This is a genomic window from Thalassovita sp. ABM4_323, assembly GCF_056158665.1.
Genome location: NZ_JBSWTS010000007.1, coordinates 63988 through 173498, shown reverse-complemented (window position 1 = coordinate 173498; position 109511 = coordinate 63988). Strand labels below are relative to the sequence as shown.

Genomic DNA, 109511 nt, shown 5'->3' with positions numbered 1-109511 from the left:
ACGCCATCCCCCCGGCGATCTGCGCGGCATCCTCGGCGGCAAAACTGCGCGCCAGCAGCACCGCGGCGGCGCCCTTGCCCCCATCCAGCAGCAGGGTCAGAAACGCGGCCAGTTTATTGCCCGTCCGCAGCACGTTCGTGGCCCCGATATTGCCCGACCCGATCGAGCGCAGGTTGCCCAGCCCCATTAGCTTGGCCAGCACCATGCCGAACGGGATCGAACCCAGCCCATAGCCGATCAAGGCCCATAGCAGCAAAACGGTTTGTGTCGAGGTCATCTCGGGCATCACAGCTCTCCGAAGACTTGGGTGCCTGCAACGAATGTCGCCAGGACCTTACCTTGCATCCGCGCACCGTCAAATGGGGTGTTCTTGGATTTCGACAGCAGCTTGGCCCGATCCATGACAAAGGGCGCATCGGCGTCAAACAGCACCAGATCGGCGGGGGCACCGGTGCTCAGGCGACCACCGGGCAGGCCCAGACGCGTGGCCGGATTCAGCGACATGGCGCGGAACAGCTGCGGCAGGGTCAGATCGCCCGCGTGATACAGGCGCAGCGCTGCGGGCAAGAAGGTTTCCAGCCCCACCGCACCCGAGGCCGCCTCTTCAAAGGGCAAGCGCTTGGATTCTTCGTCCTGCGGCGTGTGCATCGAGCTGATGATGTCGATCAGCCCACCGCGCACGGCCTCGATCACGGCCATTCGGTCGTCTTCGGAGCGCAGCGGAGGTTTCACCTTGAAGAAGGTGCGATAGTCGGCCACGTCCAGTTCGTTCAGGGTCAGGTGGTGGATCGAGGTCCCGGCGGTGATGTCCAGCCCGTTGCGCTTGGCCCGTTCCAGCGCGGGCAAGGCGCGGGCGGTGGTGATCTGATCGGCATGGTATTTCGCACCGGTCATTTCCAGCAGAGCGATGTCGCGATCCAGCCCCATCCGTTCGGCCATGGGGGTCACGGCGGGCAACCCGCGCAGGGATGCAAATTTGCCGCTGGTCGCGGCCGCCCCTTTGGACAGGATCGGTTCCTGCGGATGGGCGATCACCAGCGCGTCCAGCGATTTGGCATAGGTCAGCGCGCGGCTGAAAACCTTGGTGTTGGTGACCACGTTGTCACCGTCGGAAAACGCCACGGCGCCCGCGTCCAGAAGGAAGCCCAGCTCGGTCATCTCGCGCCCCTCGCGGCCTTTGGTCAGGGCGGCGATTGGCACGACATGCACGGGCGCGGCCTCTTGTGCGCGGCGGGTGACGAATTCCAGCGTTTCGGGGCTGTCGATGGCCGGCAACGTGTCAGGACGGGTGACGATGGTGGTCACGCCCCCGGCGGCTGCGGCTTGCCCCGCGGATTTAAAGCTTTCCTTGTGGCGCTCGCCCGGTTCGCAGACTTTGACGCCGATATCCACGATCCCCGGCGCCAGGTGTTTGCCACGTCCATCAATCACCGTCGCGCCCTCGGGCACCGCGATTTCGGCGCCATGCGCGGCGATCTTGCCGTCTTGCAACAGGATCGAGCCATGCTCGATCGCGCTGGCCTGTGGGTCGATCATGTGGACGTTGGTGATCAGTGTCGTGGTCATGTGGTCTTCCCTTCAAGGGCTTTGGTCAGGGCCGAGTCCAGCACGGCCATGTTGTGGGCGGCGACGGGCCAGGTCAGGCTCCAGCTGCGCATCACACCTGTCTGGCTGTTCAGGCGCAGCACCCCGGGCAGGTTCAGCGCCTTGCGGATCGGGCCGCGGATCAGGGTGTAATCGACGGCGGTGCCGAACGAAAGAGCCTGCTCGATTTCGCCCTGAAAACGGGTGGCCTGTCCGGGGGCGATTTCAAACCGGATACGGCGGCGGTCAATGAAACGCGTCACCAGCCAGGGCATGAGGATCAGCAACAGCCCGATCAGAATGCCGGGCAAGGGCGCCTCGTATCGCATCCACAGGCCAAAGCCGCCCAGTATGCCCAGAATGGCGGGCATTGGACCTTTGGCCGTCAGCCCGTACAGGGGATGGGTCGTGATGACCTCGTCCAAGGTTTGTGTCCACAGGGTCATGCGCGGTCCTCGTTGCGATCAGCGCGCTGGATATTGCGCATCAGGTCATAAACTGCACGTCCGTCTGGGATGCGTTTAAACCCGATGCGGCGTGTGCGGGTGCGCCCTTTGACGCGGTATTCCTCGCTGGCGAAGAAGACCGATTTGAACGGCCCATCATCCAAGGACAAAGAGGTCTGCGCGCTGATGGGATAGCTGTGCAGCTTGCGGCTGGCCCAGGGGAAATCCGTGGCGATAAAGGCGCGCTTATTGGACAGCGAGTACCACGTGTATCGCGCCTTGATGCCGGGCCAAAACATGCCGCCGCCCATCAATCCGATCCCAACAGAAAAGTGGATCAACCCGAACATCCAGAAAAGGCCACCCGTCGAGGCCGCGCCGATCATCCAGAACACCGCAAATCCGGCAAAGAACAATCCAAAGACCATCTTGCCCAGCGATCCGGGGGTCAGTACAGGGGCGGTATCTGGGCGGCCCTGCCATTGGATTTCCTCGCCCGGGTCCAGAATGCCCTCCCATCCGCTCATGGGCGTGCTCCTGTCTGGGCGCGCTCGATCGCGGCGCGGGTGGCGGATTTGTCGGCCAGGTATTTCATCAGGTGCTTATCGCCTGACAGCGTGATGATCTGCAGAGCAGACCCCAGCGAACGAAATTCCTTGATTTCGGACAGGCGCACCGAGCGCCCCTGCGGGCCCATCAGCCGTTGGTTGGTCAGGTCCCAGCGGGCCTTCAGCTCGTCCGAGGCCACATAAAACGCGCGCACCGCAATCGCCGCCAAGCCGCCAATCGCGCCGGTCCAGACATGCGGGTTGCCCATGAAGAACAGGATCACCATCCCAGCAGCCATCGCAATGGCCGCCATCCAGGCGTGATCGCGCCAGTAGGCGGCCCGGTCCGAATGGATCTGCAACAGCAGCTCTTCGCCGTCTTGCAGTTCGTAGTTGGGGGTGAGGGATCCGTACATGTCTGCCTCTTGGTCAGCTATTGTGTGGGGACAGCAGGAAAATCAGCGTTCCGATGGCAATGCCCGCAAGCGGCAACAGCCAGCCCAGCCAACGCGGGAATTTCGGGGCTTTGGCGGCCGGGCCAACATCGCCCGTCGTGCCCTTGGCCGAGTCCGTCTGGATCGGGGTCAGGTCCAGCTCGGGGCGGGGTTCCGACCAGGTGCCCAGCCAGCGCAAAGGGTGGTGCAGCCGCAAGGTTTGCGCCTTGCCGCGAAACGCCGGGGACGAGATCAGCGCCACGTGCCCACGAACGTTGTTCAGCACGGTACGGTCGTCGCGCAGATCGGCGGGATCGATGTTGTAGGCCTCGCTCAGATAGGCGGCCAGGCCCATGTCATCCAGCTGTTTAACCGGAAAGATTTCAACATACGAGGGGTTCAGATCATAGATGCCCAAGGCCGAGATCAGCGGCCAGCCCTCGCGTTCGAAATCGGCGAAATCCTCGATCTCTTCGGGGGGCAGGTCCACCGCGAACAGGCGCACAACGCCCGTTTCACTGGCTGGAACCTCGATCCGGTCGCTCACGCCATCACCTCGGTTTCCTGGCGGGCGGCGCGCAGGTTGCGGGCCAGCAGGTCCATCGCGGCCATGCGCACGGCGACGCCCATTTCCACCTGTTCCTGAATGACCGAGCGGTTGATGTCATCGGCGATCTCGCCGTCGATTTCCACGCCACGGTTCATTGGGCCGGGGTGCATGACAATGGCGTCGTCCTTGGCCACGCTCAGTTTCTCGGCGTCCAGACCATAGCGGTGATAGTACTCGCGTTCCGAGGGGATAAAGCCGCCATCCATGCGTTCGCGCTGAAGGCGCAGCATCATCACCACGTCCACGTCCTGCAAGCCCTCGCGCATGTCGTGATAGACCTCGCAGCCAAACTGATCGATCTGGCTGGGCATCAGGGTCGGTGGGCCAACCAGGCGGATGCGGTTCTCCATCTTACCCAGCAGGATCAGGTTGGACCGGGCCACGCGGCTGTGGGCGATGTCCCCGCAGATGGCGATGTTTAGGCGGTGCAGGCGGCCCTTGGCGCGGCGGATGGTCAGCGCGTCCAGCAGGGCCTGCGTGGGGTGTTCGTGCTTGCCATCCCCGGCGTTCAGAACGGCGCAGTTCACCTTCTGCGCCAGCAGGTCCACCGCGCCCGAATGAGGATGACGCACCACCAGCAGATCGGGGTGCATCGCGTTCAGCGTCAGGGCGGTATCAATCAGGGTTTCCCCTTTTTTGATACTGCTGGCCTGCATCGCCATATTCATCACATCCGCGCCCAGTCGCTTGCCTGCCAGCTCGAAACTGGCTTGCGTGCGGGTCGAATTTTCGAAGAACATGTTGATCTGCGTCAGCCCGGCCAGCGCATCGGCATGTTTCACGTCGCGCCGATTCAGATCGACATACTGATCGGCCAGGTCCAGAACGGCGGTGATCTCGGTCGGGTGGAGGGGCTCGATCCCCAGAAGATGCTTTTGCGTGAACGTCATCGCCGCCTCCAGATTTGCTTGCCCTGCTTATATGTGGGGCCATGGCAGGGGGCAAGATAAGCCGGTGTCGCGGGGGCTGATTTGCTGGCTTTCGCAGGGGCGCGGGCCGAGATAGGGTTGGGCGCATGGAATCGGCGATGGACTATCATACGGCGCTTGCTCTTCTAGAGTGGCAGATCGAGCTGGGCGCAGACGAGGCGCTGGCCGATGCCCCTATTGATCGCTACGCCGCCGCCGAAGAAGCGCGCAAACTGGCCGAGGTTGCTCCGGCGCCTAAGGCCGGGGCGCAAACGGCCCCGGCGCCCAAGCCCAAGGTCGATCCCGTCTCTGTGGCCAAGGATATGGCGGCGCGGGTGCGATCGTTGGACGAATTGCGCGCAGCCATGCAGCAGTTTGACCATTGCGAGCTCAAACGCGGTGCCCGGAACCTGGTGTTCTGCGATGGCCATGCCGCGGCGCGCGTGATGATCATTGGCGAGGCCCCGGGCCGCGATGAGGACCGCGAGGGCCGTCCTTTTGTGGGCCGCGCCGGGCAGTTGCTGGACCGGATGCTGGACGCGATCGGGATGGACCGGCGCTCGGATGATCCGGCGCAGGCTGTGTACATCACCAACGTCCTGCCCTGGCGGCCGCCGCAGAACCGTGACCCCAAGCCCGAGGAAATCCAGATGCTGCTGCCTTTCCTGCGCAAGCATGTGGCGTTGGTAAAGCCGGATTTCGTGGTGCTGATGGGCAATATCTCATGTCAGGCGGGGCTGGGTAAACGCGGCATCACCCGGCTGCGCGGCCAATGGTCCGAGGCCTATGGCACCCCCGCGCTGCCCATGTTCCACCCGGCCTATCTGCTGCGCCAACCCCAGGCAAAACGCGAGGCCTGGGCCGATTTGCTGAGCCTGAAAGCGCGGCTTGGGGGGCTGTGATGGACCCGCTGGTGCTTTTGGCATTTATCCCTGCCGCATTGGCGCTGAACCTGACTCCGGGTGCGGATATGATGTTCTGTCTGGGGCAGGGGCTGCGCAGCGGGCCGGGCCCGGCGATCGCCGCCAGCGGTGGTATTGCGCTGGGCGGGTTCGTTCATGCTTTGGCGGCCGGATTGGGGCTGAGCGCGCTGATCTCGGCCCTACCGGGGGCGTTCGACGTCATTCGTTGGGTCGGTGTCGGGTATCTGCTGTGGCTGGCCTGGCAATCCTTGCGCGCCGGTCCGGTGCGCGGGGCGGTGCAGGGCGTTTCAGCCCGCCGCGCCTTTGCCCAAGGGTTCATCGTCAACCTGACCAACCCCAAGGTGATCCTGTTCGTGCTGGCCTTTGTTCCGCAATTCGTTGACCCCACACGCACGGTGCTGCCGCAATTCCTGATCTGCGGGGCCGTTCTGTCGCTGGGCGGGTTCATCATCAACGGCTTGGTCGGTCTCTTTGCGGGCGGGATTGGCCGCAAGCTGACCGGGGACGCCCGTTTTGCCACATGGCTGGGCCGGATCAGCGCGGGCATATTCGTAGCATTGGCGGCGCGTTTGGCGTTGATGCAAAGGGGATAGACATGGCGCGGATCGACGACAGCAAAGAATTCATTCCAGTGCGGATCGCGATCCTGACGGTCTCGGATACGCGGGGGTTGGCCGAGGACAAATCCGGTCAGACCCTGGTGGATCGACTGCAAGGGGCGGGCCACATCCTGGCCGATCGCCAAATCATCCAGGACGAGCGCGACCAGATCGCCGATCAGCTGCGCCGCTGGATCGCGGATCCCGACGTGGACGTGATCATCTCGACCGGGGGCACGGGGCTGACCGGGCGCGATGTAACCGTCGAGGCCCATCGCGACGTCTATGAAAAGGAAATCGACGCGTTCGGGACGGTGTTCACCATGGTCTCGATGCAGAAAATTGGCACCTCGGCGGTGCAAAGCCGCGCGACGGGGGGCGTTGCGGGTGGCACCTATCTGTTTGCGCTGCCCGGCAGCAGCGGGGCTTGCAAGGACGCCTGGGATGAAATCCTGCAATACCAGCTGGATTACCGCCACATGCCCTGCAATTTTGTCGAAATTTTTCCGCGTTTGGACGAACACAAGCGACGGAAATAGCTGCGGCCAGCGTAACACGCTTGTGCCTTGGCAAAAAAACATATGCCGCTAGGTTTATATGCCAGCCCTGCCTGGGCCTGCGAAAAGGGTGAATTCGAATGCGATTTCTGCGTCAAAGCCTGACTGGCTTGTTTCTGGTGGCCGTGACATTGGGTCTGTTGGTCTATGCGGGTGCGATGGTGTTTGACGCCCTCGAGCAACGCATGTCGCGCGAGGCGCGGGCGCCGCAGATCAGAGAGCGCGTCTTCGCGGTGAACGTGATCCCGGCCGTGGCTCAGACCGTGCGGCCGGAATTGTCGGCCTATGGCGAAGTGCAATCCATGCGAACCCTGGAAATCCGCGCCGCTGTGCGGGGCTCGGTGATCGAACTGGCAGAGGGTTTCGCCGAGGGTGGTTTGGTTCAGGCTGGGGATGTGCTGGTGCGGATTGACCCGGCCGACGCCGAAGCCGCACTGGAACGCGCCGAAGCTGACCATTTGGACGCCGAGCTGGAAAAACGCGAGGCGGCCCGGGCGCTGGAGCTTGCCAAGGACGAACTGGCCGCAACCGAGGAACAGGCGGCCTTGCGCGAACGCGCGTTCAAACGGGCGCAGGATCTGGCCGCGCGGGGGGTCTCGACCGAGGCAACCGTGGAAACCGCCGAACTGGCGGCCTCCTCGGCACGGCAATCCGTGGTGTCGCGCCGCCAATCCCTGGCTCAGGCCGAGGCCCGTGTCGATCAGGCCGACACGACGCTGAACCGCGCAGGCATTGCCCTGGCCGAGGCCAAACGCACCCTGGCCGACACCGTGATCCGCGCGGAATTTGACGGCTCGCTAAGCAACGTGAACGTGGTGCAGGGTGGGCTGGTCTCGCAAAACGAGGTTCTGGCCGAGCTGGTGGATGGCAACGCGCTGGAGGTCTCGTTTCGGATTTCGACCCCGCAATATGCGCGGTTGCTGGACGAAAATGGCCAGCTGGCCAAATCGCCGGTCTCGGTGGTGCTGAACCTGTATGGCGAAAACCTGACGGCCACGGGCCAGATTGATCGTGACAGTGCAGCCGTGGGCGAAGGCCAGACCGGCCGGTTGATCTTTGCGCGGTTGGAAAACGCGCGGGGGCTGAAACCGGGCGATTTCGTCAGCGTGTCGGTGCAGGAACCCCCCATCGAATTTGTGGTGCGCTTGCCTGCAACGGCGCTGGATGCCGCCGACAGGGTTTTGGTTTTGGGCGAGGACGACCGGCTGGCTTCGGTTGATGTGCGTCTGGTGCGGCGGCAGGGCGATGACGTTCTGGTGCGCTCGCCGGATCTGATCGGCCAAGAGGTCGTGACCGAACGCACGCCCTTGCTGGGCGCAGGCATCAAGGTCCGCCCGTTGCGCGGCGAAGCGGCCACCCAGATCGAAGAGCCCGAGATGGTCGAACTGACCGCAGAACGTCGCGCCAAGCTGGTGGCGTTTGTTGAGGCCAACTCGAGGATGCCCGCCGAGATCCGCACCCGTCTGCTGCGCGGACTGGAGAAGGACAAGGTTCCCGCGGCAATGGTCGAACGGCTTGAATCCCGGATGGGGGGCTAACCGATGATCCGCGCAATCCCTCCGGCGGCGGGCGGCATCCTGTCCTATTTCACTCGGCATAAAACGGCCGCGAACCTGTTGTTGGTGGTGCTGATTGTGTTGGGGCTGGCCGCTGTCCCCCGAATGCGGGCGCAGTTTTTTCCCGATGTGATCCTGGACGATGTGACGGTGACGGTCACCTGGGACGGCGCCGGGGCCGAGGACGTGGACGCCGCAATCGTGCAGGTTCTGGAACCGGCCTTGTTGGTGGTCGAAGGCGTGGCCAGCAGCGAAAGCCGCAGCTCGGAAGGCAAGGCGCGGATCAACCTGGAATTCGAACCCGGTTGGGACATGTCCCGCGCGGCGGATGATGTGCAATCGGCAGTCGATGCCGTCACCACGCTGCCCGAAGAGGCCGAAGACCCCAAGGTCAAGCGCGCGGCCTGGCGCGACCGGGTGACAGATGTGGTGATCACCGGACCCGTCGGACCGGATCAGCTGGGCCTGTTCGCGGATGAGTTGGTGACACGCCTGTTCGCCGAAGGCGTGACGCGCACCACGGTGCGTGGCGTCGCGGCCAATCAGATCATGGTCGAAGTGCCCAGCCTGAACCTGATGGCGCATGATGTCACGATCGCTCAGATCGCCGCCGCCATTGCAGAAGAGGTCGATGCGGACCCGGCTGGGGACGTCAGCGGTGGCAACGCGCGGGTTCGTACAGGGGTCGAGAAACGCTCGGTCCGAGAAATCTCGGATATCGCGCTGCGCACGCGCGATGATGGCTCGACCCTGACAGTTGGGGATGTCGCGCAGATCAGCCTGTTGGGCAGTGATCGCAACCGTGTGTATTTCGTAGGCGACAATCCTGCAGTTTCGGTGCGGGTGGATCGCTCGGACACGGGGGATGCGATCAAGATCCAGGAACAGGTGCAACAGGTCGCGACCGAAATGGAGGCCACGCTGCCGCAGGGGGTGACGATCGAACTGATCCGTACCCGGGCCGAGGCGATCACCGCGCGCCTGAACATCCTGACCGAGAACGGCCTGATGGGCCTTGGGTTGGTGCTGATCCTGCTGTTCCTGTTCCTGAATGCACGCACGGCCTTTTGGGTGGCGGCGGGTATTCCGGTGTCGATGCTGACGGCCATTGCGCTGATGTATGCCGCTGGCCTGACGATCAATATGATCAGCCTGTTTGGTCTGATCATCACGCTGGGTATCGTGGTGGATGACGCCATTGTCGTGGGTGAACACGCTGATCACTTGTCGCGTAACGGCCATGGTCCGACAGGTGCCGCTGAAACGGCCGCGCGCCGTATGGCGTTGCCGGTATTTTCTGCCACGCTGACGACGATTATCGCGTTTTTTGGACTGACCGCCGTGGGGGGGCGGTTCGGAGACCTGATCCGCGACATTCCCTTCACAGTGATCGTGGTGCTGATTGCCTCGTTGATTGAATGTTTCCTGATCCTGCCCAACCACATGGCCCACGCGCTGAAACATGCCGCCAAAGAGCGTTGGTACGATTGGCCCTCGCGCACCGTGAACAAAGGGTTCCGCTGGGTGCGTACGAACCTGTTCCGGCCGCTGACGGCTGGGGTGATCCGGGCGCGCTATCCGGTGATCGCGGTTGCTTGTGTGTTGTTGGCCAGTCAGGCGGCCGTGTTCATTCGGGGCGATGTGCAATGGCGGTTCTTCAATGCGCCTGAGCGGGGCAGCGTGACGGGGAACTTTTCGATGCTGCCGGGGGCCACGCGCGAGGACAGCCTGGCCATGATGCGCGAATTTCAACGCGCAACCGAGGCCTTGGGTGCCGAATATGAACAGCGCCATGGCACCAATCCTCTGACCTATGTGATCGCTGAGGTGGGCGGGAATGCGGGGCGCCAATTGCCCGGGGCCGACACCAAGGATGCCGATCAACTGGGCGGGATCTCGATTGAACTGATTGACGCTGATCTGCGCCCCTATTCCAGCTTTGCCTTCGTCGCCGAACTGCAAGACGCGGTGCGTCGCCATCCGATGGTTGAAACCATTAGCTTCCGTGGCTGGCGGTCCGGCCCGGGGGGCGAGGCCCTGGATGTGCAATTCTACGGCGCCACTGCCGACACGCTGAAGGCCGCCAGCGAAGCCCTGCAAGAAGAACTGCTGCGCTTCCCCGAAGTGTCCGCCGTCGAGGACAACCTGTCCTATGACAAGGACGAGATCATCCTGGAACTGACACCGCAGGGGCAGGCGCTGGGCTTTACCATTGATGGTCTGGGGCGTGTTCTGCGTCATCGTCTGAACGGGCTAGAGGCCGCGACCTTCCCGGATGGGCCGCGCAGCGCCACGATCCGCGTGGAACTGCCCGACGAAGAGCTGGCCGCCGATTTTCTGGAAACGATGCAACTGCGGACGGATCTTGGGGAATATGTGCCACTGGCCGATATCGTCAGCGTCGACACGCGCTCGGGATTTTCGACCGTGCGGCGCGAAAACGGGCTGCGGCTGATTTCGGTCACAGGGGATATTTCCGAGGATGACCCCGCCCGCGCCGAGGAAATCAACCGCCTGCTGGAAACCGAGATCTTGCCCAAGATCGCCAGCGAAAAGCAGGTTGAATGGCGCATGTCCGGCTTGTCCGAACAAGAGGACGAATTCCTGAATGACGCCATGACCGGGCTGACACTGTGCTTGGTGGGGATTTATCTGGTGCTGGCCTGGGTGTTCTCCAGCTGGACGCGTCCGGTGGTGGTGATGGCCATCATTCCCTTTGGTTTGGTTGGCACGATCTATGGCCATGCGCTGTGGGATGTGCCGCTGTCCATGTTCACCGTCGTGGGGCTGATCGGGATGACGGGGATCATCATCAACGACTCGATCGTTCTGGTCACCACGATTGACGAATATGCCGCCGAGCGGGGCCTGATCCCCGCAATTATCGAGGGCACCTCGGATCGTTTGCGCCCGGTGATGTTGACGACGTTGACCACCGTGCTGGGCCTGGCGCCGCTGCTGTACGAGACCTCGCAACAGGCGGCATTCCTGCGACCCACGGTGATCACGCTGGTCTATGGACTGGGCTTTGGGATGCTGCTGGTTCTGGTCGTGGTGCCCGCGCTGATTGCCATTCAGCATGACTTGCGCCGGAATATTACCGCTCTGCGTCGCTCGGCACGGGTGCGAGGGCTGTGGCTGCCCATGGGGACGGCCGTTTTGGCACTGGCGGCATGGCTGGGGCTGACGATGGGCTGGCCGGTGGTCACAGGGCAAACGCACCCGATTCTGGCCTCGCTGACCATTGCCACTACAGGGGGCGGGCTGGCCCTGTTCCTGATCGGAGCGTTGGGAATTGTCGTGGTGTTATATGTGATGTCGCTGTTGGTGACGGTGATCCGTCGCCCCGCCTGAGCGGGTTAATCCGCAGGGCAGCCCTGAATGTCCACCGCGTGATCGCTGCCCAGAACCGTCAGGCGCAGGCCAGAACGGTCCAGAGCAAAGCTGTCCTCGCTCATGTGCACCAGTTCGGTACGCACGGTCAGCGTATCCCCAATGCGCTGAGTTTCCGCCTCGGCCACCCAAATCTCGGGGTCGGCTGTTTCCACCACTGTGTATTCATGCGCCCCGGCGCGGGGCATTTGAACCGTCGCCGACAGCGCCAGCCCATCCTCGGTCAGCGAAATGTCACAGCTCACGCGACCAACACCGGCCATTTGCGCCGAATAGGGTTGGTCTGTCAGCGCAGCCGAGATTGTGGCATCGCGCAGCTTTTCCAGCGGCAGATCTGCGTTAAAGCCCAGATCCGCAGGCACACAAACGTCTTTGCAAATGCCAATCTGAATTTCACCGCTCAGCGCGATTGGCTGGGCTGGATCCCTGGGGGTCAGCACCACCGGCAGCACCAGATCATCCTGATACCCGACCGAGGTCATACCGTTTTGCGAAAACACCTCGGGGGTGGGCCAGACCGGCATGATTTTCGCCAGATTGTCCGAGCCGGACCAGTCAATCATCGGCGGAATGCCTGCATCCCCCGGCGCGCGCCAATAGGTTTTCCAACCCGGCGCCAGCTCGATGCGCAGGGCGGCCACATGGGTGCCATCAGCGCTGCGCCATCCGGGCAGCACCTCCAGCGACACCACGCGCTGGGCATAGTCTTCGGCCGTGGCGGGCTGGCCCGACAGGCCAATCGCGGCGATCGCACAAATGAGAACAGGTCTGATCATCCTTCCGATGTGGGCTAATTTCCGCTCAATTCCAACTCACATTCGGGCGAGGGGATGTGACAAATCACACAAGCGTGGTTTTTGTGTCGCGGGTGCTGGACCCGGGCGGCGCGGGTTCTTATCTTTGATCTATGGATACTGAAAACGCCCCGCTGAACCTGACCGGAAAGCTGTTGATCGCGATGCCTGCGATGGGCGATCCCCGGTTTGAACAATCGGTGGTGCTGATCTGCGCGCATTCCGACGAGGGCGCGATGGGCCTGATCGTCAACAAACCCACGGGCGAGGTCGCCCTGTCCGACATGCTGGAACAGCTGGAAATTTCGCATGGCCCTGACAGCCGTCAGCTGGGGGTTTCCTTTGGCGGTCCGGTCGAACAAAGCCGCGGATTTGTCCTGCACTCGCTGGATTATGTCAGCATGGTCAATACCTTGAAGGTCGAAGGCGTGTTCGGACTGACCGCGACGCTTGATATCCTCGAGGCGCTGGCCAAAGGGCAGGGCCCCGAGCGCGCCCTGGTCGCGATCGGCTATGCTGGTTGGGGGCCTGGGCAGCTTGAGGACGAGTTGAGCCAGAACGCCTGGTTGACCTGTGATTCCAATATGGAGCTGGTGTTCGATTTGCCCGATCAGGGAAAATGGGACGGCGCGTTGAAATCGCTGGGCGTGGACGCGTTGATGCTGTCCTCGGATGCGGGCCACGCATAGAGGCCGCCTGAGATCACGTTTGCGTGTCTAGTCGCGCGGCGCGGCGGCCCGTGCCAGCCGATCGTTGATCGCAATCCCCAACCCACGCATCGGTACCGGGCTGACGGCGATTCCCTTGGGATTCATCGCGTCCAGCGCGTGCAGATGGTGGAACAGATTCGCCGCAGCCTCGACCAGATCCCCGCTTTCAGACAGGTTCAGCGTACATGTCACCGGACCAAAGCCCAGCAAGAGCTCGTCCTCGGTGATGTCGGTAGCGTTCAGCCTGACCCGCGCGCCGGGGGCATAGTGCGACAGCATCTGACCGGGCGCGGTCAACGGATCGGATTGATCGCGTTGGGCAAGCGGGGCGCCCAGAATGGCCTCAATCTCCTCTGCTGCAACGCCACCGGGGCGCAACAGCATCGGGGCACCGGACAGGCCGATAATGGTTGATTCCACGCCAACCGGGCAGGGGCCTCCGTCCAGGATGCCCTCGATCCGGCCCGACAGGCCGTCAATGACGTGCTGCGCCGTGGTGGGGCTGATCTTGCCCGAGGGATTGGCCGAGGGCGCGGCGACCGGCCCGTCAAAGGCCGCCAGCAGTGCTTGCGCGACCGGATGGGCGGGCACACGGATCGCCAGTGTGGGCAGCTCGGCCGTAACCAGCGGGGACAGGCCCGCATCGGCGCGCAGCGGCAACACCAGCGTCAGGGCCCCAGGCCAGAACGCCGAGGCCAGACGTTGCGCGGTGTCCGACCATTCAACATAGCGCTGCGCCACCTGCGCCGAGGCCACGTGAACGATCAGCGGATTGAAATGCGGGCGTCCCTTGGCCTGAAAGATCCGCGCCACCGCGTGATCATCACGGGCGTCAGCGCCCAGACCATAGACGGTCTCGGTTGGCAGGGCGATCAGCCCTCCGGCGGAAAGCGTTTCCGCAGCGCGGGCGATGCCATCAGGCTCGGGGGTCAGATGAAGGGTGTTGAGGGCAGACATGGCCTATGACGCGGCGTTTTGGTTGATGCATTCGGACCGATAGATACTTTCTTCGGCACGCGTTTTTGAATAACTGCGTATGACTTGAATTCCAAGCCATCCCGAGAGAAGGAGACCAGAGATGCCGTATCGTGCCCCAGTCGAAGACTACCAGTTTATTTTCGAGAATGTCGTGGACATGGCGGCCGTCGCTGGCACGGAACGCTTTGCCGAGACTGCGGTTCCGGACATGACCTCGGCGGTGCTGACCGAAATGGGCAAGATGGCCGAAGAGATCCTGTTCCCGTTGCAGCGCAATGGGGATCTGGATGGCGCGGTGCTGGAAAACGGGGTGGTGCGGACCTCGAAAGGCTATGCCGATGCGTTCAAGGCCATGGGCGAGGGCGGCTGGATCGCCGTATCGGCGGGCGAAGAACATGGCGGCATGGGCCTGCCGCTGGCGATGAATACCGCCTGCAACGAGATGGTCACCTCGACCGCGATGGCGCTGGGTCTGTGCCCGTTGCTGACGCAGGGCCAGATCGAGGCATTGGAGCACCACGCCTCGGACGAGTTGAAAGAAATGTACCTGCCGCGCCTGATCACCGGCGAATGGACTGGCACGATGAACCTGACCGAACCGGGCGCGGGCTCGGATGTTGGCGCGCTGAAATCCAAGGCCGAGCGCAATGACGATGGTACCTATTCGGTGACGGGTCAGAAGATTTTCATCACCTGGGGCGATCATGATTTTGGCGGCAATGTGTGTCACCTGGTGCTTGCACGCCTGCCCGATGGCATGGCCGGCACCAAGGGTATCAGCTTGTTCATGGTCCCGAAATTCCTGCCCAACCAAGATGGCAGCCTGGGCGAACGTAACAGCCTGAATGTGGTCAGCCTGGAACACAAACTGGGCATCCACGGCAGCCCTACCTGCGTGATGCAGTTTGATGGCGCCAAGGGCTGGCTTGTGGGCAAGGAACACGGCGGTATGGCGGCGATGTTCACCATGATGAACAACGCGCGTCTGGGTGTGGGCACTCAAGGTGTGGGCGCGGCCGAGGGCGCCTATCAGCACGCGCTGGCCTATGCCCAGGAACGCGATCAGATGGGCACGATCATCAACCACGCCGATGTACGCCGGATGCTGTTGACGATGAAGGCCGATACTTTTGCCGCCCGCGCACTGGTGCTGGATTGCTCGGTCGCGCTGGATATGGGGGTGGCGACTGGCGATGCCGCATGGAAGGCCCGCGGCGCGCTGCTGACCCCCATCGCCAAGGCCTTTTCCACCGATATCGGCATCGCCGTGGCCGAGCTGGGCGTGCAGATCCACGGCGGCATGGGCTTTATCGAGGAAACCGGCGCCGCGCAGTTTAGCCGCGACGTGCGCATCACCTCGATCTACGAAGGCACCAATGGTATCCAGGCGATGGACCTGGTGGGCCGCAAGATGATGGATGGGGGCGAGGCCGCCTTTGCCCTGTTGGACGAAATCGAAGGACATGCCGAACAGGCCCGTCTGGCATTGCCCGAGCTGGCCGAGCCTGTTTGGCAGGCCACGGAGACGCTGCGCGAGGCGGTGGAATGGATGGCGGCTCAGTCAGATATGAATGAACGTTTCGCAGGCTGTGTGCCTTTCCTAACCGCCTTTGGGCGTGTCCTGGGGGGGCACTATCATCTGAAGGCCGCGATGGCCGAGGGTGGCAAGGGCACCCGTACCAAGGTGGCGCGCTTCTACATCAATCGTTTGCTGCCGCAATATGCCGGCCAGCTGGAACACGCCCGGGCCGGTGCCTCGGACCTGTTTGACATCACCAACGAGGAGCTGTGCGCATAATGGACGGCACGGGCAACGGCATCCGATATCCCTGGGACACGGCCCCCGACGCGGGGCAAGCGATCGAGGTCGCCGAGGGTGTCCTGTGGCTGCGGTTCCCGCTGCCGATGGCGTTGGATCATGTGAACATCTACGTGCTGGACGAAGGCGACAGCTGGACCATCATTGACTCGGGCATGTTTACCAAAAAGTCCGTGGCGATCTGGGAACAGGTGCTGGCAGGCCCTCTGAAGGGCAAGCCAGTCGGGCGGGTGATCCTGACTCATCACCACCCCGACCATGTTGGCATGGCGGGCTGGTTCGTGGCCCGTGATGCTGCGCTGTGGTCCACGCGGACTTCGTATCTGATGACGCGGATGCTGATTCTGGATGTGGAACACAAGGTGACGCCGCAGGTTCAGCAATTCTGGCGCCGTGCGGGCATGGCCGAAGACGTGTTGCAAAAGCGGATGAACGAACGGCCCTTCAATTTCGCGGACGTATGTCACGAGCTGCCTGTGGGCTATCAGCGGGTTCAGCAAGACGATGTTATCCGCGCTGGCGGGCGTGATTGGGATATCCATATCGGCAACGGGCACGCGCCCGAACACCTGACCATGTGGAGCCGCGACTGCAATCTGGTGCTATCGGGCGATCAGATCCTGCCCTCGATCAGCCCCAATATCGGCGTGCACGCAACCGAGCCCGAGGCCGACCCGCTGGCCGACTGGATGGAAAGCTGCACCCGCTTGCAAACGCTGGCGCAAGAAGAGCACTTGGTGCTGGGCGGGCACAAGCTGCCGTTCACCGGATTGGCCACGCGGATGCATCAATTGATCGAAAACCACCACGGATGCTTGCGGCGTCTGCGCGATCACCTGGCGACCCCGAAAACCGCAGCCGAGTGCTTTCCCCCGCTGTTCAAACGCAAAATTGATGGGGGAACCTACGGATTGGCCCTTGTCGAAGCGGTCGCACATCTGAATCATCTGTACCAGACCAACGAGGTCAGCCGCACCCTGCGCGAGGACGGGGCGTGGCAATGGCAGATGAAAGGGTAAACCCAGTGGACGACACGATCAGCACCGCCGCCGAGGCACATGAACAAAACGCCTTGCCCCGTCGGCACGAGGTTCACGCCGACCCCGAGGCCCCCTGCAATACCGACGTCCCCCAAGAGGTCACAGCCAAGCCTGTCCAACAGAAAAGCCCCGCCGAATGGGCCTATGAGCGGCTGATTCTGTACATCCAGAATTTCGAACAGCAGTTGGACAACGAACACGAGATCGCCATGGGCTTTGCCGGTGGGGATGCCGGTGTGCTGCGGATCGAAGGCATGGGCTATTTTGACCCTGATATCGTCACCTTTTATGGCAGCGACGAAACCGGTGCGAAAACCCAGTTGATCCAGCATGTGAGCCAGCTGAGCGTGATCCTGCGGGCGCTGCCCAAACAGCCGCAACAGATCGAGGCCAAACGGATCGGGTTTCGTCTGGCGCAAGACCTGAACAACAGCTAGCGCAGCGCCCAATCCAGCGCGTCCTCCAGCCGATCATCACCCCAGAACAGCTCGTTATCTGGCGTGGTGAAGCTGGGCGCGCCAAACAGGCCCAGTTGCTGCGCCTGTTCCGTGGTCTGGCGCAAACGGCCCTTGATCGCTGGATCGGTGCGCGCGTGCGCTAGCAGCGTATCGGGCTGGCCGATTTGGTGCAGCACAGTCGCCAGCACCTCGGGGTCGCTGATATCAGCACCTTTCGCAAACTGCGCAGAATAAACCCCGCGCACAAAATCCGGCCCCCAGTCCTGTGTGACCCCAAGGGTGGCGATCCGCGCGGCCATTAGCCCGTTTTGTGGAAACTGAGGGGGGCGCTGAATTGGCGGCAAACCCTGTTTTTTGGCCCGCCGCGCCAAATCGCGCCACATGTACCGCCCCTTGGTCGGGTAGATGTTGAACGGAGAATCATTCATCCCCTGCGCGGCAAAGATCGGACCCAACAGAAACGGTCGCCACACCACTCGCACCCCTCGTTGCGCGGCCAAATCTGCGATCCGCATGGCGGAGAGATAGGAATAGGTCGAGGCGAACTCGAACCAGAAACTGATTTGGGGGGTCTGTTTGCTCATTTCATGCCTCCGTCCCTGGCAACAGTCTGGGCACCGGGTCGGATTGACGCAACCGGCCAGTTGCGACCAAGGGTGGTCTTTTCACGGGATGACAGGCCCAAAAAAATCGGCTAGTCACGGTTTGACCTAGGACTACTGCAAGGAAATGCGACATGGCAGAGCATAAGCACGGCGAAATGGACATCGAAGTTCAAAAAGAAACCTTCGACGGCTTCATCAAGTTCACCACCTACTCGGTCTATGTGATCATCGCCGTTCTGATCTTCATGGCGCTGGTGAACAGCTAAGCCATCGCGCTTGGGGACCCCGGTCATGCGTAAATGGTTTCTGATACTCGCGGCGGTCGGTCTTGCGGCCGGGTGCTCGGTTAAGCACGATCCGCCGGTGACGGATCAGCAGATTGTGAATGCCACGTATCGGCATGACGCACCGCCCGAGCTGACGCTGTACACGATGATCAGCAATGCGAACGGGTCCGGGGCGCATACCTCTTTGATGATCAATGCCAGCCAGCGGGTGATTTTCGATCCGGCTGGCTCGTTCCGCGACAAGGCGATCATCGCGCGCAATGACGTTGTGTATGGCGCGACGCCCTATGTCGAGGACGTCTATACCCGGTTCCACGCGCGCAAGACCTATCACGTTGTGATCCAGCGGCTTCAGGTCTCGCCTGAAGTGGCTGAACAGGCGCTGAAACTGGCGCAGGGCATGGGTGAGGTCACGGATGGCCATTGCGCTCAGTCGACCTCGACAATCCTCAGCCAGCTGCCCGGGCTGAATGTCTCGCCGACCTATTATCCGAAAAAGCTGATGGCGCAGTTTGGCCAAGCCCCGTTGCTGAGCACCCAAAGCCTTTACGAATACGACGACGACGACAAAACCAAGGCGCTCAAGGCATACGACCCGGAAAAAGCGCGCGCCAGTTTCGCCCGCATCAAGGCGCGCGAGGCGGCCAAGAAAAAGGCCGAGTGAGCGCCCGTTCCGGCGCTTAGCCCATCAGATACAGTGCCAAATACAGGCTGGACGCCCCGGTAAAGATCGCGGCCAGCGTATTCTTTGTGACGTAGCCCACGGTCACCGTGACCAGCGCCGCGATCATGCGGGGCGCATCCAGCTGACCGCCCGTCGCCGCGGGCCAGACAACCGCAGGCGCGACCAGCGCGGGCAGGATTGCCACGGCCGTATAGCGCAGATGCCGCAGAATCCATTCAGGCATCGGGCGCTCGCCGATCAAGCCGGTGAACATGAAGCGCAGGCCAAAACTGCCCAGCCCCAGCAGGATGATCACGGTCCACAGGGTGGTGGTGTTGATCTGCTCCATCACGTGGTTTCCTGTTTGCGGGTGGTCCACAGCTCGACCTGAGCGCCAACCATCATGGCGCCGATCCCAGCCACCATCAGACCCAAATTGAACGGCAAGCCATTAAAGACCAGCGCCAGAACGACCGAGGTCAAAGCCGCGGCGCGGTGGGCTGCGGTGTGCAACATCGGGGCGATCAAGGCCAAAAAGGTAATGGGCACGGCGAAATCCAGCGCGAACTCGGGCGGGATCGCGTTGCCCATCAATGCGCCGACCAATGTGGCCAGATACCAGAACGGACAGACCGGTGTGACCACCCCAAAGAAATAGCTCAGCTTGGCCCCAATCGACCAATCCGGGTTCTTTTCAAAAGTCGCGACAGAGCAGGCATAGCTTTGATCGACCGTGAAATAGGCCACCACGGCGCGCTTCCAGAGGGACGCCCCGCCGATATGTGGGGTCAACGAGGCCGAATACATCGCCATCCGCAGATTGACCGCCAGCGCCGAGGCCAGCACCACCAAGGTTGGGGCGCTCTCGGACAGCAACTGAACGGCGGTGAACTGGGCGGCACCCGCGATCACCACGATCGAAAAACTGAGGGTTTCCAGTACGTTCAGCCCGGCCTCGGTGGCGACCACGCCAAACAACAGGCCAAACGGTACGATGACCAGCAAAAACGGCAATCCGTCGCGGAACCCTTTCCAAAAGGCGGAAGAGCGGGTTGTATCGCTCATGGCGGCACCCCAAATCTAGTGAACGGTTAAGGGGTATCGGCAGTGCAGGATGGATGCAATGACAGTGAAAGTTGACGTTGGGTTCACACAAGAGGAACGGCCTGAGGTCGCCGCGCTGTACTGGCAGGCGTTTGAGGGCAAGCTGGGCTTTGCCCTGGGGCCCGCAGAACGTGCTTTGCCCTTTATTTCCAAAGCGCTGGACCCGACACATGCCTTGGTTGCGCGGGCGGATGGAGTGCTGCTGGGGGTGGCCGGGATCAAGACCGACAAGGGCCGGCTTGTGGATGGGGATTTCAGCGACATGCGGGCAAGCTATGGCCTGTTTGGGGCCCTGTGGCGCGTGGCGCTGCTGATGGTGCTCGAACGGGACCTGGAACCCGGCGTTTGCCAGATGGATGGGATTTTCGTGAACGCTCGCGCCCGTGGTCAGGGAGTGGGAACCGTGTTGCTCGAGGCCGTTGCAGACCAGGCACGCCAGTCCGGGGCGCGTGTTGTGCGCCTGGATGTGATCGACACCAACCCACGGGCCGAGGCGCTGTATCGCAAGCGCGGGTTTGTCCCGGTCAAGCGCGAGCACACCGGTCCGTTCAAATGGATTTTCGGATTTGGATCGGCCCTGCGGATGGAACGCGCGGTCTAGTCAAACATGCCCGTCACACGGCCTAACAACATAAAGGCACGGGCCGTGCGGGTATCAGACAGGTCCACAATATCGGCATCCGACCCGGTTTCACAGAAATCGGCCAGCATCTTATCGAATCGGCGCAGGAAATGGTGGCCGGTGTCGCGAAAGATCGGGTCTTGCTTCATCCGCCCGGCCGTCAGAGCCAGCGACGAGCGATCGCGGATCCCGCCAAGGGCGGCGATTTGACGGCCACGTTCGCCCTGCGCAAAGCGGCGCCAGATTTCAGGGCGGGCCCGGTCGGGACGCAGATCGTCCATATAGATGCCGTCCTGGCTGAGCAGGGTCAGGATGTCCTGTGCGGCCTGGATCAACCCGGCGGCCTGACGATCCTTCAGCGCCTTGCGCAATGCGGCAAAGCCTTCCTCGTCCTCGGCGGTTTCAGGGAAGTTCAGCGCCCGGATGAAATCTCCGCGCTCCAGCGGCGGGGCCAGATCTTCGGCTGGGGTGCCCAGCGGCAGGGGAGCCTGATCCTCGGGGGCGTCGGCGCCTGGCTCGGGCTTGGGGGCCGCGCGCAACAGGTCCAGCCGGTCGCGATCCCGGCTCGAGGAAAAGGTTGCCAGTGCGATTTCGGTTTGCTTCTGAGCCTCGGCGATTTCTTCCAGCTTTTTCGCGATGGTCGTGTCATCCGAGGACACGCGCCCCTGCGCCTGCGCCAGATAGGTTTTGCGAATGGCGTCAATCGCCGCCTGCAAGCGCGCGCTTTCCTCGCGCATCACCCGGGACGAGCGCGCCGCCGTCGCCCCCACCCATATCATCGCAACAGGCAGGAACACGATCAACATGGTCATCAGGAATTGCAGAACGCCCAGTGAGTCCCCGGCTGATTCCCCGGCGACCTGTGGGATATCCAGAACGAAAAACACCACGCCCGAACTGACCAGCCACACGAGGCTGAGCACCAGCGCCACCACTTCGATTCCAGTCACACGTCCGCCTGTAGGGCGATCATACAGCCCCACCGGTGTCGAACGGCTTACGTCTTTGTCGGCCATTTCAGCCCGCCTGCCTGTGGTCAGATATATTCTATCTTAAGCACTTCGTAGGATTTTTCACCACCCGGAGTGCGGACTTCGACGCTGTCGCCCTCTTCCTTGCCGATCAATGCGCGCGCGATGGGCGATTTGATGTTCAGTAGGCCCTTTTCGACATTGGCTTCGTGTTCGCCCACGATCTGCCATGTCTTTTCCTCGTCGGTGTCTTCATCCACCAGCGAAACGGTGGCGCCGAACTTGATGGTGCCGGACAGCGCGGTGGGGTCGATCACCTCGGCCAGGGACAGAACGCCCTCCAGCTCTTTGATGCGACCTTCGATGAACCCCTGCTTTTCGCGGGCCGAGTGATATTCGGCGTTTTCCTTCAGGTCGCCCAGTTCGCGCGCCTCGGCAATGGCCTGAATGACGGCGGGACGCTCGATGGTTTTCAGCGTTTTCAGCTCGGTTTCAAGCGCGACATGGCCCGCGCTGGTCATCGGTATTTTTTCCATTATGCCCCTGTTTCCACGAAAAGAGCGGCGCATTGCGCGCGCCGCATCGGTTTGGTTCCCGTGGAATTACCTGACCCCAAGCCCGGATACAATGCAAGAGCCAGCGTATTTCGCAATCGAAGCAACCCAAGGCCCTGCAGGATCGGGTGGGGATGACTGGCCCGAGGTTTTGCTTTTGGATGACGTTAGGGCAATCAGTCCCAAAGACGGGTGAATTTTGTCAGACGATCCATCGAAAAAACGTAGCAATACTTACGATTTGCCGAATTAACGCCGTGTTCAAGTTGACGGACAATGCTGCAGCGCGGTAACCACGTTTGAAACAAAATTACGCGCGTGATCCAGAAGGAGGGCCACCCATGTCGGAAATCGAACGGGAAGCAATGGAGTATGACGTGGTGATCGTTGGTGCAGGCCCTGCTGGTCTGTCCGCGGCGATCCGTCTGAAGCAACTGGATGCCGACCTGAACGTGGTTGTGCTGGAAAAAGGGTCCGAAGTGGGCGCGCATATCCTGTCTGGCGCGGTTCTGGATCCTTGCGGCCTGGATGCCGTGATCCCCGACTGGAAAGAAAAAGGCGCGCCGCTGAACACGCCGGTGAAAGAAGACAACTTCTATATGCTGGGCGAAGCCGGCGAGATCCGCATCCCCAATTTCCCCATGCCGCCGCTGATGAACAACCACGGCAACTATATTGTCTCGATGGGCAATGTCTGCCGCTGGATGGCCGAACAGGCCGAGGAACTGGGCGTGGAAATCTTCCCCGGGATGGCGTGCTCGGAACTGGTCTATGGGGACAACGGCGAAGTCAAAGGCGTGGTCGCGGGTGTGTTCGGCGTCGAACCCGATGGCACCTATGGCGAGGGCACCGAGCCCGGCATGGAGCTGCACGGCAAATACGTATTCCTGTCCGAAGGTGTGCGTGGCTCGCTGGCCAAGGAAGTGATCGCCAAGTACGACTTGCAAGCCGGAAAAGAGCCGCAGAAATTCGGCATCGGCATGAAAGAAATCTGGGAGATCGACCCCGCCAAACACAAAGAGGGCACGGTTACCCACACCATGGGCTGGCCGCTGAATTCGAATGCGGGCGGCGGATCCTTCATTTATCATCTTGAAAACAATCAGGTTTACGTCGGCTTTGTGGTTCACCTGAACTATAAAAACCCGCACCTGTTCCCTTATATGGAATTCCAGCGCTTCAAGCATCATCCGATGGTCGCCGAGCTGCTGAAGGGCGGCAAACGGGTCGCTTATGGCGCGCGCGCGATTTCCGAAGGTGGGCTGCAATCCATGCCCAAGATGGTCGCGCCCGGCGTGGCGCTGCTGGGCTGCTCGGTCGGGATGGTCAACGTGCCCCGGATCAAGGGCAACCACAACGCGATGCTGTCGGGCAAAGCCGCCGCCGAGGCCGCGTTTGACGCGATCAAGGCCGAGCGCTCGGGGGACGAGCTGACCACCTACGAAAACGACGTGCGCACCGGCGCCATCGGCAAGGACTTGAAAAAAGTGCGCAACGTCAAGCCGATGTGGTCCAAGTGGGGCATGCTGCCCAGCCTGGCCCTGGGTGGTTTGGACATGTGGACCAACACGCTGGGCTTTTCGCTGTTCGGCACCTTGGGCCACGGCAAAACCGATGCGGCCGCCACCGAAGAGGCCAGCAAGCATAAGCCGATCGACTATCCCAAACCCGACGGCAAGCTGTCATTTGACCGTCTGACAAACGTCTCGTTCAGCTTCACCAACCACGAAGAAGAGCAGCCCTGCCATCTGCAACTGGCCGATCCGAACGTGCCGATCAGTGTGAACCTGCCCAAATTCGCCGAGCCCGCGCAGCGGTACTGCCCTGCAGGAGTTTACGAGGTGCTGGAGGGCGAATCCGGCCCGGAATTCCGCGTGAACTTCCAAAACTGTGTGCATTGCAAAACCTGCGACATCAAAGATCCCAGCCAGAATATCAACTGGGTGACGCCTCAGGGTGGCGAAGGGCCGAACTATCCCAACATGTAATCGGGTACGACGCAGAAAAATGATCAGAAAGCGGGGCATTTGCTCCGCTTTTTTGCCGATTGCGTGAAGGGGCCCTTGGGCGCATTGCGTTTGCTGTCAAGGACGCTAGGTTTAGGGTCCGGAAACCAGCCCATCGACGGGGAGACGCATGCGCAAACGGATCTTGGGAATGGCCTTGGCCTTGGCGATGACAGGGGCGATGCCGGGTGCAATGCCTGCGCAAGCGCAAGGCGTTGCAGGTGCATATCTGGCAGCGCGCAGCGCGGGTATGGCCAGCGACTACAAGGCCGCCGCCGAGTACTTTACGCGCGCTTTAGCGCGCGATTCTTCAAATCCGCAATTGCTGGAAAACACGGTCCTTGCACAGCTATCGTTGGGACGCATTGACCGCGCCTTGCCCGTCGCGCGCAAAATGGAAAGCGACGGACTGAACAGCCAGTTTGCCAGTTTGGTTCTGGTCGCTGACGAAGTCGCTACGGAGAAATTTCAGGATCTGTTGACGCGTCTAGAGGACGGGCGCGGCATCGGGCCGTTGGTGGACGGATTGTTGAAATCCTGGGCGCTGATGGGCATGGGGCGCGTCGGCGACGCATTGGAAGCCTTTGATGCCGTCGCGCAAGAGCGCGGCCTGGCGGCCTTTGCGTTGTACCATAAGGCGCTAGCTCTTGCGACTGTCGGAGATTTTGAAGGGGCGGATGCGATCCTAACCGAGAACGCTGGCGGTCCTCTACAATCGACGCGCCGGGGTGTGATCGCGCGTGTCGAAATCCTCAGCCAACTGGATCGTAAAGACGATGCCCTCGCCCTGTTGGACACCCTGTTTGGTATTGGAATTGATCCGTCCGTTACGGATCTGCGGGCCGCGTTGGTCGCTGGGGAAACGCTGCCGTTCAGCACGGTACAAACGCCCCAGCAAGGCGTGGCCGAAGTGTTTTTCTCGGTCGCGGCAGCGCTGAACAACGAAGCGGGCGAAGACTATACTCTTCTATATTCTCGTGTTGTCGAACATTTGCGCCCTGACCATGCAGAGGCGATCCTGCTCAGCGCAACGTTGTTGGATGCATTGTCGCAGCATGATCTGGCCGTCGCCGCCTACAAGTCTGTCCCAACCGACAATCCCTCTTTCTTTTCGGCGGAACTGGGTCGCGCAGAAAGCTTGCGCAAGGCTGACAAAACTGATGCCGCCATCGAAGTTCTAGAGCAACTGTCGCGCAGTCATGCCGATTTGCCACTGGTCTGGATCACGTTGGGGGATCTGATGCGGCAGCTGAAAAACTTTGACCAAGCAGCCCAAGCCTATGACAAAGCCATCGAAATTTATGGCGAACCCACGGCCGAGCAGTGGTTCATCTACTATGCCCGTGCGATCTGCTTTGAACGCCTGGGTGAATGGCCCAAAGCCGAGGCGGATTTCCGTCAGGCACTGGAATTGAACCCGGGACAACCCAGCGTTCTCAACTACTTGGGCTATTCCCTGGTTGAACAGAAGGCCAAGTTGGACGAAGCGCTGGCGATGATCGAACAGGCTGTCGCAGAGCGTCCGAACAGCGGCTATATCGTCAATTCCCTGGGATGGGCTTTGTTCCGGCTGGGGCGCTATAACGAAGCGATCGGCCATATGGAACGCGCGACCGAGCTGATGCCTGTGGACCCCGTGGTGAACGATCACCTGGGTGATGTTCTGTGGGCGGTTGGCCGCAAACGCGAGGCCGAATTCCAATGGCATCGCGCGCTGTCGTTTGCGAAATATGAAAATGCCTCGGGGGATGTGGATGCGGATCGCATTCGCCGCAAGCTCGAGGTCGGCCTGGATCAGGTTCTGGCCGAGGAAGGCGCTCCGCCGTTGAAAGTGGCAGATGAAACCGATTGAGGGTTTCGCCCCGGCGAAAGTGAACCTGACGCTGCATGTGACCGGCCAGCGTGCGGACGGCTATCATCTGTTGGACAGCCTGGTGGTGTTTGCGGATGTGGGGGACCGTTTGCAGGTGCAACTGGGCGAGTCGGGCTTGGCGGTTTCGGGCCCGATGGCCGATGGGGTTCCCACGGATGGGCGCAATCTGGTGCTGAAGGCCGCCGCGCTGATGGGGGTCTCGGCGCAGATATCGCTGGAAAAGCATCTGCCGGCAGCAGCGGGTATCGGGGGTGGTTCATCGGATGCGGCCGCGGTTTTACGTGCGTTGCAGGAATTGACCGGACAAATGGCGCCGCAGGCGGGGGTGTCACTGGGCGCGGATGTCCCAGTTTGCATGGCTGGCCGTGCCGCCTTTATGCGCGGGATCGGAGAGGATATTGACCCTGTTCCCGGGTTGGGCGATCTACATGCGGTTTTGGTGAATCCCGGTGTCGAGGTGCCGACGGGCGCCGTCTTTAAAGGGTTGGAACGTAAGGATAATCCGCCCATGGAGCCGTTGCCGAATGCTGACGGGATGATGGGCTGGCTGCGTCGGCAGCGCAACGATCTGGAGCCACCGGCCTGCGCGGTGCAGCCGGTGATTGGCGAAGTATTGGCGACCCTCAGACAAACCCAAGCCTGTCAACTGGCGCGCATGTCGGGCTCGGGGGCGACGTGTTTTGGGCTCTATGCAAGTCCAGAGACCGCACAAAGCGCCGCTAAGGCATTGGCCGGACATGGTTGGTGGGTGCAGGCCACAACACTGCGCTAATCGCCCGGACAAGCGTTGCGCAGTGGGTATTTTTGCCAAGAAAAAGCCGAAAGCGGCGCTTAGTTAATCCGCGCGACCACGTAGTCGGCAAGGTCGATGAGCATCTGGCGGATCGGGTGTTCGGGCAGGGCGGTGAGCGCGGTTTTGGCCTTGTCTGCCCAGGCCAGAGCGTCCTGGCGGGTGTCGCTCAGCGCGTCGTGCTTGTTCAGCAGCTCCAGCGCGTGGTCCAGATCGCCGTCTTCCTGTTTGCCCTTTTCGATGGTGCGGGTCCAGAAGGCGCGCTCGGCCTCGTCGGCTTTGGCGACGGCTTTGATGACAGGCAGGGTCAGCTTGCGCTCGCGGAAATCGTCGCCGACGTTTTTGCCGGTGGCCTTGGTATCGCCCTGATAGTCCAGCAGGTCATCCACGATCTGGAAGGCAATTCCCAGCGCGTCGCCATAGTCGAACAGAGCCTGGACCAGGGGTTCATCCGCGCCTGCAATCACGGCGCCGGATTCGGTGGCGGCGCTGAACAGGGCGGCGGTTTTACCGCGGACCACTTGCAGATAGATCGATTTGTCGGTGCGCAGATCCTGGGCGGCGGTCAGTTGCAGCACCTCGCCCTCGGCAATGGTCGCAGCGGCGTTGGACAGGATGTTCAGCACACGCAGGTTGCCCGGTTCGACCATCAACTGAAAGGCGCGGGCGAACAGGTAGTCGCCGACCAAGACGCTGGATTTGTTGTCCCACAGCAGGTTGGCGGTGGGGCGGCCGCGCCGCTGGGCGCTTTCGTCGACCACGTCATCATGCAGCAGGGTGGCGGTGTGGATGAATTCGACGGTCGCGGCCAGGTGGACATGATAGGGCCCGCCATAGCCACACATTTCCGCCGCCGCCAGGGTCAGCATGGGGCGCAGGCGCTTGCCGCCGGCCTCGACGAGGTGGGCGGTGACCTCGGGGATGCGCGGGGCGTGTTTGCTGGCCATGCGTTCACGAATCAGCGCGTTCACGGCCTCCATGCCCTCTGCCAGTTCGGCAGCCAGTTGTTCGTGTGGTTTGGTTGCGGCTTGGTCCAAGCTCATCACGGTCCCGTCACATGGCTCGACAAATCGTGTGCCATGCCCTTATTTCCCCAATTATGAAACAGCTTCTGAGTACGACAGATCCGACGATCATTGCCTTTGCCAAAGCATTGCTTCAGGGCGAGGGTATAGACTGCTTTGAAATGGACGTAAATATGAGCGTGCTTGAGGGCGGGATCGGTCTGTTTCCACGCCGCTTGATGGTGGCCAGCGATGAGTATGTCCCGGCCGCGCGCGTGTTGACGGATAACGGGATCGCGTTGGATGGATGATCTGAGCTGCGATGAATTCCTGGGAGGGCGTGTGCGGGCGTGGCAGCCCCGGCGCGGGTATCGCGCGGGGGTGGATCCAGTGTGGCTGGCGGCGTCGGTCGCGGCCAAGCCCCAGCAACAGGTGCTAGAGCTGGGATGCGGCGTCGGGGTTGCCTCGTTGTGCCTGGCGGCGCGGGTCCCTGGTGTGCAACTGACCGGAGTTGAATTGCAGCCGGATTATGCGGATTTGGCGCGGCGCAATGCCCAGGAGAACCGCGCAGAGATGCAGGTTTTTACCGCGGATCTGACGGCGTTGCCCGCCGATCTGCGCGAGGCTCAGTTCGATCATGTGATCGCGAATCCCCCATATTTTAAACGCTCGGATGGCTCGGCTGCTGACGATCAGGGACGCGACACAGCCCTGGCGGGGGCGACGCCGCTGACCGATTGGGTCGATGTGGCTGCGCGGCGGTGTCGGCCCAAGGGCTATGTGACCTTTATCCAGCGGATCGAGCGGTTGCCCGAGTTGATGAGCGCCATGCAAGCACGACTGGGAAGCCTGGAGGTGTTGCCGTTCCTGCCCCGCGCCGGACGGGCGCCTCAGTTGTTTTTGATCCGCGGACGCAATGGGGGACGGGCGGATTTTCGGCTGCATCCGGGTGTTGTGGCGCACCAGGGCGACGTCCATCACGCTGATGGCGAGGACTATACACCGCTGATGCGCGCGGTGCTGCGTGACGGGGCGGGGTTGCCGTTCTAAGCCACATCTTGCCGCACCTCTCAAATTTGGTCGAAAAATGCTGCGCTGCCGCGTGACAGACGGCAATTCTTGTGCTGCACTTGTCATGCTTTATTTACATTGAGAGGAGAATGCCCATGAGCTTGAGTTCGCACGTTGAGGAACTGAAGAAGAAACACCTGTCCCTCTCGCAGCGAGTCGAAGAAGCGCAACGCGCGCCTGGCTCCAGCGACGCTGAAATCGCCGATCTGAAGAAGCAGAAACTGCGCCTCAAGGAAGAAATTAGCCGTTTGGAAACGGTCTGATTAGGATTTAAGGCTGGCGCGCGCGGCCAAGGCCGCGCCGCCGGTGATCAACAGGGCAGAGAGCGCCAGAACCCAGCTTGGGTCAGCCACGCCCGCCCCCACCAAAACCAGGGTCGACAGCAACGGGGCCGCATAGGACGCGACGCCAAGTAGCTGAATATCCCCGCGTTTCACCCCAATATCCCACACATAGAACGCCAGCCCGACGGGGCCCATCCCTAGGGCGATGGTCGATCCCCACCCAACGGCGCCAGCCGGCCATACGGTCTGTTCCATGGCCAGATGCAGGACGGCCGACAGGATCGCAGTGGCAACGCAAAAGATCGCGACGGTCTCGGTTGGGGCGTCCCCCAATCGGCGCGACAGGACCGAGTAGCTGCTCCACATCAGGGCGCATCCAAGCGCCAAAACATAGCCGGGCAGGGCCTGGGCATCGAACCCCGCGCCGCCTCCGCCGATGATCAGCGCAGCCCCCAGGAACCCGATGATACCGCCAAGGATGTGCCCACCCCTGAGTGATTCGCCCGGCAGTAGGCCCGAAAACAACACGATCAACAGGGGCCAAAGATAGGCGATTAGCCCGGCCTCGGCTGCTGGCGCCAGGCGCAGGGCGCTGAAATACAGCGCGTGATAGCCAAACAATCCGATGGTGCCGAAGATGTAGACCTTGAGTGGAACGCGCCGCAAACGGGCGAAACCACCCGTGGCCGCAGTCCAGATCAGCCCGATTGTGCCCCCAATCGCGAAACAGATCGCATTCAGCAACAAGGGGGGCGTCGGCGCGGATCCGACGGTAAAGAGCGCCAGAAGCGCCCAAAGCAGAACAGCGACAAAGCCGATAGCAGTAGCGCGAGAGGTGCTCATTCTTTGGGGATGTCCTCGACCGGGATGATGTCAAAACCGTCCGAGATATGCGCGGTTTTTTCGATCTCGGCAAGAAACCAGTCGCGGAACGCTGCGACATGTGGGCGTTTTTCGGCCCCTCTGAGGCAAAGAAAGCGAAACCGTGCCTGCGTTTCAATCGCCAGCTTAAAGGGAGTGACCAGGCGGCCCTCCATCACGTCCTTGATGATCATCGGGCGACGACCCAGTGCGACCCCAGCCCCGGTGACAGCAGCGTCGATCGCGTGATCCGCATTGGAAAAGTGCAAACCCCGGCTGGGTGGAAATTTCAGCCCGGCGGCGCGGAACCATGCGGGCCAGTCGCAGCGCGGATTTAAGAAGTCGATCGAATCATCGTATAGCAGCGGCGCATGTTCCAGGCTTTCGGGGGTTGGAAACTGTGCGGCCAGCTCGGGTGTCATGGCCGGGGTTAACCATTCCTTGCGGGCAGGCACAGAATACAGATTGTCATAGTCGTCATAGCCAAAACGGATCGCCACATCGACGTCGTCGCGTTCCAGGTCGATGATCTTTAACGTGGCCGAAAAGCGCAGCTCGATTTCTGGGTGGGCCCGGGCGAATTCAAACAGGCGCGGCGCCAGCCATTTCGCGGTCAGGGCAGGGCCCGCAGTAATGGTCAGCGTTGTATCATCCAGCGACCGCCGGGTGGTTTTCCAGGCCGAGGCCAGGGATTGAAACCCATCTGCAGTGCCGGGCGCCAGTGTTTTCCCGGCTTCGGTCAGCTCGACCGCGCGGTTGAGTCGGCGAAATAGCGGCGCTCCTAGATGCTCCTCAAGCGATTTGATCTGAAAGGACAGCGCGGCCGGGGTTACGTGCAACTCCTCCGCCGCTTTGGCGAACGACATGTGGCGGGCGGCGGCCTCGAAGGCGCGCAGGGCGGTCAAAGGCGGAAGGCGATCAGACATATCACTTAAGTACAGCTTAACTGAAACGGTGAAAAGTCTCGTTTGTAGGTTTCTCAGGTTGGTCCCATATTGAGGATAGTTAAGAAAACACGCAGCCGAAGGAGGCGCAAATGTATGAAGCGACTGCAACCGCCCGCACCCGAGATGCCCTGGCCAAAGCCCATAGTGAGCGCGGCGCGGCGCTGCGTTGGTTGGTAAAGGCCCTGTTCCATTCCAGAGCAGACGCCAAAGATATTCCGCTGAGCGCTGCTCTTACGGGATCGCCCCGCTGACCCGATCCGGGACTTACGAGGCACGAAAAAGGGCCGGTCGAAGGACCGGCCCTTTGCGTGTCTGAGGATAAGGATCAGACGAAGAATTGTGCACCGTTGGCCGCGATGGTCGAGCCATTGATGAAGCCAGCGTCATCAGCGGCCAGGAAGGACACGCAGCGTGCGATTTCCTCGGGCTCGCCCAAACGACCGGCGGGGATGCCTTTGATGATCTTTTCACGGACCGATTCGTCGATCGCCATGACCATTTCAGTGGCGATGTAGCCGGGGCAGATGGCGTTAGCAGTGATGCCGAAACGCGCGCCTTCCTGGGCCAGCGATTTCACGATGCCCAGATCGCCCGCTTTGGTCGCGGCATAGTTGACCTGACCGGCCTGACCTTTCTGGCCGTTGATCGACGAGATAACCACAACGCGGCCGAATTTGCGCTCGCGCATACCGGCCCAGACGGGGTGAACGGTGTTGAACACGCCGGTCAGGTTGGTGTCGATGACTTCTTTCCACTGCTGAGGGGTCATGCGGTGGAACATGGCGTCGCGGGTGATGCCCGCGTTGGCCACGACGATGTCGATGGCGCCCAGCTCTTCTTCGACCTTGGCGATGCCGGCGGCGCTTTCTTCGTAGTCGCCGACATTCCACTTGTAGGTCTTGATGCCGGTTTCCGCGGTGAACTTGGCGGCTGCTTCGTCATTACCGGCATAGGTGGCTGCGACGGTGACACCATCCGCTTGCAGGGCTTTCGAAATGGCTGCGCCGATCCCGCGCGAACCGCCGGTGACGAGTGCTACTCTGGCCATGGTCTTCCTCCAATTTGGCGTAATATCTTGGTAACTCTGTTACTCTGTATGCATTCATAGCGCAATATTATTGCGCGAGAAAAACTGCTTCCAAACTCAATTTTTTCGCTTTTGCAGCATTGCAGCGCCTGAATTTGGAACAAAAAAGGGGGCGCCATGTCGGCGCCCCCGGATCAACGGTCAAACCGTCAAATTCCTTAGGGGCGCTCGAGGCACATGGCCACGCCCATACCGCCGCCGATGCACAGCGTTGCCAGGCCTTTCTTGGCTTCACGGCGCTTCATTTCGAACAGCAGAGTGTTCAGAATCCGGCAGCCCGAGGCACCGATCGGGTGACCGATGGCGATTGCGCCGCCGTTCACGTTCACGATCGACGGATCCCAAGCCATGTCCTTGTTCACGGCGCAGGCCTGCGCGGCAAATGCTTCGTTAGCTTCGACCAGATCCAGGTCGCCAACGGCCCAACCAGCCTTGTCCAGGGCTTTGCGCGAAGCATAGATCGGGCCAACACCCATCACCGACGGGTCCAGACCTGCGGTGGCATAGGAGGCGATGCGGGCCAGGGGCTCAAGGCCGCGTTTTTCAGCTTCTTCGGCGCTCATCAGCAGCACGCCAGCGGCGCCGTCGTTCAGGCCCGAGGCGTTCGCAGCGGTGACCGAACCGTCCTTGGTGAAGGCCGGGCGCAGCTTTTGCATGGCTTCCATCGTGGCGCCATGGCGGATGTATTCATCCTTATCGACGACGATTTCACCCTTGCGGGTCTTGATGGTGAAGGGGATCACCTCATCGTCAAATTTGCCTGCTTTTTGAGCAGCTTCTGCCTTGTTTTGCGAGGCAACGGCGAATTCGTCCTGCATGTCGCGGCTGATCTGCCACTGGTTGGCGACGTTCTCAGCGGTCTGACCCATGTGGTAGCCGTTGAAGGCGTCCCACAGACCGTCGCGGATCATCGAATCGATGTATTTGACATCGCCCATTTTGGTGCCTGCGCGCAGATGCGCGACATGGGGGCTGAGGGTCATGTTTTCCTGACCGCCCGCAGCCACAATATCTGCGTCACCCAGCTGAATGTGCTGCGCGCCCAGCGCGACAGCGCGCAGACCCGAGCCACACACCTGGTTGATACCCCAGGCGGCGCTTTCTTTCGGCAGGCCAGCGTTGATGTGGGCCTGGCGCGCCGGGTTTTGACCCTGGCCGCCGGTCAGAACCTGACCCAGAATTGTTTCAGAAACCTCGGATTTGTCGATGCCGGCGCGCTCTACGATCGCCTCAAGCACGGCAGAACCCAGATCGTGCGCAGGGGTGTTTGCGAAAGAGCCGCTAAACGAACCGACTGCCGTACGGGCTGCCGAAACGATTACAACATTGGTCATGTTCATCCTCCACCAATTGTTTGGCCGAGGAGCGCCGGGCGCGCAGTGTGCGGGCCCTGGACTCCCCGCCTTACGTCACGTCATAAATCAATGGCTGCATTGCGGCAACTGCGGAGAATTGCCGCGCCGCAGCAAGGTTTAGGCGTGTTGGCGGGATTGGTCTTCTGGCTTTTCTTTCCAAGGGGGGCGAATGGTGGGTGCGCCAAAGTAATATCCCTGCAGGCAATCCACCCCAATTTGCTGTAACCACTTAACATCTGCGAAAGATTCCACGGATTCCGCGACCGTGAACATGTCGAATTGTTGCGCAATGGCGACCATCGCTTTGGTCAGGACTTGATTATCCGGGTCCGTATGGATGTTGCGAATAAATTCACCATCGATTTTCAAGATGTCGAAATAGAAGTCACGCAAGTACCGAAACGAGGTATAGCCCGAACCGAAATCGTCCAGCGCAAAGCTGATTCCCTTGCGTTGCAGGTCAGACATAAAGCTGACCACCAGTTCAGGCACCGTCATCGCCGAACGTTCGGTGATTTCAAGGATCAGGCGTTCGGCCACGGTTGGGTCCGCCCGCAGACCGCGTTTCAAGGTCGACATCCAGCGCGTATAGCCAATCGAGCGTGCCGACATATTGATGGACAGCCGAATTTGCGGTGTTTCGCGCAACACCTGCAGCCCTTTTTCCAGCGCAATGCAGTCAATTTGGCGGCCCAGTTCAATCTCTTCGATCTGATCGATGAAATCGCGTGCTGGAATGATGCGCCCGGTTTCGTCAAACAACCAAATCAACCCTTCGTAGAAGGCAGGTTGCGATGGGCGGGCGGTTTGCACGACCGGCTGATAGGCCAGCGCGACCTGTTTGTGATGAACGGCTTCTTTGACCATCTGAATCACCCCGGCATCCCGCGCGGCCACGGCCGCATCCAGAGGGGATTGCTGGTCTGGGGACACCTCATTCCACTTTTTACCGTTCCGCTTGCCCACAATTCTCTCCGGGTTTTTGACATGGACACAATGCGGCCTCAGACCTTAGCAGATGTTTAATATTCGCATTTTGTTCTAATTTGGGCTAAATACTCTGTGACTGGCGACGGAGACCGAAAATGAGCGAGCGATGTGGCTGGGCTGGGCCCGATCCGATCTACTTGGACTACCATGATACCGAGTGGGGCGTCCCCGAATATGACAGCCGCGCCCTGTGGGAAAAGCTGATTCTTGACGGGTTCCAGGCGGGGCTAAGCTGGATCACAATCCTAAAAAAACGTGACAATTTCCGCGAGGCTTTCCAAGGCTTTGATCCAAATACCATCGCTCAATGGGGCGAGACCGATGTCGAACGGCTGCTGCAAAACCCCGGCATCGTGCGGCACCGGGGCAAGATCGAGGCAACCATCACAAATGCCCGCGCCTGGCAGCAGATCGAGACGCGGGAAGGCTTTGACCGTTTCTTGTGGAAATACGTGGACGACAAACCCCTGCAAAACCAATGGGTGCAAATGTCGGCTGTTCCAGCGTCGACAGAAATTTCCAAGCAAATTTCAAAAGATTTGAAGAAAGCCGGGTTCAAGTTCTGCGGTCCCACCATCGTCTATGCCTTCATGCAGGCCTGCGGGATGGTGAATGATCACCTGATCGGGTGCCCCTGCCATGCAAAGGTCGCCCAAATGGGGAAAAAAAGTCCCTGGAAATAAGAATGTTGCCTGCCGCCAGCCCTAAGGCCAAACGTCGTGTTCGCGACGCAGGTATTCTACTGCAAACTTGTCTGCGTCCTCCCGGCCATACCCCGAATGCACAAAATGTCTAAGCGACGAAACCTTGTCAAAAATCCCGTCGGAATAGACAGGCCTCGCAGTGTCATGGGCCCAAATTTTGGTCCCGTTCAGGTAGGCCATCCCAGACAGCCAGACATCATCAACAGTCCAAACAATGTCGGGAATCTCGAAGGCTTCCGCAGGGATCGCCCGCGAAGGAACAAGGGCTCCTAAAAAGCCCTCGAACACGTCGACATAGCCTGGTGTTTGAAACAGTTGCCGGGCCGGGTGCCATTGTCCCAGCGACGCGGCCCTTTTCAGACGATACGATCCTGTGCGCCCGCCTTTGGCATTTGGAACAGCGCGCGGCTGGTCCAGTTTCGTACTGAGAGGGCCGAACCTGTCGTTTATGTTCCATCCGCGTTCGGTGAGGATGTCATCAGGCCTGGCTTTTAGGGCCGCAGCCAGCCTTTCCACCCATTTTCGATCCGGAAGGCGGTCGTCATCGCACACCAACAGATCGGCCGGCCGATGCTTCCAGCGTTTGACAGTCGGCAGAAGCTTCGTTGCCGGGCCGAAATCGACGTCACACTGATGAACGTGCACCCATTCCGGCGAAGGCGGAAGTAAAGGCACCTCTCCCGGAAATCTGCGATAGGCCCGTGGGATGTTCAGCTCGACAAAGTCCGGTCTTAGAGTTTGCCGTTCAATCGCTCTGAACTTTCGCAACAAATTCGGAAAGCGCGGCGGTATCGCGGTTAGCGTCACAATAATTGGTGTACCGGGCATGCGACCAGGACTTGAAAACAAAGGAACTTCGGGTCCTTTTAGGCGAGGCCAAAGAACTGATCAAGTCTGGCAGCTGAACGAAACAAATGCGCAGCCTCCTCAGAACTGGCGCTCCCATGCTGCTTTTTCTTGGTAAAAATACCCAATGCGCAACGGCGACAGGCTCACTCGGATGCGGACAATAGCGCAGCGATCAAGGCGCGCGCTTCTTCAGAATGCCAATCGGCATCGCCCATCAATCGACCGATTTCTTGCCCGTCGGCATTCATAACCACTGTCACCGGCAGGCCCAGTACGGCCATCTTGCGGGCGACCGCCTGTTTCGGGTCGCGGTGCAGCGGCAGGTTGGTCACTCCAATTGCCTCAAAGAATTTCTTTATCGCCGGAGGGGGATTGCGGCCGGTGGCGATGGTCACCACGGCGAAATCTTCCACGCCGAATTCATCCTGCAAGGCCGCCAGCGAGGGCATCTCTTTGCGGCAGGGCGCGCACCAGGTCGCCCAAAAATTCACCAGCAGCACCTTGCCCTCATACGCAGCCAGCGTCATTTCAGCGCCATCTTCGGTGAAAAATACCGCCTCAGGCACCTCTTTCGCGGTGGAATGCAGGTTCAGTTTCTTCATGTCACCCACGCGCAGCGCCTCCAGTGCGGCGTCAGCGGCCAGCGACGCATTTGCACCAAGCGCCAAGGCCGTATAAAGGACGATCCGATAAAACCTGTGCATGACACCTCCTAGGGGCAGACGAATGAGTGACAAATCCTCGAACCAGATGTGGGGCGGCCGCTTTGCCGCCGGTCCTGACGCGATCATGGAGGCGATCAATGCCTCGATCGGGTATGACCAGCGCATGGCGGCGCAGGATATCGCCGGTTCCAGGGCCCATGCGGCCATGCTGGCTGCGACGGGCATCATCACTGATAACGACGCCGAAGTCATTCGGGAAGGCCTGCTCACGGTCTTGTCAGAAATCGAGGGTGGCACGTTCGAATTTTCCACCGCGCTGGAAGACATCCATATGAATGTCGAGGCCCGCCTGAAAGAAATTATCGGCGAGCCTGCGGGCCGTCTGCACACCGCGCGCAGCCGGAATGACCAGGTCGCGACCGATTTCAAACTTTGGGTGCGCGATCAGATTGATGCGGCCATTGACGGGATCGAGGCGCTGATCAAATCTCTGATCGGTCAGGCCGAGGCGGGCGCCGATTGGGTCATGCCCGGCTTCACCCATCTGCAAACCGCCCAGCCTGTGACCTGGGGCCATCATATGATGGCCTATGTGGAAATGTTTGGCCGCGATCTGTCACGCTTTCGCGATGCGCGCGCCCGGATGAACGAAAGCCCGCTGGGCTCGGCCGCATTGGCCGGCACCTCGTTCCCGATTGACCGCGAGATGACCGCTGAGGCACTGGGCTTTGATCGCCCCACCGCGAATTCGCTGGATGCCGTGGCTGACCGTGATTTCGCGTTGGAGTTCCTGTCCTGCGCCTCGATCACCGCGATGCACCTGAGCCGTTTCGCAGAAGAGCTGGTGATCTGGTCCTCGGCCCAGTTCCGGTTCGTGACCATGTCCGACAAATGGTCCACCGGCTCGTCCATCATGCCGCAAAAACGCAACCCCGACGCGGCCGAGCTGCTGCGCGCCAAGATTGGTCGTATCTTTGGCGCCAACGTCGCGCTGATGACCGTGATGAAGGGGCTGCCGTTGGCCTATTCCAAGGACATGCAGGAAGACAAAGAGCAGGTCTTTGACACCGCCGACAACTTGATGCTGGCGCTGGCTGCGATGACCGGGATGGTCAGCGATATGACCGGGAACCGTGACAATCTGGCCGCGGCTGCGGGCTCGGGCTTCTCGACAGCGACGGATCTGGCCGATTGGCTGGTCCGAGAGCTGAACTTGCCCTTCCGCGATGCGCATCATGTGACCGGATCGCTGGTGGCCATGGCCGAAAGCAAAGGCTGCGATCTGCCTGAATTGACGCTGGAAGACATGCAATCGGTTCATGCTGAGATCACCCAAGCGGTTTTTGATGTGCTGGGGGTTGATAACTCGGTGGCCTCGCGCATGTCTTACGGGGGGACCGCGCCTGCGCAGGTGCGGGCTCAGATCGCGCGGTGGAAGGACCTGCTGGCATGAGAGTTCTGGCCGGATGTCTGACGATCCTGTTGGCCGCTTGCGGGGTGGATGGCGAACCTGAGCCACCCGTGGACATCGCGGTATCTGCCGGAAGTGTCGCCAAACCTGAGTAGCCCCTGCGGCGAGAGTCCTTTTATCAAAAGGAGCGCGCTGACGCACGCGCTTGATATCTCGTCATCGGCCTTTGGCCGCTTCCTCGGGTGGGCGCGTATCTGAGTGTTGCGCGCCTGATTGAATTGGCTGGCCGTTCTGATATGACGCATCAAAACCAGCCGAAGGACGGAACCGATGGATCATTTTCTGTATAGGAACGGTGAGCTGTTTGCCGAAGACGTGCCTGTTGCCGATATCGTCGCGGCTGTGGGCTCGCCTGTTTATATCTATTCGACGGCGACATTGTTGCGCCATTTCCGTTTGTTCGACGAGGCCCTGGCGGGGATGGACCACGTGGTGTGTTACGCCATGAAGGCTGCCAGCAACCAGGCCATTTTGAAGACTCTGGCCGGGGCCGGGGCCGGGATGGATGTGGTGTCGGGCGGAGAATATGCGCGGGCCAAGGCGGCGGGTGTTCCCGGGGACAAGATCGTGTTTTCCGGTGTTGGCAAGACGCGCGAGGAAATGCGAGCTGCGCTGGAAGGGGGCATTCGTCAGTTCAACCTGGAATCCGAGCCCGAGATGGAGCGGCTGAACGAGGTTGCCGTGGCCATGGGCGTACAGGCCCCTGTGACTGTGCGGGTGAACCCGGATGTGGACGCCAAGACCCATGCCAAGATCGCGACGGGGAAATCCGAGAACAAGTTCGGCATCCCGATCTCTCGCGCAAAAGAGGTCTATGCCCATGCGGCCAGCCTGCCGGGGCTGAAGGTCGTCGGGATTGACGTGCATATCGGCAGTCAGCTGACCGAGCTGGAGCCCTTCCGTCTGGCCTATCGCAAGGTTGCTGATCTGACCGAGGCATTGCGCGCCGAGGGGCATGATATCACCCGGCTGGATCTGGGGGGTGGCCTGGGAATTCCGTATACGCGCTCGAACGAAGCGCCGCCTCTGCCTGTGGAATATGGGGCGCTGATCAAGGAAGAGCTGGGCCATCTGGGTTGCGAGATCGAGATCGAGCCGGGCCGCTTGATCGCTGGCAATGCGGGTATTCTGGTCAGCGAAGTGATCTATGTGAAATCGGGCGAGGGTCGCGATTTTCTGATCATTGATGCGGCGATGAATGATCTGGTGCGTCCGGCCATGTACGAGGCGCATCATGACATCATCCCGGTGATCGAGGCGCAAACCGCGGTCGAGCAGGCGCCGATCGATATCGTGGGGCCGGTTTGCGAATCCGGGGATACCTTTGCCAAGCAACGCATGATGCCGCCCTTGAAGTCGGGGGATTTGGTGGCGTTTCGCTCGGCAGGGGCCTATGGCGCGGTGATGGCCAGCGAGTATAACTCGCGGCCGCTGATCCCCGAGGTTCTGGTCAATGAGCATCAATTTGCCGTCATACGACCAAGACCCACCTTTGACGAAATGATAAACCGCGATACCATTCCCGAATGGCTGTGACGCGATCCCCGCGTTCGGCCGTTTTGGAAATGGCATGTCTGACGCTGATCGCACAGTTCTGACGAAAATACGCTGGCCGCTTCGCCTGACCTGGGCGGGGTTGATGGCCGAGCGCATCACCTTTGCGTTCTGGCCCCTGTGGTCGGTGGTGATGGCGGCCGCAGCTGTGTTGATGTTGGGGCTGCAAGACCACATCATGGTCGAAATCGTCTGGGCGCTGACCGTTCTGGTGGCCTTGGCCGTTCTGGGCTTTGCTGTGCTGGGATTGCGCCGGTTCCGTATGCCGCGCCAGGCCGAGGCCCTGGACCGGCTGGATGGCACGATAACCGGTCGCCCCATTCAGACGTTGCTGGATGAGCAGGCCATTGGCGCTGGCGACGCTCAATCCGAGGCCCTGTGGCAGGCCCATCAGACCCGCATGGCAAAGCGTGCAGCGCAGGCCAAAGGCGTTCAACCCGATCTGAATCTGACCCGCCGCGATCCCTTTGCCTTGCGCTATGTCGCTGTTCTGGGCCTGTCCGTGGCCCTGTTGTTTGGTACCTGGAGCAAAGTTGGCTCGGTCACCGGCATGGGGCCGGGCGGCGCTGGCGGGCTGGCCGCTGGTCCCTCGTGGGAGGGCTGGATTGAACCGCCCACTCATACTGGCTTGCCCGTGCTGTATCTGGCTGATCAGGGTGACACTTTGGAAGTTCCCCAAGACAGCCGGATCACCCTGCGATTCTACGGGGAATTGGGGGCGCTTACGCTGGCGGAAACCGTGTCCGGGCGTCTGGGCGAGGTCCCCCCGGCCTCGAATCCGGCACAGGATTTCACTGTGACGCGTGCCGGGGATCTGAGCATTCAGGGCGACGGTGGGCGCAGCTGGCAGGTGGCTTTGCTGCCCGATCTGGCCCCCGAGGTGATGATCACAGGCGCGCCGGAAACCAATGTAGACGGCCAGATGAGCCTGCCCTTTTCGGCTAAGGATGATTATGGCGTCACGGGGGGCTCGGTCCTGATCAGCCTGGATCTGCAGGCCATTCAGCGCCAATACGGCCTGGCCATTGATCCCGAACCGCGCGCACCGATTGAAATGGACCTGCCGATGCCGATCTCGGGCAATCGCGCGGATTTCACCGAATTGCTGATCGAGAATTTCTCGGAACATCCCTGGGCGCATTTGCCTGTGCGGTTTGAGCTGACGGCGCTGGATGCGTCGGGGCAGCAGGGCCTGTCTGCGCCTGTCACGATGCCGTTGCCCGCGCGCCGCTTTTTTGACCCTCTGGCGGCGGCCCTGATCGAACAACGGCGCGATCTGCTGTGGAACCGCGAAAACGCACCCCGGATCACGCGCCTGCTGCGGGCGATCTCCTGGGAACCCGAGGAACAGCTTTTTCCGGACGAGGCCGATTACCTGCGCCTGCGATTTATCCTGCGCCGGATGGAATCCTTTGCCGCGGATGGTATGAGCACCGAGCAGCAGGAGGAATTGGCCAAGGCCCTGTGGGATTTGGCCATCGGGATCGAAGACGGGGATCTGGATGATGCGATGGCGCGCATGAAACGCGCCCAGGAACGTCTGAGCGAGGCGATGAAGAACGGCGCCTCGGATCAGGAAATCGCCCGCCTGATGCAAGAGCTGCGCGAGGCCACGCAGGACTATTTGCGCCAGCTCTCGCGACAGGCTCAGCGCGAGCAGGAAGAAACCGACGAAGATATGCGCAGCGGCGACAACTCCATGCAGATGGGCATGGATGATTTGCAGCGCATGATGGATCGTATTCAGGAACTGGTCGAACAGGGCCGCATGGCCGAGGCACAGGAAGCCATGCGCCAGTTCCAGGAAATGATGGAAAACATGCAGATGGCGCAGGGTGGCCAGGGCGGACAATCCCCAGGCGAACAGGCACTCGAGGACCTGGGACGCAGCCTGCGCGAACAACAAGGCCTGTCAGATCAGGCGTTCCGCGATCTTCAAGAGCAATACAACCCGGGCGCCAATGCCGGAGTCTCGCAAGGCAACGAAGGCCGCAACGGCGGCCAGGGGCGCGGCAACAGCCACGAAGGCCAAGGCGCTGACGGCCAGAACGGAGATCAGGGACAGGGGTCTTTGGCGGATCGCCAGGAAGCCCTGCGCGATGAACTGGAACGTCAGCGCGGCCGTCTGCCCGGAGCTGGCACCGAAGGCGGGGACGCCGCGCGCGAGGCCTTGAAACGTGCAGAACGCGCGATGGAAGGCGCCGAAGAGGCATTGCGCCAGGACGATCTGGCCGAGGCCATCGACAAGCAGTCCGAAGCGATGGAGGCCCTGCGTGAAGGTATCCGCAATCTGGGCGATGCCATGGCTGAAGCAGGCCGCAGACAGCGCGGTGGAGATGGGCAGGAAACAGGCAATGCCCAAGCCAATAGCCGCGACCCCCTGGGCCGCAACCCCGGCTCGCGCGGTGGGGATGTGGGGACGCAAGAGGACCTCTTGCAGGGCGAAGATGTTTATCGCCGCGCCCACGAACTGTTGGATGAAATCCGTCGAAGGTCCGGAGAAGGTGAGCGACCGACTGAAGAGTTGGACTATCTGCGGCGCCTTCTGGAGCGATTTTAAATCTTGATCCGATTGAGCGCGCTATCGCGCGCGCTTGTTGTCTCGGGATCGGCCTTTGGCCGTTCCCTCGGACGTGACGCGAGGAACGAGATCACGTTGCAGTGCGTTCGCTGTGCGCAAGGCTCTCGGGGGATGAATTCGCCAAAGGCGAAGAAGGGGCTTGCCCCTTAGCCTGAGCGTAGCGCCTATTGGCGCTACGCGAGGTATAGTGGGCGCCGTCAGGCGCTCCGCTGGATCAATGGAGATCTTTGTAGTTGATCTCTTTTCGATCTTCGCCGGGGCCGGTTTTTTGACGGCGGACGATCAGCCGGTTCAGCGCGTTCACATAGGCACGCACGCTTGCGACCACGGTGTCGGTGTCTGCTGACGACCCAGTTGCGATGCGGCCGTCCTCTTCGATTTTCACAGTCACGGTGGCTTGGGCATCGGTCCCTTCGGTGACGGCGTGCACCTGATACAGCTGCAGACGCGCCGCATGGGGGAACAGCATTTTCACGCAGTTGAACGCCGCATCTACCGGGCCATCGCCCGTTGCGTCTATGCTCTTGTCCTCGCCGTCAATGGACAGGGTCATTTCGGCCTCTTGTGGGCCATCAGTGCCGCAGACCACGCGCAGCCGTTTGAGCTGCAGCGTGTCGCCTTCGTCCTGCACCTCTTGGTCGGTGACCATAGCGATCAGGTCGTCGTCAAAGACCTCTTTCTTACGATCAGCCAGGGCCTTGAACCGCACAAAAACGTCGTTCAACTGGTTCTCACCCAGCTCGTATCCCAGCTCTTCCATCTTGGCGCGCAGGGCGGCGCGGCCCGAGTGTTTGCCCAGCGGCAAAGAGGTGCCGGACAGGCCGATATCTTCGGGGACCATGATCTCGAAGTTCTCGCGGTTCTTGAGCATGCCGTCTTGGTGGATGCCGGATTCATGCGCAAAGGCGTTTTTGCCGACGATAGCCTTGTTGAACTGCACCGGAAAGCCCGACACGGTCGCCACGCGGCGCGAGATGTTCATGATCTTGGTGGTGTCGATCTGCGTGCGGTAGGGCATGATGTCGTTGCGTACGCGCAGCGCCATCACGACCTCTTCCAGCGCGGTGTTGCCTGCGCGTTCGCCCAGCCCGTTGATGGTGCATTCGATCTGGCGCGCGCCGGCCTCGACCGCGGCCAGGGCGTTCGCTGTCGCCATGCCAAGGTCATTGTGGCAGTGGGTCGCGAACACGATCTCGTCCGCGCCGGGGACGCGTTCCAGCAGCATCTTGATCAGGTCGGCGGATTCGCGCGGGGCGGTGTAACCGACCGTATCGGGGATGTTGATGGTGGTCGCGCCGGCCTTGATCGCGATCTCGATCACGCGGCACAGATAGTCGTGTTCCGTGCGCGTGGCATCCATCGGAGACCATTGCACATTGTCGCACAGATTGCGGGCGTGGCTGACGGTTTCGTGGATCTTGTCGGCCATTTCATCCATGGTCAGATCGGGGATCGCGCGGTGCAGCGGCGAGGTGCCGATAAAGGTGTGGATGCGCGGGCTGGCCGAATGTTTCACGGCCTCGTAGCAGCGATCGATATCTTTGAAATTCGCGCGCGCCAGACCGCAGATGGTCGAGTTTTTCGAGCGTTCAGCGATTTCCTTCACCGCTTTGAAATCACCCTCCGAAGCGATGGGGAAACCGGCCTCGATAATATCGACGCCCATGTCGTCCAGCATCTCGGCGATTTCCAGCTTTTCATCGTGGGTCATCGTCGCGCCGGGGGATTGCTCGCCATCACGCAGAGTCGTGTCGAAAATCAAGACGTGGTCTTGTTTGGATTTATCGGTCATGTCGGGTCTCTTTTTTGAAGTCTGCTAAAGCCTGTGGCGCGAAGATCAAGCACATCCTCTGAGCGGTCGCGCCGGGAAATGGCACGCTCAGAGGCGGCTTAGCAGTAGGAGGGCAGCATAGGGCAACGCGCCGTTGGTACGACGTGCGGTTGCGGTGATATGGCCCAAAGTGTTCATGCCTCGATTTATAGGAGGCCCCGTTCAAAAAGAAAAGCGCGAATTTTTGCTGGTTGAACGGGGGCTTGGGCGGGCTAGCTGGGACAGTATGGAACGAGCATTGATCATTGGCGCCTCGGGTGGAATCGGGTCTGCGGTCGCGTCTGCGCTGCAGGCGCGCGGGGTCACGGTGACTGGTTTGTCGCGGTCCACAACGGGATTGGATATCACGGACGAAAGCAGCGTTCAGGTGGCCTTGGCCGGGTTGGACCCCGGGTTTGATCTGGTATTTGTCGCAACAGGGAGGTTGCTTGGGGCAGGGGCGCCGCCCGAGAAAACGATCAGGACCCTCGACGCTGCGGCGATGGCCGATCAGTTTGCTGTGAATTGCATCGGCCCGGCGCTGGTGATGAAGCACGCGATCCGCCTGATGCCGCGGGATCGCCGGTCGGTTTTCGCGGCCCTATCGGCGCGGGTTGGGTCCATCGGGGACAATCGGCTGGGCGGCTGGTATTCCTATCGTGCGGCCAAAGCGGCGCTAAATCAAATTCTCCACACCGGCGCAATCGAGCTGGCCCGCACCCATCCCAAGGCGCTTTGCGTGGCGCTGCATCCGGGCACGGTGGCGACAGATTTCACCGCCAATTACGCGGGGCGGCACCCAACAGTCGCACCATCCGAGGCAGCACAGAACCTGCTTGCAGTGCTGGACGGATTAGCTCCCGAACAGAGCGGCCATTTCTATGACTGGGCCGGGAAATCGGTACCCTGGTAGGGATTATTCGCTGGCTTCGGCCGCAGCGCCGGTCACCAAAGCTCCGTTTTCCCATTTGCCAGTCTCTTCCTGACCGCTGGCATAGCGCATGGTGCCATCGCCCTGACGTTTGCCGTCTTTGAACATGCCTTCGTAGACATCGCCATTGGCATAGGTTGCGGTGCCCTGGCCGTTGATGGCGCCGGCCTTCCACTCGCCCTCGTACTTAAAGCCATCCGTGGCGGTGATGATGCCCGAGCCCTCGCGCTGGCCGCCAACGAACTGGCCAACATACACCATGCCGTTGGGATAGGTGGCGGTGCCCTGGCCGTGGCGTTTACCCGCTTGCCATTCGCCTTCATAGCGATAGCCATCCGGGTAGGTCATGATTCCGTTGCCGTGGTTCTTGGCGTCGACAAAGCCGCCCTCGTAGACCGCTCCGTTGCGGTAGGTCGCCGTGCCCTGACCCTCGATCACGCCCGCGCGCCATTCGCCGTCATAGGTGGCACCATCGGGATAGGTGATCTTACCCACGCCGTCCTCGGCCCCGCCGCGGAATTGGCCGGTATAGCTGGAGCCATCAGGATAGGTGACCGTCCCGTCGCCTTCGATCTGGCCCGCGACCCAGGTGCCCTGATAGCGATAGCCATCGGTGCCCGTGAACGTGCCCTGACCCTGGCGGCGATCGTCGGCAAATTCGCCATCATAGATATCGCCGTTGGCATAGGTGACCTTGCCCAGCCCCTCACGGCGGCCATTGATCAGCATGCCTTCGTAGACGTCACCATTGCTTTGGGTCAGCTTGCCCTGACCATGGATCTGGCCGTTCTGCCACAGGCCAGCATAGACCATCCCGTCGGACATGGTCAGGGTGCCCTGACCTTCGCGGGTGCCGCGCTTGACCTGGCCTTCATAGACCGCGCCATCGGGATAGGTGATGGTGCCGAAGCCGTCCTTGACCCCGTTCACCCAGTCGCCGTCATAGACATAGCCGCCCGGCGTGCGCATCACCCCGCGCCCGTGGTGCATCGCGTTCTTGAACGCGCCCTCGTAGCGGGTGCCGTTGGCATACATCGCCACGCCCACGCCGGTGATCTTGCCCGCGACCCAGTGGCCCTCGTAGGTGGACCCATCGGTGAACACGATTTTGCCGACGCCTTCGGGTTTGCCATTGGCGAACTCGCCCTCATAGACCGAGCCATTGGGGAATCGCGCCACGCCCTGACCGCGGATTTCGCCCGCGACCCATTCGCCGGTATATTCGTACCCGTTGGGCAGCCGGTAGGTGCCGGTGCCGTGTTGCAGCCCGTCCTTGAACGTGCCCTCGTAAACACCGCCATCCTCGTATTGCTTGGTCTGAACGCCCCCGTCCTGAGCCAGCGCCGAGGACGCCATCAACCCGGCCAGTGCTGCGGCGAAAAGGATGCGCGTATTTGCCATGAAAGACCTGCCTGCGGATTGACGGTTGCCTGTTTGCGTTGCCCGAAATCTAGTGGAGCAACCGGCCCTAGACAACGCCTTTTGGTCAAAGCGGCTTTTCCTCGCCGGTGGTTCTGTTAAATCGGGGGGGACGAACAGAACCAAGGGGCACGTCATGTCCGACAAATTCCGCCTGACAATTGCGCAGCTGAACCCAACCGTGGGTGATCTGGCTGGCAACGCCGCCAAGGCCTATGAGGCCTGGCAAAAGGCCAGGGCCGCTGGCGCCGATATGGTGGCTCTGCCCGAGATGTTCATCACAGGCTACAACACGCAAGACTTGGTGATGAAGCCGGTGTTCCACCAGATGGCGATTGCAGCCGTGGAAACGTTGGCTGCGCAATGTGCGGATGGGCCCACGCTGGGGATCGGTGCCCCGGCGGTGCAGGACGGCAAGCTGTATAACGCCTACTATATCTGCCGGCACGGGCGAGTCGCCAATTGCGTGCTGAAGCACCATTTGCCCAACGAGACCGTGTTTGACGAGGTTCGGGTATTCGACAGTGGCCCCTTGGGTGGCCCTTATGCGGTGAATGACGTGCGCATCGGCAGCCCCATCTGCGAGGATGCCTGGCACGAAGATGTCGCCGAAACGCTGGAGGAAACCGGCGCCGAGTTCCTGCTGGTGCCCAATGGCAGCCCCTATTTCCGGGGCAAGATGGAGGTCCGCCTGAACATGATGGTGGCCCGCGTGGTCGAAACTGGTCTGCCGCTGATCTATCTGAACATGGTGGGCGGTCAGGATGATCAGGTCTTTGACGGTGGCAGTTTCGTGCTGAACCCGCACGGGGATCTGGCGATGCAATTGCCGGTGTTCGACGAGGCGATCTCGCATGTTGATCTGCAACGCGGTGCGGACGGATGGACCGTGGTGCCCGGCGAAAAGACCCATCACCCGGATGACATGGAGCAAGACTATCGCGTGATGGTCGAGGCCCTGCGCGACTACATGGGCAAAACCGGGTTCAAAAAGGTGCTGCTGGGCCTGTCGGGCGGCATTGATTCTGCGCTGGTGGCGACGATTGCCGTGGATGCCCTGGGGGCGGAAAACGTGCGCTGTGTGATGCTTCCCTCGGAATATACCTCGCAAGGGTCCTTGGATGACGCCAAGGACATCGCCGAACGTCTGGGCTGTCGCTATGATTTCGTGCCGATTGCCGAGGGGCGTCAGGCGATCACCAACACGCTGGCCCCGTTTTTTGCGGGTATGGAGCCCGACATCACCGAGGAAAACATCCAATCCCGTCTGCGCGGGCTGCTGCTGATGGCGATGTCGAACAAGTTTGGTGAAATGCTGCTGACCACGGGCAATAAATCCGAGGTCGCGGTGGGCTATGCCACGATCTATGGCGACATGTCGGGCGGCTATAACCCGATCAAGGACATGTATAAAACGCGTGTTTTTGATTGCTGCCGCTGGCGCAATGCCAACCATCGCCCCGACTGGATGATGGGCAACGAGGGTGAGGTGATCCCGGTTTCGATCATCGACAAACCCCCCTCGGCCGAGCTGCGCCCGGATCAAAAAGACGAAGACAGCCTGCCCCCCTACGAGGTGCTGGACGCGATCCTGATGATGCTGGTCGATGGCGAGGCCAGCGTGGCCGATTGCGTGGCCGCCGGGTTCGATCGCGACACGGTCAAGCGGGTCGAGCACCTGATCTATATCAGCGAATACAAACGGTTCCAGTCCGCACCCGGCGCGCGGCTTAGTCCGCGGGCCTTCTGGCTGGATCGGCGCTATCCCATCGTGAATTGCTGGCGCGACCCCAGCTGATGCTGCTGGCTGCGGCCCTCGCCCTGGGAGCCGGGGCGCTGTTCGGATTTAACGTCCATATTCACCGCAAGGGGCTGGATGGGGCCGACGGGCTGACCGGCGCGTTTCTGTCCGTGGTGTCGATGGCGACCGTGTTCTGGCTGGGCGCGCCGTTTGTCATTGATTGGGCCTGGTTCGCCACGACAGGCGCCCTGATCTTTGCGGTGTCTGGCATCTTTTTTCCGGCGATGGGGCAGACCTTTCAGATCTTCTCGGTGCAACGCGTCGGGCCGGCACTGACTTCGGCCCTTGGCGCCTTCGTGCCCGTGCTGGCCACGCTGCCCGCGATCCTGTTTCTGGGCGAAAGCTTCGGCCCGCGCTCGGGGCTGGCCCTGGCGCTGATGGTGGGCGGGTTGGTGTTGTCGGCTGTCCCCTCGCGCGGGTTTTCCCGTGGCTGGCCGCTATGGGTGCTGGTCTTTCCCTTGGGGGCTGCAACGGTGCGCGGTTTTTCCCAACCGGCAATGAAACTTGGCATGGAAACCGCGCCCAGCCCCTATTTTGCCGCGCTGGTCACGGCCAGCGTCTCGGCTGTGGTCCTGGCCCTGATCTTGTTCGCCCGGGATCGCGGTATCCGACGCCTAGCCTCGAGCGGAAGCGCGGTGCGCTGGTTCATGCTGAGCGGGGTGATCAACGGCCTGGGCATCCTGTCGCTGAACGGGGCATTGTCGATGGGATCGGTCACCGTGGTGGCCCCGCTGGCCTCGACCACGCCGCTGTGGACCTTGCTGTTCGGGGTGCTGGTGTTCCGCCGCGAGACCCTGCGCCCTCGCAACTATCTGATCGCCGCCCTTGTGGTATCCGGCGCCGTGATCCTGGTGACGCAGTAAGCGCGGCGTGCTAATCTTGGGACATCGCAGCAAGGCTAGGTGATGTCCAACAAAACCGTTCCAACAGATCAATCCCCACTGGCGTTTGTGAACGTGGTCGAGCATCCCACCCGGCGCGCGGACGGGCTGCAATTGCTGGACCTGTTCCAACAGGTCACCGGATTCCAGCCGGTGATGTGGGGGGCATCAATCGTGGGGTTCGGGCGCTATGACTATCGCTATGCCAGCGGCCGCGAGGGCACGTTCCTGGCAACCGGTTTCAGCCCGCGCAAGTCGAACCTGTCGATCTATATCATGCCGGGATACCAGGACTATTCCGCGATCCTGGGCCGTTTGGGCAAGCACAAGCTGGGCAAATCCTGTCTCTATGTGAACAAGCTGGCCGATATAGACTTGGATGTACTGGCAGAACTGATCCGCACCGGGTTGCATGATCTGAACCAGATTTGGCCGGTTCAGCCAGCCTAGGCGGGCATTGTCGTTTATTTGGGTCAAGTCAGACGTGTTGGTCGCGGCGAATAGAGCCCACACGCGCATTTAAGCTTTCTCATAGTTTCGGATCCAGGACACGCGGGCCTTCTTTGTCTAAGTGAAGCGCGGGGCTCGACAGCAAAGCTGATGGCCGCATAAGGCCCGATTTTCTGGACAATCCGCGTCACATGTGGAATGGGGGGCGCCAACAGGAGATTCCCATGACCACGACACGTTTTGCACCCTCGCCTACGGGTTACATTCACGTTGGTAACCTGCGCACCGCGCTGATGAACTATCTGATCGCCCGCAAGGCTGGCGGTCAGTTCATCCTGCGGATTGACGACACCGATCCCGAGCGGTCCAAAGAAGAATACGTGGACCAGATCCAACGCGATCTGGAGTGGCTGGGCCTGACCTGGGACCGGATCGAACGTCAGTCCGAACGGCTGGATCTCTATGCCGAGGCTGCGGACAAACTGCGTGAAATCGGCCGCTTCTACGAGTGTTTCGAATCCCCGACCGAGCTGGACCTGAAGCGCAAGAAACAGCTGAACATGGGCAAACCTCCGGTCTATGACCGCGCGGCGCTGAACCTGTCGGACGAGGAAAAAGCCAAGCTGCGCGAAGAGCGTGGAGGGTACTGGCGTTTCCTGCTGAACCAGGAACGCATCGAATGGGCCGATGGCATTCTGGGCGATATCTCGATCGACGCGGCCTCGGTGTCTGACCCGGTGCTGATCCGAGCGGATGGGCAGGTTTTGTACACCATCGCCTCGGTGGTGGATGACACGGATATGGGCGTGACGGATGTTGTTCGTGGCTCGGACCACGTGACCAACACCGCAACGCAAATTCAGATCATGGAGGCCCTGGGCCATACGGCGCCGCGTTTTGCGCACCATTCGCTGTTGACCGGCCCGCAGGGCGAGGCGCTGTCCAAACGTCTGGGCACGCTGGCGCTGAAGGACCTGCGCGAACAGGGGATCGAACCGGCGGCTGTGCTGTCGCTGATGGCGCGTCTGGGCTCGTCTGATCCGGTCGAGCTGCGCACCTCGTTGGATGAAATCGCCGAGGGGTTCGAACTGACGCATTTCGGCTCGGCGCCGACCAAGTTCGACGTGCAGGACCTGTTCCCGCTGACGGGTCACTATTTGCAATTGCAGCCCTACGCGGCGGTATCCGATGATATCCATGCCCTTGGTGTGCCCGATGAGATGGCCGAACAATTCTGGACCGTGATGCGCGACAACATCACCATCAAGGCCGATCTGGCCGGGTGGTGGGCCCTGTGCCGTGACGGTGCCGAGCCTGACATTGCCGATGAAGACAAGGAATTCATCGCGCAGGCCATGCTGCTGCTGCCCGAAGGCCCGTTTGACGGGGACACCTGGAAAAGCTGGACCACATCCGTGAAAGAGGCCACTGGTCGCAAAGGCAAAGGCCTGTTCATGCCGCTGCGCAAAGCCATCACCGGCCAAAGCCGTGGGCCCGACATGGGCGACCTGATGCCTCTGCTGCAGGTGATCAAGGCGCGCTAAGTCAGCGCCAAGATTGATTGAGGCCAGCCCAATGCGGCTGGCCTTTTCTGTTGGATTGTCTGGGCTAGGGCTTGGATTTCGCCTCGGCTGGTGCGCGCGGAATGGGCGGGTGATCGTCCAGATGCACGATCCGAGCCTCAATTTTGTTTAACCAGTGGTCCACCAGGGCGGTTTCCTCGGGCAAGAGCGTTTGGTGACGCGGGTAGTGCGGGTGGGTGCGATCATCCAGAATGGGCGCGTCCCAGCCATCGGTCGTGTCAAAGAAATGGGCCACGCCAGCCTCGTCGAACTCCTGCAGATAGCCCTGAACCACCACGTCCAGATAGCTGAGCAGCACCGGGTGCGCCATCGTCGGGGCGCCATGTTTGCCCGCAGGGATCGAGTAGATCGCCACGTCCGGCGTAAAGGGCAGGGGATGGTGCGCGACGTCAGCCAGCTGAACCCGATCATAGGCGCGTTCGCGGTGATCCAGGGCGCGCCAATCTCCGTTGGGGACGGGCGCGATCAGGCCTTCGATCTCGGATGTCTCATCGCGAATCGCTGTCAAAAAGGCGACAGGACGCAGCGCAGTGTGGCGCCAAACCCGTCTCCAACCCCGCGCGCGGGCCTGTTCTGCGTTGCCAAAGTCATGGGTGTTGCGGTTCACAAGTGACCCATATCCAAAGAAAAATGCATCCATGATGCAGATAAAAAGCATTCGATTGATCCATATCAATCCCAAATTCTGTTGATTTCGGCAGTTTTAATCAACTTTTGCCCTAGGGGAAACTGACGTGCGCATTACCAAACGAACCAATATCGCCATCCGTGTCCTGATGTTTTGTGGCTCGAACGAGGGGCGATTGGTCACCAAATCCGAAGTGGCGAAGCGGTGCAACGCCTCGGAAAACCATCTGGCGCAGGTCATCAACCAGTTGGGGCAGCTGGGCTATCTGCATACGCAGCGGGGCCGCAACGGCGGTATTCAGCTGGGGCGCGCGATGGCTGACATCCGCATCGGGGATGTGTTTCGGTCGCTGGAATCCAACGTCCCCATCGCCGAATGTTTCGCCGACGTCGACAACACCTGTCCGCTGATCGAGGCCTGCCGCCTAAAAACTGCCATCGCGGGCGCGGCCGAGGCCTTTTACAAGCATCTCGATGACATCACGCTTGACGAACTGGTCTGCGGAAATGATCAACTGATCGAGCTGATGTCACCCGTCGCCTGCCGCGCCTGATCCTGAGGGGTCGAAAACGACCCCTTGCCGTGCGCAAGCAACTCGTCTAAGCAGAAATTATCAGATCGGGAGAACCGGGTAACCGGTGCCGAAGGAGCAACCGCCCCGGAAACTCTCAGGCCCAAGGGACCGATCGGATGGAAAAACTCTGGAGAGAGGCGCGCCAGACGCGTCCGCCGAAGGGATAGCGATCTCAGGCACCGTGACAGAGGGGGCATCAAGTGTTCCGCCGCATTTGTGGCGGGTGTGATGCCGGGGATGGGCTTCATGTCACCTCGGTTACCGCAAAGACAGGGGATGCCATGACTGATCTGAAGACATTACCGCTGGATGACCTGCATCGCGAACTGGGCGCCAAGATGGTGCCGTTTGCGGGCTATGACATGCCGGTGCAATACGCCGCGGGCGTGATGAAGGAACACCAGCATACGCGCGATGCCGCCGGGCTGTTCGACGTCAGCCATATGGGGCAGGTGATCCTGCGCGGCCCTGACTATGAAACGGCTGCCCTGGCTCTAGAGGCGCTGGTCCCGGTGAATATCGCCGGGCTGGCCCAGAACCGGCAGCGCTATGGGTTTTTCACCAACGAGGCGGGCGGCATTCTGGACGATCTGATGCTGGCCAACCGGGGCGATCATCTGTTCGTGGTGGTGAATGCGGCCTGCAAGGACGCCGACATCGCGCATTTGCAGGCGAACATGCCCGCAGGCGTCGCCGTCGAAGTCATCGAGGATCGCGCGCTGCTGGCCCTGCAAGGCCCGGGGGCCGAGGCTGCACTGGCGGCGCTGAACCCTGCCGTGGCCGAGATGAAATTCATGGATGTGGCGACTGTCGATCTGAACGGGGCCGAGTGCTGGATCTCGCGCTCGGGCTATACCGGCGAGGACGGGTATGAAATCTCGGTTCCCGCTGACGCGGCGGACGGGTTGGCCCGTACTCTGCTGGCGGACGAAACCGTTCTGCCCATCGGTCTGGGCGCGCGTGACAGCCTGCGGCTGGAGGGCGGATTGTGCCTGTATGGCCATGACATCGACACCGAAACCACCCCGATCGAGGCGGGCCTGACCTGGGCCATCCAGAAAATCCGCCGCACCGATGGTGCGCGTGCGGGCGGTTTCCCGGGGGCCGAACGCATCCTGACGGAACTGGAAAACGGAGCCACCCGCGCCCGCGTCGGCCTGCGCCCCGAAGGGCGCGCCCCGATGCGCGAAGGCGTGCAGCTGTTTGCCGATGCCGAGGGCGGCGCGGCGATTGGGCAGGTGACCTCGGGCGGGTTCGGGCCGACGGTGCAAGGGCCTGTGGCGATGGGCTATGTGCCCTCGGACATGGCCGCGCCAGGTACTCAAATCTTTGGCGAAGTGCGCGGCAAACGCCTGCCTGTGCAGGTGGTTCAGCTGCCCTTCGTCCCAGCCAACTTCAAACGATAAAGCGAACAGGGAGAAATCCGATGAAATATACCGAAGATCATGAATGGCTGCGCGTGGATGGGGATGTGGTGATTGTGGGGATCACCGAACATGCCTCGACCCAGCTGGGGGATGTTGTGTTCGTGGAATTGCCCGAGATCGGCACCATGGTGTCCACCGGCGACGAGGTGGCTGTGATCGAAAGCGTCAAGGCGGCGTCCGACATCTCGGCCCCGTTGGATGGCGAGGTTGTCGAGGTCAACGAGGCCATCGTCGACGAACCCGGCAAGGTGAACGAGGACCCGCTGGGCGAGGCCTGGTTCTTCAAGCTGAAGATCGACGACATGGGCGCGCTGGACAGCTTTATGGATGAAGACGCCTATGCCGAGCTGGTCGGCTAACCTCTGACTCTTTGCGTGAAGGCGGCGTTGGAACGCCTTCGGCGAGGGTATTTGGACCAAGAAAAAGCACGCAAAGGAGCAGGGACCATGGCGTTCAAGCCCACGGAATATTTGCCTTATGATTTTGCCAACCGTCGCCACATCGGCCCGTCTCCGGCTGAAATGGACGAGATGTTGCAGGTGGTGGGCGCGGACAGTTTGGACGCTTTGATCGACCAGACGGTGCCTGCCGCGATCCGGGCCCAGGCGCCTTTGGAAATTGCCACGGGGTTGAGCGAACGCCAGATGCTGCGCCGGATGCGCGAGGTGGCCGAGAAGAACCAGGTTCTGACCAGTCTGATCGGCATGGGCTATCACGGGACGGTGACGCCGCCCGCGATCCAGCGCAATATCCTGGAAAACCCGGCCTGGTACACGGCCTATACGCCCTATCAGCCCGAGATCTCGCAGGGGCGGCTAGAGGCGCTGATCAACTATCAGACTATGGTCAGCGATTTGACGGGTTTGGAAATCGCCAATGCAAGCTTGCTGGACGAGGCGACGGCAGCGGCCGAGGCGATGACCATGGCGCAGCGCGTGTCGAAGTCCAAGGCCAAGGCGTTTTTCGTGGATGAAAACTGTCATCCTCAGAACATCGCGGTGATGCAGACCCGTGCGGCGCCTTTGGGGATCGAGGTGATTGTCGGCGCCCCCGAAGATCTGGAGCCCGAGGCCGTGTTCGGCGCGGTGTTCCAATACCCCGGCACCTATGGTCATGTGCGCGACTTCACCGCTGAAATGGAGGCGCTGCATGCGGCCAAGGCCGTGGGGATCGTGATCGCCGATCCGATGGCGCTGGTGCTGTTGAAAGAGCCCGGCGCGATGGGGGCGGATATCGCCGTGGGCTCGACCCAGCGGTTTGGCGTGCCTTTGGGTTATGGTGGTCCGCACGCGGCCTATATGGCGTGCCGCGACAGTTTCAAACGCGCGATGCCGGGGCGTCTGGTGGGTGTGTCCGTAGATGCGCGCGGCAACCGGGCGTATCGTCTGTCGCTGCAAACGCGCGAACAGCATATCCGGCGTGAAAAGGCCACCTCGAACGTGTGTACAGCGCAGGCGTTGCTGGCGGTCATGGCCTCGATGTACGCGGTGTTCCATGGGCCGGACGGGCTGCGTGCGATTGCGCAGCGTATTCACCGCAAGGCTGTGCGGCTGGTCAAAGGGCTGGAAGAGGCCGGGTTCAGCGTCGCGCCCGAAACGTTCTTTGACACGGTGACGGTCGAGGTTGGCCCACTGCAACAGGCGGTGCTGAAATCGGCTGTGGATGAGGGCGTGAACCTGCGCCCCGTGGGCAAAACCAAGGTCGGCATCACCCTGGACGAGGCCGTGGTTCCCGCGACGATCGAGGCCGTCTGGCGCGCCTTTGGCATCACCCGCAAGGACGATCAGCCGGGCGAATGGCGCCTGCCGGAACATGCCTTGCGGGCCAGCGATATCCTGACCCATCCGATTTTCCACATGAACCGGGCCGAGACCGAGATGATGCGCTATATGCGCCGTCTGGCCGATCGTGACCTGGCGCTGGATCGGGCGATGATCCCGCTGGGCAGCTGCACGATGAAGTTGAACGCAGCCGCCGAGATGGCTCCGATCAGCTGGCCGGAATTTGCCGACATTCACCCGTTTGTCCCCGTTGATCAGGCCGCGGGATATGCGGAAATGATCAGCGATCTTAGCCGGATGCTGTGCGACATCACCGGGTATGACGATTTCTCGATGCAGCCCAACAGTGGCGCCCAGGGGGAATATGCGGGGCTGTTGACAATCGCCGCCTATCATCAGGCGCGGGGCGAAGGGCATCGCAATGTCTGCCTCATCCCGATGAGCGCGCACGGCACCAACCCGGCCAGCGCTCAGATGGTCGGCTGGAAGGTCGTGCCGGTGAAATCCATGGAAAACGGCGATATCGACCTGAACGATTTCCTGTCAAAGGCGCAAAAACATGCCGCCGATCTGGCCGGATGCATGATCACCTATCCCAGCACGCATGGTGTGTTCGAGGAAACGGTGAAAGAGGTCTGCGCCATCACCCACGAACATGGCGGGCAGGTCTATATCGACGGGGCCAACCTGAACGCGATGGTTGGGCTGTCGCGCCCCGGAGATCTGGGCGGGGATGTCAGCCACCTGAACCTGCACAAGACCTTTGCCATCCCGCATGGTGGCGGCGGTCCCGGCATGGGCCCGATTGGGGTGAAATCACACCTGGTGCCGCATCTGCCCGGCCATCCGGAAACGGGTGGAACCGAGGGGCCGGTGTCTGCGGCGCCATACGGATCGGCCTCGATCCTGGCGATCAGCTGGGCCTATTGCCTGATGATGGGCGGGGATGGGCTGACGCAGGCCACGCGCGTTGCTATTCTGGGCGCGAACTATATCGCCAAGCGGCTGGAGGGCGCCTATGACGTTCTGTACCAGGGCCCCACGGGCCGTGTGGCGCATGAATGCATTCTGGACACGCGCCCCTTTGCCGACAGCGCCGGGATCACCGTGGATGACATTGCCAAGCGCCTGATGGATTGCGGTTTTCATGCCCCAACCATGAGCTGGCCGGTTGCAGGTACGCTGATGGTTGAACCCACGGAATCGGAAACCAAGGCCGAGCTGGATCGGTTCTGCGACGCCATGCTGGCCATCCGGGCCGAGATCGACGACGTGGCCAACGGCACTTTGGACGCGGAAAACAACCCGCTGAAACGTGCGCCGCACACGGTCGAGGATCTGGTCGGCGAATGGAACCGGCCCTATGGGCGCGAGCAGGGATGCTATCCTCCGGGTGCGTTCCGGGTCGATAAATACTGGCCGCCGGTGAACCGGGTGGATAACGCCTATGGTGACCGGAACCTGGTGTGTATCTGCCCCCCGATGGAAGACTACACCGAGTGATCACAGCAAGAGGCCCCGGAAATCCGGGGCCTTTTTCGCAATCTAATCCAGCAGGGCAGGGGCCAGCGCGTCGCGCAGCCTGTCCCAAGTATCCTGGTTGGGCGCGCAGAGGATATAGCCCTCTTCAATGCTGATGTCGTAATCACGCCCGTCCAGCATTTTCGCAACGCCCCCTGCCTGTTGGCACAACAGCACACCCGCTGCGTGATCCCACGGGTTCAGCATGCCCGACAGGGTGAAATCCACGCCGCCCTGCGCCATCACCCTGTATTCGTGGCACGAACAACTCATCGAGCTCATCCGGTAGAATTCCGGCAGCACCGGGGCCAGTTTGGCCTGCGTGTCCTTGGGCATCAGATAGTAGTGCATGATGCCGGAAAGGTCCGACAGCTCGCCCCCGATCGAAACATGGGCCGAGGTTTCCGTGCGGCCCGCCCCGTCGATGCGTGCGCGTGACAGGTCATCCGCGATCACCCAGTCATCCACCATCGGATCATACAGCAGACCAAAGACCGGGCGCCCAAAACGGGTTGCGGCCAGGATCACGCCGAACAGCGGCACGCCATTGGCGAAATTCCAGGTCCCGTCGACCGGATCGATGATAAAGGCCAGCTCGGCCTCGGCCGCTTTCTGGCGCAAAGAGGGATCGGCACTGGCGGCCTCTTCGCCGATCACCACGGCATTTGGGAACAGGCGCAGGATGCCGCGCGCGATCATCGCCTCGGCGGCGGTGTCGGCCTCGGTCACCAGGTCCTGAGGGCCGGATTTCGTGTCGATCTGATGGGCGGACAGGTTGCGAAAACGCGGGAGGATCTCGGTCTTGGCGGCGCGGCGCACAAGATTTACGAGGCTGGTCTGTTGAGCGCGGGTCAGCGCCGTGACCGGCATAGGGAGCGTGTCTGTCATCTGGTCCTCGTGATTCTGCGGATGCACAATGGGTTGCACCCGCGGAATACGAATGCAACGTGGCTATTCGCGCGCACGCAGGATTTGTGCGGGTCGCGCGGTCAGGCTGCGCCGGGCAAAGCCCAGGCTGGTCAGCAAGGTCGCGATCACGCCCCCCGCGACAATCCCGATGGCCGAGGACCAGATTATGGTGAAATCGGTCTCCATCACGTAATAGGACACGGCCCAGCCGCCCGCGATGCCCGCCGCCAGGGCGACCAAGCCCGCGCCCGCGCCCAGCAGTCCCGCACGCAGGGCGAAGCTGCCAAGGATGCGATTGCGCGAGGCCCCCAGGGTTTTCAGGATCGCGGCCTCGTAGCTGCGGGCCTGTTCGCCAGCTGCCGCCGCGCCGATCAGCACCAGGAACCCGGTCAGCAGCGTCGCCGCCGCACCCCAGGACGTGGCCGAGGCAATGCCGTTCAGCATCACGCTGACCCGGTCAATCGCATCACGCACGCGGATCGCGGTGATGTTGGGGTATTGGCTGGCCAGATCGCGCAGGATTGCGGCCTCGGCGGACTCTTCGGCATAGACCGTCGCGATAAAGCTGTGCGGCGCACCCTTCAGAGCGTTTTCATTCACCGCCATCACAAAACCCATCCCGGCGGTCGAAAAATCGACTTCACGGAAGCTGGTGATGGTGCCGGTGATGTCGCGGCCCAGAATATTCAGGGTGATCGTGTCGTTCAGCGACAGGCCGATTTCCTCGGCCTCTTCGCGGGCAAAGCTGATCTGTGGCGGGCCGCTGTAATCCTCGGGCCACCATTCGCCCGCAGTGATCGCGGTGTTTTCGGGCTGAGGCCCTGCATAGGTGATCCCGCGATCGCCCCGCACGACCCAGTGATCCCCCGCGACCTCGTCAGCGGGGATGTCGTTGATCCGCGTGATCACGCCGCGCAGCATGGGTGCGTATTCCACGCGGTCCACCTGCGGATCGTTTTCCACGCGCTCGAGGAAACCGGGCATCTGATCGCGCTGAATATCGACAAAGAAATAGCTGGGCGCGACATCCGGCAGGTTGCCCGAGATTGCCTGGCGCAGGTTGCCATCAATCTGCCCAACCGAGGCCAGAACGGCCAGTCCCAGACCCAGCGACAAGACCACGGGCGTGGCCTCGTCCCGGGTGCCACCGATGGCGGCCACGGCCCATCGCAGGGCGGGCAGGCCCCGCGCTGCGGTACGTGTGCGCCGAGACAGGCGGCGGATGCCAAGCGCGGCCAAAGCCAGCACGATCAAGGCCGTCAGAATGCCGCCTGCGGTCCAAAGCGTCAGCTCGACCGTGCCCGAAAACAGGATCGCGACGCCAACCAACGCACCGACCAAGGCCAGCGTGATCAGCACGTAAGGCAGCGGCGGGAACAGCCGCGCCCCGGCCATCGCGTCGCGGAACAAGGTGGCTGCGCGGACCTCTCCGGTGCGGGCCAGTGGCCAGAGGGTGAAGATCAGCGCGGTCAACAGGCCATACACTGCGGCCTCGAACAGGGGTTCCGGAAAGATCGAAAAGACTGCCGGCACTGGCAATTGCGCGGTCAGGATCGGGGCCAGCAGAACGGGGACACCTCCGCCAAGGATCAGGCCCAGGGCAATCCCCAACAGCGACAGAGCGCCGATTTGCAGAAAGTACGTCTGGAAAATCACGCTGCGTTCGGCCCCAAGGCTGCGCAAGGTCGCGATAACGCTGGTTTTACCGGCCAGATAAGCACGCACAGCGGCCGAGACCCCGACACCGCCCACAGCCAGACCGGACAGGCCGACCAGCACCAGAAACGCGCCCAGACGGTCCACAAAGGTTGCAATGCCCGGCGCGCCATTGCGGGAATCGCGCCAGCGTAACCCCTTGTTTTCAAAGGCATCGACGGCGGCGGATTTCGTGGTCTCCAGATCGGTGCCGTCAGGCAAGTCCAGGCGGTATTTGGCCTCGAACAACGACCCGGGAACCAGCAGACCGGACTGCGCCAGCGCCTCTTTGCGCACGATGGTGCGCGGCCCCAGACCAAAACCCGAAGCGGCGCTGTCCGGCTCTCGCTCCAGCGCAGCCATCAGGGTAAAACCCTGTGTGCCCAGTTGGAACGTATCGCCGATTTCAAGGCCCATACGGTCGATCAGCACGCGCTCCATCACCGCGCCGGGCAAGCCGTTTGCCCCATCCAACGCGACGCCCAAGGGCATGTCCGGTGCCAACCCGACCGCGCCGATCAGTGGGTACATGTCATCGACCGCTTTCACCTGCGTCAGCCCGCGTTCATCCCCGACCACGGCCATCGAGCGAAAATCGGCGATTTCTGACACGTTATCAGCCACTTCGGCCATCCATTCGCGTTCGGCGTCGCTGGCAAAGCGATAGGTGAATTCCATTTCCGCGTCCCCACCCAGAAGGGCCGCGCCCTCTTGGACCAGACCGGCCTCGATCCCTGCGCGGATGCTGCCGACACCGGCAATCGCGGCCACGCCCAGGGTCAGACAGGCCAGGAAAATGCGAAAACCCCGCAGCCCCCCGCGCAGTTCGCGCCGGGCAAATCGAGCAGCGACGGACAGGCTCATGCCGCAGCCTCCTGCATGTCGATGCGGCCATCGCGCAGGCGGATCACCCGGTCGCAACGGCTGGCCAATTCGCGCGAGTGGGTCACCAAAACCAAGGTCGCCCCGTGGCGGTCGCGCAAGCCAAACAGCAGGTCGATGATCGCTGCACCGTTGGCCCCATCAAGATTGCCCGTCGGCTCATCCGCCAGCAGGATATCCGGGCGCGGTGCCACGGCGCGGGCCAGCGCAACGCGCTGCTGCTCCCCTCCAGACATCTGGCTGGGATAGTGATCGGCTCGGTCTTCTAGGCCGACGGCCTTCAATTCCTCCATCGCGCGGTCAAACGCGTCGCGATCTCCGGCCAGTTCCAGGGGGGTTGCGACGTTTTCCAGCGCGGTCATCGTCGGGATCAGGTGGAAAGATTGGAACACCACCCCCATATGTTTGCGACGGAAGCGGGCCAGTTGATCTTCGTCCATGGTGGTCAGGTCCTGGCCCAAAGCGGTGATGGTGCCGCCCGTGGCGCGCTCGAGCCCGCCCATGAGCATGAGGAGAGAGGATTTGCCCGACCCCGATGGCCCGATCAGGCCCAGTGACTCGCCGCTCTGGACATCCAGGGTGATGCCGTGAAGAATTTCGACCAAGCCTGCGTTCCCGCTTAGGGATAACTCCGCCTTTGACAGTGACAAAACCGGTTCAGACATGCCCAAGATCCTTTCCATGAAAACTTCTCTCTCATATGGGGTGCGCCGTTTGCGGGGCAAGGTGCTGATGGCGCTTCTGTCTGTGATGATGCTGTGGCCCGTTGCGGTCAGTGCGCAGCAAAAGGCGATCATGGCCTTTGGGGACAGTCTGACAGCTGGATATGGCCTGATGGATCACGAAGGTCTGGTGCCGCAGCTGCGCGATTGGCTGGCGGGGCAGGGTCAGGATGTGCGGGTGATCGACGCGGGCGTGTCCGGAGACACTACCGCAGGGGGGCTGTCGCGGATCGAATGGTCGCTGACGCGGGACATCGGCGGGATCATGGTGACGCTGGGTGGCAATGATATGCTGCGCGGGATTGATCCGGCGGCGGCACGGGCCAATCTGCGCGGGATTTTGCAGGTTGCCCAGGACAACGGGCTGGAAATTCTGGTGGTCGGTATGCCCGGTCCTGTGAACTATGGACCCGCCTATAGACAGGAATTCGAGGCCATGTACCCCGAGCTGGCCGAGGAATTCGGGGCGCTGTTCACGCCCAATTTCTTTGCCGGTCTGGGCGAGGGCACTCCGGCCGACCTGCAGCCTTTGTTCCAACCGGACGGTATTCATCCGAACGCCGAAGGTGTGGGGATGATTGTGCAGGATCTTGGGCCGCATGTTCTGGCGCTGATCCAACGGGTGCAGGCGCAGGGCGGGTCTTGAACCGGGCCGGATCGTTCATACATTCTGAACAACTGATGTATTGAGGGGGCAAAGATGCCATCCATGAAGCTTACCTGTCTGGACTGCGGGCAGGTCAATCGTATCCCGCAGGACAAGCTGCGCGCCGGCCCCAAATGCGGCACTTGCGGCGCCAAGCTGGTGGGGGGCAAGGTCGCCGAGGTTGATCTGGCCACCCTGCAAAAGGCCGCACGTAACGATGATCTGCCGCTGGTGGTGGATTTCTGGGCCCCGTGGTGCGGCCCGTGCCGGATGATGGCGCCTGAATTCTCTAAGGCCGCGGCCGAGCTGAACGGGGCCGCCCGTATGGTCAAGCTGAACACCGAGGATCACCCAAACGCCGGCGCGAAATACAACATCCGGGGAATTCCCACGATGGCCACCTTTGCCGGAGGGCGTGAACGCGCTCGTCAATCCGGTGCCCTACCGGCGGCCAATATCATTTCGTGGGTGAAGGGCGCGGTCTAACAGCCCTCCGCGCCCCGTTGACGTGGTCTAGTCGATGGACTTGGCCACGTCATACATCACGGGCTCGAAGCTTTTGCACAGATCGTTGATGGCGCGATTGCGATTGCGCATCTCTTCGGTGCGTAGCATGGCCTGAAAATCCTCGCGCCGTTCCCATTGCGAGTAATTGGCGATCCTGGTCTGCGCATCATTGACGTGCAGCCCGGCCCCGATGAATCCGGGCTGTTTCGAAATGAAGTTGTCATAAGCATCGGTCAATGCGTCCAGCAGATCCTGGCAGGTTCCGGGCGTCATCTCGAAGGTGGTGATAACGGTCTGGAACGGGTTGTCGCTTGATATCTTGGGCATTTTTTCCTCCATCCTCGGATTTCAGCCTAGCATCCGGGGCGCGCGACGCCAAAGGGGGATTTGGTTAACGGATCATTTACCAAGCTTAAGTAACACTGAACCCAAGGGAGGCGTCCCATGCGGATCGTGCTGGTGTTCCTGTTGTTCATTCTGTCGACGTCTCCCGCGCAGGCCGGGGCGTGGCAGCGCGCCAAGGGCGGTTGGTTCAGCGCTTCGTCCTGTACCTGGGGGGCAGATGGCAGTTTCCTCAGCTCTTATTACGCCGAATATGGATTGTGGGACTGGATGACGATCGGCGTTGATACGGGGATGACCTCGACGGGGGCCATCTCGGCGCTGTTTTTTACGCGTGTGCCGCTCTGGGAGTCTGACAAAGGACATCGCCTTGCGCTGGAGGTCGGGGGAGGCAACGGCGCCGGGCGACCCGTCAGCCGCACCACCTTGTCGTATGGGCGCGGAATCGCGACCCCGTATGGCGGAGGATGGATAGCCATTGATGCCATGGCCACGATCGACCTGTGGTCAGGGCTGGTCAGCTATAAGGTCGATAGCACCATCGGGGTTTCGCCCTCGGACAAGTGGAAGGCCTTCGTTCAGTTCCAAAGCGCAATCGTGCCCGAGGTTAGCAACACCCTGAAAATCGCACCCTCGGTCGTGCGCCGCCTTGGAAAACACACTCATGCCGAAATCGGGTTCAGCCAAACGGTGCTTGGCGGGCGCGGATCTGCTCTGAAACTGGCGATCTGGATGGAATTCTAAGGCATCGGAGCCGGGGACCGCAGCGGACCTGGTTGCACGGCCAGCGCGCGCGCCCTAACCTGGACACATGACGACGTCGCTGTTTCAATCCGTTGATGATCAGGCGCGGAGCCTTGCGCACCAGTTGCTGAGCGAAGCCACATTCGCGGCGTTGGCCGTGACGGATCCCGATAGCCCGGCCCCGTTTCTCAGCCGGGTGGCCCTGGCGTTGGATGCCTCTGGCACGCCGGTCTCGTTGGTGTCGCAATTGGCGCAGCATACCCGCGCCCTTCAGGCAAATCCCAACTGCGCATTGTTGTTGGGCGAGCCTGGACCCAAAGGCGATGTGTTGTCCCATCCTCGGCTGACCTATCAGGCCCAAGCCGAGTTTGTCGCATCCAACAGCCCGGCGCATGTGGAAATGGCCGCGCAATATCTGCGCAGCCATCCCAAAGCCAAGCTTTATTTATCCCTGGGGGATTTTGGATTTGTCCGGTTCCTGCCCCGCCGTGGTTTCCTGAACGGAGGTTTTGGCAAAGCGTTCCAGTTGGGACCGAAGGACCTGATCGCTTAGAAATTGTCCATGCGAACGGTCATGACCATGTCACCCGTCACAGGTTCCGAGAAATTGATCACAACCTGATCGTCATTCGACCCCTGCTCGGTTTGCACATATGGGAAATCCCAATTGTTGCTGCCAGCAGCGTTCCGGATACGGCCTTCGGCCACCAAGGAGGTCACATTGCGCGCTCGACCGTCAAAGGCCAGAATCTGGCTGCAGTCAACGGTCCAGGCATCCGCAGCCGTGTTTTGCGACACGTCCACCACCCGGGGGTTTTCGATCCCGCGGCCAATGTTGTTGAAGGTATTCCCCTTGATCAGGATGTTGCGCATCCGACCATAGTCCAGATCCGCAAAAGAGGTATCCACTCCCTCGACCCTGTCCAGGACGGTCTGCATCGACCGGAAAACATTGCCCGTGATGTTCAGACCATTGATGAAATGGTCGGCCCCATAGGGTTTGACTACGATGAACCGAGACCACGGTGCCGCGTCGATCGCCTGAAAAATGTTGTCCGAGATGTTCAAGGCGCTGAACGAAAACTCGTCTTCCTGATCTGGCTCGGCGTGGTGCTCGTTTGTCCATTCAATCGAGCAGTTGTCGATATAGTTGCCAGTGATGGTCGCGCGGTTATGCGAACTGGTCAGGATCAGTCCGGCCGTGCGCAGCCCCTCGGGTTCGTTGTCCCCCTGGAACCAATGGTTGCCAATGATGATCGAGCTGGTCCCCGCCAAAACCGCGAAATGGCGGAACTGGGTGATCCGGTTGTCGCGCAGTTTGACATCGTTTCCGTTCGCATTCAGCGCAATCACGGTCCGGTTTTGCGCCGGTGTCCCGGTCTGATCGGACAAGAACTGACAGCGGTCGATCAACATGCCCTGACAGCCTTCGCCGATGCTGGAGATCCCCCGATCCAAGGGGCGCGTCATAAAGCTGTCTTTCAGCGCAAAGATCAGCCCGGCCGGGGCCATCAGAATACCGCTGCAACGCGCATTACACTGAAATTCAATGTCCGACATGATGAACTTGGACAATTTCGTGAAACCCGAAAAATCCAGCATGTATTTGAAGCGCGTAAAGGTATAGGTCTGCGTCCCCACCGCATCATATAGCGGTTTGGAAAGGGTGATTTGCCCCAGGCTCACATTCTTGCTGCGGACATAGACTTCGCGTCCAACGCCATTCCCGGTAACCAACGAACCAACAGGGATATTGGCCACATTCCCCACATTCGACAACGTTCTGGTGTCCGAGGTCGAATAGGTCGCCACGGACGTAAAGGTTTCGGTATCCCAGTCGCTCGAGGATTCGGCGTAGAACTGGCCGTTCATGATCTGCCGGCGCGTGGCATATTCGGTGCGGTTGTTCACAGCGGCCTGCATATCGATGGGCTCGGTGATATTGATGCGCCGACCGCCCAGATCTAGGGACTTATGTCCCGCGTTGTTCAGCAGTGACTGAAACGCCTTGCGAAAGGCCAGGCCTTCGTCCCCGTCGAAGGCGTCGATATAGCTGGGCAGATCGAAGTTTTGGGTCAGGCCCAGCATGGCGGAATCCGGCATGACCAGCGTGCCCTCAAATCGAACGGGGCTTTCCATCGTCAGGGTGGAGCCCACATAATATGTCCCGTCCGAGACAAGAACCTCGCGCCCATTCGCAGCATCATCAGCGGCCTCGAAGGCGGCGGTGTCGTCGGTCACACCGTCCCCAACAGCGCCAAAGTCGCGCACGTCCACCCAGTCCATCATCTTGCGCAAAAAGACCTCGGTCACATCCTCGATCTGTATGTCGTCAATGCGGACAATACCCCCGTTCGAGCCCGTCAGGTCCAGCCCCATATGCCCGATGGCCACGGGATCGGGCCAGACGACATCCACGCCGGTCCGGTTGCCCGAGCCCACAATCGCGGTGACCTCGACCACTTGGCCATAGGTTGTCAGGTCGACAGTTGGGCCATGCCAGTTCAGGTTTGGCACAAGGGTTCCCGAGGAATCTCCGGGCCAGCCGGCAATACGCACGCTGGGCAGGTTGCCGCTAACGGCTTTGACCCGCGCCGTTATCCGCAGATAACAACCGGGGAAAAAGGGCGTGTCGCCCATATAGCGCAGTCGCTGAACCGAGTCGGTCTTTTGCAGCTCCAGACAGCCCGAAAAATCCTGGTCTGCGGGGACAAATGCCGCGTTTGTTGCACCGTCATAGGTGTCCGATCCGGGCGTCCCATATTCGCTGGACCAAACATCCAGTCCCTGCTCAAAGGGCGTGGGCATGAAGGTTACGCCATCGGTGATCGCCTTGTTCATTCCGTTTCCTTTCCACTGACCCATTCGCGCTCGTGTCGAACAGGAAAAACCGCTGTCCGGGGCCACGCCCGGGTGAGAAGGAGATAGCAAACAGAAGGTTAAAACGACCTGAGGCCACCGTGACGGTGGCCCGCAACAAAACAGGGCCGCGCTCTGTTGGCGCGGCCCTATCAAATTGAATTCGTGTGGGTTTAGCCCAGCTCTCCGGCCAGGCCCTTGTCGATCAGCGCGATGGTTTCTTCGATGCCGTAAAGCGCAATGAACCCGCCGAAACGCGGGCCTTGGCTGGCACCCAGCAGCACTTCGTACAGGGCTTTGAACCAGGCGCGCATTGGATCGAACCGCTCGCGTCCGACGCTGAACACCAGCCCTTGCAGCTCTTCTGCGTCCACAGGGCCATCCCAGGTGGCCAGCTCGTCGCGCAACTCGGTCAGGGCCTCGCGCTCCAGATCAGAGGGCGCACGGAACACTTTGGTCGGCTTCACGAAGTCATTGTAGTACCGCACGGCAAAGCCCGCAGCTTGATCCATATCGGCGTTGGTTTCGGGGCTGGCGTCCGGCGCATAGCGTTGGATGAAACCCCACATGGTTTCCTTGTCCTCGGCTCCCGAGACCGAGGCCAGGTTCAGCAGCATCCCGAAGGGCACCACCATGGTGGATTCCGGCGGATTGCCGTTGTGGATGTGCCAGACCGGGTTGTTCACCTTCTGCACCGCATCCTGCCCGGGGAAGGCCCGCAGCTGTTGGTGATACTCGTCCACCGCCTTGGGGATCACGTCGAAATGCATCCGTTTGGCCGTCTTGGGCTTCTGGTACATGAAATACGACAAAGATTCCGTGCTGGCATAGGTCAGCCATTCATCGATCGTCAGCCCGTTGCCTTTCGACTTGGAAATCTTCTCGCCGTTTTCATCCAGGAACAGCTCATAGGTGAAATGCTCGGGTTTTTTGCCGCCCAGGATCTGGCAGATGCGATCATAGATCGGCGTGTTGGTGCTGTGGTCCTTGCCGTACATTTCGAAATCCACGTCCAGCGCGGCCCATCGGGCGCCGAAATCGGGCTTCCACTGCAGTTTCACGTTGCCGCCGGTGACCGGCAGGGTCCATTCCTTGCCGTCCTCGTCGTCAAAGGTGATGGTGTAATCGTCTTTGTTCACCTCTTTCATCGGCACGTACAGAACGCGGCCGGTTTCCGGGTGGATCGGCAAGAAGATCGAGTAGGTCGCCGCCCGCTCGTCCCGCAGCGACTTCAACATCACCTTCATCACGTCGTCGTATTTTTCGACAGCGCGCTTCAGGACCTCGTCAAATTGACCGGTCTTGTAGAATTCTGTGGCCGAGTAGAACTCGTATTCAAACCCGAACGTGTCCAGGAACCGGCGCAGCATGGCGTTGTTGTGGTTGCCAAAGCTGTCATATTCGCCGAACGGATCTGGCACGGCGGTCAGCGGTTTCTGGATGTTGGCGTGCAGCAGGTCCTGGTTCGGGACGTTTTCAGGCACTTTGCGCATCCCGTCCATATCGTCCGAGAAACAGATCAGACGGGTGGGAATGTCACTGATCAGCTCGAAGGCGCGACGGACCATCGTCGTCCGCGCGACCTCGCCAAAGGTGCCGATATGCGGCAGCCCCGAGGGGCCATAGCCGGTTTCAAACAGGACATGTCCCTTTGCGGGGGGCTGTTTTTCATAGCGTTTGACCAGCTTGCGGGCTTCCTCGAAAGGCCAGGCTTTGGATTTCAATGCGGCGTCACGCAGGTCAGACATGTCTTGCTCCAACAAAATGGGTCCGCCCGCGCCCCATGCGCGGCAGACCGCCGCTTCCTATTGCGGCGGGGGGCCACAGTCAATATTCTGCACTGCGACAACGATCATCAGGACCCATGAAAATGACCGAAGAAGCCGACGTTTCCCACCCGCTAAGCCCTCAGGATTGCCTTGTGGCGTTGATGATTGCCGTTTCGGCCTCGGACGAAGAGCTGCGCACCGCCGAGTTGGTGAAAATTCAGAATGCAGTGAATCACCTGCCGGTTTTTGCAGAATATGACATCGACCGGATGAACGTCATGGGCAAAACTGTGATGGATTTGTTCGGAGAAGAGGACGGCCTGGACGCCCTTTTCGGTCTGATCCGCGACAACCTGCCGGAAAAACTGTTCGAAACCGCCTATGCGCTGGCCTGTGATGTTGCCGCAGCGGATGGCACCCTTCAGGAGACCGAACTGCGCCTGCTGGAGGAAATCCGCTATGAGCTGGAGATCGACCGTTTGCACGCCGCTGCGATCGAGCGGGGCGCACGTGCGCGCCATATCAGTCTCTGACACAGGGAATCACATCCGCGTGGCGAAGCCCTGAAATCTTTGACAGACCTGTGCGCTTGCATCATCTTGGCGGGTGATGACCAGTAAATTCGCCTGCCTTATCGGGATGTTGATGCTGCTTGTTCTGGCAGTCCCTCACCGATCTGATGCCGAGGTCCTGCAAGTGCGCGTAGACCTGTCCGAGCAGCGGATGCGGGTCTATTTGGACAACAGAAAGCTGCATTTGTGGCCGGTTTCGTCGGCGCGTCCGGGCAAGATCACGCCGGTTGGGACGTATCACCCGCAGTTCTTGTCGGCCAACCATCGCTCGAGCCTGTATAACAACGCCCCGATGCCCTGGTCTGTGTTCTTTAGGGGGCACTATGCGATCCACGGTACGAATGAAATCTCGAAGCTGGGGCAGCCCGCCTCGGCGGGCTGTATCCGGTTGCATCCGGACCATGCCAAACAGCTTTTTGCGCTCGTGCAAAGGGTCGGGAAAGAGGCAACCTATATCGTCGTTCACCCTTAGTTTGATCGATTTGACAAAAGGTGGCGAAGAAAAGGTTTTGACAAAACGCCACGTCAGCGGCACTCTGCCTGTAATTGATGCTGCGAAGTTTTTTCAATCAGAAGATGCGCTTTGATTTTGGCGCTACGAGAGAACGCAGTGCTATTTGCCGACGCTCTGCTCACGGTTCGTCGAAACAGGGTGCACCCATGGGCGCGCCCTGTTTTCATTTCGCCTCACGTTCCATAGTGCTCGGTCCAGCGTTCGATCAATTGCTGCTGCAAGACCTTCGCGCGCCGGTTCCAGCTGCGCGCGCCTTTTGGGCGTTCGCGTTGCGCCGGGGACAGAGATTTGCGCTGCGCCTGGTCCGCGGTAAAGATGACAAAAACCAACTCCGAGCCGTTCCGACGTCGCGCGAATCCAGCCAGGCTGCTGACGAAGTTCAGCGTCCCCGTCTTTGCATGAACCTTGACGGGATGGGTCTTGTTCACTTTTCCCTTGGCGTCCCTTAGCGGGATTTTCTTCAAAAGCGCCCCCAAGGCGGCCGTTTTGTGCGCCCGGATCAACAGCCGCGCCATATCTGTGGCGGACACACGCGAGGCATCCCCCAACCCGGAATGGTCCACCAGTTTGGTCTGGGTCATTCCATGCCGTTGCGCCGCCCAACGGCTCATCTCGCGGGCTGATCCACGCATTCCCATCCGCTTGCCCAACCGGGCATGGGTCGCCGCCATCCCCACCATCTCAGCAGTCAGGTTGGTCGAGTATTTCAGCATCCCCCGCAGGATCTCATCCAGCGGAGGACTGTCGTGGCGCACCAGGGTATTTCCGCCGGGCAGCGATTGCACGCTGCGTTCAGGTTTCAGCACGATGCCATGTGCACGCGCAAAGGTACGAAAAACCTGACCGGCATAGATCTCGGGGCGCCGAACGGGCAACCAGCGCGACCCCTTTTTGCCCAAGGCCCCGCTGGCCACCGTCCAGCTGTCTTTGCCGTTTTTGCTGGCATAGGTATAGACCGGCACCTTGCGCTGAACCACGGCCATCGTGGCGACCTGAACCTCGGGACGATACCGTTCCGAGCGCGCGTCCAAAGTGACTCCCCACCCCGAACTGGCCTTGGTCCATTCAAAATGCACGCGGTTATAGTTCAACGACAGGCCGGACAAAGCCGGGTTATATCCGACGTGATCCGGTTGGCTGCTGTCGATTTCAGCGGCATAGGGCACAGCCCCGCCCCACACCAGAAAATTGCCGCGTACCTCGCGCAGGCCCGTTGCCTTCAGGTCGGCCGCGATCTTGGCCAGATCGTCGGTGTCGAGCGTCGGGTCGCCCCCTCCGGCCAGGATCAGATCGCCATTCAGAATGCCGTTCTGTATTGGCCCGGTTGCAATCACGAGGGTCTGAAATCGGTGATGTGCCCCCAGATGTTCCAAGGCGTACATGGCTGTGATGGCCTTCGCGACACTGGCGGGGGGCAGGGGGGTATCCGCTTGATAACTTTCCAGTATTTCGCCGCTTTTGGGGTCGGCCAGGGCGAAAGCCACTTTTCCGCTCAGGCCCGATTTGGCGATCATCTGCGCGCTGAGTGCTGGATCGCGAAACAGCGCTGTCGGCCGCGTATGAGGGCGCAACGAAACTGCGGGCGGGTTGGCTTGCGCCGTTGGAACCGCCAGAAATGAGGCGAAAGAGCCGAGGAATAAACGTCTGGAAACTCGTCTGGTCATACCGAAATTAATACGCTCAAGAATGGCTGCGACAAGTCACAATTCCACACTTGCGTTTCCGGTCTATCGCCAATCTCCGCGCTCACGGATCTTTGTTGACGAATGATCAACCATCGGGACGTTCAGAAAACACCACTTCGGTGGCGCGCTGTGCCCAAGCAGATGACTGGCAGGTTTGCGCAGCCGGAACCTGCGAAAGACCCGCGCAGTTTTTGACGACCGAGCCGAGATCCGCTGCCCCGGTCGCGCCAGCACGCCGACAGGAACCGAGCGCATGATCTGTTGCCAATCCTGCCACTGGCTGAACTGCACCAGATTGTCCGCCCCCATCAGCCAGACAAAACGCACACCAGGATACATTGCCTGCATCCGCGCCAGAGTCTGCGCAGTATACCGGGTGCTGATCTGCGCCTCGATATCGGTGATCTTCACGCGCGGGTGCTGCATGACTTGGCGCGCATGGGCCATGCGTTTGCCCAGCTCAACGGGGCCACGCGCTTTTAGCGGATTGCCAGGGCTGACCAGCCACCAGACCTGATCCAGCCCAAAGCGTTTCAGCGCCTCGCGGGTGATATGCGCGTGACCTTCGTGGGCGGGGTCAAATGACCCGCCCAACAAGCCGATCACCTGACCGGGTCGTGCAAATGGCATGTGGTGGCGCATTCCGCTCTCCTCTGGGGGCCCTTTAGTCCCGATGCAGGGCGGAATTGTCAATGTCTCGAAGGCCTCTCAGCACGGATTGCCCCCGCGCGATGGCTCGGGTATCACAGCCGCCAACACAAGTATCACCCACCCGGAGCGACATCAGATGGCATCCTACCAGTACGTCTATCATATGCAGGGGGTCTCGAAGACCTATCCTGGCGGCAAGAAATGTTTCGAGAATATCCACCTGTCCTTTCTGCCCGGCGTGAAAATCGGTGTGGTCGGTGTCAACGGCGCCGGTAAATCGACCCTGATGAAGATCATGGCCGGTCTGGACAAGGATTTCACCGGCGAGGCCTGGGCCGCCGAGGGCGCCAAGGTTGGCTATCTGCCGCAGGAACCCGAACTGGACCCGTCGCTGGACGTGCGCGGCAACGTGATGCTGGGCGTGGCCGAGAAAAAGGCCATTCTGGATCGCTACAACGAACTGGCGATGAACTATTCGGACGAAACCGCCGAGGAAATGGCCCAGCTGCAGGATGAGATCGACAGCCAGAACCTGTGGGATCTGGACAGCCAGGTCGATGTCTCGATGGAGGCGCTGCGCTGCCCGCCCGATGATGCGGACGTGACCAAGCTGTCGGGGGGTGAAAAGCGCCGCGTGGCCCTGTGCAAGCTGCTGCTGGAAGCGCCCGACATGCTGCTGCTCGACGAACCGACCAACCACCTGGACGCGGAAACCATCGCTTGGCTGCAACAGCACCTGATCGATTACAAGGGCACCATCCTGTGCGTCACCCACGACCGCTATTTCCTGGATGACATCACCGGCTGGATTCTGGAACTGGATCGCGGCCGCGGTATCCCCTACGAGGGCAACTACTCGGCCTGGCTGGAGCAGAAAGCCAAACGGCTGGAGCAAGAGGCCCGCGAAGACAAGGCCAAGCAAAAGACGCTGGAACGCGAACTGGAATGGATGCGTGCCTCGCCCAAGGCGCGTCAGGCCAAATCCAAGGCCCGTATCAATGCCTATAACGAGATGGCCAACCAGTCCGAGCGCGAGAAGCTGTCGCGCGCCCAGATCATCATCCCCAACGGCCCGCGTCTGGGCCAGAAAGTGATCGAGGTCGAAGGTCTGGCCAAGCACCTTGGTGACAAACAGCTGATCGAGGGTCTGAATTTCAGCCTGCCGCCCGGCGGTATTGTTGGCGTGATCGGCCCCAACGGCGCGGGTAAAACCACCCTGTTCCGTATGCTGACCGGCCAGGAACAGCCCGACGAGGGCAGCGTGACCTATGGCGACACCGTGCAGCTGTCCTATGTCGATCAGTCGCGCGACGACCTGAACGACAATGACACTGTCTGGGAGGCCATCGCCGACGGTCAGGACATCATCAAACTGGGCGACGCCGAGGTGAACGCACGGGCCTATTGCTCGGCCTTCAACTTCAAGGGCGGCACCCAGCAGAAAAAGGTTTCCCTGCTGTCGGGCGGGGAACGCAACCGAGTCCACATGGCGCGCCTGCTGCGCTCGGGCGGGAACGTGCTGCTGCTCGATGAACCGACCAACGATCTGGACGTGGAAACCCTGCGCGCGCTGGAAGACGCGCTTGTCGATTTCGCCGGCTGCGCCGTGGTGATCTCGCACGATCGTTTCTTCCTCGACCGGATTTGTACCCACATCCTGGCCTTCGAGGGCGACGCCCATGTCGAATGGTTCGAGGGCAACTTCGAAGACTACGAAGAAGACAAAAAACGCCGTTTGGGCCCCGATGCATTGGAACCCACTCGGATCAAACACAAGAAATTCACGCGGTGATGGATTGGCAGTCGCTCTTAGGCTTCGTCGGGATCGGGTCGTTGCTAACGGTACTAGTCCAAGCGTGGGTTTCATCCCTGGCAACCAAGAAAGAGCGGCAGCGTTTGGAGCGCAAGGAGGCCTACTTAGGCCTCCTTGAAGCTTGGGTGCGGCAAGAAAATCTAGGTTTTTCGGACGAGACACTTCGTGACGTGGGGCATTGGGTTCTGCGGGTGGAACTGGTGGCCTCAGACCGTGTCCTTAAGGAACTACGCAACTGGGTGTCGTCTGAGCCAGGTTCACCTGATCGCTCCTTGGCGACCGAAGCTCTAAAGAATGCGATGCGCTCGGATCTGGTCTGATTTGGGTTGAAAGGTATCTGTCCACAAGTCTGGGGGCACCCGGACCGCGCCCGACCTCCCCCATGGGAGGGCGCTTCGCTTCCTCCCGAGGTCGGACGCGGTCCTGCCATTCGCGTGGAAAATATGCTACTCTACGCGTATGCTCCGCCTCATCGCCCTTTTATTCACCCTTTTGGCCGCGCCCGTTCAGGCGCAAGGCATCCCTGTGGGGCAGCTGCAATGTCAGACGACCTATGCAGGGCAGCCGTTCCAGGGCGTCATCCAGTTTCACATCATGCAACTGGCCGGAGAGGTTGGCGTGGGTAATGCTGGCGCACGGCACCAGATCCTGATGTTGGTCCGCATGGGGCGGGCGAATGAAATCCCCGGGACCCTGATGATGAATGGGCACTTCCGCAGCGCCACCGCCATTGCTGATTTCGAGGCCACGATGGGCGGCAACCAAGGCGCGGGGGCTGTTTGGATCAACGGGGCCAATCACCGGGCCACCTATGCCGATTTCTATCTGGTGCAGGGGGGCGTGATTATGGTGACCGAGGACAATCAGCGGGTCGATTACATCTGTCGGTAAACTGGGGCGCGATGCCTCACTCTCGCCACATTCGCACGTTTACCTAAGTTTAAGGATTTCGCGGTGGGATAGAGCGAAGAAGGAGGCTCACAATGGCCCTGGTTGCCCTGCTGGTGTTCAGTTTGATCGGTTTTGGTTCGGCGCTTGTCGGCTTTGTGGGGTTCGGCCTGACCTTTGGTGCTGCGCTTAGCGTCTATTTGAGCCTGTCCATCCTTGGCCCGCTCTGCGTGGTGCCGGTCGCACACGCGCTTTCGAATCTGCTGGGTCTGAACGGGCCGCACGCCGCTTCGGTCTGACGCATTTCTGCGCGACGTACATGAAAAAAGGCCGCGCAATCTGCGCGGCCTCGTCCATTTCGGAGGAAGTCGAAACAGACGTTACTGAAACGCGTTGCCCGGTTTCAGTCCCAGTTTGCGAAAGACAATCGCCGCCGGGCAGAAGCCGGTGAACGAGGATTGCAGCAGGTTGGCCCCGACAAACACGGTGAACCACACGAAGTGGGGCGAGACAAAAACAGTCAGCACAACGCTCAGCAGGACCATGATGCCTGCGAAACGGAACATGGCGCGATCGATGGACATGCGGGTTTCCTTTTTGAGTTTCGCGAACACGCGATTTAGCCTGGATTGAAGGGCATCATACGTATTCCTTAAATTGAATACAATAGAGAATTTTTCCTGACCTGCATCAAGGCGGCGGGCGCGAATCCCGGGCAGCATATGGCCATGTGAACAGGAGGATTCTCATGTACAACAACATCCTTGTCCCCGTTTCGTTTGACAGTGAACGCGATGCTAAAGGCGCTTTGGGCATTGCCCAGGCGCTCAGCGCTGACGGAGCAAAAGTCACCTTGATCCACGTGATGGAAAGCATTCCGGGGTATGCGATTTCTTACATGCCGAACGAATATGTCTCGGAATTGCGGATCGCGATCGAGAAAGAGCTGGCCGAAATGGGCGGTGATTTGCCCAACGCCCAAGCTGTCGTGATCGAAGGGCATTCTGGCCGCACCATCGTGGACTGGGCGAACGACAACGATATCGATTGCATCGTCATCGCCTCGCACCGGCCCGGCATGCAGGACCTTCTTCTTGGGTCCACCGCAGCCAATGTCGTGCGTCATGCCAAATGCGCGGTGCACGTGCTGCGCTAATGTTTTGGTGAAACCGGCAGGCGTGGTCTTGCCGGTTTCCCACGGCTGCACTTGAGCGGCGCCAGAGGCTTCCTACATCAATGGGGTCAACTTATCCCAAGGAGCCAAGCCGCCATGCAATGTCCCGTCGACGGAACCCAACTGGTTATGACCGAACGCGCCGGAGTCGAGATCGACTATTGCCCGCAATGTCGGGGCGTCTGGCTGGACCGCGGCGAGCTGGACAAGATCATCGACCGCAGCGCCACGCAAACCGCGCCGCAGCAGCCTCGGCGCCCCAAAAACCGGGACTACGATGACCGGGGCTATTCCGGCGGGTACCACAAACCCAAATACAAGAAGCGCAAAAGCATCCTCAGCGAGATTTTCGATTTCGACTAGGCTTGCGTCCCCGTAGGCACAGAAAAAACGACGTGGTCCCCCTCTGGGGGGCTTTCCCATGTCCAAGCCCATTGACCACCGCGCGATTCCGCATCATATCGCTGATCCATGACCGACCTGAAGCACATCCGCAATTTCTCGATTGTTGCCCATATCGACCATGGGAAATCCACCCTGGCCGACCGCCTGATTCAGTCCACCAACACGGTGGCCGATCGGGATATGAAGGAGCAACTGCTGGACAGCATGGATATCGAGCGCGAGCGCGGTATCACCATCAAGGCCAACACCGTGCGTATCGACTACACGGCGCAGGACGGTGAAACCTATGTGCTGAACCTGATCGACACCCCCGGTCACGTGGACTTTGCCTATGAGGTCAGCCGCTCGATGCGTGCGGTCGAAGGATCTTTGCTGGTGGTGGACGCGTCCCAGGGCGTCGAGGCGCAGACGCTGGCGAACGTCTATACGGCCATCGAGGCTGATCACGAAATCGTGCCCGTTCTGAACAAGGTCGACCTGCCCGCCGCCGAGCCCGAGCGTGTGGCCGAGCAGATCGAGGATGTGATCGGTATTGATGCCTCAGACGCCTGCCTGATCTCGGCAAAAACCGGCATCGGCATCCCCGATGTGCTGGAGGCCATCGTGACCCGTCTGCCCGCGCCGCATGAGGGTGACCCAGACGCGCCCCTGAAGGCGATGCTCGTGGACAGCTGGTACGATCCCTATCTGGGCGTGGTCGTTCTGATCCGCGTGATGGACGGCAAGCTGAAAAAGGGCGACCAGATCCGCATGATGCAGACTGGCGCCAAATACGGTGTCGACCGTGTGGGCGTATTCCGTCCGCAGATGGAAAACGTGGACGCGCTGGGCCCGGGCGAGATCGGCTTTATCACCGCCTCGATCAAGCAGGTGCGCGACACCAAGGTGGGCGACACGATCACCCATGAAAAACGCCAGACCTCTGACCCGCTGGAAGGCTTTAAACCCTCGGTGCCCGTAGTGTTCTGTGGTCTCTTCCCCGTGGATTCGGCGGAATTCGAAGACCTGCGCGACGCGATTGAAAAACTGGCGCTGAACGATGCCTCTTTCAGCTTTGAAATGGAAACCTCGGCCGCGCTGGGCTTTGGCTTCCGCTGTGGCTTCTTGGGTTTGCTGCACCTCGAAGTGATCCGCGACCGGATTGAACGCGAATACAACATTGAACTCATCACCACCGCGCCCAGCGTGATCTATCACGTCTTCATGAAAGACGGCGAAATGATCGAGCTGCACAACCCCGCCGACATGCCCGACCTGTCCAAGGTCGACCACCTGGAAGAGCCGCGCATCAAGGCCACCATCATGGTGCCCGACGAATATCTGGGCGACGTGCTGAAACTGTGTCAGGACCGCCGCGGTATCCAAGAGGATCTGACCTATGCCGGCACCCGCGCGATGGTCGTCTATGATCTGCCGTTGAACGAGGTGGTGTTTGATTTCTACGACCGTCTGAAATCGGTGACCAAAGGCTATGCGTCCTTCGATTACCAGATGACCGGCTATCGCGAAGACAACCTGGTGAAAATGTCGATCCTGGTGAACGAAGAGCCCGTGGACGCGCTGTCGGTCATGGTGCACCGCGACCGCGCCGAAATGCGGGGCCGGGCAATGTGCGAAAAGCTCAAGGATCTGATCCCGCGCCACATGTTCAAAATCCCGATCCAGGCCGCGATTGGCGGCAAGGTGATCGCTCGTGAAACCTTGGCTGCGTTGCGCAAGGACGTGACCGCGAAATGTTACGGCGGCGACGCGACCCGGAAAAAGAAACTGCTGGAAAAGCAGAAGGCCGGTAAGAAAAAGATGCGTCAGTTCGGTCGCGTGGACATCCCGCAAGAGGCCTTTATCTCGGCCCTGAAAATGGACGATTGATCCCCAAGCCGCCCCATCGTTGGGCGGCTTTTTTACATCTTGGGAACATAATGTAAAAGGTCTTCACATTCGTGTCGCAAAGGCCTAGCATACGGTCAGTGACATTGATCGGAGGCCGGTATGCCCACACATTACTCACGAATTCAGATCGCCCTGCACTGGGTGGTTTTCCTGCTTATCGCATTTCAGTTCGTCGCACACGAGGCGATGGAGGAAGCTTGGGAAGTGATCGAGAAGGGGGGCACAGCTGCGCCCTCGACCATGGCCTGGGCGCATGTTGGTGCCGGGATGCTGGTGTTGGCTTTGGCCGTCTGGCGCTTGGCGTTGCGCCTGACCCGCGGGGTGCCACCGCTGCCCAAAGAAGAGCCACCGATGATGAAGATGGCCGCGCATGTGACGCACTGGGCGCTCTATGCGATGATGATCCTGTTGCCGATTGGCGGCGGGATGGCGTGGTTTGGCGGGCTTGAGTTTGCCGCTGAAATGCACGGCACCTTTGCACCTATTCTAATGGCGCTGTTCCTGCTGCACGTCGCGGGCGCGCTGTATCATCAGTTCGTGCTGAAAACCAATCTGATGGACCGGATGCGCACACCGGGCTAAGCCCAAACGCAGAGGGGCGCCCCGAATGGGGCGCCCCTTTTCTTGTGATCTCAAAGGCTTATGCACATTCCAGCAGCAGGGTACCCGCGCCGGTGTTCGAGATCGGGATGTGGTAGTTACGGGTCACTTCGGTGACATTGTCACCCAGCGCGCCGCGCATCATCATCCACATCAGGAATTCGGTGCCCTGGGCGCCCGCCTTCTCGACCAGCTCCATCCGAGTGATCTTGGTCAGCTCTTCGGGGTTGTGGGCGATGTTGTTCAGGCAGTACTGGTCGAACTCTTTGTTGATGAAACCCGCGCGCTCGCCGTCCAGCTGGTGGCTCAGACCGCCGGTGCCCAGAACGACCACTTTCAGGTCCTCGGGGAAGCTTTCGATGCCTTTGCGCAGGGCCTTGCCGAAATCCAGGGCGCGTTTCAGCGTCGGAATCGGGTGCTGCACGGTGTTGGCCGAGATCGGGATCGCCTTGGGCAGGTCCTCGTTGTGGGGCGCGCCGGGCCAGAACAGCTGCATCGGAACCACGAAGCCGTGGTCGACGGGCAGTTCCTGACACGAGGTGATGTCGAACTCGTCCGACACCATCGATTCAATGATGTGCCAGCTCAGCTCGGGGTGACCAGGGAAGGGATCCAGCTCGGGCAGGCCCCAGCCTTCGTCTTCGTTCTTGTATTCGTGGGCCGCGCCGATCGCAAAGGTCGGCATCTGGTCCAGGAAAAAGCCCAGGCCGTGGTCGTTGTAGATGTTCACGACGACGTCGGGTTTGTTGTCTTTGATCCACTGGTGAACCTTGGGATAACCGTCAAAGAACGGTTTCCAATAGGGATCGTCATACAGTTCCTGCTGGATGGCGTTGCCAACGGCGGGGATGTGCGAGGTGGTGATACCGCCAAGAATTTTTGCCATTGTCGTATCTCCTTATGCCTGGCTCAGCAGGAATTCTTTGAACTCTTCGGTGGTGCGGCCGGTCTGCAGACCGCCAACATCCTGAACCGAAAGTTTGAAGATGCCCGCCAGTTTGGCCAGGTAGTAGATGTTGCCGCCTTCGGCGATCATGGCCAGGATGTTGCTGGAGCGGATGGCGTCTTTTTGCGCCTCGGTCAGCTTGTACTTGGTCATGTAGGCCTCGGGGTCGTCCTTGAACGCCTCGCGGTTTACAGCCTTGTTGAACGAATAGCACATCTTGTTCAGGTCATAGCCCTTCATGGCCTGCTTACCGTCAAAGATGGTCGTTCCAGGAATGTCGATATGGTAATCGTGGCCCGGCATGTCGTGCATGGGGACTCCTCCTTTATTTGGTGCGGTCGGGCCCCGGGCAATGCCGGGGCGCGGCAGCAATTACGCCCAGTACAGACGCATAGGGTTGTCTACCAACAGCTTTTGCTGCTGTTCGGGGGTTCGCGCGATTTGGGGAATGTAGTCGACCAGGGCACCATCATCGGGCATGTGCGACTTCATGTTCGGGTGTGGCCAGTCGGTGCCCCACAAGACGCGGTCGGGGAACCGGTCGACGATTTCGGCGCAGAAAGGCACCACGTCGTCATAGGGCGGTCCCTGCAGCGACAGGCGCTCGGGGCAGGTGACTTTGGACCAGATGTTCTCGTTGTCTTCCATCAGCTTGATAAAGCGCTGGAAATCGGGGTGATCGACGCCTTTGGACACGTCGGGACGGCCCATGTGATCAACAACCAGAATGGTGGGCAGTTTTTCCAGGAAGGGCACCAGCTCTTCCAGGTCCTGCGCTTCGAAATAGACCACGATGTGCCAGCCGAAGGGTTTGATCTTTTCGGCGATGTCCAGGAACACCTCTTGCGGGGTGGCATCGACCAGACGTTTGACAAAGTTGAAGCGCACGCCGCGGACGCCAGCCTCGTGCATGTCGCGGATCTCGTCCTCGGTAATGTCGGGACCAACGCTGGCGATCCCTCGGGCCAGATCACCGGCGGCGCGGCAGGCATCGACCATGGCGCGGTTGTCTTTGCCGTGGCAGGTGGCCTGCACGATCACATTGCGCGAGAACCCCAAGTAGTCGCGCAGAGCGAACAGCTTGTCCTTGCCCGCATTGCAGGGGGTGTATTTGCGTTCGGGCGCAAAGGGAAACTCGGGGTAGGGGCCAAAGACGTGGCAATGCGCGTCCACGGCGCCCTCGGGCAGTTTGAAGTCGGGCTTCTTGGGGCTTGGGTGGAATTCCAGCCAATCGGCGTCCATTACTTGTACTTCGGTCATGCGTAAGCTTCTCCGTCCATAAGTTTGCGCGCGGTTCTCAGGATCGCGGCAGAGGTCACGTCGCCCGCTTCGTTCAGCGTGGCGACGACGGTCATTTCACCGGTCGGGTGTTCGATGGGCATGGTGCGTTCCTGGCCTTCGCCCTTGGCGGCCAGCTCATAGGCCGGTGCGCCTTCCAGCAGGCAGGCCGTGGCCACGGACACGGCGCCCAACACGCCGATCGTTTTGTGGCAGCGATGCGGGATGAACGTGCGGGTCGAGATCACACCACCATCACGGGGCGCCGACACCATGGTCATCTTGGGCACCGATTTTTCGGTCACATCGCCCAGGTTCATCAGCGGGCCACATTGCAGGCGGATCGCCTCCAGCTTGGCGCGCAGGTCTTTGTTGGCTTCCAGATCCTCGGGGGCCTCTTCGCCGGTGATGCCCATGTCCGACGCCCGCATGACCACACAGGGCATACCGTTGTCGATCATGGTCAGTTCGATCCCGTCGATCACATCCATAACGTTGCCTGTGGGCAGCAGGGCACCACAGCTGGATCCGGCCGTATCCTGAAAGGCAATCGGCACAGGCGCGGCGGTGCCGGGCACGCCGTCAATGCGCGCGTCACCCGAATAATCCACCTGGCCGCCCGGGGTTTTCACCCGAACCACGGCCACCTGACCGGTGTTTTCCATAAAGATCGTCACCGACGTTTCCCCATCCGTGGCCGCAACCAGGCCGCGTTCAATGGCGAAGGGAGCAACGCCAGCCAGAATGTTCCCACAGTTCTGGGCGTCGGTGACAATCGGCTGATCCACAAAGACTTGCAGGAACAGATAGTCCACATCCACGCCGGGACGTTCGGACTTGCTGACCACAGCAACCTTCGAGGTCAGAGGGTCGGCGCCGCCCATCCCGTCGATCTGACGGATATCGGGCGACCCCATGATGCCCAGCAACAGGGCATCGCGGTCCGCCGTGTCGGCGGGCAGGTCGTCGCGCAGGAAATACCCGCCTTTCGATGTCCCGCCACGCATCCACATTGTCCGGACGGCCTTAGACATACTTCAGGCCCTTTTCGGCCAGACGGCCGCGCATGTTGTAGATGTCCAGACCCAGCTCGCCTGCTTCGAAACGGGCGCGTTTCTCGGCTTCGTTGGCTTCGCGGGCGCGGGATTTCTCCAGCACTTCGGCGGCCTCTTCGCGGCGCACGACGCAGACACCGTCGTCATCGGCCACGATGATGTCACCGGGGTTCACCAGCTCGTCGGCGCAGACGACCGGCACGTTGACCGAGCCCAGCGTCTCTTTGATAGTGCCTTGGGCGAATACGGCCTTGGACCAGACGGGGAAGTCCATCTCGGTCAGGTCGCGCACGTCACGCACACCGCCGTCGATGATCAGGCCCTTACAGCCGCGATGCTTGGCCGAGGTGGCCAGCAGGTCACCGAAATAGCCCGCATTGCTGGGCGAGGTCGGCGCCAGCACCAGGATATCCCCGGCTTGCAGCTGTTCGATCGCAACGTGGATCATCCAGTTGTCGCAGGGCGGCGCCGAGATGGTCACGGCGCTGGCAGCAACACGGGATCCGGGGAAGATCGGGGTCATGTAGTCAGCCAGCAGGCCCTTGCGGCCCTGGGCTTCGTGCACGGTGGCGACGCCGCATTCCGCCAGGCCATCAATGATGGCCTGATCTGCGCGTTCGATGTTTTGGACGACAACGCCCTGGGTGCCTACGGGATAGCTCATACCAGTTCATCCATGCAGAACGGGAAGATGCTTTCGAAGCCTTCCGCGTATTTACAGTCACGACCACCGGCCATACCGCCCGAGTTCCGCTTGAAGTGGTTGGCGCGCTGCTGGGCGACACGGGTGTAGAAGTCCCACAGGTGGACCTGACCGTTGTTGCATTCCATCGCTTTGCGCTTCTTTTCCCACACGGGGGTGATGTCCAGGAAGACATTCGGCTTCCAGTGCATCTGCTCGGTCTGGTGGGGTTCAAACAGGTACATCTGCGGCGCGCCCAGCACCTTCTGACCGGGGTTGTGGCCCCAGGCCTGCGCGATCATGCGGCAGGTCAGCGCGAACTCGGTCGTTTTCATGTGGTCGGTGTTATAGGGGTCCCACTTGGAGTGCGAGAACATGAACTTGGGCTGCACATCGCGGATGATGTCGACCACTTGGTTCTCGTATTCCTCGGTGAAGCGCAACGGATAGTCGCCCATGTCCAGGAACTTGATGTCGTGGACACCCAGGGCTTCGGCGGCGTTTTCAGCTTCGCCGCGGCGGTTGGCTTTCACCTCTTCCAGCGATTTGCCTTCTTTCCACAGGCGGGCGCTTTCGCCGCGTTCGCCAAAGGACAGGCAAGCCACCGTCACATTGTAACCCAGTTCCTGGTGCAGGGCGATTGCCCCCCCGCACCGCCATACGAAATCAGCTGCGTGAGCAGAGATCACCAGAGCGGTCTTATTGTCAGCCATAGTCGCGCCTTTCAAATTTAGTCTGCAGATTGCGGCAACCCTAACGTTTTGAGGTCGGAAATGACCATTTTAAATCCTGACAAACGGAATTTGATTTTGTTATAGTTTGGAAAAATCAGAGAGCTTGGCATGGTCATCGACTTCCCCCATATCCGCTACCTCTATGTCGTGCACGAGGTCTATCGCCATGGCCGGATCAGCGCTGCGGCCGAGGTTGTGCACGTATCTCAGCCCGCCGCGACCCAATCCTTGGCGCGGGTCGAAGAGATGCTGCGTGTCCAACTGTTCGAGCGTCGCCCCAAAGGCATGTTCCCCACCGAGGCCGGGCGCCTGTTCGAAAAACGACTGCTGCGCATTCTGGAATACCTGCGCCGCGGTGACAGTCTGGCCCGCAAAAAGGCCACGCGCGGTGACGAGACTGGCACGGCCCGCGGCGCTTTCCACAAATTCTGCTCGCCCGTGCCAGCTGCGCGCGCTTCTGGCCGTGGCCAAGACCGGCAGCTTCAATCAGGCCGCGTTTGAGCTGGGCGTCAGCCAGCCCGGGGTCCATCGCGCGCTGCGAGAGCTGGGATCGCTGTCTGGTCTGACATTGTTCGATCAGACCCGGCGCGGCGTGATTCTGACCGCAGCCGCAGATGTTTTCACCCACCATGTCCGTCTTGCCGTGAACGAATTTCAGCAAGCAGTGTTCGAGATTAACGAATTTCTGGGCCGCGATGTCACCCGGATCAGCATCGGGTCTTTGCCCCTGTCGCGCACCGCGATCCTGCCCGCTGCGATTGACGAGTTGGTGTCTGAGGTTGGCGCTGGCGTGCAGGTGAACTGCGTGGATGCGCGCTATCCGGCGCTGCTGAAGGACCTGCGCTTTGGCGAGCTGGATTTCCTGATCGGCGCGCTGCGTTTCCCCAAACCGGCAGCGGATGTCGAACAAGAAGAGCTGTTCATGGACCGACTGGTTGCCGTCGCCGGACGCGATCATCCGCTGGCCAAACGCAAAAGCGCAACCATCTGGGACACGCTGGAATATCCCTGGGTCGCCCCCCCGCGCGAGGCGCCCTCGGGCGCGTATCTGTTCGAAACCCTGCGCATTCAGGACATGCCGAACACGCCCGTGCGGCTGGTGTCGAATTCCATGATATTGCTGCGCGGTTTGGCGGCGCGGGGCAACTATATCTCGATCGCCTCGTTGCGTCAGATCGAGGTCGAGGAACAGATGGGCACGCTGGTCCCTCTGCCTATTGAGCTTCCTGAGTCCGAGCGCCCCATTGGCCTGACCTATCGCACCGGCTGGAGCCCGACGCCCCTGCAAAGCCGGTTCCTGGATATCATTCGCCAGAAAGCCCGGGCAAGCTGACGTGATTTCCCGGCGCTATAACAAAAACAAATGGACTTCGCGGGCATTCGAATTCCCTGTCATGGGCCCAAGATGATAAGAGCATCGGGGAATATCTATCGGCTCTGGCGCTATGGCGGATCCGGAACCAAGTTGAAGGGACATTAGCATGAGAATTTGCGTTGCTGGCGCCTATGGCGCGTTTGGTCTGAAACACCTGGACGCTCTGTCGGCCATTGATGGGGTCGAAGTGACCTCGATCATGGGCCCGACCAAAGCCAAGATCGAAGCCCTGGCCGCCGAGCGCGGCATCGGCCACGCGGGCACCACCCTGGAAGAATGCATCGCGCGTGATGACGTCGACGCCGTTATCCTGTCGACCCCCACCCAGATGCACGCCGAACAGGCTATCGCCTGCATGGATGCGGGCAAGCACGTTCTGATCGAGATCCCGATGGCCGACAGCCTGGCCGACAGCCAAGCCGTTGTTGCCAAGCAAAAAGAAACCGGCCTGACCTGCATGGCCGGCCAGGTGCGCCGTTTCAACCCCAGCCACCAGTGGATCCACAACAAGGTCGTCGCGGGCGAGCTGACCATCCAGCAGATGGACGTTCAGACCTACTTCTTCCGCCGCACCAACACCAACGCCAAGGGCGAGCCCCGGACATGGACGGATCACCTGCTGTGGCACCACGCCTGTCACACCGTTGACCTGTTCCAGTACCAGACTGGTGGCAAAGCGGCTCAGGCGTTCGGTCTGCAAGGCCCCGCGCACCCCGACCTGGGCATCGCCATGGACATGTCGATCGGCATGAAAGCCGAAAACGGCGCCATCTGTACCCTGTCGCTGTCGTTCAACAACGATGGTCCTCTGGGCACCTACTTCCGCTACATCTGCGATAACGGCACCTACATTGCCCGCTACGACGATCTGTACGACGGTAACGAAAACAAGATCGATCTGAGCGACGTCGCTGTGTCCAACAACGGTATCGAACTGATCGACCGCGAGTTCGTCTCGGCCATTCAGGAAGGTCGCGCGCCCAACGGCTGCGTCACCGACGTGATCCAGGCCATGGAGACCCTGGATGCCATCGAGCAATCGATGAGCTAAGCCCGATCTGGGTGAAAATCGCGAAGGGCGGGGATTTCCCCGCCCTTTTGCGTTTCAAAGCAGCGCCAACGCATGTTGGCCCGATCGCCCGTCAGTCAGAGATCCAGTTTCTTGCTGACAGGGAAGATCGACAGGTTCATGCGCGACTGGATCGCGCCCCAGACCCCGCGTTTGTCGATCAACATCACCGCAATCGCGATGCCGCCCATCATGATCAGGTACCAGGTGCCCCAATCCGCTGCGATTTCACGCAAGAGGAAAAAGATCACCACGCCGATCACTGGGCCCTCGATGGATCCGATCCCGCCGATCACCACGATAAAGATCACGAAGGCCGTCCATTCATTCAGGCTGAACGCCGCATCGGGGGTGATCCGCAGCTTTTGCAAGAAGATGAACGCCCCGGTGATCGAGGTATAGAAGGCCGCCAGTACATAGATGCCGAACTTGACCCGGCGGGTGGCGACGCCCATGGCCTCGGCGGCCGGTTCGCTGTCGCGGATCGCGGTCAGGGCCAGCCCCCACTTAGATCGCAACAGCCCCCAGACCAGCAACACGGCGACGACGCCGATGGTAAAGGCAATGTAATACATCACCATCTCGCGCCCCGCGCGGCTGTCGGCCAGGGATTTGGCGATGGCCACGGGCAGGGAGATCCCTGACCCGCCGCCAAGTGCGCCAACCTGGGCCGAGATCAGCCGGAACACCTCGGCGATGACCCAGGTGCCGATGGCGAAATAGGGGCCTTGCAAGCGGAAGGCGATCCAACCCGTCGGCACAGCGACCACAGCCGTGGCCAGCGCGGCCAGCGGAATGGCCAACAGCACCGGCAGCCCGGCAAACATCGCCATGGCAAAAAACAGATATCCGCCAAGTCCGACAAAGGCCTGCTGCCCCACCGAGATCAGCCCGGTATAGCCCGCCAGAAGGTTCCACATCTGCGCCAGAGCGAGGAAGCTGAACGCCTCCATCAACAGGCGCAAATCTGCGCGACCGGCCCACCACGGGGCCACGGCCAGCACCACCACCGCAGCGGCCAGCATCAGGCGCAAGGCGACGGACAGGTTCAGCGTTCGGGTCTTTTGCATATCAATCGTTGTCATCATCCCACCTCACATCTTGGGAAACAGGCCACGCGGGCGCACGACCAGCAGCGCCAGGAACACCAGGTGCCCGGCCAGGATCTGGTACCCCGCGTCGATCTGGGCGCCGACGGTCTGGGCGACACCCAGCACGATGCCTCCGATCAGGGTGCCCCAAAGGCTGCCAAGGCCCCCGATGATCACCGCCTCGAAGGCAAACAGCAGACGCGCGGGGCCCGCCGAGGGATCAAAGTTTGTTTTCATCGCCAGAAAAATCCCAGCGATGCCGACGACCAGGCTGGCCAGGGCGGTAGCAATCGCAAAGATATGCGCGTTGTTGCCCCCCATCAGCGGCACGATTTCGGGATCATCCGAGGTCGCGCGCAGCATCCGGCCTAGCGGCGTTTTGTAGAACACCAATTGCAGCCCGCCGATCACGGCAACAGCTGCGCCGAACATCAGCAGGGGCAGCCAGCCAATTGCGATCGTGTCTGACAGCTTGATGCTGCCGGTTTCCAGCCAGCCTGCGGGCAAACGCCGGCTGTCGGCGGAAAAGATTTCCAGCAAGGCGTTCTGGATGATGATGGACATGCCAAACGTCACCAGGATCGGCGGCAGGATGTCCTTGCCCAGAACGCGGTTCAGCAGGATGCGCTGGTTCAGATAGCCCGCAGCCATCAGCGCGATCAGCACCAGTACGATGGCGATCACCGGATGCACGGCCAGCCCCACGACAAGCGCGACCATCATATAAGCAGCCGTCACGATGAAATCGCCATGCGCGATGTTGATAAAGCGCATGACGCCGAACATCAGGCTCAGCCCCGCAGCGAACAGCGCATAGAGCCCGCCCAGCAGGATGCCCTGCAAGATTGCATTGATCCAGACCATCAGGCGGCCTCCTCGTCTTCGTTGGTTCCAAAATAGGCCGCTGCGATTTGTGCGCGCGTCAGGCTGTCGGGCGTGCCTGTCAGGGTCACGCGGCCCTCCATGAAGCAATAGACCCGGTCGGCCACGGCCATGGCCTGGCCCACGTCCTGTTCGACCACCAGAATGGCGGTGCCGCCTTCGCGGATTTTGGGCACGGCGGTGTAGATGTCCTTGATCACCTTGGGCGCCAGACCCAGGCTGATTTCATCACACAGCAGCAATTGCGGGTTCGACATCAGCGCGCGGCCGATGGCGACCATCTGCTGTTGTCCCCCGGACAGAGCGGTGCCGGGGTTGTGGCGCTTGGCCACCAGATCGGGGAACAGATCATAGATCGCCTCCAGCGACCACGGGCCGGGGCGTTTGCCTGCGGCGCCGATCAGCAGGTTTTCCTCGACTGACAGGGACGGGAACAGGCGCCGCCCCTCGGGGACCATGGCCATGCCCATCTTGTGAATATGGTTCGCGGGCATCCCGGCGATGGCTGTGCCGTCAAATTGCACGTCCTGCCCCTTGGAGCTGATCATCCCCGTGATCGCACGCAAAAAGGTGGATTTCCCGGCGCCGTTCGATCCGATCAGGGCCACGCATTCGCCCTGAGCCACGACAACGTCGATCCCGAACAAAGCCTGGAAATCGCCGTAAAACGCCGTCAGGCCCTTGGTTTCAAGCAGCGGTTTCATCGACAGATATCCCCATGTAAATTTCCTGAACCAACGGGTCAGCCATCACCGCCTCGGGGTCGCCCTGGGCGACGATCTTGCCGAAATCGATGACGATCAGACGTTCCACCACGGCGGTCAGCGCGTGGACAATGTGTTCGATCCAGATGATGGACACGCCGCTGTCGCGGATGTCCTTGATGGTGGCGACCAGCTCGTGGCATTCGGCCTCGGTCAGGCCGCCGGCGATTTCGTCCAGCAACAACAGACGCGGCCCCGAGGCCAGCGCGCGCGCCAGTTCCAGCCGTTTGCGTTCCAACAAGGTCAGGCTGCCGGCGGGGCTGTTGGCCTTGGGCAGCAACCCGGTGCGGCGCAGGATCTCGCGGCATTCTTCGGCGGCATCCTGGTGACCAGAATTGCCAAAGGACGAGGCAACCAGCAGGTTTTCATAGACGCTCATGCCGACAAACGGGTGCGGGATCTGGAAAGACCGCGCCACACCCATACGGCAGCGTTCGGCGGCGGAGATGCGGGTGACGTCCTGACCATCGAACATCACGGTGCCCGAACTGACACCCAACGTGCCGCCGATCAGGTTGAACAGGGTCGATTTGCCGGCACCGTTCGGGCCGATGATGCCCAGGGCCTGGCCCTCGGGCATGTCAAAGGTCACATCGTCGGACACTTTCAGCGCGCCGAAGCTCTTGTTCACATTGGAAAGAGACAGGATAGGGGCCATAGGCGCCTCCAAGTTAGGTGGGCCGGGGGCGCTGAGAGGCCACCCCCGACCCGGTCGGCCTTAGCCGATTGCCTTCATTTCACCGGTCAGCGGGATGTTCGGGTGTGCCCCGTTTTCCACGATGTCCAGCACGGGCTTGCCGCCATCCATGCGCCATTGGCCGCCAACCAGCGGGGTTTTGGCGATGTTGGGCACAGGGCCGTTCGCGAAGTTGATGTTGCCCACGACGGAATCATAGTTCGTCTGGCCGATCGCAGCGGCGATGCTGTCGGGATCGGTCGGGTCTTCGCTGCGTTGCAGGCTGTCGAAGATGACCTCGAACAGCGAATGCTTGAAGCCCAGCGGCATGGTCCAGGGATTGCCGGTTGCGGCCTCGTATTCTGCGGCCAGCTCGGCCGAGGTTTGACCGGTAAAGCCCGAATTGAACGGGTGATGGGGCGACCACCAGACCTCGACGCTCAGACCATCCGCACGATCGCCCAAGGCGCCAACGGCCTGCGGGAATTCGGTGGCCTTGGCGGCGTTCACGACCTTGGGGTTGAAACCCTGCTGCGCGGCCTGAGTCCAGAAGGTGGTGAAATCCGGCGGGATCACAACGCCGGTCACGATTTCCACGCCAGCCTCTTTGAAGGCCGAGATCTGCGCGCTGAAATCGTCGCTCATGTTCTGGTAGCGGCCCGGATCGACCAGTTCATAGCCGCGCTTGGCCATCACAGGGGGGAAGCCCAGCTCGGGATGCGCCCAGCCATTGCCATCAGGATCGTTCGGCCACAGGGCACCGACCACCTTGTTGGTGTCGACCTTGTCCCACATGTTGATGAAGGATCCGATGATGTCCTCGAGCCCCCAGAAGAAGTGATAGGTGTATTCGAACCCTTCAGCCGGGTTGCCCTGACGGCCAAAGAAGTGCGGCTGCCACGGGGTATCATTGGTGACGCAGGGCACGCCGTTCAGCTCGGCCTGGTCAGCAACCGGATTGGTGGTGTCCGGGGTCGAGGTGGCGCAGATGATGTCGACCTCTTCGCCCAGGATCAGTTCCTGCGCGACCGAGGACGCCCGGTTCGAGTTGGACTGGCTGTCCTTCACGATGAACTCGACCTCGTGCTTGGCGCCGTTGATCATCAGGCCGTCGCCGATTTTCTTAGCGAACTGGTTCAGCGTGAATTGGTCAGGTTCCGCGAAAATGGCCAGCGGGCCGGTTTGCGGTGTCACAAAACCGATCTTCAGCTTTTTCGCTTTGGCGATGGCGGGGCTGGCAAGGCCGCTGGCCGCCAACAGGCTGGTGGCCCCGGTGGCCTTGATAAATCCCCGGCGGGACAGAGTGGGTTTCGACATGGTGTTCCTCCTCATTGTCATTCCCAGCAGTGGTCAGCCTGAATGCTGTTTGCACATCTTCCCTGTTCCCTGACGGGTCTTCCCGCAGGGTCACAGCACGCAGGCTGGTCTGAAAATCCGGTGGCGATCTGGTGGGTCAGATCGGTCCGTCAAATATGGGGGGCGGCTGGTCTGATGGGCGCAGCGCAAATCTCCTCTGATCCCCGCCGCTGCTCGCGTCGGGGCTGCTATGCGCAATCCATCTTTTGATAGTCGTCCGCCCGGTTAGATCAGGTCGCGGTGTCGTTCAGTTGCACAGGTCCTCCCTTTCGTCGCTATGCAGGCGCTATCCCTTTCCCCGTTCGGGGAACTTTCGTGCCGTGTTTTCGAGGCCGCGCAATGTTTGCGAAATGTCTGGCCACATATTTGGTATGCTCTGAACCGAGATCGCGCCCAAGGTATCGTTCGATACCACCCAGGCCTGCGCGGGTTCGAAATGCAGTGCTGGGGCGTCAGGCTCAGAGCTATTTCGCGTCAGATACAGCCCCCAATCCGCCGCAGTTTTTTCGACATCCACCGAATGGCCCAGAGGCAGGCGGATCAGCTGCATCTCTTCTTGAAGTTGCGCAGTCGCCTGGGCGTCATCGCCCGACACGGCCACGCAGCGGATATCGCGGATGGCGAAATCTCCGATCCGGTCGTCCAGGTCTTTCAACGCCAGGCGCGTCCATTTGCAGTGCCGCCCTCGGTGAAAAAACACATATGTCCCGCCCGGGGGCGCATCCTGGGCCACGTCATACGCGCCGTGCCCCAGCGTCTGAAACGTCAGGGTTGGGATTGCGTCACCGGGTTGAAGACGTTGAACCATGCCGCGCCCCTATGCCTCGGCTTCCAGTTTGGCAGACAGGCGTTGTTCGATCACAGGGACCGAGCGGCGAATATGTTCCGTGGTCAGGCGCTCGGCTAGGTCAGCGTCGCGCGCGATCACTGCATCAAAGATCGCCTGATGTTCGCTGCGCACGTCCCGTGGGATGGTGCGATCCGTCAGGGCGATTTGCAGATAGCGGATCGAGTGGCTGTACAGAATCTCGCGAAAGTTCAGCAGCCAAGAATTGTTGCAGGCCCCGATCATGGCATTGTGGAAATCGCGATTGCGGATCTCCCAGTCGGCCACGGCCTGTTCTTCACGCCCGGCCATTTCGGTTTCGATTTTGGCCAGCCGATGATGAGCAGCGACGAATTCGCTTTCCCAATCGTCATCCCCGTTCAGCACGGATTCGCGAACGGCCCGTGCTTCCAGCAAGGCGCGCATTTCCACGATGTTCTTGAAGTCCTCGACCGAGACAATGGCCGCACGAAATCCGCGCTGGCCTTCGGTGGTGACCAGGTTTTCCACCAGCAGGCGGGACAAGGCCTCGCGTACGGTAGAGGCGCCAACCCCGAAAGTCTTGCGCAATACCTCGACTCGCAGCCGCGATTCGGGCTCGATTTCACCGGACAGTATGGCCTGTCGCAACGCGCCATATACCAGCTCGATCGTGGTGCGGCTCTGCGATTCGTCGCCGAATTCGTTGATATCCTTGAGAAAAGTCAATTTCTCCCCCTGCGTCTCCTGATTTCACCATAAACCTACCATCATTTAAAAAACAACGTCAAAATCAAAAAATATCGTTATTTATGGTGTGAGGGTAAAAATATCGTTTTTACATTTGACAAACGATATTGTGTTGGCGCATGATCCCGTCAACACCGAAACGTGGCCGCAATGCGAAGGAGGAGACGCAGAATGGCAGACGGGTCCAGGCTGGCTTCGGTCAGCATTCGCATCAAAGGGGACGAGCGCAGCGTCAGCTGTGGCACCTCAGAGAAGCTTCTTTGTGCGCTTGAGCGCGAATTTTGGGATCCCCGACAGCGCCCGGTGCGCGTGGGATGCCGCCAGGGGGGATGCGGGGCCTGCCGCATAAAGGTGACGCGCGGCACCTACGTGACCGACAAGATGAGCCGCGATCACGTCACCGAAGACGAGGAAAAACAGGGCTTTGCGCTGGCATGTCGCGTGTATCCGCAAAGTGATCTGGAAATCGAACCCGCCTTTCGCGGCTCTAAGGGGCGCCGCGCGGGGCAAGACAACTGAGAAGCAAGGGTAGGAGGATTACCAATGTCTCAAGAAGGGTTGTTGCGACCAGGGATCGCACAAATCCGCGTGCTGGATATGGAAGAGGCCATCACGCATTACGTTGAACGCATCGGCCTGGAAATGGTCGGAACCGAAGAAGACGGCCGCGTCTATCTGAAAGGATATGACGAATTCCACCGTCATTCCCTGGTTCTGCGCGAGGCCGACACGGCGGGAATCGATCTGTTTGCCTTCAAGGCCGACAGCCAGGCCAGTGTCGACGCCTATCGCAAACGGATCGAAGAGTACGGCCTGGAGGTCGATGATGTCGCCGCGGGTGAACAGCCCGGTACCGGCGCCCGCATCGGCTTTACCGTGCCCTCGGGGCACCGGATCGAGATCTTTGCCGATATGGATCTGTCCGAGAACGCGCCCGAAACCAAAAACCCCTACACGTGGAAAACCGAGCCTCGGGGCATGCGGGCCCAACGGATGGACCACTGCCTGCTGTATGGTCCCAACATCGACAAGGTCGAGGAATTCTTCACCCAGGTTCTGGATTTCCATCTGCCCGAGCGCGTGGATCTGCCCGACGGTACGCTGGCGATCTGGATGACCGTCTCGAACAAGGCGCATGACATTGCCTTTGTGAACCACGAAGAACCCGGCAAGCTGCACCACCTGGCATTCTATCTGGAAGACTGGAACGACATTGGGCACGCTGCCGACGTCATGTCGCGCTATGATATCAGTCGCGATGTGGGTCCGACCCGACACGGGATCACTCGTGGCCAGACGATCTATTTCTTCGATCCATCGGGCAACCGGAACGAGGTCTTCTGTGGGGGCTACACTGCCTACAAGGACCACCCGGTACGCGTTTGGGACCACAACAATGTGGGTCGTGGCATCTTCTATTACGAGCGCCAGCTGAACGACGCGTTCCTGTCAGTGGTGACCTAAGATGCAGGCGCTTCGTTCCGCACAGATTCTGACCCATACGGCAGCGCATGCTGCCGTGGGGGCCGCCGTGGCCAAAGCGGCCGAACTGGGGGTCGCCATCAACGCCAGCGTGGTCGATGCAGGTGGCAACCAGATCGCGTTTCTGCGCGGGGACGGAGCGTTCCTGCCTTCGGGAAAAATTGCCCGCGACAAGGCCTATACGGCTGCGGGTTTCGGGGCGCCTACGGGCGCTCTGTATGACGCCTTGGCGGGCGAGGCCCCGGTTCTGACCGGGATCGCCGCCCAGCCGGGTGTCGCGTTGTTTCAGGGTGGGCTGCCCATCCACAGCAACGGAGAGCTTGTCGGCGGTATCGGCGTGTCCGGTGCCTCGGCCGAACAGGATGAAATCTGTGCCCGCGCCGGGCTGCAAGCCATCGGATTGGCACAGGACTGAGGATTGGAAACATGAAAGACGGGCTGCATATTGCGGCGCGCGACGCGCTGCACTTCATTAATGGTGAGTTCACGACGGGCACGTCGGGCCGGGTGTTCGACAATGTCTCGCCCGTGACGGGCCAGAAAATCGGGATCGTCCACGAAGGTCAGGCCGACGAGATTGACGCCGCCGTTCAGGCCGCCCGCGCCGCGCTGGAGGGTCCCTGGGGCTATATGAGCCAGGCCGAACGCAGCGATCTGCTTCATGCTGTGGCCGACGAGATCAACCGCCGTTTCGATGAATTCCTCGAGGCTGAAATCCTGGACACCGGCAAGCCCAAATCGCTGGCCAGCCATATCGACATTCCGCGCGGGGCGGCGAATTTCAAGGTCTTCGCGGATCTGGTGAAAAACGTGCCCACCGAAAGCTTCATGCTGGATACGCCCGATGGCAATGGTGCGATGAACTATGGTGTGCGCCGCCCGAAGGGGGTGATCGGGGTGATTTCCCCCTGGAACCTGCCGCTGCTGCTAATGACGTGGAAGGTGGGGCCAGCGCTGGCCTCGGGCAACACGGTGATCGTGAAGCCGTCCGAGGAAACACCGCTGACCACCACTCTGCTGGGTGAGGTGATGAACACTGTTGGCCTGCCCAAGGGCGTGTTCAACGTGGTGCACGGGTTCGGCCCCGACAGTGCGGGGGCGTATCTAACTGCGCATCCCGGCGTCGACGCCATCACCTTTACCGGCGAAACCCGCACCGGCGAGATCATCATGCAATCAGCGGCCAAAGGGCTGCGTCAGGTATCCATGGAGTGCGGTGGCAAGAACGCCGGGATCGTGTTCGCTGACTGTGACATGGACAAGGCGATCGAGGGCACCATGCGCTCGGTGTTCGCCAACTGCGGTCAGGTCTGTCTGGGCACCGAGCGTCTATATGTTGAGCGCCCGATTTTCGACGAGTTCGTCGCTCGCCTGAAAGAGGGCGCCGAAGGCCTGAAACTGGGGGCCTCGGAAGACAAAGACACCAACTTGGGCCCGCTGATCAGCAAGGAACACCAGGAAAAGGTGCTGTCCTACTACAAGCTGGCGGTCGAGGAAGGTGCAACGGTTGTCACCGGTGGCGGCGTGCCCGATATGCCTGCGGACATGCAGGACGGTGCCTGGGTTGAACCGACGATTTTCACCGGCCTGCCCGAAACCGCGCGCGTGGTGAAAGAGGAAATCTTTGGACCCGTCTGCCACATCCAGCCCTTCGATACCGAAGAAGAAGTGATCCAGCTGGCCAATGATACCGACTATGGCCTGGCCACCGCCATCTGGACCGAAAACCTGACCCGCGCCCATCGCGTTGCCCCCAAGATCGACGTGGGGATCGCCTGGGTGAACTCGTGGTTCCTGCGCGATCTGCGCACCGCGTTTGGCGGCTCGAAACACTCGGGTATCGGCCGCGAGGGCGGCGTGCATGGCCTGGAATTCTATTCTGAACTGACGAACGTCTGCGTAAAGCTCTGAGGACGAACAATGACTGACCAATCCAAAATCCAAGAGGCCGCCGACCGTCTGTGGCAGGCCTGGGAAACCGGTGTCCCCGGCGCCCCCATTCGTGACCTTCTGGACGACGGCGACGTTGATGCCGCCTATGCCGTGCAAGAGATCAACACCAAGCGTTGGCTGGGCGGCGAAGAACGCGTCCTGTCGGGCCGCAAGATCGGCCTGACCTCGAAAGCGGTGCAAACCCAGCTGGGCGTGGACCAGCCGGACTATGGCCTGCTGTTTGCCGACATGGAGTACATGGACGGCGAGGAAATCCCGCAAAGCCGTCTGCACCAACCCAAGGTCGAGGCCGAGATCGCCTATGTGATCGCCGCGCCGCTGACCGGGCAGCATATCACCATGGTCGATCTGCTGGCCTCGATTGGCTATGTCGTGCCAGCGCTGGAAGTTGTCGGCAGCCGCGTGGCCGATTGGGATATCCGCATCACCGACACCATTGCCGACAATGCCTCGTCCGGGCTGTACGTTCTGGGCCAGACCCCCAAGCGCGTGGGCGATTTCGACCCGCGCCTGTGCGGCATGGTGATGTTCCGCAACAACCAACCCGTCAGCGTTGGCGCGGGGGCGGCCTGCATGGGCAGCCCGCTGAACGCCACCCTGTGGCTGGCCCGCACGATGGCCGCTGCTGGCCGTCCTTTGGGGCCGGGCGATGTGGTTCTGTCCGGCGCTTTGGGGCCGATGGTGGCCGCCGAACCCGGTGATGTTTTCGAAGCACGTATCAACGGCCTGGGCTCGGTCCGCGCCGCCTTTGCGAAGGAATAACCAGATGAGCAAGATTAAATGCGCCATCATCGGCTCGGGCAATATCGGCACCGACCTGATGATCAAGATCATGCGGATGTCCAACGTCCTGGAAATGGGGGCGATGGTGGGGATTGATCCGGCCTCGGACGGGTTGGCCCGCGCCAAACGCCTGGGCGTGGCCACCACCCACGAAGGCATCGACGGGCTGACCAAGCTGCCCGAATATGCCGATATCCGCGTGGTGTTCGATGCGACCTCGGCCGGGGCGCACAAGCACCACAACGAGATCCTGCAAAAAGACGGCAAACAGGTGATCGACCTGACGCCCGCTGCGATTGGCCCCTTCACGGTGCCCGCGGTGAACATCGACGCCAACCTGTCTGAAAGCAACGTGAACATGGTCACTTGCGGGGGTCAGGCCACGATTCCGATGGTTGCTGCCGTTAACCAAGTCTCGCCGGTCCGCTACGGCGAGATCGTCGCCTCGATCAGCTCGCGTTCCGCTGGTCCGGGCACCCGCGCCAATATTGACGAGTTCACCGAGACGACTGCCCACGCCATTCAGGCCGTGGGAGGCGCGGGGCGTGGGAAGGCGATCATCATCCTGAATCCGGCCGAGCCGCCGATGATCATGCGCGACACGGTCTATTGCCTGTGCGACGAGGCCGACACGGATGAGATTCGCAAATCCGTGCAGCAGATGGTTGAAGACGTGCAATCCTATGTGCCCGGATATCGCCTGAAACAAGAGGTGCAGTTCGAACATATCGGCTCGAACGATCCGCTGCACATCCCCGAAATGGGCGGTGATTTCACCGGGCTGAAGGTCTCGATCTTCCTCGAGGTCGAAGGCGCGGCACACTATCTGCCCGCCTATGCCGGGAACCTGGACATCATGACCTCGGCCGCGATGAAAACCGCCGAACGTCTGGCCATCAAACGCGACTGGGTGAAGGAGGCCGCATAAAATGACCAAGCTTTATATCCAAGACGTCACCCTGCGTGACGGGATGCACGCGGTGCGCCACCAATATGATCTGGGCCATGTGCGTGACATCGCTCAGGCCCTGGACGAGGCTCGTGTAGACGCCATTGAGGTTGCCCATGGCGACGGCATCACCGGGTCCACCTTTAACTATGGTTTCGGCAAATGCACCGACGAGGCCTGGATTTCCGAGGCCGCCAAGGTCTGTAAAAACGCCAAGCTGACCACTCTGTTGCTGCCCGGCATCGGCACCATCGAGGATCTGAAACGCGTCCGCGATCTGGGCGTTCAGTCTGTCCGCGTGGCCACCCACTGCACCGAGGCCGACGTATCGGCCCAGCATATCGCAGCGGCTAAGGACATGGGCATGGACGTGTCCGGTTTCCTGATGATGTCCCACATGAACACTCCGGAAAAGCTGGCCGAACAAGCCGCGATGATGGAAAGCTATGGCGCCGATTGCGTGTACTGCACTGACAGTGGTGGGCGGCTGACCATGAAAGACGTGGCTGACCGGTTCGACGCCTATGACAAGGTGCTGAAACCCGAAACTCAGCGCGGCGCGCATATGCATGAAAACCTGTCGCTGTCCGTGGCGAACTCGGTCGTGGCCGTCGAAAACGGGGCCTTCCGTGTGGACGCGTCGCTGGCCGGGATGGGCGCGGGCGCGGGCAACTGCCCGATCGAGGCCTTCATCGCCGTCGCCAATCTGTACGGATGGGAGCACAACTGCGATCTGTTCAAACTGCAAGACGCTGCCGAAACGCTGGTGCGTCCGTTGCAGGATCGCCCGGTACGTGTGGACCGCGAAACCATGACGCTGGGCTATGCCGGGGTCTATTCGTCCTTCCTGCGCCACGCTGAAAAAGCCGCAGAACTCTATGGTCTGGACACCCGCGAAATCCTGGTGGAACTGGGCACGCGCGGCATGGTCGGCGGTCAGGAAGACATGATCGTTGACGTTGCTCTGGACATGATCAAAGCCAAGGAGGCCGCCGCATGACCGACCTGACCAAATTCGCCGAAATCGTGGACGAGGCCGCGCGCACCGCCACCGATATCCCGCAATTCTCGGATGAGACCCCGATCAGCATGGAGACGGCCTATGCCATCCAGGCGCTCTCGATGCAGCGCCGCTATGCCCGTGGGGAAAAACGCGTTGGCATCAAGATGGGCCTGACCAGCCGCGCCAAGATGCTCCAGGTGGGCGTCGAAGACGTGATCTGGGGGCGTCTGACAGACGGGATGCGCGAAGAAGAAGGCGGCACCGTATCTATGGCTGACTATGTGCATCCGCGCGTTGAGCCTGAAATCGCCTTCTTGATGAAAAAGCCGCTGGCCGGAGAAGTGTCCCCGATGGAGGCAATGTCCGCCGTCGAGGCCATCGCTCCGGCGCTGGAAATCATCGATAGCCGGTATAAGAACTTCAAGTTCGACGTGGGCGATGTGATTGCTGACAATTCCTCGTCCTCGGGGTTTGTGCTGGGCAACTGGTATGCGCCCGATCTGGATATCTCGAATCTGGGCATGGTGCTGTCGATTGATGGTGTCGCGGGTGAAATCGGATCTACCGCCGCGATCCTTGGGCATCCTGTGCGCTCGCTGGTTGCGGCTGCACGCATGGTGGCCGCCAGCGGAGAACAGCTGAACGCCGGTGACATCGTTCTGGCCGGTGGGGCCACGGCGGCTATTCCGATGGCCTCGGGGCAGGCGGTGACGCTGGACGTGGAAAACATGGGCACGGTCGCCTTCAATGTGGGGGACTAAGGGATGCCGTTTATCGACGTCACCATGATCGAGGGACGCTCGAACGTGGTCAAGGAACAGCTGATTGCCAAGCTGACCGAGGCCGCTGCCGAGACCACCGGCGCGCCCATCGAAACCATCCGCGTGGTCCTGCGCGAGGTACCGGGCCATCATTGGGGCGTTGGCGGCACGCCGAAATTCCCCGCACCGGACGACTGACATGAGCGAACACCTTGTCGAACCGGGCCAGGAAGGCCCGGTCACCGTTTCGATCTCGCGCCGGGTCAAACCCGGGCGCGAGGGCGAATACGAAACCTGGCTGCACGGCATCATCGAGGCCGCCAGCGATTTCCCCGGCCATATGGGGGTGAATATCCTGCGGCCCTCGGGCGCGACGGACGGGCGCTATGTGCTGATCTATCGCTTTGACAGCTGGGCGCATTGCGAGGCCTGGGAAAAATCAGACACCCGTCAGCACTGGGTCTGGCAATTGAAAGGCATTGTCGAAGGCGAGGCCGAAACCCGCCGTGTCACCGGGCTGGAGGCCTGGTTTGATCTGCCCGAAGTGCCAGTGCAAAAACACGCGCCGCAATGGAAAATGGCGATCACGTTGATTGTTGTGGTCTTTGCCATCGTGTTTCCGCTGCAATTGTTGATCCTGCCGCTGACCTCGGACTGGCCCCATTTCGCGCGCACATTGCTGATCGCGGTGATCCAGGTTTTGCTGATGACCTATCTGGTCATGCCCCGCGTCACCAGGCTGCTGCGCGGCTGGTTGTTTGCCTGAATCCCATCATGCGATAATGCAAAACTATTGCATGAATGAATAAATATAATTTCTTCTGATCAAAATCCCTTGCTAGGCTATTCAGGCAAGGAGGAGGAAATCCGGCCCCACGGCTGAGCATTTCGCAACGGGCAAGCGCAGGCTTGCCCGAACCCACAGTCGTCTTTTCCTGATCCCTTGCGCTGAACCAATGTGACCCAGAGTGACCCAACGGAGCGTATCATGGACGGAAATAATCCAATCGACGGCGGCAAATGCCCGGTTATGCATGGCGGCAATACCCGGTTTTCCACCCGGTCGAACAAGGACTGGTGGCCCAATCAGCTGAACCTTGGCATCTTGCATCAGCACTCGGCCAAGTCCGACCCCATGGGCGGCGAGTTCAACTATGCCGAAGCCTTTTCCAAGCTGGATCTGAAGGCACTCAAGGATGATCTCTATGCGCTGATGACCGACAGTCAGGACTGGTGGCCTGCGGATTATGGACATTACGGCGGGCTGTTTATCCGGATGTCCTGGCATGCGGCGGGCACCTATCGGACGGGCGATGGCCGGGGTGGGGCCTCGACCGGGAACCAGCGGTTCGCACCGCTCAACAGCTGGCCGGACAATGGCAACCTGGACAAAGCGCGCCGTCTGCTGTGGCCGATCAAGCAGAAATACGGCAACCAGATTTCCTGGGCGGATCTGTTCGTGCTGGCCGGCAACTGCGCGATCGAACATATGGGCGGGACCACCTTTGGCTTTGGTGGTGGTCGCCCGGATATCTGGGCTCCCGAGGAAGATATCTATTGGGGCGCCGAGGATGAATGGCTGGCCCCCAGCGGCGGCACCAACAGCCGCTACACGGGCGAGCGCGATCTGGAAAACCCCTTGGCCGCCGTGCAGATGGGCTTGATCTATGTGAACCCCGAAGGCCCGGACGGAAACCCCGATCCGATCGCCAGCGGCAAGGACATTCGCGAAACCTTTGCCCGTATGGCCATGAACGACGAGGAAACCGTGGCCCTGACGGCGGGTGGTCACACCTTTGGCAAGGCCCATGGTGCGGGTGACGCTGATCTGGTTGGCCCCGACCCCGAAGCCGCCCCACTTGAGGCGATGGGCTTTGGCTGGCTCAGCACCCACGGCAGCGGTAAAGGGCGCGACGCCATCACCAGCGGGATCGAGGGCGCCTGGACGCCAAACCCAACCACCTGGGACAATGGCTATTTCGACGTGCTGTTCGGCTATGACTGGGAACTGACCAAAAGCCCCGCCGGCGCCAATCAGTGGACGCCGATCAACCCCAAACCCGAAGACATGGCGCCCGATCCGGAAACCGGCGAGCGCACCCATCGTCTGTTGATGACCACAGCCGACATGGCGATGAAGTTCGACCCGATCTATGGCCCGATTTCCAAGCGGTTCCACGAGAACCCCGACGAATTCGCCGATGCCTTTGCCCGGGCCTGGTTCAAGCTGACTCACCGCGATATGGGGCCCAAAGCCTGCTATCTGGGGGCTGAGGTGCCCGCCGAAGACCTGATCTGGCAGGATCCGATTCCGGCGGCGGATTACACGCCCTCGGATGCGGATGTGGCTGCGCTGAAGGCGGAAATCCGTGAAAGCGGCCTGACCACCGGCGAACTGGTGCAAACCGCTTGGGCCTCGGCTTCGACCTTCCGGGGTTCGGACAAGCGCGGCGGCGCGAATGGCGCGCGTCTGCGCTTGGCTCCGCAAAAAGACTGGGAGGCCAACAACCCCGCCCAACTGGACCGCGTGATGACGGTCTATGAGGGCATCCAGCAAGATTTCGGCAAGCCCGTGTCGCTGGCTGATCTGATCGTACTGGGGGGCTGTGTCGGGGTCGAGGATGCGGCCAAAGCGGCCGGCCATGCCGTTGACGTGCCTTTCACCGGTGGGCGCGCGGATGCCAGCGATGATCAGACCGATGCCGACAGCTTCGACGTGCTGGAGCCCGTCGCCGATGGGTTCCGCAACTATCTGAAAACGGCCTATTCCGTTCCGTCCGAGGAGCTGCTGGTCGACAAGGCGCAACTGCTGGGCCTGTCAGCGCCGGAAATGACCGTGCTGGTCGGGGGGCTGCGCGTGATCGGAGGCAATGCCAACGGTTCGACCCATGGCGTTCTGACCGATCGCCCCGGACAGCTGACCCAGGATTTCTTTACCAATATCCTGGATATGGGCACCGAATGGAGCGCCACGGATGAGCATGGTGAAGCCTTCGAAGGCCGCGACCGTGCGACGGGCGCCGCCAAGTGGACGGGCACCCGCGTGGATCTGGTCTTTGGCTCGAATTCGCAACTGCGCGCCCTGTCCGAGCTCTATGCGCAGGCTGACAGCAAGGACAAGTTCGTGTCCGATTTCGTGGCCGCCTGGACCAAGGTGATGAACGCGGATCGCTTTGATCTCGGCTGATCTGGCCACAAATCAGAAACAAAAAACGCGGCAGGAAACTGCCGCGTTTTTTTGTTCCTGGCGCCCGACTGACACAGATCAAAGTACAGATATTCCGAATCCTTTATGCATCAATCAGGACACGCGTCAGACTGTGCGAGGGCATCATGCTGAGACTTGCTTCTATTCTGTATTCATTGATCGGCACCACCGTGGCGGGCACCTTGGTGATCGCGGCACTGACGATGGGCTATGACACGCTGCAACCAATTCTGGTCGCGGCCGCAGTGGGCGCGATTCTGGCGGTTCCGGTCACCTATTTGGTGGCCAAAGGTATCGTGGAAAACAACTGACTTGGGTTGTTTCGCTACGGCGAAACCGGCGACGACAGTGCGAGGGAGGGGTCCCCATCAGGGCTGTCGTCGCCTTTTTATGACCGTTCTAGCCACACGCGCATCGCGGCCTCGAATTCACGGGGCTTTTCGGCATGCAGCCAATGCCCCGCACCGGGGATTTTCGCGAAACTTGCGTTTGGAAACAGGGATTTGATCTTGCTGCGATGCTCGGGCAGGACATAGTCCGACTTGGCCCCCGCCAAGAACAGCGTCGGCCCGTCAAACTGCCCCTCGATTTCAGGGAAAGACAGGATTTTCGGCATCTCGGCCGCCAGCGCGTCCAGGTTCAGACGCCATTTCTTGCCGGCCACATCCAGCGACTGGGTAAAGAACACCGGCAGGGTGGGATCATCGACCTTGTCGCGCAGCTGCGCCTCGGCGTCCGAGCGTTTTTGAACCGCGTCCAGATCCACCGATTTCATCGCGGTGATATAGTGTCCCTGTGAATGCCCATAGGATACGGGCGCGATATCTGCAACAACCAGAGAGTTCACCAGTTCGGGGTGGGTGATGGCCAGCACCATCGCCGCCTTGCCACCCATTGAATGGCCGATCACATCCATGGGCGCACCATTGGTGCGGATCACCTCGGCCAGGTCCTGGGCCATATCAGGGTAGCCGTGCTGATCGCTCCAGGGGCTGAAACCATGGTTGCGCTGATCCACGGCAATGACCCGGCGCCCGTCCGAAAGACGCTTGGAAATCACGCCCCAATTGCGCCCCGAGCCATAAAGGCCGTGAACAATCAACAGGTCGGGCTGGTCGGTTTTCTCACCGTGGATAATCTGGTTCAGCATGGCCGTTTGATACCGCCTTGCGGAAACGATGGCCAGTATGATTGTCGCCGTCCCGGGCCTGCGCTATTCTGTGGCCGAGGTATGTACAAGTGATTGAGCAAAAATCCCTAATTCGGATGGAGTCCGCATTGGACAAACTGATGGCCGAGAAAACCGGCCAGAAGGACGGCTCGTTTGATCTGCGCCTCGACAAATCACTGCGCCGCGCGCCCGCAGCGGTGAAAAAAGCAGCCGAGGGTTTCAAGCACGCGCGACAGCAAGCCGGGCACCCCAAGCTGATGCGCATGCTCGATTCTGACCAGCTTCAGGCGCAATTCGCGACCCTGACAGAATACCTGTCGGCGATCGACGTTGCGGATCGACGCAAAGGGCTGATCCTGTCCACTTTGGGCAGTATCAGCTTTAACCTGTTGGTGGTGTTTATTGTTCTGATGGTGTGGCTGGTGTGGCGCGGGTATCTATAGCCTGGCGGTGAAGCGCGCCGCGAAACACAACCGTCACGGTGACAAAGCTGACATACAGCAGCAGATACCACGACCCCATCTTGGCAAAGCTCACCTGATCCAGCGGGTTCTGCCCGGCATACAGCCACGTGCCCGTCATCGTCCCGATATTCTCGGCCAGCCATAGGAAGAAACTGGACAGAAAGGCAGCCAGCGGCAGGGGCATCCAGTACCAATTGTCACCGATGCGGAACCAGATCCGGGTGCGCAGAAACAGGATCAGCGTGGCCGCGAACAAGGCCACACGGATGTCGGGCAGGAAGTGATGCGCAAAGAAGTTCACATAGATCGCAGAGGCCAGAACCAGCGTGGTCCAGAACGGCGGGTAGGGCGCGAACTGCATGTCAAACAGGCGGATCACCCGCGCCATGTAGCTGCCGACGCTGGCATACATGAAGCCTGAAAACAGCGGCACACCCATCAGTTTCAGCAGCCCCGGTTCAGGATAGGACCAACTGCCCGCGTGGACCTTGAACAGCTCCATCGCGGTGCCGGTCAGGTGGAACAGGGCGATGACGCGCGCCTCGTCCCAGCTTTCGAGCTTGAGCGCCAGAAACAGCGCCTGCAACCCCACAGCGACCACCACCAGAAAGTCATAGCGGTGGATCGCCCAGTCGGATTGCCAGATCGCGCGGGTCAGCAGAATTGCGCCCAACAGGCAGATGCCGAACAGACAGGCCCAACCTTGTTTCAGCACGAACATCACAAACTCGACCGCCCAATGGGGCAGGCGGGCACGCATCCAGTCACCTAAATGGCGTTCGATTCCAAGGGCTTGAGGGGCGTGTTCGGGCATAATGGGCTAACAAAATGAATTTCAGAATGCCCCATATAAAAACGCCGCCGCAGGTCTGTCCAGCGGCGGCGCGTGTTCAGGCGTCTGACCCGATTACAGGTTCGGGTACAGCGGGAACTTTTCGCACAGGGCTTCGACCTCGGCTTTCACCTTGGCTTCGACCTCGGCGTTGCCGTCTTCACCATTGGCGGCCAGCCCGTCGACCACTTCGACGATCCAGTCGGCGATCTGGCGGAACTCGGCCTCGCCAAAGCCACGGGTGGTGCCGGCCGGGGTGCCCAGACGGATGCCCGAGGTGACCATCGGCTTTTCCGGGTCAAACGGGATACCGTTTTTGTTGCAGGTGATGTGGGCGCGGCCCAAGGCATCCTCGGTCGCGTTGCCTTTGACGCCTTTGGGGCGCAGGTCGACCAGCATCACGTGCGTGTCGGTGCCACCGGTGACGATGTCCAGACCGCCCTTCATCAGCTGATCAGACAGGGCCACGGCGTTTGCCCGCACCTGTTTCTGGTAGGTCTTGAACTCGGGGCGCAGCGCCTCGCCAAAGGCCACGGCCTTGGCGGCGATCACGTGCATCAGCGGACCGCCCTGAATACCGGGGAAGATGGCCGAGTTGACCTTCTTGGCGATCTCGGGATCGTTGGTCAGGATCATGCCGCCACGTGGACCGCGCAGGGTTTTGTGGGTGGTGGTGGTGGCCACGTCGGCATAGGGGAAGGGCGAGGGATGCTCGCCCGCGGCGACCAGACCGGCAAAGTGGGCCATGTCGACCATCAGGTAGGCGCCAACGCTGTCGGCGATCTCGCGGAACTTGGCGAAATCGATCTGACGCGGGATGGCCGAACCACCCGCGATGATCAGCTTGGGCTGATGCTCGGTGGCCAGTTCCTGAACCTGGTCATAGTCGATCAGGTTGTCCTGCTTGCGCACGCCGTACTGAATGGCGTTGAACCATTTGCCCGACTGGTTGGGGGCCGCACCGTGGGTCAGGTGACCGCCCGAGGCCAGGTTCATGCCCAGAATGGTGTCGCCGGGCTTGATCAGCGCGGTGAAAGCCCCCTGGTTGGCCTGCGAGCCCGAGTTGGGCTGCACATTGGCATAGGCACAGCCGAACAGCTCTTTGGCGCGGTCACGGGCCAGGGTTTCGGCGACGTCCACGTACTGGCAACCGCCATAGTAGCGACGGCCGGGGTACCCTTCGGCGTATTTGTTGGTCATGACAGAGCCCTGGGCCTCCATCACGGCGGCCGAAACGATGTTTTCGGACGCGATCAGCTCGATCTCGTGGCGCTGGCGGCCCAGTTCATCAGTGATCGACTGGAAAAGTTCGGGGTCGCGCGAGGCAAGCGCTTCGGTGAAGAAACCGGAATCGGACATTCATATGCTCCGTCATGGCAGTTGGATGGCGCGTACCTAAAGGAATCATGACACATAAGGAAGACCCGAATGCGACCATGCGGCAGTTGATGGCGGCAGGGCTGGTGCCTACTGCGAACTTGTGGTTCGATTAGGAAAGGTTTGAGCCGCTTCGGAAACAAGGCAGGGCAGGCATGACGCTACGCATCGCATTTACAGCCAGTGAGGCACACACGGCGCAAACCGCGCGCGCGGCGCTGGTCAGCCGCTATGGCACAATCCCCGAAGAAGACGCGAATGTGATCGTTGCTCTTGGCGGGGATGGGTTCATGTTGCAGACCTTGCACCGCACCCAGCATCTGGACGTGCCGGTCTACGGGATGAATCGCGGGACGGTCGGATTCCTGATGAATGAATACGCCGAAAGCGACCTGCTGGACCGGCTGTCGGATGCCGAAGAGGCCGTGATCAACCCCTTGTCAATGAAGGCAACTTGCGTGGATGGCTCGGTTCATCAGGCCTTGGCGATCAACGAGGTTTCGGTGCTGCGGGCCGGGCCTCAGGCAGCGCGGTTGCGGATTACCGTGGATGGCCGGCTGCGGATGGAAGAGCTGGTCTGTGACGGTGCGCTGCTGGCCACACCTGCGGGGTCGACGGCCTATAACTATTCGGCGCATGGGCCAATTCTGCCGATCGGCTCGGATGTTCTGGCGCTGACGGCGATCGCGCCGTTCCGGCCACGGCGCTGGCGCGGGGCGCTGTTGCCAAAAACCGCGAATGTGCGCTTTGACGTGGTGGATCCCGACAAGCGCCCGGTGATGGCGGATGCGGACAGCAACTCGGTCGAGGATGTGATCAGCGTCGAAATCCGCTCGGAGCCCGATATCGCGCATCGCATCCTGTTCGATCCCGGCCACGGTCTGGAAGAGCGCCTGATTCGAGAGCAGTTCGTCTAGTAGAACCGCACGCGCGTCAGGTTGACCCGACCGCTTTCAGGTAGAATTGCATAGCTGTGCAGCATTTCCGGGCGGGGCAAGCGGCGCAGCACGCCGCCAATTGGCGTGAAATCGGACAGCAACAGGTTCACCGTCTGCCAATGGGGCGTCACGGTCAGGTCCGCGCGATATCCTTGCCCAGGCCGCATCGTTGCCGTGCGCAGGACCATCGAACAGCTGCCAGCCTGACCGCCAAGCGTAATCAGCACGCCTCGCGTTTCGGCAGCCAGGGGGCGGACGATGCGGATCAGCTCGCCTGCCGCGCGCGGGGGCAAGGCGGGTTCGGGCGGCGGCGCGGGGCTGGCCGCGAAAATGGGTTCGGGCTCGAGCGCGAAATCGTCAAACAGCAGCATAGTGTGCGATCCATCAGGCAAATCGTGATTTGCAGATGTTCTATATTTGTTCTCAAATTCAGGCGCGCGCAATCCCCCAGTTGCACTGCCCAAAGAAAAGCCCCGCACGAAGGCGGGGCCAGTCGGGGGTTAAACTATTTTGGCGCGCTTATTTGGCGTAGCCGATGGTTTGCAGCGCCTCTTTGATTTCGTCCAGAATGGCCGGATCGTCGATGGTGGCAGGCATTTTGAACTCTTTGCCATCCGCGATCGACACCATGGTCCCGCGCAGGATCTTGCCCGAGCGCGTCTTGGGCAGGCGATCCACCACCACGGCCAGTTTAAACGCAGCCACGGGGCCGATTTTCTGGCGCACCATAGTGACGACTTCTTTGACCACATCTGCGTGGTCACGATCCGCGCCCGCGTTCAGGCACAGGAACCCAACGGGCATCTGGCCTTTCAACTGATCGGTCACGCCGATCACGGCGCATTCGGCGACATCGGGGTGGGCGGCCAGAACTTCTTCCATGCCGCCGGTGGACAAGCGGTGACCGGCGACGTTGATCACGTCATCGGTGCGCGCCATAATGTACAGGTATCCGTCCTCGTCGATCATGCCCGCGTCACCGGTTTCGTAATAGCCGGGGAACTGTTGCAGGTAGGATTTCTTGAACCGGTCTTCGGCATTCCACAGGTTAGGCAGCGTCCCCGGAGGCAGCGGCAGTTTGATCGCAATCGCGCCCAGCTCGCCTGCTTTCATCGGGTGGCCACCTTCGTCCAGAATTTGCACGTCATAGCCAGGCATCGGCACGGCGGGGCTGCCCAGTTTGACGGGCAGCTCTTCGATCCCAAGGGGGTTGCCCGCGATGGCCCAACCGGTTTCAGTCTGCCACCAATGGTCGATCACCGGCACGTTCAGTTGATCCTGCGCCCAGATGATGGTGTCGGGGTCGGCACGCTCGCCAGCCAGATAGACCTGTTTAAGACAGGAAAGATCGTATTTCTTGACGAACTCGCCGGTGGGGTCTTCGCGTTTCACCGCGCGGAAGGCGGTGGGGGCGGTGAAGAACGACTTCACATTGTGCTCGCTGATCACACGCCAGAAGGTGCCCGCATCGGGGGTGCCGATGGGTTTGCCCTCGAAGACGATGGTCGGGTTGCCATGCACCAGCGGCCCATAGGTGATATAGCTGTGGCCAACGACCCAACCCACATCCGAGGCCGCCCAGAACACATCGCCCGGATCGACGTTATAGAGGTTCTTCATCGTCCAGTTCAGCGCAACCAGGTGACCCGCGGTGGGACGGATGACGCCCTTGGGCTGGCCGGTGGTGCCCGAGGTATACAGGATATAGGCGGGGTGATCGCCCTCGACCGGAACGCATTCGGCGGGCTCGACACCGTATTGGAAGCCGTGCCAGTTGAAATCGCGGCCCTCGATCAGCTCGGCCACTTCCTGTTCGCGCTGGAAGATAACAGTGAAATCGGGCTTGTGTTCCGCCAGATCAATGGCGCCGTCCAGCAGGGGCTTGTAGTGGACCACGCGGCCCGGCTCCAACCCGCAGGAGGCCGCGATGATGGCCTTGGGCTTGGCATCGTCGATCCGCACGGCCAGTTCGTTGCTGGCAAAGCCGCCAAACACGACCGAGTGCACAGCGCCCAGACGGGCGCAGGCCAGCATGGCCTCCAGCGCTTCGGGGATCATCGGCATATAAATGATGACGCGGTCACCTTTTTCGACGCCTTTGGCGCGCAGGGCACCCGCCAGATTGGCGACACGGTTGCGCAGCTCGACATAGCTGATTTCGCGTTTGGTGTGGGTGATGGGCGAGTCATAGATGATCGCGGTTTGCTCGCCACGGCCATTTTCAACGTGGCGGTCCACCGCGTTCCAGCAGGTGTTGACCTTGGCGTCCTTGAACCATTCGTACAGAGGCGCATTGTCATCGAACAGGGCCTTGGTCGGTTCGCTGACCCAGTCGATGGCCTTGGCGGCCTCCATCCAGAACCCTTCGGGATCCGATTTCCAGGCGTTGTATACGTCGTTGTATGCCATTGTATGCCTCCTCCTACAGGTTGGAACTTTGGTACGAAGCAGCAGAGATTCCCGCAAGAAAATTGAGGCGACAGCGACAGAATCGCGCAGAAAATTTGCAGAATTTGCGTGATTTTGAGGAAATGACTTTGCAAATATATTGAATATATAACCAGAATGCCGGTCTGACTGACAAATTTGCAAATTTTCCTGATTTTTCCGCGCGCAGGGCAAATCAGTTGCACCCAGAATACAAAAGCGGGCCCCGAGAGGCCCGCCTTGGATTTCGACGTTGTGATTGGCCTAGCTGTACTGCGCCACCGGGGTGCCCGCGATGGCGGCCATGTTCAGCAATCCGCGCGGAGTGATCGAGGGCGACACGATATGCGCCCGGTTGCCCATGCCCATCA

At 60.9% G+C, this 109511-nt stretch carries 115 protein-coding genes and 1 riboswitch (2 of these 116 only partly in view); of the genes, 62 read left to right on the top strand and 53 right to left on the bottom strand.

Annotated features, from left to right (window positions below):
• The 7 genes in view from plsY to ACXADQ_RS03075 are tightly spaced (at most 13 nt apart) and all read right to left on the bottom strand, a layout consistent with a single transcriptional unit that may run on beyond the window.
• Positions 1–286, bottom strand: partial view of a glycerol-3-phosphate 1-O-acyltransferase PlsY gene (gene plsY / locus ACXADQ_RS03105; protein WP_475315304.1) — the beginning only. It extends 320 nt beyond the left edge of the window; 286 of the gene's 606 nt are visible here — the first part of the coding sequence; its start codon is at positions 284–286; its stop codon lies beyond the left edge, outside the window.
• On the bottom strand, positions 286–1566 hold the full coding sequence (gene pyrC / locus ACXADQ_RS03100) for a dihydroorotase (protein ID WP_475315302.1): 1281 nt from the start codon (positions 1564–1566) through the stop codon (positions 286–288). Before pyrC ends, plsY begins: the two co-directional genes overlap by 1 nt.
• Positions 1563–2030 (bottom strand): hypothetical protein, encoded by a 468-nt coding sequence (locus tag ACXADQ_RS03095; protein WP_475315298.1) that lies wholly within the window; start codon positions 2028–2030, stop codon positions 1563–1565. The genes pyrC and ACXADQ_RS03095 overlap by 4 nt, the downstream gene beginning before the upstream one ends.
• The gene (locus tag ACXADQ_RS03090; RefSeq protein WP_475315294.1) at positions 2027–2557 is read right to left on the bottom strand and encodes an aspartate carbamoyltransferase catalytic subunit; all 531 of its coding nucleotides are present in this window, start codon (positions 2555–2557) and stop codon (positions 2027–2029) included. The genes ACXADQ_RS03095 and ACXADQ_RS03090 overlap by 4 nt, the downstream gene beginning before the upstream one ends.
• Entirely contained in the window at positions 2554–2994 is a 441-nt protein-coding gene (locus tag ACXADQ_RS03085) for a hypothetical protein (RefSeq protein WP_475315291.1), read from the bottom strand. Before ACXADQ_RS03085 ends, ACXADQ_RS03090 begins: the two co-directional genes overlap by 4 nt.
• A gap of 13 nt (positions 2995–3007) precedes the next feature.
• Positions 3008–3559 (bottom strand): hypothetical protein, encoded by a 552-nt coding sequence (locus tag ACXADQ_RS03080; protein WP_475315288.1) that lies wholly within the window; start codon positions 3557–3559, stop codon positions 3008–3010.
• Positions 3556–4512: an aspartate carbamoyltransferase catalytic subunit gene (locus tag ACXADQ_RS03075; protein ID WP_475315284.1), complete on the bottom strand. Its 957-nt coding sequence runs from the start codon at positions 4510–4512 to the stop codon at positions 3556–3558. Before ACXADQ_RS03075 ends, ACXADQ_RS03080 begins: the two co-directional genes overlap by 4 nt.
• 125 nt (positions 4513–4637) lie before the next feature.
• Here ACXADQ_RS03075 and ACXADQ_RS03070 point away from each other — a divergent pair, with 125 nt between their 5' ends.
• The 5 genes from ACXADQ_RS03070 to ACXADQ_RS03050 all read left to right on the top strand — a co-directional run bounded on the left by ACXADQ_RS03070 (position 4638) and on the right by ACXADQ_RS03050 (position 11519).
• Positions 4638–5432, top strand: coding sequence for a uracil-DNA glycosylase (locus ACXADQ_RS03070; protein ID WP_475315279.1), 795 nt, complete (start codon positions 4638–4640; stop codon positions 5430–5432).
• Positions 5429–6046, top strand: coding sequence for a LysE family translocator (locus tag ACXADQ_RS03065; protein WP_475315274.1), 618 nt, complete (start codon positions 5429–5431; stop codon positions 6044–6046). The genes ACXADQ_RS03070 and ACXADQ_RS03065 overlap by 4 nt, the downstream gene beginning before the upstream one ends.
• A gap of 2 nt (positions 6047–6048) precedes the next feature.
• A complete protein-coding gene (moaB, locus tag ACXADQ_RS03060; RefSeq protein WP_475315272.1) occupies positions 6049–6591 on the top strand; it encodes a molybdenum cofactor biosynthesis protein B in 543 nt (180 codons plus the stop codon).
• Positions 6592–6689: 98 nt separating this feature from the next.
• A complete protein-coding gene (locus ACXADQ_RS03055; protein ID WP_475315269.1) occupies positions 6690–8147 on the top strand; it encodes an efflux RND transporter periplasmic adaptor subunit in 1458 nt (485 codons plus the stop codon).
• Between the two features lie 3 nt (positions 8148–8150).
• Positions 8151–11519 carry an efflux RND transporter permease subunit gene (locus tag ACXADQ_RS03050; RefSeq protein WP_475315265.1) on the top strand — a complete coding sequence of 1123 codons (3369 nt, stop codon included), beginning with the start codon at positions 8151–8153 and terminating at the stop codon, positions 11517–11519.
• Between the two features lie 5 nt (positions 11520–11524).
• On the opposite strand, the gene ACXADQ_RS03045 is transcribed toward ACXADQ_RS03050, so the two are convergent.
• Positions 11525–12334, bottom strand: coding sequence for a protein-disulfide reductase DsbD domain-containing protein (locus ACXADQ_RS03045; RefSeq protein WP_475315260.1), 810 nt, complete (start codon positions 12332–12334; stop codon positions 11525–11527).
• 152 nt (positions 12335–12486) lie between these two features.
• Here ACXADQ_RS03045 and ACXADQ_RS03040 point away from each other — a divergent pair, with 152 nt between their 5' ends.
• The gene (locus tag ACXADQ_RS03040; protein ID WP_475326026.1) at positions 12487–13041 is read left to right on the top strand and encodes a YqgE/AlgH family protein; all 555 of its coding nucleotides are present in this window, start codon (positions 12487–12489) and stop codon (positions 13039–13041) included.
• A 27-nt stretch (positions 13042–13068) separates the two neighbouring features.
• On the opposite strand, the gene ACXADQ_RS03035 is transcribed toward ACXADQ_RS03040, so the two are convergent.
• Entirely contained in the window at positions 13069–14019 is a 951-nt protein-coding gene (locus ACXADQ_RS03035) for an L-threonylcarbamoyladenylate synthase (protein WP_475315258.1), read from the bottom strand.
• 121 nt (positions 14020–14140) lie between these two features.
• Between ACXADQ_RS03035 and ACXADQ_RS03030 the strand changes: the two genes are divergently transcribed.
• Genes ACXADQ_RS03030 through ACXADQ_RS03020 form a run of 3 tightly spaced genes read left to right on the top strand, consistent with a single transcriptional unit; the run spans position 14141 to position 17336 of the window.
• Positions 14141–15838 (top strand): acyl-CoA dehydrogenase, encoded by a 1698-nt coding sequence (locus tag ACXADQ_RS03030; RefSeq protein WP_475315255.1) that lies wholly within the window; start codon positions 14141–14143, stop codon positions 15836–15838.
• On the top strand, positions 15838–16878 hold the full coding sequence (locus ACXADQ_RS03025; protein WP_475315253.1) for an MBL fold metallo-hydrolase: 1041 nt from the start codon (positions 15838–15840) through the stop codon (positions 16876–16878). The genes ACXADQ_RS03030 and ACXADQ_RS03025 overlap by 1 nt, the downstream gene beginning before the upstream one ends.
• A 5-nt stretch (positions 16879–16883) precedes the next feature.
• Positions 16884–17336 (top strand): DUF6173 family protein, encoded by a 453-nt coding sequence (locus tag ACXADQ_RS03020; protein ID WP_475315249.1) that lies wholly within the window; start codon positions 16884–16886, stop codon positions 17334–17336.
• On the opposite strand, the gene ACXADQ_RS03015 is transcribed toward ACXADQ_RS03020, so the two are convergent.
• Complete coding sequence (locus tag ACXADQ_RS03015) at positions 17333–17941, bottom strand: DsbA family protein (protein ID WP_475315245.1); 609 nt, start codon at positions 17939–17941, stop codon at positions 17333–17335. The genes ACXADQ_RS03020 and ACXADQ_RS03015 overlap by 4 nt on opposite strands.
• Positions 17942–18093: 152 nt before the next feature.
• Here ACXADQ_RS03015 and ACXADQ_RS03010 point away from each other — a divergent pair, with 152 nt between their 5' ends.
• Together ACXADQ_RS03010 and ACXADQ_RS03005 are read left to right on the top strand one after the other, a co-directional pair.
• Entirely contained in the window at positions 18094–18228 is a 135-nt protein-coding gene (locus ACXADQ_RS03010; protein WP_420568357.1) for an aa3-type cytochrome c oxidase subunit IV, read from the top strand.
• Positions 18229–18253: 25 nt separating this feature from the next.
• A complete protein-coding gene (locus ACXADQ_RS03005; protein WP_475315240.1) occupies positions 18254–18913 on the top strand; it encodes a hypothetical protein in 660 nt (219 codons plus the stop codon).
• 16 nt (positions 18914–18929) lie between these two features.
• On the opposite strand, the gene ACXADQ_RS03000 is transcribed toward ACXADQ_RS03005, so the two are convergent.
• Positions 18930–19262, bottom strand: a complete 333-nt coding sequence (locus ACXADQ_RS03000) for an AzlD domain-containing protein (protein ID WP_475315237.1) — start codon at positions 19260–19262, stop codon at positions 18930–18932.
• Positions 19262–19978 (bottom strand): AzlC family ABC transporter permease, encoded by a 717-nt coding sequence (locus tag ACXADQ_RS02995; RefSeq protein WP_475315233.1) that lies wholly within the window; start codon positions 19976–19978, stop codon positions 19262–19264. Before ACXADQ_RS02995 ends, ACXADQ_RS03000 begins: the two co-directional genes overlap by 1 nt.
• 58 nt (positions 19979–20036) lie before the next feature.
• Between ACXADQ_RS02995 and ACXADQ_RS02990 the strand changes: the two genes are divergently transcribed.
• On the top strand, positions 20037–20618 hold the full coding sequence (locus tag ACXADQ_RS02990) for a GNAT family N-acetyltransferase (RefSeq protein ID WP_475315229.1): 582 nt from the start codon (positions 20037–20039) through the stop codon (positions 20616–20618).
• Here ACXADQ_RS02990 and ACXADQ_RS02985 read toward each other — a convergent pair.
• Both ACXADQ_RS02985 and greA read right to left on the bottom strand, forming a co-directional pair.
• Positions 20615–21655, bottom strand: a complete 1041-nt coding sequence (locus ACXADQ_RS02985; RefSeq protein ID WP_475315225.1) for a hypothetical protein — start codon at positions 21653–21655, stop codon at positions 20615–20617. The genes ACXADQ_RS02990 and ACXADQ_RS02985 overlap by 4 nt on opposite strands.
• Before the next feature lie 20 nt (positions 21656–21675).
• Positions 21676–22146: a transcription elongation factor GreA gene (gene greA, locus ACXADQ_RS02980; protein ID WP_475315221.1), complete on the bottom strand. Its 471-nt coding sequence runs from the start codon at positions 22144–22146 to the stop codon at positions 21676–21678.
• Between the two features lie 359 nt (positions 22147–22505).
• Here greA and ACXADQ_RS02975 point away from each other — a divergent pair, with 359 nt between their 5' ends.
• The 3 genes from ACXADQ_RS02975 (at position 22506) to ACXADQ_RS02965 (ending at position 26815) form a co-directional block, all read left to right on the top strand.
• Positions 22506–24152, top strand: coding sequence for an electron transfer flavoprotein-ubiquinone oxidoreductase (locus ACXADQ_RS02975; RefSeq protein ID WP_475315218.1), 1647 nt, complete (start codon positions 22506–22508; stop codon positions 24150–24152).
• 148 nt (positions 24153–24300) lie between these two features.
• A complete protein-coding gene (locus ACXADQ_RS02970; protein WP_475315215.1) occupies positions 24301–26022 on the top strand; it encodes a tetratricopeptide repeat protein in 1722 nt (573 codons plus the stop codon).
• Entirely contained in the window at positions 26009–26815 is an 807-nt protein-coding gene (locus ACXADQ_RS02965) for a 4-(cytidine 5'-diphospho)-2-C-methyl-D-erythritol kinase (RefSeq protein ID WP_475315210.1), read from the top strand. Before ACXADQ_RS02970 ends, ACXADQ_RS02965 begins: the two co-directional genes overlap by 14 nt.
• Positions 26816–26874: 59 nt before the next feature.
• On the opposite strand, the gene ACXADQ_RS02960 is transcribed toward ACXADQ_RS02965, so the two are convergent.
• A complete protein-coding gene (locus ACXADQ_RS02960) occupies positions 26875–27876 on the bottom strand; it encodes a polyprenyl synthetase family protein (protein ID WP_475315207.1) in 1002 nt (333 codons plus the stop codon).
• Between the two features lie 56 nt (positions 27877–27932).
• Between ACXADQ_RS02960 and ACXADQ_RS02955 the strand changes: the two genes are divergently transcribed.
• From ACXADQ_RS02955 to ACXADQ_RS02945, 3 genes are all read left to right on the top strand, one after another.
• Entirely contained in the window at positions 27933–28148 is a 216-nt protein-coding gene (locus tag ACXADQ_RS02955; RefSeq protein WP_475326025.1) for a putative signal transducing protein, read from the top strand.
• Positions 28141–28887: a tRNA1(Val) (adenine(37)-N6)-methyltransferase gene (locus ACXADQ_RS02950; protein ID WP_475315205.1), complete on the top strand. Its 747-nt coding sequence runs from the start codon at positions 28141–28143 to the stop codon at positions 28885–28887. The genes ACXADQ_RS02955 and ACXADQ_RS02950 overlap by 8 nt, the downstream gene beginning before the upstream one ends.
• A 116-nt stretch (positions 28888–29003) precedes the next feature.
• Positions 29004–29171, top strand: a complete 168-nt coding sequence (locus ACXADQ_RS02945) for a YdcH family protein (protein WP_475315201.1) — start codon at positions 29004–29006, stop codon at positions 29169–29171.
• On the opposite strand, the gene yddG is transcribed toward ACXADQ_RS02945, so the two are convergent.
• Positions 29172–30035: an aromatic amino acid exporter YddG gene (gene yddG / locus ACXADQ_RS02940; protein WP_475315197.1), complete on the bottom strand. Its 864-nt coding sequence runs from the start codon at positions 30033–30035 to the stop codon at positions 29172–29174.
• Positions 30032–30979, bottom strand: coding sequence for a transcriptional regulator GcvA (locus tag ACXADQ_RS02935; protein WP_475315193.1), 948 nt, complete (start codon positions 30977–30979; stop codon positions 30032–30034). The genes yddG and ACXADQ_RS02935 overlap by 4 nt, the downstream gene beginning before the upstream one ends.
• A 110-nt stretch (positions 30980–31089) precedes the next feature.
• Between ACXADQ_RS02935 and ACXADQ_RS02930 the strand changes: the two genes are divergently transcribed.
• Entirely contained in the window at positions 31090–31251 is a 162-nt protein-coding gene (locus tag ACXADQ_RS02930; RefSeq protein ID WP_475315189.1) for a hypothetical protein, read from the top strand.
• A gap of 74 nt (positions 31252–31325) precedes the next feature.
• On the opposite strand, the gene phbB is transcribed toward ACXADQ_RS02930, so the two are convergent.
• The 3 genes from phbB to ACXADQ_RS02915 form a co-directional block, all read right to left on the bottom strand.
• Entirely contained in the window at positions 31326–32048 is a 723-nt protein-coding gene (gene phbB, locus ACXADQ_RS02925; protein ID WP_475315184.1) for an acetoacetyl-CoA reductase, read from the bottom strand.
• 197 nt (positions 32049–32245) lie between these two features.
• A complete protein-coding gene (locus ACXADQ_RS02920) occupies positions 32246–33421 on the bottom strand; it encodes an acetyl-CoA C-acetyltransferase (RefSeq protein WP_475315179.1) in 1176 nt (391 codons plus the stop codon).
• A gap of 138 nt (positions 33422–33559) precedes the next feature.
• Positions 33560–34408, bottom strand: coding sequence for an EAL domain-containing protein (locus ACXADQ_RS02915; RefSeq protein ID WP_475315174.1), 849 nt, complete (start codon positions 34406–34408; stop codon positions 33560–33562).
• Between the two features lie 119 nt (positions 34409–34527).
• On the opposite strand from ACXADQ_RS02915, the gene ACXADQ_RS02910 reads away from it, so the two are divergent.
• Positions 34528–35115, top strand: a complete 588-nt coding sequence (locus ACXADQ_RS02910; protein WP_475315170.1) for a DNA-3-methyladenine glycosylase I — start codon at positions 34528–34530, stop codon at positions 35113–35115.
• 21 nt (positions 35116–35136) lie between these two features.
• Here ACXADQ_RS02910 and ACXADQ_RS02905 read toward each other — a convergent pair whose 3' ends face one another.
• Together ACXADQ_RS02905 and ACXADQ_RS02900 are read right to left on the bottom strand one after the other, a co-directional pair.
• Positions 35137–35964 carry a glycosyltransferase family 2 protein gene (locus ACXADQ_RS02905; protein ID WP_475315165.1) on the bottom strand — a complete coding sequence of 276 codons (828 nt, stop codon included), beginning with the start codon at positions 35962–35964 and terminating at the stop codon, positions 35137–35139.
• 164 nt (positions 35965–36128) lie between these two features.
• Positions 36129–36689, bottom strand: coding sequence for a TlpA family protein disulfide reductase (locus tag ACXADQ_RS02900; RefSeq protein WP_475315162.1), 561 nt, complete (start codon positions 36687–36689; stop codon positions 36129–36131).
• A 22-nt stretch (positions 36690–36711) separates the two neighbouring features.
• On the opposite strand from ACXADQ_RS02900, the gene argH reads away from it, so the two are divergent.
• The 3 genes from argH to ACXADQ_RS02885 all read left to right on the top strand — a co-directional run bounded on the left by argH (position 36712) and on the right by ACXADQ_RS02885 (position 42235).
• Positions 36712–38103, top strand: a complete 1392-nt coding sequence (argH, locus tag ACXADQ_RS02895; protein WP_475315158.1) for an argininosuccinate lyase — start codon at positions 36712–36714, stop codon at positions 38101–38103.
• Positions 38104–38391: 288 nt separating this feature from the next.
• Entirely contained in the window at positions 38392–39657 is a 1266-nt protein-coding gene (gene lysA / locus ACXADQ_RS02890; RefSeq protein ID WP_475315154.1) for a diaminopimelate decarboxylase, read from the top strand.
• A gap of 34 nt (positions 39658–39691) precedes the next feature.
• A complete protein-coding gene (locus ACXADQ_RS02885) occupies positions 39692–42235 on the top strand; it encodes a TIGR02302 family protein (RefSeq protein WP_475315151.1) in 2544 nt (847 codons plus the stop codon).
• A gap of 235 nt (positions 42236–42470) precedes the next feature.
• Here the strand turns inward: ACXADQ_RS02885 and ACXADQ_RS02880 are convergent, their stop codons facing one another.
• A complete protein-coding gene (locus ACXADQ_RS02880; protein WP_475315148.1) occupies positions 42471–44048 on the bottom strand; it encodes a 2-isopropylmalate synthase in 1578 nt (525 codons plus the stop codon).
• Between the two features lie 265 nt (positions 44049–44313).
• On the opposite strand from ACXADQ_RS02880, the gene ACXADQ_RS02875 reads away from it, so the two are divergent.
• Positions 44314–44979: an SDR family NAD(P)-dependent oxidoreductase gene (locus ACXADQ_RS02875; protein WP_475315143.1), complete on the top strand. Its 666-nt coding sequence runs from the start codon at positions 44314–44316 to the stop codon at positions 44977–44979.
• A gap of 3 nt (positions 44980–44982) precedes the next feature.
• Here ACXADQ_RS02875 and ACXADQ_RS02870 read toward each other — a convergent pair whose 3' ends face one another.
• On the bottom strand, positions 44983–46398 hold the full coding sequence (locus ACXADQ_RS02870; protein WP_475315138.1) for an MORN repeat-containing protein: 1416 nt from the start codon (positions 46396–46398) through the stop codon (positions 44983–44985).
• Between the two features lie 154 nt (positions 46399–46552).
• Here ACXADQ_RS02870 and ACXADQ_RS02865 point away from each other — a divergent pair, with 154 nt between their 5' ends.
• The 4 genes from ACXADQ_RS02865 to gltX all read left to right on the top strand — a co-directional run bounded on the left by ACXADQ_RS02865 (position 46553) and on the right by gltX (position 51092).
• Positions 46553–48214 carry an NAD+ synthase gene (locus ACXADQ_RS02865; protein ID WP_475315134.1) on the top strand — a complete coding sequence of 554 codons (1662 nt, stop codon included), beginning with the start codon at positions 46553–46555 and terminating at the stop codon, positions 48212–48214.
• Positions 48214–49080, top strand: a complete 867-nt coding sequence (locus ACXADQ_RS02860; RefSeq protein ID WP_475315131.1) for a DMT family transporter — start codon at positions 48214–48216, stop codon at positions 49078–49080. Before ACXADQ_RS02865 ends, ACXADQ_RS02860 begins: the two co-directional genes overlap by 1 nt.
• 42 nt (positions 49081–49122) lie before the next feature.
• Positions 49123–49548 (top strand): DUF1801 domain-containing protein, encoded by a 426-nt coding sequence (locus tag ACXADQ_RS02855; RefSeq protein ID WP_475315126.1) that lies wholly within the window; start codon positions 49123–49125, stop codon positions 49546–49548.
• A gap of 224 nt (positions 49549–49772) precedes the next feature.
• The gene (gene gltX, locus ACXADQ_RS02850; RefSeq protein WP_475315122.1) at positions 49773–51092 is read left to right on the top strand and encodes a glutamate--tRNA ligase; all 1320 of its coding nucleotides are present in this window, start codon (positions 49773–49775) and stop codon (positions 51090–51092) included.
• A gap of 64 nt (positions 51093–51156) precedes the next feature.
• Here gltX and ACXADQ_RS02845 read toward each other — a convergent pair whose 3' ends face one another.
• Positions 51157–51789: a gamma-glutamylcyclotransferase family protein gene (locus ACXADQ_RS02845; protein ID WP_475315119.1), complete on the bottom strand. Its 633-nt coding sequence runs from the start codon at positions 51787–51789 to the stop codon at positions 51157–51159.
• Between the two features lie 76 nt (positions 51790–51865).
• On the opposite strand from ACXADQ_RS02845, the gene ACXADQ_RS02840 reads away from it, so the two are divergent.
• The 4 genes from ACXADQ_RS02840 to gcvP all read left to right on the top strand — a co-directional run bounded on the left by ACXADQ_RS02840 (position 51866) and on the right by gcvP (position 57044).
• The gene (locus ACXADQ_RS02840) at positions 51866–52312 is read left to right on the top strand and encodes an RrF2 family transcriptional regulator (RefSeq protein WP_475315115.1); all 447 of its coding nucleotides are present in this window, start codon (positions 51866–51868) and stop codon (positions 52310–52312) included.
• Between the two features lie 56 nt (positions 52313–52368).
• A riboswitch (glycine riboswitch) is annotated at positions 52369–52454 on the top strand.
• 160 nt (positions 52455–52614) lie between these two features.
• Positions 52615–53739: a glycine cleavage system aminomethyltransferase GcvT gene (gene gcvT, locus ACXADQ_RS02835; RefSeq protein ID WP_475315111.1), complete on the top strand. Its 1125-nt coding sequence runs from the start codon at positions 52615–52617 to the stop codon at positions 53737–53739.
• Positions 53740–53759: 20 nt separating this feature from the next.
• Entirely contained in the window at positions 53760–54119 is a 360-nt protein-coding gene (gene gcvH / locus ACXADQ_RS02830; protein WP_475315107.1) for a glycine cleavage system protein GcvH, read from the top strand.
• 87 nt (positions 54120–54206) lie between these two features.
• Positions 54207–57044 (top strand): aminomethyl-transferring glycine dehydrogenase, encoded by a 2838-nt coding sequence (gene gcvP / locus ACXADQ_RS02825; protein ID WP_475315103.1) that lies wholly within the window; start codon positions 54207–54209, stop codon positions 57042–57044.
• A gap of 42 nt (positions 57045–57086) precedes the next feature.
• On the opposite strand, the gene ACXADQ_RS02820 is transcribed toward gcvP, so the two are convergent.
• The 3 genes from ACXADQ_RS02820 to ACXADQ_RS02810 all read right to left on the bottom strand — a co-directional run bounded on the left by ACXADQ_RS02820 (position 57087) and on the right by ACXADQ_RS02810 (position 61213).
• Positions 57087–57950 (bottom strand): inositol monophosphatase family protein, encoded by an 864-nt coding sequence (locus ACXADQ_RS02820; protein ID WP_475315099.1) that lies wholly within the window; start codon positions 57948–57950, stop codon positions 57087–57089.
• Positions 57951–58013: 63 nt separating this feature from the next.
• Positions 58014–60530 (bottom strand): ABC transporter permease, encoded by a 2517-nt coding sequence (locus tag ACXADQ_RS02815; RefSeq protein ID WP_475315094.1) that lies wholly within the window; start codon positions 60528–60530, stop codon positions 58014–58016.
• On the bottom strand, positions 60527–61213 hold the full coding sequence (locus ACXADQ_RS02810; RefSeq protein ID WP_475315090.1) for an ABC transporter ATP-binding protein: 687 nt from the start codon (positions 61211–61213) through the stop codon (positions 60527–60529). Before ACXADQ_RS02810 ends, ACXADQ_RS02815 begins: the two co-directional genes overlap by 4 nt.
• 16 nt (positions 61214–61229) lie before the next feature.
• Here ACXADQ_RS02810 and ACXADQ_RS02805 point away from each other — a divergent pair, with 16 nt between their 5' ends.
• Positions 61230–61916, top strand: a complete 687-nt coding sequence (locus ACXADQ_RS02805) for an arylesterase (RefSeq protein WP_475315086.1) — start codon at positions 61230–61232, stop codon at positions 61914–61916.
• 54 nt (positions 61917–61970) lie between these two features.
• A complete protein-coding gene (gene trxC / locus ACXADQ_RS02800; RefSeq protein ID WP_475315082.1) occupies positions 61971–62402 on the top strand; it encodes a thioredoxin TrxC in 432 nt (143 codons plus the stop codon).
• Between the two features lie 27 nt (positions 62403–62429).
• Here the strand turns inward: trxC and ACXADQ_RS02795 are convergent, their stop codons facing one another.
• The gene (locus tag ACXADQ_RS02795; protein WP_475315078.1) at positions 62430–62750 is read right to left on the bottom strand and encodes an antibiotic biosynthesis monooxygenase family protein; all 321 of its coding nucleotides are present in this window, start codon (positions 62748–62750) and stop codon (positions 62430–62432) included.
• 117 nt (positions 62751–62867) lie between these two features.
• On the opposite strand from ACXADQ_RS02795, the gene ACXADQ_RS02790 reads away from it, so the two are divergent.
• Together ACXADQ_RS02790 and ACXADQ_RS02785 are read left to right on the top strand one after the other, a co-directional pair.
• Positions 62868–63509 carry a hypothetical protein gene (locus ACXADQ_RS02790; RefSeq protein WP_475315075.1) on the top strand — a complete coding sequence of 214 codons (642 nt, stop codon included), beginning with the start codon at positions 62868–62870 and terminating at the stop codon, positions 63507–63509.
• Positions 63510–63576: 67 nt separating this feature from the next.
• On the top strand, positions 63577–64062 hold the full coding sequence (locus tag ACXADQ_RS02785) for a HugZ family pyridoxamine 5'-phosphate oxidase (RefSeq protein ID WP_475315071.1): 486 nt from the start codon (positions 63577–63579) through the stop codon (positions 64060–64062).
• Here the strand turns inward: ACXADQ_RS02785 and ACXADQ_RS02780 are convergent.
• Positions 64059–66350 carry a glycosyl hydrolase family 28-related protein gene (locus tag ACXADQ_RS02780; RefSeq protein WP_475315068.1) on the bottom strand — a complete coding sequence of 764 codons (2292 nt, stop codon included), beginning with the start codon at positions 66348–66350 and terminating at the stop codon, positions 64059–64061. The genes ACXADQ_RS02785 and ACXADQ_RS02780 overlap by 4 nt on opposite strands.
• A gap of 191 nt (positions 66351–66541) precedes the next feature.
• On the bottom strand, positions 66542–68116 hold the full coding sequence (locus ACXADQ_RS02775; protein WP_475315064.1) for a lysine--tRNA ligase: 1575 nt from the start codon (positions 68114–68116) through the stop codon (positions 66542–66544).
• 122 nt (positions 68117–68238) lie between these two features.
• On the opposite strand from ACXADQ_RS02775, the gene ACXADQ_RS02770 reads away from it, so the two are divergent.
• Both ACXADQ_RS02770 and ACXADQ_RS02765 read left to right on the top strand, forming a co-directional pair.
• Positions 68239–68670, top strand: a complete 432-nt coding sequence (locus tag ACXADQ_RS02770; RefSeq protein WP_475315059.1) for a tellurite resistance TerB family protein — start codon at positions 68239–68241, stop codon at positions 68668–68670.
• Positions 68671–68746: 76 nt separating this feature from the next.
• The gene (locus ACXADQ_RS02765) at positions 68747–69181 is read left to right on the top strand and encodes a L,D-transpeptidase (RefSeq protein ID WP_475315055.1); all 435 of its coding nucleotides are present in this window, start codon (positions 68747–68749) and stop codon (positions 69179–69181) included.
• A gap of 215 nt (positions 69182–69396) precedes the next feature.
• Here the strand turns inward: ACXADQ_RS02765 and dacB are convergent, their stop codons facing one another.
• Positions 69397–70737: a D-alanyl-D-alanine carboxypeptidase/D-alanyl-D-alanine endopeptidase gene (gene dacB / locus ACXADQ_RS02760; protein ID WP_475315052.1), complete on the bottom strand. Its 1341-nt coding sequence runs from the start codon at positions 70735–70737 to the stop codon at positions 69397–69399.
• A 213-nt stretch (positions 70738–70950) separates the two neighbouring features.
• Positions 70951–71550 carry a nicotinate-nucleotide adenylyltransferase gene (locus ACXADQ_RS02755; RefSeq protein WP_475315048.1) on the bottom strand — a complete coding sequence of 200 codons (600 nt, stop codon included), beginning with the start codon at positions 71548–71550 and terminating at the stop codon, positions 70951–70953.
• A gap of 145 nt (positions 71551–71695) precedes the next feature.
• Between ACXADQ_RS02755 and ettA the strand changes: the two genes are divergently transcribed.
• The 3 genes from ettA (at position 71696) to ACXADQ_RS02740 (ending at position 74559) form a co-directional block, all read left to right on the top strand.
• Positions 71696–73351 (top strand): energy-dependent translational throttle protein EttA, encoded by a 1656-nt coding sequence (gene ettA, locus ACXADQ_RS02750; protein WP_475315044.1) that lies wholly within the window; start codon positions 71696–71698, stop codon positions 73349–73351.
• Between the two features lie 480 nt (positions 73352–73831).
• A complete protein-coding gene (locus ACXADQ_RS02745; RefSeq protein ID WP_475315039.1) occupies positions 73832–74263 on the top strand; it encodes a hypothetical protein in 432 nt (143 codons plus the stop codon).
• A 92-nt stretch (positions 74264–74355) separates the two neighbouring features.
• Complete coding sequence (locus ACXADQ_RS02740) at positions 74356–74559, top strand: hypothetical protein (RefSeq protein ID WP_475315035.1); 204 nt, start codon at positions 74356–74358, stop codon at positions 74557–74559.
• 81 nt (positions 74560–74640) lie between these two features.
• On the opposite strand, the gene ACXADQ_RS02735 is transcribed toward ACXADQ_RS02740, so the two are convergent.
• A complete protein-coding gene (locus ACXADQ_RS02735) occupies positions 74641–74844 on the bottom strand; it encodes a YgaP family membrane protein (RefSeq protein ID WP_475315030.1) in 204 nt (67 codons plus the stop codon).
• A 164-nt stretch (positions 74845–75008) separates the two neighbouring features.
• On the opposite strand from ACXADQ_RS02735, the gene ACXADQ_RS02730 reads away from it, so the two are divergent.
• From ACXADQ_RS02730 to ACXADQ_RS02715, 4 genes are all read left to right on the top strand, one after another.
• The gene (locus ACXADQ_RS02730) at positions 75009–75416 is read left to right on the top strand and encodes a universal stress protein (RefSeq protein WP_475315026.1); all 408 of its coding nucleotides are present in this window, start codon (positions 75009–75011) and stop codon (positions 75414–75416) included.
• 114 nt (positions 75417–75530) lie between these two features.
• On the top strand, positions 75531–75797 hold the full coding sequence (locus ACXADQ_RS02725) for a TFIIB-type zinc ribbon-containing protein (RefSeq protein ID WP_475315023.1): 267 nt from the start codon (positions 75531–75533) through the stop codon (positions 75795–75797).
• A 108-nt stretch (positions 75798–75905) separates the two neighbouring features.
• Positions 75906–77708, top strand: coding sequence for a translation elongation factor 4 (gene lepA, locus ACXADQ_RS02720; protein ID WP_475315018.1), 1803 nt, complete (start codon positions 75906–75908; stop codon positions 77706–77708).
• 120 nt (positions 77709–77828) lie between these two features.
• Positions 77829–78311, top strand: coding sequence for a cytochrome b (locus ACXADQ_RS02715; protein WP_475315014.1), 483 nt, complete (start codon positions 77829–77831; stop codon positions 78309–78311).
• Between the two features lie 58 nt (positions 78312–78369).
• On the opposite strand, the gene ACXADQ_RS02710 is transcribed toward ACXADQ_RS02715, so the two are convergent.
• Genes ACXADQ_RS02710 through ACXADQ_RS02685 form a run of 6 tightly spaced genes read right to left on the bottom strand, consistent with a single transcriptional unit; the run spans position 78370 to position 83003 of the window.
• Positions 78370–79215, bottom strand: a complete 846-nt coding sequence (locus ACXADQ_RS02710; RefSeq protein ID WP_475315011.1) for a class III extradiol dioxygenase family protein — start codon at positions 79213–79215, stop codon at positions 78370–78372.
• Between the two features lie 12 nt (positions 79216–79227).
• Positions 79228–79587 (bottom strand): protocatechuate 4,5-dioxygenase subunit alpha, encoded by a 360-nt coding sequence (locus ACXADQ_RS02705; protein ID WP_475315007.1) that lies wholly within the window; start codon positions 79585–79587, stop codon positions 79228–79230.
• Positions 79588–79647: 60 nt separating this feature from the next.
• Positions 79648–80535, bottom strand: coding sequence for an amidohydrolase family protein (locus ACXADQ_RS02700; RefSeq protein WP_475315003.1), 888 nt, complete (start codon positions 80533–80535; stop codon positions 79648–79650).
• Positions 80532–81587, bottom strand: a complete 1056-nt coding sequence (locus tag ACXADQ_RS02695; protein WP_475315000.1) for a 4-oxalomesaconate tautomerase — start codon at positions 81585–81587, stop codon at positions 80532–80534. The genes ACXADQ_RS02700 and ACXADQ_RS02695 overlap by 4 nt, the downstream gene beginning before the upstream one ends.
• A complete protein-coding gene (locus ACXADQ_RS02690; RefSeq protein ID WP_475314995.1) occupies positions 81580–82272 on the bottom strand; it encodes a 4-carboxy-4-hydroxy-2-oxoadipate aldolase/oxaloacetate decarboxylase in 693 nt (230 codons plus the stop codon). Before ACXADQ_RS02690 ends, ACXADQ_RS02695 begins: the two co-directional genes overlap by 8 nt.
• The gene (locus tag ACXADQ_RS02685) at positions 82269–83003 is read right to left on the bottom strand and encodes a PIG-L deacetylase family protein (protein WP_475314991.1); all 735 of its coding nucleotides are present in this window, start codon (positions 83001–83003) and stop codon (positions 82269–82271) included. Before ACXADQ_RS02685 ends, ACXADQ_RS02690 begins: the two co-directional genes overlap by 4 nt.
• Before the next feature lie 129 nt (positions 83004–83132).
• Here ACXADQ_RS02685 and ACXADQ_RS02680 point away from each other — a divergent pair, with 129 nt between their 5' ends.
• The 3 genes from ACXADQ_RS02680 (at position 83133) to ACXADQ_RS02670 (ending at position 85450) form a co-directional block, all read left to right on the top strand.
• On the top strand, positions 83133–83525 hold the full coding sequence (locus tag ACXADQ_RS02680; protein WP_475314989.1) for a LysR family transcriptional regulator: 393 nt from the start codon (positions 83133–83135) through the stop codon (positions 83523–83525).
• On the top strand, positions 83488–84357 hold the full coding sequence (locus tag ACXADQ_RS02675) for a LysR family transcriptional regulator (protein WP_475314987.1): 870 nt from the start codon (positions 83488–83490) through the stop codon (positions 84355–84357). Before ACXADQ_RS02680 ends, ACXADQ_RS02675 begins: the two co-directional genes overlap by 38 nt.
• Before the next feature lie 148 nt (positions 84358–84505).
• Positions 84506–85450, top strand: coding sequence for a Gfo/Idh/MocA family oxidoreductase (locus tag ACXADQ_RS02670; RefSeq protein ID WP_475314983.1), 945 nt, complete (start codon positions 84506–84508; stop codon positions 85448–85450).
• A gap of 95 nt (positions 85451–85545) precedes the next feature.
• Here ACXADQ_RS02670 and ACXADQ_RS02665 read toward each other — a convergent pair whose 3' ends face one another.
• From ACXADQ_RS02665 to ACXADQ_RS02635, 7 genes are all read right to left on the bottom strand, one after another.
• Positions 85546–86553, bottom strand: a complete 1008-nt coding sequence (locus ACXADQ_RS02665; RefSeq protein ID WP_475314980.1) for a branched-chain amino acid ABC transporter permease — start codon at positions 86551–86553, stop codon at positions 85546–85548.
• A gap of 9 nt (positions 86554–86562) precedes the next feature.
• On the bottom strand, positions 86563–87423 hold the full coding sequence (locus ACXADQ_RS02660; protein ID WP_475314979.1) for a branched-chain amino acid ABC transporter permease: 861 nt from the start codon (positions 87421–87423) through the stop codon (positions 86563–86565).
• A complete protein-coding gene (locus ACXADQ_RS02655) occupies positions 87423–88145 on the bottom strand; it encodes an ABC transporter ATP-binding protein (RefSeq protein ID WP_475314978.1) in 723 nt (240 codons plus the stop codon). The genes ACXADQ_RS02660 and ACXADQ_RS02655 overlap by 1 nt, the downstream gene beginning before the upstream one ends.
• A complete protein-coding gene (locus ACXADQ_RS02650; RefSeq protein ID WP_475314977.1) occupies positions 88129–88863 on the bottom strand; it encodes an ABC transporter ATP-binding protein in 735 nt (244 codons plus the stop codon). Before ACXADQ_RS02650 ends, ACXADQ_RS02655 begins: the two co-directional genes overlap by 17 nt.
• Before the next feature lie 60 nt (positions 88864–88923).
• Positions 88924–90198, bottom strand: coding sequence for an ABC transporter substrate-binding protein (locus tag ACXADQ_RS02645; RefSeq protein ID WP_475314976.1), 1275 nt, complete (start codon positions 90196–90198; stop codon positions 88924–88926).
• Positions 90199–90523: 325 nt separating this feature from the next.
• Positions 90524–91045 (bottom strand): redoxin domain-containing protein, encoded by a 522-nt coding sequence (locus ACXADQ_RS02640; protein ID WP_475314975.1) that lies wholly within the window; start codon positions 91043–91045, stop codon positions 90524–90526.
• Positions 91046–91054: 9 nt separating this feature from the next.
• Positions 91055–91771: a GntR family transcriptional regulator gene (locus ACXADQ_RS02635; protein WP_475314974.1), complete on the bottom strand. Its 717-nt coding sequence runs from the start codon at positions 91769–91771 to the stop codon at positions 91055–91057.
• A gap of 192 nt (positions 91772–91963) precedes the next feature.
• Between ACXADQ_RS02635 and ACXADQ_RS02630 the strand changes: the two genes are divergently transcribed.
• From ACXADQ_RS02630 to ACXADQ_RS02575, 12 genes are all read left to right on the top strand, one after another.
• A complete protein-coding gene (locus ACXADQ_RS02630; protein WP_475314973.1) occupies positions 91964–92311 on the top strand; it encodes a 2Fe-2S iron-sulfur cluster binding domain-containing protein in 348 nt (115 codons plus the stop codon).
• 24 nt (positions 92312–92335) lie between these two features.
• A complete protein-coding gene (locus tag ACXADQ_RS02625) occupies positions 92336–93256 on the top strand; it encodes a catechol 2,3-dioxygenase (protein ID WP_475314972.1) in 921 nt (306 codons plus the stop codon).
• 1 nt (position 93257) lies between these two features.
• Positions 93258–93689 carry a GlcG/HbpS family heme-binding protein gene (locus ACXADQ_RS02620; RefSeq protein ID WP_475314971.1) on the top strand — a complete coding sequence of 144 codons (432 nt, stop codon included), beginning with the start codon at positions 93258–93260 and terminating at the stop codon, positions 93687–93689.
• Positions 93690–93700: 11 nt separating this feature from the next.
• Complete coding sequence (locus ACXADQ_RS02615) at positions 93701–95185, top strand: 2-hydroxymuconic semialdehyde dehydrogenase (protein WP_475314970.1); 1485 nt, start codon at positions 93701–93703, stop codon at positions 95183–95185.
• Between the two features lie 9 nt (positions 95186–95194).
• Positions 95195–95989 carry a 2-keto-4-pentenoate hydratase gene (locus tag ACXADQ_RS02610; protein ID WP_475314969.1) on the top strand — a complete coding sequence of 265 codons (795 nt, stop codon included), beginning with the start codon at positions 95195–95197 and terminating at the stop codon, positions 95987–95989.
• Between the two features lie 4 nt (positions 95990–95993).
• The gene (locus tag ACXADQ_RS02605) at positions 95994–96938 is read left to right on the top strand and encodes an acetaldehyde dehydrogenase (acetylating) (protein ID WP_475314968.1); all 945 of its coding nucleotides are present in this window, start codon (positions 95994–95996) and stop codon (positions 96936–96938) included.
• A gap of 1 nt (position 96939) precedes the next feature.
• Complete coding sequence (dmpG, locus tag ACXADQ_RS02600; RefSeq protein ID WP_475314967.1) at positions 96940–97959, top strand: 4-hydroxy-2-oxovalerate aldolase; 1020 nt, start codon at positions 96940–96942, stop codon at positions 97957–97959.
• Positions 97956–98723 carry a 2-keto-4-pentenoate hydratase gene (locus tag ACXADQ_RS02595; RefSeq protein ID WP_475314966.1) on the top strand — a complete coding sequence of 256 codons (768 nt, stop codon included), beginning with the start codon at positions 97956–97958 and terminating at the stop codon, positions 98721–98723. The genes dmpG and ACXADQ_RS02595 overlap by 4 nt, the downstream gene beginning before the upstream one ends.
• A gap of 3 nt (positions 98724–98726) precedes the next feature.
• Positions 98727–98921 carry a 2-hydroxymuconate tautomerase gene (locus tag ACXADQ_RS02590; protein WP_475314965.1) on the top strand — a complete coding sequence of 65 codons (195 nt, stop codon included), beginning with the start codon at positions 98727–98729 and terminating at the stop codon, positions 98919–98921.
• Between the two features lies 1 nt (position 98922).
• Positions 98923–99489, top strand: a complete 567-nt coding sequence (locus tag ACXADQ_RS02585; RefSeq protein ID WP_475314962.1) for an antibiotic biosynthesis monooxygenase — start codon at positions 98923–98925, stop codon at positions 99487–99489.
• 222 nt (positions 99490–99711) lie between these two features.
• Positions 99712–101910, top strand: a complete 2199-nt coding sequence (katG, locus tag ACXADQ_RS02580; RefSeq protein ID WP_475314958.1) for a catalase/peroxidase HPI — start codon at positions 99712–99714, stop codon at positions 101908–101910.
• A 146-nt stretch (positions 101911–102056) separates the two neighbouring features.
• Entirely contained in the window at positions 102057–102242 is a 186-nt protein-coding gene (locus ACXADQ_RS02575) for a CTP synthetase (RefSeq protein WP_475314955.1), read from the top strand.
• Between the two features lie 77 nt (positions 102243–102319).
• Here ACXADQ_RS02575 and ACXADQ_RS02570 read toward each other — a convergent pair whose 3' ends face one another.
• Positions 102320–103081: an alpha/beta fold hydrolase gene (locus ACXADQ_RS02570; protein WP_475314951.1), complete on the bottom strand. Its 762-nt coding sequence runs from the start codon at positions 103079–103081 to the stop codon at positions 102320–102322.
• Between the two features lie 140 nt (positions 103082–103221).
• On the opposite strand from ACXADQ_RS02570, the gene ACXADQ_RS02565 reads away from it, so the two are divergent.
• Positions 103222–103545, top strand: a complete 324-nt coding sequence (locus ACXADQ_RS02565) for a hypothetical protein (protein WP_475314947.1) — start codon at positions 103222–103224, stop codon at positions 103543–103545.
• Here the strand turns inward: ACXADQ_RS02565 and ACXADQ_RS02560 are convergent.
• Positions 103502–104326 (bottom strand): DUF817 domain-containing protein, encoded by an 825-nt coding sequence (locus ACXADQ_RS02560; protein ID WP_475314943.1) that lies wholly within the window; start codon positions 104324–104326, stop codon positions 103502–103504. The genes ACXADQ_RS02565 and ACXADQ_RS02560 overlap by 44 nt on opposite strands.
• 147 nt (positions 104327–104473) lie before the next feature.
• The gene (gene glyA, locus ACXADQ_RS02555; protein ID WP_475314940.1) at positions 104474–105757 is read right to left on the bottom strand and encodes a serine hydroxymethyltransferase; all 1284 of its coding nucleotides are present in this window, start codon (positions 105755–105757) and stop codon (positions 104474–104476) included.
• Positions 105758–105930: 173 nt separating this feature from the next.
• Between glyA and ACXADQ_RS02550 the strand changes: the two genes are divergently transcribed.
• Entirely contained in the window at positions 105931–106692 is a 762-nt protein-coding gene (locus ACXADQ_RS02550; RefSeq protein ID WP_475314936.1) for an NAD kinase, read from the top strand.
• Here the strand turns inward: ACXADQ_RS02550 and ACXADQ_RS02545 are convergent.
• The 3 genes from ACXADQ_RS02545 to ACXADQ_RS02535 all read right to left on the bottom strand — a co-directional run.
• A complete protein-coding gene (locus ACXADQ_RS02545; RefSeq protein WP_475314933.1) occupies positions 106689–107084 on the bottom strand; it encodes a hypothetical protein in 396 nt (131 codons plus the stop codon). The genes ACXADQ_RS02550 and ACXADQ_RS02545 overlap by 4 nt on opposite strands.
• 148 nt (positions 107085–107232) lie before the next feature.
• Entirely contained in the window at positions 107233–109122 is a 1890-nt protein-coding gene (gene prpE, locus ACXADQ_RS02540; protein ID WP_475314931.1) for a propionate-CoA ligase PrpE, read from the bottom strand.
• A 282-nt stretch (positions 109123–109404) separates the two neighbouring features.
• On the bottom strand, positions 109405–109511 hold the 3' end of the coding sequence (locus ACXADQ_RS02535; protein WP_475314929.1) for an NADP-dependent malic enzyme. 2173 nt of this gene lie beyond the right edge of the window; only the last 107 of its 2280 coding nucleotides appear in the window; its start codon lies beyond the right edge, outside the window — the gene reads right to left on this strand; the stop codon is at positions 109405–109407.

Excerpts from the sequence above, each read along its gene's own strand:
- ACXADQ_RS02610 (WP_475314969.1), top strand. The coding sequence starts at position 95,195 with ATGACTGACCAATCCAAAATCCAAGAGGCCGCCGACCGTCTGTGGCAG.
- ACXADQ_RS02665 (WP_475314980.1), bottom strand. The coding sequence starts at position 86,553 with ATGACAACGATTGATATGCAAAAGACCCGAACGCTGAACCTGTCCGTC.
- ACXADQ_RS03095 (WP_475315298.1), bottom strand. The coding sequence starts at position 2,030 with ATGACCCTGTGGACACAAACCTTGGACGAGGTCATCACGACCCATCCC.
- ACXADQ_RS02885 (WP_475315151.1), top strand. The coding sequence starts at position 39,692 with ATGTCTGACGCTGATCGCACAGTTCTGACGAAAATACGCTGGCCGCTT.
- ACXADQ_RS03015 (WP_475315245.1), bottom strand. The coding sequence starts at position 17,941 with ATGAGCAAACAGACCCCCCAAATCAGTTTCTGGTTCGAGTTCGCCTCG.
- ACXADQ_RS02680 (WP_475314989.1), top strand. The coding sequence starts at position 83,133 with ATGGTCATCGACTTCCCCCATATCCGCTACCTCTATGTCGTGCACGAG.
- glyA (WP_475314940.1), bottom strand. The coding sequence starts at position 105,757 with ATGTCCGATTCCGGTTTCTTCACCGAAGCGCTTGCCTCGCGCGACCCC.
- ACXADQ_RS02700 (WP_475315003.1), bottom strand. The coding sequence starts at position 80,535 with ATGACCGAAGTACAAGTAATGGACGCCGATTGGCTGGAATTCCACCCA.
- argH (WP_475315158.1), top strand. The coding sequence starts at position 36,712 with ATGAGTGACAAATCCTCGAACCAGATGTGGGGCGGCCGCTTTGCCGCC.
- ACXADQ_RS02930 (WP_475315189.1), top strand. The coding sequence starts at position 31,090 with ATGTATGAAGCGACTGCAACCGCCCGCACCCGAGATGCCCTGGCCAAA.
- gltX (WP_475315122.1), top strand. The coding sequence starts at position 49,773 with ATGACCACGACACGTTTTGCACCCTCGCCTACGGGTTACATTCACGTT.
- ACXADQ_RS02905 (WP_475315165.1), bottom strand. The coding sequence starts at position 35,964 with ATGCCCGGTACACCAATTATTGTGACGCTAACCGCGATACCGCCGCGC.
- dmpG (WP_475314967.1), top strand. The coding sequence starts at position 96,940 with ATGACCAAGCTTTATATCCAAGACGTCACCCTGCGTGACGGGATGCAC.
- ACXADQ_RS02845 (WP_475315119.1), bottom strand. The coding sequence starts at position 51,789 with ATGCTTTTTATCTGCATCATGGATGCATTTTTCTTTGGATATGGGTCA.
- ACXADQ_RS03035 (WP_475315258.1), bottom strand. The coding sequence starts at position 14,019 with ATGTCTGCCCTCAACACCCTTCATCTGACCCCCGAGCCTGATGGCATC.
- ACXADQ_RS02595 (WP_475314966.1), top strand. The coding sequence starts at position 97,956 with ATGACCGACCTGACCAAATTCGCCGAAATCGTGGACGAGGCCGCGCGC.
- ACXADQ_RS02645 (WP_475314976.1), bottom strand. The coding sequence starts at position 90,198 with ATGTCGAAACCCACTCTGTCCCGCCGGGGATTTATCAAGGCCACCGGG.
- ACXADQ_RS02605 (WP_475314968.1), top strand. The coding sequence starts at position 95,994 with ATGAGCAAGATTAAATGCGCCATCATCGGCTCGGGCAATATCGGCACC.
- ACXADQ_RS02865 (WP_475315134.1), top strand. The coding sequence starts at position 46,553 with ATGTCCGACAAATTCCGCCTGACAATTGCGCAGCTGAACCCAACCGTG.
- gcvH (WP_475315107.1), top strand. The coding sequence starts at position 53,760 with ATGAAATATACCGAAGATCATGAATGGCTGCGCGTGGATGGGGATGTG.
- ACXADQ_RS02775 (WP_475315064.1), bottom strand. The coding sequence starts at position 68,116 with ATGTCTGACCTGCGTGACGCCGCATTGAAATCCAAAGCCTGGCCTTTC.
- ACXADQ_RS03025 (WP_475315253.1), top strand. The coding sequence starts at position 15,838 with ATGGACGGCACGGGCAACGGCATCCGATATCCCTGGGACACGGCCCCC.
- ACXADQ_RS02780 (WP_475315068.1), bottom strand. The coding sequence starts at position 66,350 with ATGAACAAGGCGATCACCGATGGCGTAACCTTCATGCCCACGCCCTTT.
- ACXADQ_RS03030 (WP_475315255.1), top strand. The coding sequence starts at position 14,141 with ATGCCGTATCGTGCCCCAGTCGAAGACTACCAGTTTATTTTCGAGAAT.
- ACXADQ_RS02860 (WP_475315131.1), top strand. The coding sequence starts at position 48,214 with ATGCTGCTGGCTGCGGCCCTCGCCCTGGGAGCCGGGGCGCTGTTCGGA.
- ACXADQ_RS02875 (WP_475315143.1), top strand. The coding sequence starts at position 44,314 with ATGGAACGAGCATTGATCATTGGCGCCTCGGGTGGAATCGGGTCTGCG.
- ACXADQ_RS02795 (WP_475315078.1), bottom strand. The coding sequence starts at position 62,750 with ATGCCCAAGATATCAAGCGACAACCCGTTCCAGACCGTTATCACCACC.
- ACXADQ_RS02900 (WP_475315162.1), bottom strand. The coding sequence starts at position 36,689 with ATGCACAGGTTTTATCGGATCGTCCTTTATACGGCCTTGGCGCTTGGT.
- ACXADQ_RS02855 (WP_475315126.1), top strand. The coding sequence starts at position 49,123 with ATGTCCAACAAAACCGTTCCAACAGATCAATCCCCACTGGCGTTTGTG.
- gcvT (WP_475315111.1), top strand. The coding sequence starts at position 52,615 with ATGACTGATCTGAAGACATTACCGCTGGATGACCTGCATCGCGAACTG.
- ACXADQ_RS02880 (WP_475315148.1), bottom strand. The coding sequence starts at position 44,048 with ATGACCGATAAATCCAAACAAGACCACGTCTTGATTTTCGACACGACT.
- ACXADQ_RS02785 (WP_475315071.1), top strand. The coding sequence starts at position 63,577 with ATGACGACGTCGCTGTTTCAATCCGTTGATGATCAGGCGCGGAGCCTT.
- ACXADQ_RS02560 (WP_475314943.1), bottom strand. The coding sequence starts at position 104,326 with ATGCGTGCCCGCCTGCCCCATTGGGCGGTCGAGTTTGTGATGTTCGTG.
- ACXADQ_RS02945 (WP_475315201.1), top strand. The coding sequence starts at position 29,004 with ATGAGCTTGAGTTCGCACGTTGAGGAACTGAAGAAGAAACACCTGTCC.
- ACXADQ_RS02985 (WP_475315225.1), bottom strand. The coding sequence starts at position 21,655 with ATGGCCGACAAAGACGTAAGCCGTTCGACACCGGTGGGGCTGTATGAT.
- ACXADQ_RS02870 (WP_475315138.1), bottom strand. The coding sequence starts at position 46,398 with ATGGCAAATACGCGCATCCTTTTCGCCGCAGCACTGGCCGGGTTGATG.
- pyrC (WP_475315302.1), bottom strand. The coding sequence starts at position 1,566 with ATGACCACGACACTGATCACCAACGTCCACATGATCGACCCACAGGCC.
- moaB (WP_475315272.1), top strand. The coding sequence starts at position 6,049 with ATGGCGCGGATCGACGACAGCAAAGAATTCATTCCAGTGCGGATCGCG.
- ACXADQ_RS02670 (WP_475314983.1), top strand. The coding sequence starts at position 84,506 with ATGAGAATTTGCGTTGCTGGCGCCTATGGCGCGTTTGGTCTGAAACAC.
- ACXADQ_RS02935 (WP_475315193.1), bottom strand. The coding sequence starts at position 30,979 with ATGTCTGATCGCCTTCCGCCTTTGACCGCCCTGCGCGCCTTCGAGGCC.
- ACXADQ_RS02650 (WP_475314977.1), bottom strand. The coding sequence starts at position 88,863 with ATGGCCCCTATCCTGTCTCTTTCCAATGTGAACAAGAGCTTCGGCGCG.
- ACXADQ_RS02640 (WP_475314975.1), bottom strand. The coding sequence starts at position 91,045 with ATGGTTCAACGTCTTCAACCCGGTGACGCAATCCCAACCCTGACGTTT.
- ACXADQ_RS02590 (WP_475314965.1), top strand. The coding sequence starts at position 98,727 with ATGCCGTTTATCGACGTCACCATGATCGAGGGACGCTCGAACGTGGTC.
- ACXADQ_RS02615 (WP_475314970.1), top strand. The coding sequence starts at position 93,701 with ATGAAAGACGGGCTGCATATTGCGGCGCGCGACGCGCTGCACTTCATT.
- prpE (WP_475314931.1), bottom strand. The coding sequence starts at position 109,122 with ATGGCATACAACGACGTATACAACGCCTGGAAATCGGATCCCGAAGGG.
- ACXADQ_RS03075 (WP_475315284.1), bottom strand. The coding sequence starts at position 4,512 with ATGACGTTCACGCAAAAGCATCTTCTGGGGATCGAGCCCCTCCACCCG.
- ACXADQ_RS02570 (WP_475314951.1), bottom strand. The coding sequence starts at position 103,081 with ATGCTGAACCAGATTATCCACGGTGAGAAAACCGACCAGCCCGACCTG.
- ACXADQ_RS02705 (WP_475315007.1), bottom strand. The coding sequence starts at position 79,587 with ATGCACGACATGCCGGGCCACGATTACCATATCGACATTCCTGGAACG.
- ACXADQ_RS02770 (WP_475315059.1), top strand. The coding sequence starts at position 68,239 with ATGACCGAAGAAGCCGACGTTTCCCACCCGCTAAGCCCTCAGGATTGC.
- ACXADQ_RS03055 (WP_475315269.1), top strand. The coding sequence starts at position 6,690 with ATGCGATTTCTGCGTCAAAGCCTGACTGGCTTGTTTCTGGTGGCCGTG.
- ACXADQ_RS03005 (WP_475315240.1), top strand. The coding sequence starts at position 18,254 with ATGCGTAAATGGTTTCTGATACTCGCGGCGGTCGGTCTTGCGGCCGGG.
- ACXADQ_RS02815 (WP_475315094.1), bottom strand. The coding sequence starts at position 60,530 with ATGAGCCTGTCCGTCGCTGCTCGATTTGCCCGGCGCGAACTGCGCGGG.
- ACXADQ_RS02975 (WP_475315218.1), top strand. The coding sequence starts at position 22,506 with ATGTCGGAAATCGAACGGGAAGCAATGGAGTATGACGTGGTGATCGTT.
- ACXADQ_RS02910 (WP_475315170.1), top strand. The coding sequence starts at position 34,528 with ATGAGCGAGCGATGTGGCTGGGCTGGGCCCGATCCGATCTACTTGGAC.
- ACXADQ_RS02730 (WP_475315026.1), top strand. The coding sequence starts at position 75,009 with ATGTACAACAACATCCTTGTCCCCGTTTCGTTTGACAGTGAACGCGAT.
- ACXADQ_RS02735 (WP_475315030.1), bottom strand. The coding sequence starts at position 74,844 with ATGTCCATCGATCGCGCCATGTTCCGTTTCGCAGGCATCATGGTCCTG.
- ACXADQ_RS02920 (WP_475315179.1), bottom strand. The coding sequence starts at position 33,421 with ATGACCAATGTTGTAATCGTTTCGGCAGCCCGTACGGCAGTCGGTTCG.
- ACXADQ_RS02990 (WP_475315229.1), top strand. The coding sequence starts at position 20,037 with ATGACAGTGAAAGTTGACGTTGGGTTCACACAAGAGGAACGGCCTGAG.
- ACXADQ_RS03050 (WP_475315265.1), top strand. The coding sequence starts at position 8,151 with ATGATCCGCGCAATCCCTCCGGCGGCGGGCGGCATCCTGTCCTATTTC.
- ACXADQ_RS02630 (WP_475314973.1), top strand. The coding sequence starts at position 91,964 with ATGGCAGACGGGTCCAGGCTGGCTTCGGTCAGCATTCGCATCAAAGGG.
- katG (WP_475314958.1), top strand. The coding sequence starts at position 99,712 with ATGGACGGAAATAATCCAATCGACGGCGGCAAATGCCCGGTTATGCAT.
- ACXADQ_RS02545 (WP_475314933.1), bottom strand. The coding sequence starts at position 107,084 with ATGCTGCTGTTTGACGATTTCGCGCTCGAGCCCGAACCCATTTTCGCG.
- phbB (WP_475315184.1), bottom strand. The coding sequence starts at position 32,048 with ATGGCCAGAGTAGCACTCGTCACCGGCGGTTCGCGCGGGATCGGCGCA.
- ACXADQ_RS02765 (WP_475315055.1), top strand. The coding sequence starts at position 68,747 with ATGACCAGTAAATTCGCCTGCCTTATCGGGATGTTGATGCTGCTTGTT.
- lysA (WP_475315154.1), top strand. The coding sequence starts at position 38,392 with ATGGATCATTTTCTGTATAGGAACGGTGAGCTGTTTGCCGAAGACGTG.
- ACXADQ_RS02820 (WP_475315099.1), bottom strand. The coding sequence starts at position 57,950 with ATGACAGACACGCTCCCTATGCCGGTCACGGCGCTGACCCGCGCTCAA.
- ACXADQ_RS02575 (WP_475314955.1), top strand. The coding sequence starts at position 102,057 with ATGCTGAGACTTGCTTCTATTCTGTATTCATTGATCGGCACCACCGTG.
- ettA (WP_475315044.1), top strand. The coding sequence starts at position 71,696 with ATGGCATCCTACCAGTACGTCTATCATATGCAGGGGGTCTCGAAGACC.
- ACXADQ_RS03070 (WP_475315279.1), top strand. The coding sequence starts at position 4,638 with ATGGAATCGGCGATGGACTATCATACGGCGCTTGCTCTTCTAGAGTGG.
- lepA (WP_475315018.1), top strand. The coding sequence starts at position 75,906 with ATGACCGACCTGAAGCACATCCGCAATTTCTCGATTGTTGCCCATATC.
- ACXADQ_RS02710 (WP_475315011.1), bottom strand. The coding sequence starts at position 79,215 with ATGGCAAAAATTCTTGGCGGTATCACCACCTCGCACATCCCCGCCGTT.
- ACXADQ_RS03000 (WP_475315237.1), bottom strand. The coding sequence starts at position 19,262 with ATGGAGCAGATCAACACCACCACCCTGTGGACCGTGATCATCCTGCTG.
- ACXADQ_RS02685 (WP_475314991.1), bottom strand. The coding sequence starts at position 83,003 with ATGGCTGACAATAAGACCGCTCTGGTGATCTCTGCTCACGCAGCTGAT.
- ACXADQ_RS02790 (WP_475315075.1), top strand. The coding sequence starts at position 62,868 with ATGCGGATCGTGCTGGTGTTCCTGTTGTTCATTCTGTCGACGTCTCCC.
- ACXADQ_RS02585 (WP_475314962.1), top strand. The coding sequence starts at position 98,923 with ATGAGCGAACACCTTGTCGAACCGGGCCAGGAAGGCCCGGTCACCGTT.
- ACXADQ_RS02950 (WP_475315205.1), top strand. The coding sequence starts at position 28,141 with ATGGATGATCTGAGCTGCGATGAATTCCTGGGAGGGCGTGTGCGGGCG.
- ACXADQ_RS02965 (WP_475315210.1), top strand. The coding sequence starts at position 26,009 with ATGAAACCGATTGAGGGTTTCGCCCCGGCGAAAGTGAACCTGACGCTG.
- ACXADQ_RS03090 (WP_475315294.1), bottom strand. The coding sequence starts at position 2,557 with ATGAGCGGATGGGAGGGCATTCTGGACCCGGGCGAGGAAATCCAATGG.
- ACXADQ_RS02715 (WP_475315014.1), top strand. The coding sequence starts at position 77,829 with ATGCCCACACATTACTCACGAATTCAGATCGCCCTGCACTGGGTGGTT.
- ACXADQ_RS02550 (WP_475314936.1), top strand. The coding sequence starts at position 105,931 with ATGACGCTACGCATCGCATTTACAGCCAGTGAGGCACACACGGCGCAA.
- gcvP (WP_475315103.1), top strand. The coding sequence starts at position 54,207 with ATGGCGTTCAAGCCCACGGAATATTTGCCTTATGATTTTGCCAACCGT.
- ACXADQ_RS03085 (WP_475315291.1), bottom strand. The coding sequence starts at position 2,994 with ATGTACGGATCCCTCACCCCCAACTACGAACTGCAAGACGGCGAAGAG.
- ACXADQ_RS02995 (WP_475315233.1), bottom strand. The coding sequence starts at position 19,978 with ATGAGCGATACAACCCGCTCTTCCGCCTTTTGGAAAGGGTTCCGCGAC.
- ACXADQ_RS02805 (WP_475315086.1), top strand. The coding sequence starts at position 61,230 with ATGAAAACTTCTCTCTCATATGGGGTGCGCCGTTTGCGGGGCAAGGTG.
- ACXADQ_RS02690 (WP_475314995.1), bottom strand. The coding sequence starts at position 82,272 with ATGAGCTATCCCGTAGGCACCCAGGGCGTTGTCGTCCAAAACATCGAA.
- yddG (WP_475315197.1), bottom strand. The coding sequence starts at position 30,035 with ATGAGCACCTCTCGCGCTACTGCTATCGGCTTTGTCGCTGTTCTGCTT.
- ACXADQ_RS02755 (WP_475315048.1), bottom strand. The coding sequence starts at position 71,550 with ATGCGCCACCACATGCCATTTGCACGACCCGGTCAGGTGATCGGCTTG.
- ACXADQ_RS02655 (WP_475314978.1), bottom strand. The coding sequence starts at position 88,145 with ATGAAACCGCTGCTTGAAACCAAGGGCCTGACGGCGTTTTACGGCGAT.
- ACXADQ_RS02620 (WP_475314971.1), top strand. The coding sequence starts at position 93,258 with ATGCAGGCGCTTCGTTCCGCACAGATTCTGACCCATACGGCAGCGCAT.
- ACXADQ_RS02745 (WP_475315039.1), top strand. The coding sequence starts at position 73,832 with ATGCTCCGCCTCATCGCCCTTTTATTCACCCTTTTGGCCGCGCCCGTT.
- greA (WP_475315221.1), bottom strand. The coding sequence starts at position 22,146 with ATGGAAAAAATACCGATGACCAGCGCGGGCCATGTCGCGCTTGAAACC.
- ACXADQ_RS02625 (WP_475314972.1), top strand. The coding sequence starts at position 92,336 with ATGTCTCAAGAAGGGTTGTTGCGACCAGGGATCGCACAAATCCGCGTG.
- ACXADQ_RS03010 (WP_420568357.1), top strand. The coding sequence starts at position 18,094 with ATGGCAGAGCATAAGCACGGCGAAATGGACATCGAAGTTCAAAAAGAA.
- dacB (WP_475315052.1), bottom strand. The coding sequence starts at position 70,737 with ATGATCGCCAAATCGGGCCTGAGCGGAAAAGTGGCTTTCGCCCTGGCC.
- ACXADQ_RS02740 (WP_475315035.1), top strand. The coding sequence starts at position 74,356 with ATGGCCCTGGTTGCCCTGCTGGTGTTCAGTTTGATCGGTTTTGGTTCG.
- ACXADQ_RS02955 (WP_475326025.1), top strand. The coding sequence starts at position 27,933 with ATGAAACAGCTTCTGAGTACGACAGATCCGACGATCATTGCCTTTGCC.
- ACXADQ_RS02660 (WP_475314979.1), bottom strand. The coding sequence starts at position 87,423 with ATGGTCTGGATCAATGCAATCTTGCAGGGCATCCTGCTGGGCGGGCTC.
- ACXADQ_RS02565 (WP_475314947.1), top strand. The coding sequence starts at position 103,222 with ATGGCCGAGAAAACCGGCCAGAAGGACGGCTCGTTTGATCTGCGCCTC.
- ACXADQ_RS02725 (WP_475315023.1), top strand. The coding sequence starts at position 75,531 with ATGCAATGTCCCGTCGACGGAACCCAACTGGTTATGACCGAACGCGCC.
- ACXADQ_RS02960 (WP_475315207.1), bottom strand. The coding sequence starts at position 27,876 with ATGAGCTTGGACCAAGCCGCAACCAAACCACACGAACAACTGGCTGCC.
- trxC (WP_475315082.1), top strand. The coding sequence starts at position 61,971 with ATGCCATCCATGAAGCTTACCTGTCTGGACTGCGGGCAGGTCAATCGT.
- ACXADQ_RS02810 (WP_475315090.1), bottom strand. The coding sequence starts at position 61,213 with ATGTCTGAACCGGTTTTGTCACTGTCAAAGGCGGAGTTATCCCTAAGC.
- ACXADQ_RS02695 (WP_475315000.1), bottom strand. The coding sequence starts at position 81,587 with ATGTCTAAGGCCGTCCGGACAATGTGGATGCGTGGCGGGACATCGAAA.
- ACXADQ_RS02970 (WP_475315215.1), top strand. The coding sequence starts at position 24,301 with ATGCGCAAACGGATCTTGGGAATGGCCTTGGCCTTGGCGATGACAGGG.
- ACXADQ_RS03045 (WP_475315260.1), bottom strand. The coding sequence starts at position 12,334 with ATGATCAGACCTGTTCTCATTTGTGCGATCGCCGCGATTGGCCTGTCG.